The sequence below is a fragment of the Pseudomonas halotolerans genome, assembly GCF_039581215.1.
Classification (GTDB): Bacteria; Pseudomonadota; Gammaproteobacteria; order Pseudomonadales; family Pseudomonadaceae; genus Aquipseudomonas; species Aquipseudomonas tehranensis.
Window position 1 is genome coordinate 1 of record NZ_JBCNTJ010000002.1, and the last position, 114,366, is coordinate 114,366.

General features: G+C 59.9%; 107 protein-coding genes, 2 tRNA genes and 1 pseudogene (1 of these 110 only partly in view). 59 read left to right on the plus strand and 51 right to left on the minus strand.

Annotation, left to right across the window (positions count from 1 at the left end):
- Positions 1–282 precede the first annotated feature (282 nt).
- A complete protein-coding gene (locus tag AAIS01_RS02380) occupies positions 283–1,566 on the minus strand; it encodes an NAD(P)/FAD-dependent oxidoreductase (RefSeq protein WP_343467631.1) in 1,284 nt (427 codons plus the stop codon).
- Positions 1,567–1,749: 183 nt separating this feature from the next.
- On the opposite strand from AAIS01_RS02380, the gene AAIS01_RS02385 reads away from it, so the two are divergent.
- The 3 genes from AAIS01_RS02385 to AAIS01_RS02395 all read left to right on the plus strand — a co-directional run bounded on the left by AAIS01_RS02385 (position 1,750) and on the right by AAIS01_RS02395 (position 3,064).
- Positions 1,750–1,826, plus strand: a tRNA-Val gene (locus tag AAIS01_RS02385).
- Between the two features lie 519 nt (positions 1,827–2,345).
- Positions 2,346–2,663, plus strand: coding sequence for a hypothetical protein (locus AAIS01_RS02390; protein ID WP_343467632.1), 318 nt, complete (start codon positions 2,346–2,348; stop codon positions 2,661–2,663).
- Between the two features lie 11 nt (positions 2,664–2,674).
- On the plus strand, positions 2,675–3,064 hold the full coding sequence (locus tag AAIS01_RS02395) for a DUF2513 domain-containing protein (RefSeq protein ID WP_343467633.1): 390 nt from the start codon (positions 2,675–2,677) through the stop codon (positions 3,062–3,064).
- A 249-nt stretch (positions 3,065–3,313) separates the two neighbouring features.
- On the opposite strand, the gene AAIS01_RS02400 is transcribed toward AAIS01_RS02395, so the two are convergent.
- The 10 genes from AAIS01_RS02400 to AAIS01_RS02445 form a co-directional block, all read right to left on the minus strand.
- Positions 3,314–3,664: a hypothetical protein gene (locus AAIS01_RS02400; RefSeq protein ID WP_343467634.1), complete on the minus strand. Its 351-nt coding sequence runs from the start codon at positions 3,662–3,664 to the stop codon at positions 3,314–3,316.
- 730 nt (positions 3,665–4,394) lie between these two features.
- Positions 4,395–5,858, minus strand: coding sequence for a helix-turn-helix domain-containing protein (locus tag AAIS01_RS02405; protein ID WP_343467635.1), 1,464 nt, complete (start codon positions 5,856–5,858; stop codon positions 4,395–4,397).
- A complete protein-coding gene (locus AAIS01_RS02410) occupies positions 5,845–6,132 on the minus strand; it encodes a hypothetical protein (RefSeq protein ID WP_343467636.1) in 288 nt (95 codons plus the stop codon). The genes AAIS01_RS02405 and AAIS01_RS02410 overlap by 14 nt, the downstream gene beginning before the upstream one ends.
- Positions 6,132–6,542: a hypothetical protein gene (locus AAIS01_RS02415; protein WP_343467637.1), complete on the minus strand. Its 411-nt coding sequence runs from the start codon at positions 6,540–6,542 to the stop codon at positions 6,132–6,134. The genes AAIS01_RS02410 and AAIS01_RS02415 overlap by 1 nt, the downstream gene beginning before the upstream one ends.
- Positions 6,543–7,132: 590 nt before the next feature.
- Positions 7,133–8,089 carry a tyrosine-type recombinase/integrase gene (locus tag AAIS01_RS02420; protein WP_343467638.1) on the minus strand — a complete coding sequence of 319 codons (957 nt, stop codon included), beginning with the start codon at positions 8,087–8,089 and terminating at the stop codon, positions 7,133–7,135.
- 336 nt (positions 8,090–8,425) lie between these two features.
- Complete coding sequence (locus AAIS01_RS02425) at positions 8,426–9,733, minus strand: MFS transporter (protein ID WP_343467639.1); 1,308 nt, start codon at positions 9,731–9,733, stop codon at positions 8,426–8,428.
- 144 nt (positions 9,734–9,877) lie between these two features.
- Entirely contained in the window at positions 9,878–10,501 is a 624-nt protein-coding gene (locus AAIS01_RS02430; RefSeq protein ID WP_343467640.1) for an N-carbamoylsarcosine amidohydrolase, read from the minus strand.
- An 11-nt stretch (positions 10,502–10,512) separates the two neighbouring features.
- Positions 10,513–11,265 carry a maleate cis-trans isomerase family protein gene (locus tag AAIS01_RS02435; RefSeq protein WP_343467641.1) on the minus strand — a complete coding sequence of 251 codons (753 nt, stop codon included), beginning with the start codon at positions 11,263–11,265 and terminating at the stop codon, positions 10,513–10,515.
- A 15-nt stretch (positions 11,266–11,280) separates the two neighbouring features.
- On the minus strand, positions 11,281–12,090 hold the full coding sequence (locus AAIS01_RS02440; protein WP_343467642.1) for an alpha/beta fold hydrolase: 810 nt from the start codon (positions 12,088–12,090) through the stop codon (positions 11,281–11,283).
- Entirely contained in the window at positions 12,087–13,235 is a 1,149-nt protein-coding gene (locus AAIS01_RS02445; RefSeq protein WP_343467643.1) for an FAD-dependent monooxygenase, read from the minus strand. Before AAIS01_RS02445 ends, AAIS01_RS02440 begins: the two co-directional genes overlap by 4 nt.
- Positions 13,236–13,547: 312 nt before the next feature.
- On the opposite strand from AAIS01_RS02445, the gene AAIS01_RS02450 reads away from it, so the two are divergent.
- The 4 genes from AAIS01_RS02450 to AAIS01_RS02465 all read left to right on the plus strand — a co-directional run bounded on the left by AAIS01_RS02450 (position 13,548) and on the right by AAIS01_RS02465 (position 19,313).
- Positions 13,548–14,600, plus strand: a complete 1,053-nt coding sequence (locus AAIS01_RS02450; RefSeq protein ID WP_343467644.1) for a 2,5-dihydroxypyridine 5,6-dioxygenase — start codon at positions 13,548–13,550, stop codon at positions 14,598–14,600.
- 100 nt (positions 14,601–14,700) lie between these two features.
- A complete protein-coding gene (locus AAIS01_RS02455; protein WP_343467645.1) occupies positions 14,701–15,141 on the plus strand; it encodes a MarR family winged helix-turn-helix transcriptional regulator in 441 nt (146 codons plus the stop codon).
- Positions 15,142–15,247: 106 nt separating this feature from the next.
- The gene (locus AAIS01_RS02460) at positions 15,248–15,757 is read left to right on the plus strand and encodes a (2Fe-2S)-binding protein (protein WP_343467646.1); all 510 of its coding nucleotides are present in this window, start codon (positions 15,248–15,250) and stop codon (positions 15,755–15,757) included.
- The gene (locus AAIS01_RS02465) at positions 15,750–19,313 is read left to right on the plus strand and encodes a molybdopterin cofactor-binding domain-containing protein (RefSeq protein ID WP_343467647.1); all 3,564 of its coding nucleotides are present in this window, start codon (positions 15,750–15,752) and stop codon (positions 19,311–19,313) included. Before AAIS01_RS02460 ends, AAIS01_RS02465 begins: the two co-directional genes overlap by 8 nt.
- Before the next feature lie 6 nt (positions 19,314–19,319).
- On the opposite strand, the gene AAIS01_RS02470 is transcribed toward AAIS01_RS02465, so the two are convergent.
- Positions 19,320–19,961: a TetR/AcrR family transcriptional regulator gene (locus AAIS01_RS02470; RefSeq protein WP_343467649.1), complete on the minus strand. Its 642-nt coding sequence runs from the start codon at positions 19,959–19,961 to the stop codon at positions 19,320–19,322.
- 215 nt (positions 19,962–20,176) lie between these two features.
- Here AAIS01_RS02470 and AAIS01_RS02475 point away from each other — a divergent pair, with 215 nt between their 5' ends.
- The gene (locus AAIS01_RS02475) at positions 20,177–20,683 is read left to right on the plus strand and encodes a P-loop nucleotide/nucleoside kinase family protein (protein WP_343467651.1); all 507 of its coding nucleotides are present in this window, start codon (positions 20,177–20,179) and stop codon (positions 20,681–20,683) included.
- Between the two features lie 46 nt (positions 20,684–20,729).
- Positions 20,730–20,915, plus strand: a pseudogene (locus AAIS01_RS02480) (hypothetical protein); the annotation flags it as partial.
- Positions 20,916–21,098: 183 nt separating this feature from the next.
- On the opposite strand, the gene AAIS01_RS02485 reads toward AAIS01_RS02480, so the two are convergent.
- Both AAIS01_RS02485 and AAIS01_RS02490 read right to left on the minus strand, forming a co-directional pair.
- Positions 21,099–21,386, minus strand: coding sequence for a type II toxin-antitoxin system RelE family toxin (locus AAIS01_RS02485; protein ID WP_343467652.1), 288 nt, complete (start codon positions 21,384–21,386; stop codon positions 21,099–21,101).
- Complete coding sequence (locus AAIS01_RS02490; RefSeq protein ID WP_343467653.1) at positions 21,376–21,663, minus strand: type II toxin-antitoxin system Phd/YefM family antitoxin; 288 nt, start codon at positions 21,661–21,663, stop codon at positions 21,376–21,378. Before AAIS01_RS02490 ends, AAIS01_RS02485 begins: the two co-directional genes overlap by 11 nt.
- 349 nt (positions 21,664–22,012) lie before the next feature.
- Here AAIS01_RS02490 and AAIS01_RS02495 point away from each other — a divergent pair, with 349 nt between their 5' ends.
- The 7 genes from AAIS01_RS02495 to AAIS01_RS02530 all read left to right on the plus strand — a co-directional run bounded on the left by AAIS01_RS02495 (position 22,013) and on the right by AAIS01_RS02530 (position 26,297).
- Entirely contained in the window at positions 22,013–22,450 is a 438-nt protein-coding gene (locus AAIS01_RS02495; RefSeq protein ID WP_343467654.1) for a hypothetical protein, read from the plus strand.
- Positions 22,451–22,606: 156 nt separating this feature from the next.
- A complete protein-coding gene (locus AAIS01_RS02500) occupies positions 22,607–23,056 on the plus strand; it encodes a hypothetical protein (RefSeq protein ID WP_343467655.1) in 450 nt (149 codons plus the stop codon).
- A gap of 416 nt (positions 23,057–23,472) precedes the next feature.
- Entirely contained in the window at positions 23,473–23,673 is a 201-nt protein-coding gene (locus tag AAIS01_RS02505; protein ID WP_343467656.1) for a hypothetical protein, read from the plus strand.
- Between the two features lie 462 nt (positions 23,674–24,135).
- Positions 24,136–24,336, plus strand: a complete 201-nt coding sequence (locus AAIS01_RS02515) for a hypothetical protein (RefSeq protein WP_343467657.1) — start codon at positions 24,136–24,138, stop codon at positions 24,334–24,336.
- Positions 24,337–24,539: 203 nt separating this feature from the next.
- Positions 24,540–25,040, plus strand: a complete 501-nt coding sequence (locus AAIS01_RS02520; RefSeq protein ID WP_343467658.1) for a hypothetical protein — start codon at positions 24,540–24,542, stop codon at positions 25,038–25,040.
- Between the two features lie 241 nt (positions 25,041–25,281).
- Positions 25,282–25,992, plus strand: coding sequence for an AzlC family ABC transporter permease (locus AAIS01_RS02525; RefSeq protein WP_343467659.1), 711 nt, complete (start codon positions 25,282–25,284; stop codon positions 25,990–25,992).
- Positions 25,989–26,297 carry an AzlD family protein gene (locus AAIS01_RS02530; protein ID WP_214914468.1) on the plus strand — a complete coding sequence of 103 codons (309 nt, stop codon included), beginning with the start codon at positions 25,989–25,991 and terminating at the stop codon, positions 26,295–26,297. Before AAIS01_RS02525 ends, AAIS01_RS02530 begins: the two co-directional genes overlap by 4 nt.
- A 50-nt stretch (positions 26,298–26,347) precedes the next feature.
- On the opposite strand, the gene AAIS01_RS02535 is transcribed toward AAIS01_RS02530, so the two are convergent.
- From AAIS01_RS02535 to AAIS01_RS02560, 6 genes are all read right to left on the minus strand, one after another.
- On the minus strand, positions 26,348–26,554 hold the full coding sequence (locus AAIS01_RS02535) for a hypothetical protein (protein WP_343467661.1): 207 nt from the start codon (positions 26,552–26,554) through the stop codon (positions 26,348–26,350).
- Positions 26,555–26,758: 204 nt separating this feature from the next.
- A complete protein-coding gene (locus AAIS01_RS02540) occupies positions 26,759–27,973 on the minus strand; it encodes an MFS transporter (protein ID WP_343467662.1) in 1,215 nt (404 codons plus the stop codon).
- A gap of 40 nt (positions 27,974–28,013) precedes the next feature.
- Entirely contained in the window at positions 28,014–28,400 is a 387-nt protein-coding gene (locus AAIS01_RS02545) for an ectoine synthase (RefSeq protein ID WP_092327232.1), read from the minus strand.
- A 19-nt stretch (positions 28,401–28,419) separates the two neighbouring features.
- Positions 28,420–29,607 carry an acyl-CoA dehydrogenase family protein gene (locus tag AAIS01_RS02550; protein WP_343467663.1) on the minus strand — a complete coding sequence of 396 codons (1,188 nt, stop codon included), beginning with the start codon at positions 29,605–29,607 and terminating at the stop codon, positions 28,420–28,422.
- On the minus strand, positions 29,600–30,631 hold the full coding sequence (locus AAIS01_RS02555) for a class I SAM-dependent methyltransferase (protein ID WP_343467665.1): 1,032 nt from the start codon (positions 30,629–30,631) through the stop codon (positions 29,600–29,602). Before AAIS01_RS02555 ends, AAIS01_RS02550 begins: the two co-directional genes overlap by 8 nt.
- Positions 30,632–30,649: 18 nt before the next feature.
- Positions 30,650–32,188 (minus strand): class I adenylate-forming enzyme family protein, encoded by a 1,539-nt coding sequence (locus tag AAIS01_RS02560; RefSeq protein WP_343467666.1) that lies wholly within the window; start codon positions 32,186–32,188, stop codon positions 30,650–30,652.
- Positions 32,189–32,698: 510 nt separating this feature from the next.
- On the opposite strand from AAIS01_RS02560, the gene AAIS01_RS02565 reads away from it, so the two are divergent.
- Complete coding sequence (locus AAIS01_RS02565; RefSeq protein WP_343467667.1) at positions 32,699–33,208, plus strand: anti-virulence regulator CigR family protein; 510 nt, start codon at positions 32,699–32,701, stop codon at positions 33,206–33,208.
- A gap of 157 nt (positions 33,209–33,365) precedes the next feature.
- Here AAIS01_RS02565 and AAIS01_RS02570 read toward each other — a convergent pair whose 3' ends face one another.
- Positions 33,366–35,210, minus strand: coding sequence for a sigma-54-dependent Fis family transcriptional regulator (locus AAIS01_RS02570; protein WP_343467668.1), 1,845 nt, complete (start codon positions 35,208–35,210; stop codon positions 33,366–33,368).
- Between the two features lie 423 nt (positions 35,211–35,633).
- On the opposite strand from AAIS01_RS02570, the gene AAIS01_RS02575 reads away from it, so the two are divergent.
- The 6 genes from AAIS01_RS02575 (at position 35,634) to AAIS01_RS02600 (ending at position 41,631) form a co-directional block, all read left to right on the plus strand.
- On the plus strand, positions 35,634–36,728 hold the full coding sequence (locus AAIS01_RS02575; protein ID WP_214914482.1) for an ABC transporter ATP-binding protein: 1,095 nt from the start codon (positions 35,634–35,636) through the stop codon (positions 36,726–36,728).
- Positions 36,728–37,837: an ABC transporter ATP-binding protein gene (locus tag AAIS01_RS02580; RefSeq protein ID WP_343467669.1), complete on the plus strand. Its 1,110-nt coding sequence runs from the start codon at positions 36,728–36,730 to the stop codon at positions 37,835–37,837. Before AAIS01_RS02575 ends, AAIS01_RS02580 begins: the two co-directional genes overlap by 1 nt.
- Entirely contained in the window at positions 37,834–38,700 is an 867-nt protein-coding gene (locus AAIS01_RS02585) for a carbohydrate ABC transporter permease (RefSeq protein WP_214914488.1), read from the plus strand. Before AAIS01_RS02580 ends, AAIS01_RS02585 begins: the two co-directional genes overlap by 4 nt.
- 10 nt (positions 38,701–38,710) lie before the next feature.
- Positions 38,711–39,511: a carbohydrate ABC transporter permease gene (locus tag AAIS01_RS02590; protein ID WP_047228551.1), complete on the plus strand. Its 801-nt coding sequence runs from the start codon at positions 38,711–38,713 to the stop codon at positions 39,509–39,511.
- A 10-nt stretch (positions 39,512–39,521) separates the two neighbouring features.
- Positions 39,522–39,794 (plus strand): DUF2160 domain-containing protein, encoded by a 273-nt coding sequence (locus AAIS01_RS02595; protein ID WP_047228550.1) that lies wholly within the window; start codon positions 39,522–39,524, stop codon positions 39,792–39,794.
- Positions 39,795–39,888: 94 nt separating this feature from the next.
- Positions 39,889–41,631, plus strand: a complete 1,743-nt coding sequence (locus AAIS01_RS02600) for an ABC transporter substrate-binding protein (RefSeq protein WP_092400469.1) — start codon at positions 39,889–39,891, stop codon at positions 41,629–41,631.
- Positions 41,632–41,835: 204 nt separating this feature from the next.
- Here AAIS01_RS02600 and AAIS01_RS02605 read toward each other — a convergent pair whose 3' ends face one another.
- The 17 genes from AAIS01_RS02605 to AAIS01_RS02685 all read right to left on the minus strand — a co-directional run bounded on the left by AAIS01_RS02605 (position 41,836) and on the right by AAIS01_RS02685 (position 59,994).
- Positions 41,836–42,777, minus strand: a complete 942-nt coding sequence (locus AAIS01_RS02605) for an alpha/beta hydrolase (protein ID WP_343467670.1) — start codon at positions 42,775–42,777, stop codon at positions 41,836–41,838.
- A 99-nt stretch (positions 42,778–42,876) separates the two neighbouring features.
- Positions 42,877–43,671 carry a ChbG/HpnK family deacetylase gene (locus AAIS01_RS02610; RefSeq protein ID WP_343467671.1) on the minus strand — a complete coding sequence of 265 codons (795 nt, stop codon included), beginning with the start codon at positions 43,669–43,671 and terminating at the stop codon, positions 42,877–42,879.
- Positions 43,643–44,818, minus strand: coding sequence for a GNAT family N-acetyltransferase (locus AAIS01_RS02615; protein WP_343467673.1), 1,176 nt, complete (start codon positions 44,816–44,818; stop codon positions 43,643–43,645). Before AAIS01_RS02615 ends, AAIS01_RS02610 begins: the two co-directional genes overlap by 29 nt.
- Positions 44,819–44,823: 5 nt before the next feature.
- Complete coding sequence (locus AAIS01_RS02620; protein WP_343467674.1) at positions 44,824–45,513, minus strand: N-acetyltransferase; 690 nt, start codon at positions 45,511–45,513, stop codon at positions 44,824–44,826.
- Positions 45,514–45,727: 214 nt separating this feature from the next.
- Positions 45,728–46,417, minus strand: coding sequence for a GNAT family N-acetyltransferase (locus AAIS01_RS02625; protein ID WP_343467675.1), 690 nt, complete (start codon positions 46,415–46,417; stop codon positions 45,728–45,730).
- 238 nt (positions 46,418–46,655) lie between these two features.
- Positions 46,656–47,960: a lipopolysaccharide biosynthesis protein gene (locus AAIS01_RS02630; protein ID WP_343467676.1), complete on the minus strand. Its 1,305-nt coding sequence runs from the start codon at positions 47,958–47,960 to the stop codon at positions 46,656–46,658.
- On the minus strand, positions 47,957–48,961 hold the full coding sequence (locus tag AAIS01_RS02635; RefSeq protein WP_343467677.1) for a polysaccharide deacetylase family protein: 1,005 nt from the start codon (positions 48,959–48,961) through the stop codon (positions 47,957–47,959). Before AAIS01_RS02635 ends, AAIS01_RS02630 begins: the two co-directional genes overlap by 4 nt.
- A gap of 11 nt (positions 48,962–48,972) precedes the next feature.
- Positions 48,973–50,109 (minus strand): glycosyltransferase family 2 protein, encoded by a 1,137-nt coding sequence (locus AAIS01_RS02640; protein WP_343467678.1) that lies wholly within the window; start codon positions 50,107–50,109, stop codon positions 48,973–48,975.
- Entirely contained in the window at positions 50,102–51,058 is a 957-nt protein-coding gene (locus AAIS01_RS02645; protein ID WP_343467679.1) for a glycosyltransferase, read from the minus strand. Before AAIS01_RS02645 ends, AAIS01_RS02640 begins: the two co-directional genes overlap by 8 nt.
- Positions 51,055–52,425, minus strand: coding sequence for an O-antigen ligase family protein (locus tag AAIS01_RS02650; RefSeq protein ID WP_343467680.1), 1,371 nt, complete (start codon positions 52,423–52,425; stop codon positions 51,055–51,057). Before AAIS01_RS02650 ends, AAIS01_RS02645 begins: the two co-directional genes overlap by 4 nt.
- Positions 52,422–53,525, minus strand: a complete 1,104-nt coding sequence (locus AAIS01_RS02655; protein WP_343467681.1) for a glycosyltransferase family 4 protein — start codon at positions 53,523–53,525, stop codon at positions 52,422–52,424. The genes AAIS01_RS02650 and AAIS01_RS02655 overlap by 4 nt, the downstream gene beginning before the upstream one ends.
- On the minus strand, positions 53,522–55,114 hold the full coding sequence (locus AAIS01_RS02660) for a GumC family protein (RefSeq protein WP_343467682.1): 1,593 nt from the start codon (positions 55,112–55,114) through the stop codon (positions 53,522–53,524). The genes AAIS01_RS02655 and AAIS01_RS02660 overlap by 4 nt, the downstream gene beginning before the upstream one ends.
- Positions 55,115–55,131: 17 nt before the next feature.
- Positions 55,132–56,154 carry a polysaccharide biosynthesis/export family protein gene (locus AAIS01_RS02665; protein WP_343467683.1) on the minus strand — a complete coding sequence of 341 codons (1,023 nt, stop codon included), beginning with the start codon at positions 56,152–56,154 and terminating at the stop codon, positions 55,132–55,134.
- 20 nt (positions 56,155–56,174) lie between these two features.
- Complete coding sequence (locus AAIS01_RS02670; protein WP_343467684.1) at positions 56,175–56,819, minus strand: CpsD/CapB family tyrosine-protein kinase; 645 nt, start codon at positions 56,817–56,819, stop codon at positions 56,175–56,177.
- Positions 56,820–57,566 (minus strand): sugar transferase, encoded by a 747-nt coding sequence (locus AAIS01_RS02675; protein ID WP_343467685.1) that lies wholly within the window; start codon positions 57,564–57,566, stop codon positions 56,820–56,822. It lies immediately after the preceding gene.
- Entirely contained in the window at positions 57,563–58,633 is a 1,071-nt protein-coding gene (locus tag AAIS01_RS02680; protein ID WP_343467686.1) for an NAD-dependent epimerase, read from the minus strand. Before AAIS01_RS02680 ends, AAIS01_RS02675 begins: the two co-directional genes overlap by 4 nt.
- On the minus strand, positions 58,630–59,994 hold the full coding sequence (locus AAIS01_RS02685) for a UDP-glucose dehydrogenase family protein (protein ID WP_343467687.1): 1,365 nt from the start codon (positions 59,992–59,994) through the stop codon (positions 58,630–58,632). Before AAIS01_RS02685 ends, AAIS01_RS02680 begins: the two co-directional genes overlap by 4 nt.
- 378 nt (positions 59,995–60,372) lie before the next feature.
- Between AAIS01_RS02685 and AAIS01_RS02690 the strand changes: the two genes are divergently transcribed.
- The 13 genes from AAIS01_RS02690 to AAIS01_RS02750 all read left to right on the plus strand — a co-directional run bounded on the left by AAIS01_RS02690 (position 60,373) and on the right by AAIS01_RS02750 (position 76,296).
- Positions 60,373–62,124 (plus strand): sulfatase-like hydrolase/transferase, encoded by a 1,752-nt coding sequence (locus tag AAIS01_RS02690; RefSeq protein ID WP_343467688.1) that lies wholly within the window; start codon positions 60,373–60,375, stop codon positions 62,122–62,124.
- A 175-nt stretch (positions 62,125–62,299) separates the two neighbouring features.
- Complete coding sequence (fdnG, locus tag AAIS01_RS02695; RefSeq protein WP_343467689.1) at positions 62,300–65,365, plus strand: formate dehydrogenase-N subunit alpha; 3,066 nt, start codon at positions 62,300–62,302, stop codon at positions 65,363–65,365.
- Entirely contained in the window at positions 65,366–66,310 is a 945-nt protein-coding gene (gene fdxH, locus AAIS01_RS02700) for a formate dehydrogenase subunit beta (protein WP_092400509.1), read from the plus strand. It abuts the gene before it with no gap.
- The gene (locus tag AAIS01_RS02705; RefSeq protein WP_343467690.1) at positions 66,307–66,960 is read left to right on the plus strand and encodes a formate dehydrogenase subunit gamma; all 654 of its coding nucleotides are present in this window, start codon (positions 66,307–66,309) and stop codon (positions 66,958–66,960) included. The genes fdxH and AAIS01_RS02705 overlap by 4 nt, the downstream gene beginning before the upstream one ends.
- A gap of 4 nt (positions 66,961–66,964) precedes the next feature.
- A complete protein-coding gene (gene fdhE, locus AAIS01_RS02710; protein ID WP_343467691.1) occupies positions 66,965–67,891 on the plus strand; it encodes a formate dehydrogenase accessory protein FdhE in 927 nt (308 codons plus the stop codon).
- A 79-nt stretch (positions 67,892–67,970) separates the two neighbouring features.
- Positions 67,971–69,401, plus strand: coding sequence for an L-seryl-tRNA(Sec) selenium transferase (selA, locus tag AAIS01_RS02715; RefSeq protein WP_343467692.1), 1,431 nt, complete (start codon positions 67,971–67,973; stop codon positions 69,399–69,401).
- Complete coding sequence (gene selB / locus AAIS01_RS02720) at positions 69,398–71,317, plus strand: selenocysteine-specific translation elongation factor (RefSeq protein ID WP_343467693.1); 1,920 nt, start codon at positions 69,398–69,400, stop codon at positions 71,315–71,317. Before selA ends, selB begins: the two co-directional genes overlap by 4 nt.
- Before the next feature lie 6 nt (positions 71,318–71,323).
- Positions 71,324–71,419 (plus strand) — tRNA-Sec (locus AAIS01_RS02725).
- A 169-nt stretch (positions 71,420–71,588) separates the two neighbouring features.
- A complete protein-coding gene (locus AAIS01_RS02730) occupies positions 71,589–72,257 on the plus strand; it encodes an ABC transporter ATP-binding protein (protein ID WP_343467694.1) in 669 nt (222 codons plus the stop codon).
- The gene (locus tag AAIS01_RS02735; protein WP_431191897.1) at positions 72,257–74,725 is read left to right on the plus strand and encodes an ABC transporter permease; all 2,469 of its coding nucleotides are present in this window, start codon (positions 72,257–72,259) and stop codon (positions 74,723–74,725) included. Before AAIS01_RS02730 ends, AAIS01_RS02735 begins: the two co-directional genes overlap by 1 nt.
- Positions 74,715–75,785: a lipocalin-like domain-containing protein gene (locus AAIS01_RS02740; RefSeq protein ID WP_343467696.1), complete on the plus strand. Its 1,071-nt coding sequence runs from the start codon at positions 74,715–74,717 to the stop codon at positions 75,783–75,785. Before AAIS01_RS02735 ends, AAIS01_RS02740 begins: the two co-directional genes overlap by 11 nt.
- Before the next feature lie 65 nt (positions 75,786–75,850).
- Positions 75,851–76,093: a hypothetical protein gene (locus tag AAIS01_RS02745; protein ID WP_343467697.1), complete on the plus strand. Its 243-nt coding sequence runs from the start codon at positions 75,851–75,853 to the stop codon at positions 76,091–76,093.
- Between the two features lie 32 nt (positions 76,094–76,125).
- Positions 76,126–76,296: a hypothetical protein gene (locus AAIS01_RS02750; RefSeq protein WP_214914573.1), complete on the plus strand. Its 171-nt coding sequence runs from the start codon at positions 76,126–76,128 to the stop codon at positions 76,294–76,296.
- Positions 76,297–76,732: 436 nt separating this feature from the next.
- Here the strand turns inward: AAIS01_RS02750 and AAIS01_RS02755 are convergent, their stop codons facing one another.
- The 3 genes from AAIS01_RS02755 to AAIS01_RS02765 form a co-directional block, all read right to left on the minus strand.
- Positions 76,733–77,251: an Hcp family type VI secretion system effector gene (locus AAIS01_RS02755; protein ID WP_343467698.1), complete on the minus strand. Its 519-nt coding sequence runs from the start codon at positions 77,249–77,251 to the stop codon at positions 76,733–76,735.
- 231 nt (positions 77,252–77,482) lie between these two features.
- Entirely contained in the window at positions 77,483–78,859 is a 1,377-nt protein-coding gene (hglS, locus tag AAIS01_RS02760) for a 2-oxoadipate dioxygenase/decarboxylase HglS (RefSeq protein ID WP_343467699.1), read from the minus strand.
- A gap of 142 nt (positions 78,860–79,001) precedes the next feature.
- Positions 79,002–79,931: an alpha/beta fold hydrolase gene (locus tag AAIS01_RS02765; protein ID WP_343467700.1), complete on the minus strand. Its 930-nt coding sequence runs from the start codon at positions 79,929–79,931 to the stop codon at positions 79,002–79,004.
- A 360-nt stretch (positions 79,932–80,291) separates the two neighbouring features.
- On the opposite strand from AAIS01_RS02765, the gene AAIS01_RS02770 reads away from it, so the two are divergent.
- On the plus strand, positions 80,292–81,377 hold the full coding sequence (locus tag AAIS01_RS02770) for a diguanylate cyclase (protein ID WP_343467701.1): 1,086 nt from the start codon (positions 80,292–80,294) through the stop codon (positions 81,375–81,377).
- A gap of 51 nt (positions 81,378–81,428) precedes the next feature.
- Here the strand turns inward: AAIS01_RS02770 and AAIS01_RS02775 are convergent, their stop codons facing one another.
- Together AAIS01_RS02775 and xthA are read right to left on the minus strand one after the other, a co-directional pair.
- Positions 81,429–82,763 carry a substrate-binding domain-containing protein gene (locus tag AAIS01_RS02775; RefSeq protein ID WP_343467702.1) on the minus strand — a complete coding sequence of 445 codons (1,335 nt, stop codon included), beginning with the start codon at positions 82,761–82,763 and terminating at the stop codon, positions 81,429–81,431.
- A 232-nt stretch (positions 82,764–82,995) separates the two neighbouring features.
- A complete protein-coding gene (gene xthA / locus AAIS01_RS02780; RefSeq protein ID WP_343467703.1) occupies positions 82,996–83,808 on the minus strand; it encodes an exodeoxyribonuclease III in 813 nt (270 codons plus the stop codon).
- A 176-nt stretch (positions 83,809–83,984) separates the two neighbouring features.
- On the opposite strand from xthA, the gene AAIS01_RS02785 reads away from it, so the two are divergent.
- The 7 genes from AAIS01_RS02785 (at position 83,985) to AAIS01_RS02815 (ending at position 95,215) form a co-directional block, all read left to right on the plus strand.
- Positions 83,985–84,635: a GNAT family N-acetyltransferase gene (locus AAIS01_RS02785; protein ID WP_343467705.1), complete on the plus strand. Its 651-nt coding sequence runs from the start codon at positions 83,985–83,987 to the stop codon at positions 84,633–84,635.
- Positions 84,636–84,701: 66 nt separating this feature from the next.
- On the plus strand, positions 84,702–86,429 hold the full coding sequence (locus tag AAIS01_RS02790; RefSeq protein ID WP_343467706.1) for an autotransporter assembly complex protein TamA: 1,728 nt from the start codon (positions 84,702–84,704) through the stop codon (positions 86,427–86,429).
- Positions 86,426–90,112, plus strand: coding sequence for a translocation/assembly module TamB domain-containing protein (locus AAIS01_RS02795; protein ID WP_343467707.1), 3,687 nt, complete (start codon positions 86,426–86,428; stop codon positions 90,110–90,112). Before AAIS01_RS02790 ends, AAIS01_RS02795 begins: the two co-directional genes overlap by 4 nt.
- Before the next feature lie 222 nt (positions 90,113–90,334).
- Positions 90,335–90,808 (plus strand): MarR family winged helix-turn-helix transcriptional regulator, encoded by a 474-nt coding sequence (locus AAIS01_RS02800; RefSeq protein WP_092403190.1) that lies wholly within the window; start codon positions 90,335–90,337, stop codon positions 90,806–90,808.
- Entirely contained in the window at positions 90,805–92,274 is a 1,470-nt protein-coding gene (locus tag AAIS01_RS02805; RefSeq protein ID WP_343467708.1) for an efflux transporter outer membrane subunit, read from the plus strand. The genes AAIS01_RS02800 and AAIS01_RS02805 overlap by 4 nt, the downstream gene beginning before the upstream one ends.
- 15 nt (positions 92,275–92,289) lie before the next feature.
- On the plus strand, positions 92,290–93,492 hold the full coding sequence (locus tag AAIS01_RS02810) for an efflux RND transporter periplasmic adaptor subunit (protein ID WP_343467709.1): 1,203 nt from the start codon (positions 92,290–92,292) through the stop codon (positions 93,490–93,492).
- Between the two features lie 193 nt (positions 93,493–93,685).
- The gene (locus tag AAIS01_RS02815) at positions 93,686–95,215 is read left to right on the plus strand and encodes a DHA2 family efflux MFS transporter permease subunit (RefSeq protein WP_343467710.1); all 1,530 of its coding nucleotides are present in this window, start codon (positions 93,686–93,688) and stop codon (positions 95,213–95,215) included.
- Positions 95,216–95,325: 110 nt separating this feature from the next.
- On the opposite strand, the gene lpxH is transcribed toward AAIS01_RS02815, so the two are convergent.
- Positions 95,326–96,093 carry a UDP-2,3-diacylglucosamine diphosphatase gene (lpxH, locus tag AAIS01_RS02820; RefSeq protein ID WP_343467711.1) on the minus strand — a complete coding sequence of 256 codons (768 nt, stop codon included), beginning with the start codon at positions 96,091–96,093 and terminating at the stop codon, positions 95,326–95,328.
- The gene (locus AAIS01_RS02825) at positions 96,090–96,593 is read right to left on the minus strand and encodes a peptidylprolyl isomerase (RefSeq protein WP_343468022.1); all 504 of its coding nucleotides are present in this window, start codon (positions 96,591–96,593) and stop codon (positions 96,090–96,092) included. Before AAIS01_RS02825 ends, lpxH begins: the two co-directional genes overlap by 4 nt.
- A 249-nt stretch (positions 96,594–96,842) precedes the next feature.
- Here AAIS01_RS02825 and AAIS01_RS02830 point away from each other — a divergent pair, with 249 nt between their 5' ends.
- The 3 genes from AAIS01_RS02830 to AAIS01_RS02840 all read left to right on the plus strand — a co-directional run bounded on the left by AAIS01_RS02830 (position 96,843) and on the right by AAIS01_RS02840 (position 100,596).
- Complete coding sequence (locus AAIS01_RS02830) at positions 96,843–98,540, plus strand: glutamine--tRNA ligase/YqeY domain fusion protein (RefSeq protein ID WP_343467712.1); 1,698 nt, start codon at positions 96,843–96,845, stop codon at positions 98,538–98,540.
- A 21-nt stretch (positions 98,541–98,561) separates the two neighbouring features.
- The gene (cysS, locus tag AAIS01_RS02835) at positions 98,562–99,944 is read left to right on the plus strand and encodes a cysteine--tRNA ligase (RefSeq protein ID WP_343467713.1); all 1,383 of its coding nucleotides are present in this window, start codon (positions 98,562–98,564) and stop codon (positions 99,942–99,944) included.
- Between the two features lie 196 nt (positions 99,945–100,140).
- Positions 100,141–100,596, plus strand: a complete 456-nt coding sequence (locus AAIS01_RS02840) for a DUF2214 family protein (protein WP_343467714.1) — start codon at positions 100,141–100,143, stop codon at positions 100,594–100,596.
- A gap of 197 nt (positions 100,597–100,793) precedes the next feature.
- Here AAIS01_RS02840 and csrA read toward each other — a convergent pair whose 3' ends face one another.
- A complete protein-coding gene (gene csrA / locus AAIS01_RS02845; protein ID WP_003179932.1) occupies positions 100,794–100,988 on the minus strand; it encodes a carbon storage regulator CsrA in 195 nt (64 codons plus the stop codon).
- A gap of 247 nt (positions 100,989–101,235) precedes the next feature.
- Here csrA and AAIS01_RS02850 point away from each other — a divergent pair, with 247 nt between their 5' ends.
- Positions 101,236–101,601: an SPOR domain-containing protein gene (locus AAIS01_RS02850; protein WP_343467715.1), complete on the plus strand. Its 366-nt coding sequence runs from the start codon at positions 101,236–101,238 to the stop codon at positions 101,599–101,601.
- Positions 101,602–101,788: 187 nt separating this feature from the next.
- On the opposite strand, the gene AAIS01_RS02855 is transcribed toward AAIS01_RS02850, so the two are convergent.
- Together AAIS01_RS02855 and AAIS01_RS02860 are read right to left on the minus strand one after the other, a co-directional pair.
- On the minus strand, positions 101,789–102,478 hold the full coding sequence (locus AAIS01_RS02855; protein ID WP_186654570.1) for an endonuclease: 690 nt from the start codon (positions 102,476–102,478) through the stop codon (positions 101,789–101,791).
- Between the two features lie 5 nt (positions 102,479–102,483).
- A complete protein-coding gene (locus tag AAIS01_RS02860) occupies positions 102,484–102,783 on the minus strand; it encodes a DUF1654 domain-containing protein (protein ID WP_343467716.1) in 300 nt (99 codons plus the stop codon).
- A gap of 133 nt (positions 102,784–102,916) precedes the next feature.
- Between AAIS01_RS02860 and AAIS01_RS02865 the strand changes: the two genes are divergently transcribed.
- The 8 genes from AAIS01_RS02865 (at position 102,917) to AAIS01_RS02900 (ending at position 110,495) form a co-directional block, all read left to right on the plus strand.
- Positions 102,917–103,363, plus strand: a complete 447-nt coding sequence (locus tag AAIS01_RS02865; protein ID WP_343467717.1) for a hypothetical protein — start codon at positions 102,917–102,919, stop codon at positions 103,361–103,363.
- Positions 103,364–103,532: 169 nt separating this feature from the next.
- Positions 103,533–104,489 carry a sugar ABC transporter substrate-binding protein gene (locus tag AAIS01_RS02870; RefSeq protein ID WP_092399316.1) on the plus strand — a complete coding sequence of 319 codons (957 nt, stop codon included), beginning with the start codon at positions 103,533–103,535 and terminating at the stop codon, positions 104,487–104,489.
- Between the two features lie 58 nt (positions 104,490–104,547).
- Positions 104,548–106,101 (plus strand): sugar ABC transporter ATP-binding protein, encoded by a 1,554-nt coding sequence (locus tag AAIS01_RS02875; protein ID WP_343467718.1) that lies wholly within the window; start codon positions 104,548–104,550, stop codon positions 106,099–106,101.
- Entirely contained in the window at positions 106,098–107,075 is a 978-nt protein-coding gene (locus AAIS01_RS02880; RefSeq protein WP_343467719.1) for an ABC transporter permease, read from the plus strand. The genes AAIS01_RS02875 and AAIS01_RS02880 overlap by 4 nt, the downstream gene beginning before the upstream one ends.
- 3 nt (positions 107,076–107,078) lie before the next feature.
- Positions 107,079–108,098 carry a LacI family DNA-binding transcriptional regulator gene (locus AAIS01_RS02885; RefSeq protein ID WP_343467721.1) on the plus strand — a complete coding sequence of 340 codons (1,020 nt, stop codon included), beginning with the start codon at positions 107,079–107,081 and terminating at the stop codon, positions 108,096–108,098.
- Between the two features lie 23 nt (positions 108,099–108,121).
- A complete protein-coding gene (gene rbsK, locus AAIS01_RS02890; RefSeq protein ID WP_343467722.1) occupies positions 108,122–109,036 on the plus strand; it encodes a ribokinase in 915 nt (304 codons plus the stop codon).
- Positions 109,033–109,437 carry a D-ribose pyranase gene (rbsD, locus tag AAIS01_RS02895; RefSeq protein WP_343467723.1) on the plus strand — a complete coding sequence of 135 codons (405 nt, stop codon included), beginning with the start codon at positions 109,033–109,035 and terminating at the stop codon, positions 109,435–109,437. Before rbsK ends, rbsD begins: the two co-directional genes overlap by 4 nt.
- 29 nt (positions 109,438–109,466) lie before the next feature.
- Positions 109,467–110,495: a nucleoside hydrolase gene (locus AAIS01_RS02900; protein ID WP_343467724.1), complete on the plus strand. Its 1,029-nt coding sequence runs from the start codon at positions 109,467–109,469 to the stop codon at positions 110,493–110,495.
- Between the two features lie 44 nt (positions 110,496–110,539).
- Here AAIS01_RS02900 and AAIS01_RS02905 read toward each other — a convergent pair whose 3' ends face one another.
- Positions 110,540–110,737 (minus strand): hypothetical protein, encoded by a 198-nt coding sequence (locus tag AAIS01_RS02905; RefSeq protein ID WP_214912816.1) that lies wholly within the window; start codon positions 110,735–110,737, stop codon positions 110,540–110,542.
- Between the two features lie 131 nt (positions 110,738–110,868).
- On the opposite strand from AAIS01_RS02905, the gene AAIS01_RS02910 reads away from it, so the two are divergent.
- Positions 110,869–111,174: a hypothetical protein gene (locus AAIS01_RS02910; protein ID WP_343467726.1), complete on the plus strand. Its 306-nt coding sequence runs from the start codon at positions 110,869–110,871 to the stop codon at positions 111,172–111,174.
- 163 nt (positions 111,175–111,337) lie between these two features.
- Positions 111,338–111,652, plus strand: coding sequence for an I78 family peptidase inhibitor (locus AAIS01_RS02915; protein WP_092399300.1), 315 nt, complete (start codon positions 111,338–111,340; stop codon positions 111,650–111,652).
- 66 nt (positions 111,653–111,718) lie between these two features.
- Here AAIS01_RS02915 and AAIS01_RS02920 read toward each other — a convergent pair whose 3' ends face one another.
- Together AAIS01_RS02920 and AAIS01_RS02925 are read right to left on the minus strand one after the other, a co-directional pair.
- Entirely contained in the window at positions 111,719–111,931 is a 213-nt protein-coding gene (locus AAIS01_RS02920; RefSeq protein WP_047229330.1) for a cold-shock protein, read from the minus strand.
- A gap of 289 nt (positions 111,932–112,220) precedes the next feature.
- Positions 112,221–112,523 carry a hypothetical protein gene (locus tag AAIS01_RS02925; RefSeq protein ID WP_343467728.1) on the minus strand — a complete coding sequence of 101 codons (303 nt, stop codon included), beginning with the start codon at positions 112,521–112,523 and terminating at the stop codon, positions 112,221–112,223.
- Positions 112,524–112,896: 373 nt separating this feature from the next.
- On the opposite strand from AAIS01_RS02925, the gene thrS reads away from it, so the two are divergent.
- Positions 112,897–114,366, plus strand: partial view of a threonine--tRNA ligase gene (gene thrS, locus AAIS01_RS02930; protein WP_343467729.1) — the 5' portion only. Its footprint extends 453 nt past the window's final position; the window shows 1,470 of its 1,923 coding nt (coding positions 1–1,470); the start codon lies at positions 112,897–112,899; the stop codon falls past the right edge of the window.

Genomic DNA, 114,366 nt, shown 5'->3' on the forward strand with positions numbered 1-114,366 from the left:
GCGGTAGTTCAGTCGGTTAGAATACCGGCCTGTCACGCCGGGGGTCGCGGGTTCGAGTCCCGTCCGCTGCGCCATATCTGCTTCGAGGCTCACTGAACGCCTTGAAGCTAAGAAGAAGGTTGAAAAGCCAGCTTCTAGTCGGTAGCAAAAACCCTGGTCGAAAGACCGGGGTTTTTTGTTTTTGGAATAACGATAGTGGAGCAGGCCCGTGGCGAGGGAGCTTGCTGTGGCGAGGGGATTTATCCCCGCAGGGCTGCGAAGCAGCCCTTGTTGTTGGCGGCTTCAGAACCCCAATTTATCCCGCAACCCGTAATACCAAGCCCCCATCGCCGCAAACGGCGTGCGCAACAACTGCCCGCCGGGGAAAGGGTAGTGCGGCAGGTCCGCAAACGCATCAAAACGCTCAGCCTGACCACGCAGCGCCTCGGCCAGGACCTTGCCCGCCAGGTGCGTATACGTCACGCCATGGCCGCTGCAGCCCTGGGAATAATAAATGTTGTCTCCCAGGCGCCCGACCTGCGGAAGCCGCGACAACGTCAGCAGGAAATTTCCGGTCCAGGCGTAATCAATCTTCACATCCTTGAGCTGCGGGAAAGCCTTGAGCATCTTCGGACGAATGATCGCTTCAATATTTGCCGGGTCCCTCGCGCCATACACCACGCCGCCGCCGAAAATCAGACGCTTGTCGCCCGTCAGCCGGTAGTAGTCGAGCAGGTAGTTGCAGTCTTCGACGCAATAATCCTGAGGCAGCAGGCTATGGGCCAACTCATCGCCCAGCGGTTCGGTAGCAATCACTTGTGTGCCGCAAGGCATGGACTTGGCCGCCAACTCCGGCACCAGATTGCCCAGATAAGCATTGCCCGCCACGATGATGAACTTGGCCCTGACCTTGCCCTGCGGTGTATGCACCACCGGGCTGGCGCCACGCTCGATGCGCACCGCTGGCGACTGCTCATAAATCACCCCGCCAAGAGACTCAACAGCCGCCGCTTCGCCCAAGGCCAGGTTCAGCGGATGAATATGCCCGCCGCTCATGTCCAGCATCCCGCCGACGTACTCCTCGCACGCCACCACCTCGCGAATCCGCCGCTGATCCAGCAACTCCAACTGGGTATGGCCGAAACGCTCCCACAAACGCTTCTGCGACTCCAGATGGTCCATTTGCTTGGCGGTAAGGGCGGCGAACACCCCGCCATCCTTCAAGTCACACTGAATCTGATACTTCGCCACCCGCTCACGAATGATCCGTCCGCCCTCGAACGCCATGTTGCCTAGTAACTGCGCCTGCTGAGGCCCGACACTGCGCTCGATCACATCAATGTCGCGGCTGTAACTGTTAACGATCTGCCCGCCATTACGACCCGAAGCCCCAAAGCCCACCTTAGCCGCCTCAAGCACCGTGACCTTGAAGCCGTTCTCAAGCAGAAACAGTGCAGAGGACAGGCCGGTGTAACCAGCGCCGATCACGCAAACATCCGTTTCGACATCATCCTGCAGGGCAGGGCGAGCAGGAACTGGATTGGCCGACGCGGCGTAATAAGACTCTGGATACGGTGTGTTCGCCATTCTGCAACCTCTGTTTTATATTTTTTACGAATACGCCGATCCTACCCGAGATAAAAATCAGCCGCCAGCCACCGCCAAATCTTCGTCGCTTTGGTGAAATTAAATATTTTGCATATTCATAGGGTTAGGTGAAAAAAAGGTATTGACACCCCTTTGGAATTCCGTAGAATGCCGCCTCACAGCAGGCACGTAGCTCAGTTGGTTAGAGCACCACCTTGACATGGTGGGGGTCGTTGGTTCGAGTCCAATCGCGCCTACCAAACAAAATCCGCTCTGCTGGGCGGTGTGAGGGGGAATCCGAAAGGGTTCCCCTTTTTCTTTGCCTAAGAAAACGTTCACAAATTATAGGCTTCGTTCACACAAGGCAATGTGAACGTAGATTCCTACCTCCCTCTGTTCACACTCAGAATTGTGAATGAATCCACTTAACCTATTGATACGTAAGGCCTGATCCCTTTCTTGTCTAGGTGGTGGTACGTTCGCAAGCTCACTCCCTTGCCCGTTGTTCGTACCTCACAAGGGCAGGCTTCTAACCAACTGAGCTACGTGCCTGCTGTGAGGCGGCAGACGCCTATCGGCCACGCTCTACACCCCAACGCTCTGTGTTGAATCATGAACGCCATGGCCGACGCTGTAGGCATTCTTGAGCGTTGGCTTGGTAGGGGTGGGCAGGGGGTTAGGGGGAGGGTACTTATGTATGCAATGTGGCTAATCTATTTCTAGCGGAAATGCTGGCGTTCTGCTAGCGTCATATCCTATTTAACTTGGAAGGCACGATCATGGTAGCTCCTAAGCGATACACACCTGAGGAAAAACAGAAGCTGATTGAAGAGTTCAACGCTAGTGGTAAATCACTGAACGCATTCTGTAAAGAGCCCGGCCGTCCGTCTTATCCTGTATTTACTAAGTGGGTTAAGCCGACGGCAGAGAATCTTAGCTCGCCTGTATCCTCAGAGGCATATAATCCGAGTCTGTACGCTCAGTTCCAGCAGACGCTAATGCCTGAAGATCCTAGAGATAAATACATTGATTTCCTTGAGCAGAAGGTTGTTGACTTGACTGCTAAGTTAGATGAATTGTTGAAGGACAATGCCTAAGGAGTAAGCTCGTGAAGCGAGATTTAGACTTGGTTAGAAAGTTGCTAATCTATTTTAACGATAAGCCGGATGATTCAATGGAGAACGCTCCTAAAAATCCGTTGGTAATTGATGGCTACCCTGAGAGTTTGGTTAGCTACCATTTACTCATCATGGATGAGGCAGGTTTACTACGATGTGAGCGTTCAGTTTCAAGTAAAACCGAAGGGCGGGTGATAAGAGTTTACCCATTCTCCCTGACTTGGGCAGGTCATGAGTTTCTTAGCGCTGCTATTGATGATACGACGTGGAATAAAGCTAAAGGCGTGAGCTTGGAGAAGGCGGGCGTTCTTTCGTTTGAGATAATTAAAGACTTACTTATTTTAATGGCTAAAGATAAGCTGGGGATGTCTCAAGGCTGAGTGTGCCTGATAGATCAGAGCGGGAGCGCTCGGGGGTGAGTGGGATGATAGTTAAGGGGTATAGGTGGTTAAAGACAGGGATAGGTTATCTAATCGCTTATGGTATATTGTTCTGGATTTTTCTTATGGCGGTCAAGATTGTAGTTGCACTGCTGAGATTTATTGGTTTTACAATTTAAAGTTATACTGTGAAATTGAACATTATCATCATGAGCCAATGCACCCCCTCTGTTTTAATAAATAATTATTCTATTTTCTGCTTACAAGGCTCATTCGGATCACGTCCGCTTCCATCTCTTCAGCTAGACGCTTCTCGATAGCCACCTGACGCTCTACATCTGATTTCCTTGGGCGTCCTACTGGTCTTACGCTACCAGTTACCTTAAGCATTTCCTTAACCGCTGCTATGTTTCCGTTGACTAGCTCCTGTTTTAATATCTCAATGGACTTATCATGCCAATAGATACGGTGTTCCTCCTTCCATCCTTGTTCATCAGCGTAAGTATTTAGAGTGAGCATGCTTACACCTAGGCGCTTTGCTAGGTCACAGTGTGAATTGGTTTCAATGTATTCGGTCTTATCTTTGTCTGTAAGGTTCATGGTGCTCTCGGTCTTGTATATTGGATTGTGATTGCTAGAGTGAGTGAATAGCAGATGATGTTTAGGGCTATGGCTAGTACGCTGTAGTTCTGCATTATCTGTAAGATTAATGGCTGAGTGTACTGGAGGCATAGCAGGAGAGTTAGGAGGTAAGTCACGGTCTAATAGCAGGTGCTTCCTCAATGTCCTTAAGTCTGCATCGAGAAATATAACCTACAGCTTGTAGGGTGATGCGATGAGTAAGAGATATGTTGTATAGCGCTTGATGGTCATTGCGATTGGCAATAATCTCCTTAGCCAAGCCCCTGCGAAGAATTATATTTTTGAAGGTAAAGGAAGTAATGCTAGGTATTCTAATGGTGTCTGTATCTAACATGTAGTTATCCAATGATGGGTGTGGTCTTAACGTCACTGCGTGACAGAAGCAAAAGCAAGAGCACGCCACGTAGTGGCATACGCAAATAAGAAAGATCAAGAGCGGAATATTGAAAGGTGCTCTGCTTTTGATTCTCTCTTTAATGCGTGCTCTTTGTCGGCTGTGCCGACGTTGCTTTTGCTCTTGGTCTTATTGTTAAGTGTTAAGTGTTAAGTGTTCACAATTCCTTAAAGATACTCTAAGAGAAAGTGGACAGTTTGAGCTGTCAGTTGGCAGTACAACCCTGTTAAAGATCAAAATCCCTTAAGGGTCTTTAAGAGAAAATGATCTCAGTATTGACGACGTTGATCTTAGTTATGCTGCTTGCTCTAGTCCCTTTGTCCAACGCTTGATTGTGGGGTAGGGGATACCTAAATCAATTGCAATATCTTGTCGGCTCATCCCTTTCTCTATGAGAAGAGAGATTACTTCTGCTTGTTGCTGAGCCTTGGCTTTTTTCTTTTCAGATTCTTGTTTTTCCCAAGGCGTCATAACCAAGTCGGTGTTGATTGTTGCTAAGCGTCCGAGCTTCTGTTGAAGGTAAATTGCCATATCCATGCTCTGAACGAATAGCGTGACAGGCTCTGTGCTACTCCTGTCTCTCAGTGATGTTCTAGCTACAGCTTGTAACGTGCTTTCATAGAAGCGTTCGAACTCAATGGCTTTACGTACCTCTGCTACAGGAACACCTAACATTTCGCTTAGGGTGTGAAAGCTTAGTGCATCATCAGGACTCACATTTCCATGTTGAAGACATATAGCAATATGTCTGTCTTGGTAGCCGTTAATGCCCCTGCTATCGATTGGTAGCTTAGTGATGCTTTCACTGAAATTGTATTGCATCCATTGATGCGCAAAGGCTAACCCTTTCTCATCCCCTACCATGGCGGTGATGCAACGTAGCCAGTCAGCTAGCTGCACCCCTTCATCCCACGTATCAGCAGGCTTACCATTACGCTGCATCATGCTTTGAGTCTTTGAATATTTTGTAGTCAAGAAAGGGTGAAGCTCTACACGCTTACCGTAACCATCGAACTCGGGTGTGAATAGCGATGGTTCAAACTGCCAGCCTTGGTAGGTGGCATGAATACCTAGAAGCGTGTCCTGTACATTGTTAGCAAGGATGTGAACGCTATTGGCGTAAGAGAAAGCTGGTAGGAAATCTCTATACCTCACAATGCGTACCAGTCGCTTGCCCTTGTTTGTCTGCGCCTCTACTTCAACGCCACATTTGGGAGTTAGCATTGCTTTGAGGACATCTAAGGCCGAGTCACTGAGTGCGCTGCTATCTTTCGCCTTAATCATATTTTCTACTAAGGCTATATTCTCAAGTTTGAGAGCAGCTTTCTTTTTACTGTCCACCGTTAGATAGTTACCTAAACTACCAAGGTAGCTAATGCTGTCAAAGATGTAACTCTTGCAATCAGAAACGCTAGGGACCTCATCAACCACAAGCTCCCAACCTCCAAGGAGGCGTGGCTCCACACGTCGCAGTGCCTCATGCGTAATCATAACTAGTGGTTGTGTATTCGCGGCTAAGACTTTCTCAAGGTGAACTGTTACATGATCCACCGTGTCAGACGTTATGACTAAAGGAGATATCCCGGCTTTTAGCTTGATGGCTAAGGCAAGCTCTTTGATGAGAGCATTAGTAGGCATTGCATAGAGTGTCTTGCTGGTATGGATTAGGGTGGGCAGTGCGTCGATAAACTTTGCTGATTTGCCGCTTCCTGGGAGGGCTTCTGCTACGTATATAACCCTTGACTCACTTGGGATCAATCAGTTTTCCTTCTTTAAGTAGGCTGTCTACTAGCTTGATAATGTAGCTCGGATGAGTGAAGTTACCTGTTAGCTCGTGAGGGATTTTGTTCCCCTTGATATTCAGGACTTGATAGTAGCCATACTGGCTCATCCCATATTCCACAAATTTGTAGTCACGAATACCTGTGATAAGACGGTTCTTCTGTTGGATGCTGCAATCCATTGCTCCTAGCTCAGAGCGTCGCTCTTGTAACGCTCGTTGCTCTGCTTCTGTTAGATAGGTATTCCCCATTAGTTTTCTCCTTGTTTGTAAGTGGCACGGATAGCGGCCATTAGCTCAGCTTGCTCTCTCATCGTAGCGCCTGTGAGCATGCTCTTAGATGTACCTGTAACGTTGCCTTGTTCATCACGCTGAAGAATGGTTTTGGGAGACTGAGGTGCGAAGCTTTCAGATGCGTTATCGGCGTCTATTAGCTGACGTACAAGAGGATCACCCTTGTACATTTCATCAGCTACACGCTGCTTAGATTCCTTCCATTGTGAGAGAGCGTCCTTGGCAGAGCTAAGAGGTTTACCCTTTGGCTGAGGCGCTTCCTCTGTTAGTTGATAGCCCTGCTCAATCAGTTCCGTAAGGACTCCCATAGGAGTATTGCCTGTACGTCGAGCTAGTTCATTTACATCTGTCATAGTAATTGTTTTCATTTGTCTTACTCCAAGGGAATTAATTTAAACTGGTTACGATATGAGGAGCCGAGCCTTACCTTTCGTAAGGCAATGAGATCGTGTTCTACTAAGTATTGAATGGTTCTGCTACAAGAGCTAGATGATTTGCCTGTCGCTGAGCAGAACTCATCAATGGGGATTTCACACCAGCGTAAGCCATCGTTACTCTTGTTCCTGATCATCAACCACACTAGCTTACGTTCAGTAGTGTTTAGACGCATGATCTTGCTTTCTATAATTTTATCTATGTCCATTGCATTCTCTTTTTATTGTTACTCTCCAATGCCCAAGATATGGGTGCTCACCATTTAGGCAATAAAAAAGACCGCAACCTACTTACTCTGTGAAAGCAGTGTGAGGAAGCAATCTTTATACTTGTATAGTATATACTTCTTTTTTGAGGCAAAAGACTACAACGGTCCCCAAAATTATTTTCTAAGGGTAACCGTGAGTCTTCATCATCCCATTACTCATTGTCACTATAAGCCCCTGTGAAGGGGCTATTAGGCTGCGTGGCTATGATGGTGTGTATTGCTATGTATCGTCGCTCCTGTGAGCTTACAGTGCCTTTAATCAATTAGGTGAAGTACATCCTTAGCATTTAAATGTGAGTACCTAGCTACAGACCTTGTGTCCCTATGCCCCGACACAATCATTATCTGAGCGTTGTTAAATCCCTTCTTGGCAACGTTGGTGATGCGCGTATGCCTCAATTGGTGAAGCCTGACGCTATCATCAAGACCCGCCTTGTTCCTTGCCAACCTAACCGCCTGTGACACTGCATGAGGCGTCACAATAAACAGTCGTCCTCTGTGTGCCTTGTTTGCTAAAGCGAGCCGCTGGGCCTCTTTCAATAGCTCTATAGCACGCAACGTGAGGGGCACAGACCTAGTGCCATTCTTACCGTCCACTACATCCGCAATTCGTTCCTCCAGGTGAAGACATTGAGTCGTGAGCTTAAGTATTTCCGAGCGTCTCATTGCGGTTTCATAGGCAAGCTCAACGATGACGGCCATGGTGGGGGATAGCTTGTTGAGCAACTGTCTAAGCTCGCCAGCACTGATTACCTTGTCGCTAGATTTGTCTGGTTTAGGCAGGGCTATGTCACTTACGGGGTTGTGTATGTCGATTAGCAGGCCACGCTTAGCGAACCTGAAGAAGCGGGACATGAATGCCAGCTGTATACGACAGGTAGCAGGCTTGACCGTCTGTAGACGCTTCAGCTTGAAGTCATTGACTAGCTGAGGGGTGATGTCATGGATTGACTGAGGGAATGCAGCAAAGAGCTGGTCAACGATCTTGATGGCATGGTCATAGCTACCCTTACCCTTGAGTAGGGTTTCACAGTAGGTCATGCCCAAGGTGTAAAGCGTATGGGTTTGGTGTTCCTTGGTGACAGCTTCAAGCTGGTCAGCCCATGCTTGGGCCAGTGCTTGAGTAGGGAAGGTTTTAGACTGGGCAGGTTTCCCTTTCAGGCGTACCTGAGCGTTCCAGTTACCGGAGGGAAGGGAGCGGATATTAGCCATTGTTGACGCCTCATAATGTGAATGGGCGTTCTCTTAGGGCCTTACGCTTCGCGGCGTAGCGCCTAGCATGGTGGCTCTTGACATGGTGGGGGTCGTTGGTTCGAGTCCAATCGCGCCTACCAAACAAAATCCGCTCTGCTGGGCGGTCTAGAAGGGGTCAACAGAAATGTTGACCCCTTTTTGCTGTCTGTGTCCTTTCCAACAAGAAACTTGCTCAACGCCAAAGCGCCGCCGGCGACTATCAAATTCGAGACTTCACGTGGGTAACAGGCTGGCAGAGATACCGGAGGCTCCAGTGATATCGCTATTACTGGAGTCGCTTGGTAAAAAGGTTTCTTAGCGGTTCACGACTTTCGCGGGCAGCGCGATCACCAGCAAAGAGCTAAGCAACAGGCATCCGGCAAAGATGCACATAGCGATCTGTGGGCTGTGAAAATGATCCATGACCACACCCATCAGCGAGTTGCTGACCAGCCCGGCGATGTTGGCCACTGAGCAAGCCAGGGCAAAGCCGGTAGCCGCTGCGGTTCCCTTGAGAAAGGTTGCCGGCAGGCTGAAGAACACAGGGACTGCGCCAATGATCGTCAGCGAGGCAATGGAAAACAGCAGCACCGTAACAGCGACGTTCTGGGTGAAAAAAGTGCTCAGGAACATCGCCGCAGCGCCAATGATGAATGGAACGATAATGTGCCAGCGACGCTCGCGATGCTTGTCGGAGCTTGCGCCGATGGCGAGCATGCCGATCAGCCCTGCAAGACTTGGGATGGCAACCAGCAAGCCTATCTGGCTGGGGTTGGTGACGCCCGCAGTCTTTATAAAGCTCGGCATCCAGAAGCCCATGGCATAGGCACTGAGTAGGATCGAGAAGTCGATACCGCCGAGCATCCAGACTTTAAGGTTGAAGAAGCCTTCGCGAAACGTATGCCCGCCCTTGTTCTCGCTGTTATCCAGGCGTAACACGCCTTCGAGCTCGGTCTTTTCAGTCTCGCTGAGCCACTTGGCCTCGCGAATGTTGTTGGGGAGGACGAAGAAGCACAAAAAGCCCAATACGACCGTGGGAATCGCTTCAATGAGGAACAGCCACTGCCAGCCAGCGAAGCCGCCGACGTCGTTGAAGTTGCTCATGATCCAGCCTGACAGCGGGCTGCCGACCAGAGTCGACAAAGGCAAGCCGATCATGAACAGGGCAATGATGCGGCTGCGCCGATACGACGGGAACCACTGGCTCAGGTAATACAGCACGCCCGGCAGAAAGCCGGCTTCGGCAGCCCCGAGCAGAAACCGCAGGGTGTAGAACTGCCACTCGTTGGAAACAAACATTGTCAGGCCGGAAAGCAATCCCCAACTGATCATGATCCGCGCAATCCATAGTCGCGCGCCTACTTTTTCCAGGACCAGGTTGCTCGGTACTTCAAACAGGATGTAACCGACGAAAAACAGCCCTGCTCCCAAACCGAAGGCGGTTTCACTCATGTGGAGCGAGTCAAGCATCTGTAGTTTCGCGAAGCCGACGTTTATTCGGTCCAAATAGGACGCTAAGTAGCAGAAGCACAGGAACGGGATGATGCGCCAGACGATTTTGCGATAGGTGTCAGAATGACTGAGGTCTATCGCACTGGGGGCTTGTGTATTGCTGAGTGACATGATGCTACTCCTGATTCTGCCGCAGCAGCGGCGCGCAATGGCATATGTTTGAATCGGTAGTCAGGAAGTCGAGGCTCTAGCGGCCCTGTCTATTATCGGAACCCGTCTCTTTTTGGACGGCTGTTACGCTTGGGGTGACTCGATCTATCGGTGCAAGTAATCAATGGCCTCGGCTCTAGTGACAACGTCCCCATATTTGTTGTCGATATCGAATAGATTGGCCTCGTGGGGCGCCTGGTGTCGGTCGCCTACGCATTCGCGTACGACTATGCCGCGAAAACCATGCTGTACGGCGTCCACCGCAGTAGCGCGTACACAGCCGCTGGTGGAACAGCCAGCCATGATCAAGGTATCGATGCCCAATGCTTGCAGCATGGGTGCCAGGCTGGTACCGAAGAAGGCGCTGGCGTACTGCTTGGTCAGCACCACTTCGCTCGGCAGTGGCAGCACTTCAGTGCAGAACGCGGCCAGGGGGTTGCCCTCGACCATGTCCTTCATCACTGGCGCCTTCTTCACCCACATGCCGCCGTCGGCGAAATGCCCGGGGTGGTAGCGGATGTTGGTGTGGATTACCGGAACGCCCTTGGCCCGCGCGGCGGCCAGCAGCTCGACGCTATGGGCCACGGCCTCGACCACGCCCGGCGCGTACAGTGGCGCGCCCTCGGTGGTGTAGCCTTGCATGAAGTCGATCAGTAGCAGCGCGGCGCGCTGACCGAAGCCGACGCGGTTGCCCCAGACGCCGGCGTAGTTGTCCTCTGCGGTGGTCATGGCGGGGCTCCTCAGTACGCGCCGGACAGCAACGCACCGGCACCGGGCACGATCGGCTCCAGTTGCAGGGCCTTGAGCATGGCATAGGTGGTGGCGATGGCAGCGGTGAGCACTGGCTTGCCGGTTTGCGCCTCGACCTTGGCGACGGCGCCCAGGGAAGGCATCTGCACGCAGGCCGAGAGCACGATGGCATCGACGTCGGTCAGGTCGAGGCCTGCGACGATGCCCGGCAGGTTAGCCGGGTCATGACGGGCGACTTCAAGGTTGTCCGGAATCTCCAGGGCATGCCACACCTTGACTTCGATGCCTTCGTGCTGGATGTAGTCGACGACCAGTTCGGTCAGTGGCTTCATGTACGGCGCCACAAGGGCGATACGCTTGGCGCCCAGCACCTTGAGGCCATCAACCAGGGCGCCGGCGCTGGTGATCACCTTGGCCTGGGAGTCGTTGTCCATCACCACTTGGCCCAGGCGCTGCTGGGATTCACGGTGGTAGCCGCGGCCCATGGCCATGATCGCCACCAGACAGGCGTAGCCCAACACGTCGACGCGGGCGTCGGAGAGCTCCAGGGCGCAGCGGTCGGACTGGGCGTCCATGGCCGCCAGCTCTTCCTTCTTCACGTGCTTCATGCGCATACGGGCCGAGTGGTAGGTGAAGCGCTCGGGGCGGATCAACTGGCGCGCCGTGAGCATCGCCGGGATCTCGGTTTCCATGGTGGTGTTGGAGCTCGGCACTATCTGGCCGATGCGGTAGAGCTTGGTCATGTCGTGTCTCCGGAGTCAGATGAGGGGGTGGCCAAGGAAGGTGCCGAAGGCGGCGAAGAAGCCTTCGAAATCGTCCCAGGGAATCATGTGCCCGGCGTCTTGTACGTGTACGGTCTGGATCGACGGCTGCAGGCCGCGGATCTCGGCTTCGTCGTCGGCGCCGATCACGCCGCCCTTGCCGGCGATCATCAGCAAGGTGGGCAGGTGGTTGCGGGGGAAGTCCTGATGGATATCCACCTCGTGGAAATCGCTATACGCCTTGAGGATTGCCGGTGCATAACAGGTGTGCAGCCATTCGGCGCGCAGGGCTCGTTGCTCTTCGGTCCAGGTCGGGCAGAACGCGAGCATGTCATCGGCGTTCATGCCGTGTTCGGCCTGGCGGATCGAGTCGATGTACCACGGTAGCTTGCCCGGGTACTCACGACGGCCGGGGCCGGACACTGGCGGGTCGATCAGCGCGAGCCGGCTGAAGGGCGCGTCGGGGTGGCGGGTGGCGGCGCGCAGAATGAAGCGCGCGCCCATGGAGTGGCCCACCAGCAGACAATCCTTGAGCCCCAGGGTCAGGGCGAAGGCGACGATGTCATCGGCACAGGCGTCGGTGCCGTAGTCCAGGTCTGGCCCGGTGGAAGACAGGCCGCGGCCGCGGGCGTCGAGAACATACGTGTCGAAGTGCTCGGCCAGGCGCTCGGCCACGAACCCCCAGGTAATAGCCGGGCTGGTGATGCCCGGAATCAGCAGCAGCGGCTGCCCCTTGCCGCCATAGCGCAGGTAGTGCTGGCGGATACCGTTGGCCTGCACGTTGGCACCGTAGAGAGGTCTGCTCACGCTGCGTTCTCCGATTTCAGTGGATGGTCGAACAACTCGTAACCGAAGACCCACGATGGGTCTTCCTGGGTGCGCAGCCAGGTGTTGGCGTTGGACACCGCCTGGACGCGGGAGGCGCGCTCCTTGCGGTTGGCCTCGTACAGGCGGAAACCGGTGGCGTAGTCGTTGAGGCCGGTTTCCATCAGGCAGCGGGCGAGCATGGCGCCGTCTTCGATGGCCATGGCCGCGCCTTGGGCCATGTGCGGTTTCATCGGGTGGCAAGCGTCGCCCAGTAGCACCATGCGGCCCTTGCTCCAAACCGGCAGCGGCTGGCGGTTGAGCAGTGGCCACTTGGTGATGTTCTCGGCGTTCTCGATCAGCGCCTGAACGCTCGGGTGGTAGCCCTTGAAGGCGTCGAACATGGCCTCGCGGCTGCAGTCGACGAAGCTGGCATTACCCCCTTCCCATTCGGCCTGGGGCACGCCGCTGACGAAGTAGTACTCGTCGCGCTTGGCGGTGGTGTAGTAGACCATCAGGTGGCGGTCGCCCGACCACCACTTCACGCAGTCTTCGAAATTGAAATCGTATTTGGCCAGCTTGTGCGCCGGGATCAGCGCGCGGTGGCCAACCCAACCGCTGTAGGTGGGGGCTTCGGCGCCTAGCAGGTGCTCGCGGACCCGGGAGTTGATGCCGTCGGCGCCGATCACGATGTCGGCGCGGGCCTGGGTGCCGTCGGCGAATTTCAGCAGCACGTCGCTGCCGCTTTCATCAAGGCTGGCCAGGTGTTTGTTGAAGTGCACCGAGCCGGGCTTGATGGCAGCCATCTGCAGGGCATGTAGGTCGCCGCGGTGCACGGTGATATAGGCCGCGCCGTATTCCTTGCGGGCGAAATCGCCCAGCGGAATGCGCGACATGTATTCGCCATCCTGGTCACGGCTGAGCCAGAAGTCCGGGTGCGAGCCCATGGCTTCGACCTGCTTCTCGATACCTTGGCGGCGGAAAATCTTCAGCACATTAGGGCCCATGTGGATCCCGGCGCCCAGGCGCGAGAATTGCGGCGCCTGTTCGTAGATATCGACTTCGAAGCCTGCCTGTTGCAGCGAAGTGGCGGCTGCCACGCCGCCCAGACCAGCGCCGACGATGGCGATTCGTTGTGTTGCCCCCATGGGATGTGTCTCCTCGATGACCGATCTCAAAGCGCGGGACCGGAACGCAGTTACAGTGTATGCACTATTTATTTTTCATGTGAAGAGCCTATCTGAAAATATTTAAAAAATTCTACTGGGTGCTTAACTGTGAATATGTCCAATAAAATATGGATGTTCTACGGTTTAAGGTAATTGGCTCGCCCTTTGCTGAGCCACCTGAATAGTGTCGGTATTTGCAAATATGCAGTGTATGCATTACAAATACGCACCATCACGAAGCGCTGCGCGCCATCGCGGTGCGTATTTCCAATTCAGCGAAGGAGAGAGGCAATGGCTGTCAGCGACGGTGAACTGACCCAGATGTTCGAGCACGTGCTCAAGCTTTCGAAAGTGGATGCCACCCAGAGTGTGGCCATTCTCAAGGCCCATTACTCCAACCCGCGCACCGTGCGCGCCGCAATGGAAGCCGCCCAGCGCCTGGGCGCCAAGGTCTACGCCGTGGAGCTGCCGGCCTTCAACGCGGCGGTGGCCATGGGTAATGACATGACCGCCTACTGCGGCGACACCGCGCTCACCGGCAACCTCGCGGCCCAGCGCGCGCTGGAAGCAGCCGACCTGATCATCGACACCATGATGCTGCTGCACTCGCCCGAGCAGGAGCAGATTCTCAAGACCGGCACGCGCATACTGCTGGCCGTGGAGCCCCCGGAAGTACTGGCACGCATGCTGCCCACCGAGGCCGACAAAGCCCGCGTGATGGCAGCCGAAGCGGTGCTAAAGCAGGCCCGCACCATGACCGTGCGCTCCCGCGCCGGCAGCGAATTTCGCGCCGCGCTGGGCCAATACCCGGCCGTTACCGAATACGGTTACGCTGATGCCCCGGGCCGCTGGGACCACTGGCCCAGCGGCTTTCTGTTCACCTGGCCGAACGAGGAAACCGCCGAAGGCACGCTGGTATTGGACGTGGGCGATATCTTGCTGCCGTTCAAGACCTACTGCCGCGAGCGCATCACCCTGGAGATCGAGAAGGGCTTTATCACTCGCATCCACGGCGGTTTCGAGGCCGAATACCTGCGCGAGTACATGAAGTACTTCAACGACCCCGAGGTGTACGGCATCTCCCATATCGGCTGGGGCCTGCAGCCCCGCGCGCAGTGGACCGCCATGGGCCTGCACGACAAGAACGACGGCATGTGCATGGACGCCCGCGCGTTCTACGGCAACTTCCTGTTTTCCACCGGCCCCAACACCGAGGTGGGCGGCAAGCGCAAGACGCCGTGCCATATGGACATACCATTGCGCAACTGCGATATCTACCTGGACGACCAGGCCGTGGTACTGGCGGGTGACGTGGTCGCCCCGGCCGCCTCCATCGCCCGTTGATCTGCATCGCTGGCGCCCTTGACGCAAGGTCCGGGCGCGCGGCGTGGTGGACTTTGAGTTATCGTATGCGTTTTCCAGCTGCTGCGGACCCGTCCTGCCCATGAGTTCCCCCGATTCTCCCTACGCTTTCACCGAACAGGTGGGGCATTTGCTGCGCAAGGCTTACCAGCGCCATATGGCGATCTTCCAGCAGAACGTTGGCGAGTCGCAGCTCACGGCGGTGCAGTTCATTACCCTGTGCGCCGTGCGTGACAACGGCCCCAGCTCGCTGACCGAGCTGGTGGCGCTGACCGCCGTCGACCAGGCCACCATCCGCGGCATCGTCGAGCGCCTCAAGGCTCGCGAACTGGTCGAGCTGGGCCACGACGCCAAAGACCGGCGCAAGGTAATCGTGCACCTGTCCGAGGCCGGTCGCGTGGCGGTGGAGCAGACCGAGCCCTGCGCCCGGCAGATCAGCGAGCTGACCCTGAGCAACCTCAACCCCGGCGAGCGGGTAGCGATGCTGTTCCTGCTGCGCAAAATGATCGACGACCCGGCCTGACTCACCTTCTTTGCCACACCTGGCGCGCGGCTCCACGCGCCAGCCAGGAATTGGCACCGTTCTTGCCTTTTGATGTAGTAAGTACTACACGAAAATAGAGAGCGGCATGAGCAAACCTCTTTCGCCAAACGCCACGGCCAGCGTCAACTGCACCGTCAACGGCCAGCCGGTGACCTGCAGTGCCATGGCCGACACGCCCTTGCTATTGGTGCTGCGCAACGACCTGCACCTCAATGGCCCCAAGTTCGGCTGCGGCCTGGGCGAATGCGGGGCGTGCACGGTGATCGTCGACGCAAAGGCTGCGCGTTCCTGCGTGCTGCCCTTGAGCGGAGTGGCGAATCGTAACGTTACCACCCTCGAAGGCCTCGGTGACCGTCACCACCCGCACCCGGTGCAGCAAGCCTTCATCGATGCCCAGGCGGCCCAGTGCGGGTATTGCCTGAACGGCATGATCATGACCACCAAGGCCTTGCTCGACCGCAACCCCGACCCTAGCGAAGAACAGATCCGCCGCGCACTGTCGGCGAACCTGTGCCGTTGCGGTACGCACTTGGAAATCCTTGCTGCGGTGCGTCGCGCCGCCCAGCTATACCGTGAGAGCCACCGCAATGACTGACCGACCCGTTCCCACCCAGGCCGAACTGCTGGCGCGCGAGGGCGTGCTGCTGGTGGTCGACTGGATCCAGCCTCCGCCCGGCCTGGTGCCCAAGGGCAAGACTCCAGTCGTCAGGCCCAAGGAATTGGGGCTGTTCATCGCCCTGTGCGATAACGGCGAATACTATGCCTTCAACGGCCACGTCGACCTGGGCACCGGCATCCAGACCTCGCTAGGGCAAATCGTCGCCGAAGAACTCGACCTGCGCATGGACCAACTGCGTGTGGTACTGGGCGATACCGCCCGCGCGCCGAACCAGGGCGCAACCATTGCCAGCGCGACCCTGCAGATCTCTGCGATACCGCTGCGCAATGCCGCCGCCGAAGCCCGTCGCTGGTTGCTCGCCGCTGCCGCCAAGCGTTGTGGTAGCGATGACCTGCGCATCGAGGCCGGTGTGGTGCATGGCCGCGATGGTCAGGCGCTGAGTTTCGCCGAATTGATCCAGGGCCAGCACATCGAGCTGAGCATCAGCGGCACAGCGCCCCTAAAGCCACTGGACGATTACAAACTGGTGGGGCAAAGTTCAGCGCGCGTCGATATTCCGGCCAAGGCCACCGGCGAGCTGACGTTCGTGCAAGACATGCGCGTGCCCGACATGCTCCACGGGCGGGTCGTACGTCCACCTTATGACGGCTACGATACCGGTGTGTTCGTCGGCACCAGCTTGATCGCCGTGGATGAAAGCTCCATCGCCCATCTCCCCGGCATCGTTCGCGTGGTGGTGATCGGCGACTTCATCGGCGTGGTCGCCGAGCGCGAAGAACAAGCGATCAAGGCAGCCCGCGAGCTCAAGGTGCAATGGCGGCCTTGGCAGCAGCATTTACCAAACCTCGACAACATCGAACAGGCGCTGCGCGACAATCCGTCCATTGAACGGGTAGTGCACGACACCGGCGGCGTCGACGCGGCACTGGCCAGTGTCGCGACGCGGCTGACCCGCCGCTACTTGTGGCCCTACCAACTGCACGCCTCCATCGGCCCGGCCTGCGCAGTGGCCGACTATCAACCGCAGGCCACCCGCATCTGGTCCGGCACCCAGAACCCCCATGCCCTGCGCGCCGACCTCGCCTGGCTGCTGGAGTGCGATGAGGCCGGCATCGAGATCATCCGCATGGAAGCCGCCGGTTGCTATGGGCGCAACTGCGCCGACGATGTGTGCGCCGATGCTGTGCTGCTGTCCCGAGCGGTCGGCAAGCCCGTGCGCGTGCAGCTGACTCGCGAGCAGGAGCACGCCTGGGAACCGAAAGGCACTGCGCAACTGATGGATGTCGACGGTGGCATCGATGCTGCCGGCGACCTGGCCGTGTATGACTTCCGCACCCGCTACCCGTCCAACGGCGCGCCCACCCTGGCGCTACTGCTTACCGGCCGCGTCGAGCCAGTGCCGGTGGCCTACGAGATGGGCGACCGCACCGCTGTGCCCCATTACAGCTACCCCGAGCTACGGGTAAGCATCGAAGACATGGCGCCCATCGTGCGCGCCTCCTGGTTGCGCGGCGTATCAGCGCTGCCCAATGTATTCGCACATGAATCCTATATCGACGAACTGGCTTACGAAGCCGGCATCGACCCGGTGGAATACCGCCTGCGCTACCTGCCCGACGAACGCGCCGCCGAACTGGTGCGTGCCACCGCCGAACGCGCGCAGTGGACACCGCACACCCAACCCAGGCAAACGCCCAGCGAAGATGGCGTGCTGCGTGGCCGTGGCTTCGCCTATGCGCGCTACATCCACAGCAAATTCCCCGGTTTCGGCGCCGCCTGGGCCGCCTGGGTCGCCGACGTGGCCATCGACAAGCACACCGGCGAAGTCGCCGTGACCCGCGTGGTGGTCGGCCATGACGCCGGCATGATGGTCAACCCGGCCGGGGTGCAGCACCAGATTCACGGCAACGTGATGCAGTCCACCAGCCGTGTGCTCAAGGAACAGGTGACCTTCGAAGAGTCGCGGGTGGCCAGCAAGGAGTGGGGCGGCTATCCGATCCTGACTTTCCCGCAGGTGCCCGAAGTCGATGTCCTGATGATGCCGCGCCAGAACGAACCGCCGCTGGGCGCCGGGGAATCGGCCTCGGTGCCGAGCGCGGCGGCCATCGCCAACGCGGTGTTCGACGCCACCGGCATCCGCTTTCGTGAACTGCCGATTACCGCCGAGCGGGTGCTGGCTGCGCTCAAGGCCGCCGAGCCTCAAGACCCGCTCGGGCTGCCGTATGCCGCGCCGCTGAAAAGCAAGAAACGCAAATGGTTGTTCGGCGGCCTGGCCGGGCTGTTCGGTACGGCCCTGGGCCTGGGCATCAGCGCCATGCCATGGCGCGCGGAAATCGCCGCGGTCACGCCGCCGCCGGCCGGTACCTGGAGCACCGCCACCCTTGAGCGCGGCCGGCAACTGGCCGCCGCCGGGGATTGTGCCGTGTGCCACACCGCCCGCGATGGCGTGACCAACGCCGGCGGCCTGGCCATGGACACGCCGTTCGGCACCTTGTACAGCAGCAACATCACACCTGATGCGCAGACGGGCATCGGCAACTGGTCCTTCGCTGCCTTTGACCGCGCCATGCGCAAGGGCATCAGCCGCGATGGCCGGCATCTGTACCCGGCCTTTCCCTACACGGCCTTTCGCAACATCAAGGAAGCCGACATGCAGGCGCTGTACGCCTACCTGATGTCGCAACCGGCAGTACCGAGCACGCCACCGACCAACCAGATGCGCTTCCCGTTCAATGTACGGGCGCTGATGGCGGGTTGGAACACGCTGTTCCTCAAGCAGGGTGAATACAAGGACGACCCGACCCGCAGCGCCCAGTGGAACCGCGGGAACTATCTGGTCAATGGCCTCGGCCACTGCGCTGCCTGCCACTCGCCGCGCAACTTGATGGGCGCCGAGCAGGGCGGGGCGAAGTTTCTTTCCGGGGCGATGGTTGATGGCTGGGAGGCGCCGGCACTGACCGGCCTGTCCAAGGCGCCTACGCCCTGGACCGAAGACCAGTTGTTCACCTACATGCGCACCGGTTTCAGCGCCGAGCACGGCGTGGCGGCGGGGCCCATGGGGCCGGTGGTCAGCGAGTTGTCGACTTTGCCGGACGATGACCTGCGTGCGATCGCCCATTACCTCGGCACCCTCGAAGGTGAGCCCGCCGCGCAGGCGCAACGGGCAGTTGCCAGCGCACCGAGTACGGCCAACCTGGCCAATGGCCGACGGGTGTTCGAAGGCGCTTGCGCCGGTTGCCACAGCGCCTTGGACGGCGGCCCCGAGCTGTTCGGCGTGAGCCCGTCCATGGCCGCCAATACCAACGTGCACAGCGATCGCCCCGACAACCTGATCAAGGTCATTCTGCACGGCATCGGCAACCCCGCAGTCAGCGAGCTGGGCTATATGCCGGCCTTCAAGGACAGCCTCTCAAACACCCAAGTCAGTGACTTGGTGGCCTACCTGCGCAACAACTTCGCCGCCGACAAGGCGCCGTGGCCGCCCCTGGCCAAGCAGGTCGCGTGGCTGCGTGCCAACCCTGGCAGCCACTGAGCGATGTCAGCCAACGGCCAGCCCGCGCAGTACTTGGTCGCGGGCGTAGTCCAGCCAGCGATCGCGGGCGCTTTTGCTGTCCAGATCGACACCCAGGAAGGCACCCAGGGTATGCAGGTTGGAGTTGTAGAAGTAGCACAGCGAGGAAATCAGCAGGTAAGTATGGAGCACGTCCACATCGGTCCGAAATACCCCCTTCGCTTGCCCCGCCTGGATGATCGGCGCCAGGGTATTGAGCGCCGCGCCTGACAGCACCAAAAGGTGGGGCGATTTGCGCGAGTGCTTGCCTTTGTGCAGGTTTTCGCTGTTGAGGATACTGATGAATTCGGGATGGCGCCCATAGTAGTCCCACACGAACCCAAGCAGTTGCTGCACCGCCGCGACCGGCTGTTCGAGGTCGAAGCGCTGGCGGCTCTCGGCTTCGTTGAAGGCGGCGTAGATGCCCTCCAGCACGCGGATGAACAACTGCTCCTTGCTCTTGAAGTAGTAATAAATCATGCGGTCGTTGGATTTCGCCAGCCGCGAGATTTTCTCGATGCGCCCGCCCGAGTAGCCGTCCTGGCTGAACACTTTGGTGGCGGCCTTGAGGATGCGTGCGCGAGTTTCTTCGGCTTGTTGGCTGCGCAGCCCGGAATTGGGAGTGGCCATGGGGGTCCTGTGGCGGAGAGTTCTGAGGCAATGATACGCCATGAGGCTGTGCGGTATGAGTAGGGGTGATAATGCAGCCACTTGATCTGCAGGTGACCTGCTCCCGGTTTCTTCGGTCTCGGTTTTTTGTGGGAGGGGAGGTGGCCCGCAATCCTGATGCCCCTTGGGAAAACGGCTGCCTACACTGGACTAGCTCACTAATCAAAGGACATGCAATGCTCATCGTCTTCAGCGGCCTTCCCGGCACCGGAAAAACGACCATCGCCTATAATCTCGCCGCTACAACAGGCGCCGTGTACCTGCGGATCGATACGATTGAGCAGGCGATTCGAAACTCGGGCGCGCTTGCGCAAGATGTGGGACGCAGTGGTTACATGGTCGCCAATGAGCTTGCGCTGAGTAATCTTCGTTTGGGTCGCACGGTCATCGTTGATGGTGTCAATCCCGTCATCGAAAGCCGAATCGCGTGGAGCGAAATCGCCTCACAGGCGGGTCGTCGATTGGCAAACATCCAAGTGATTTGCTCCGATAAAGATGAACATCGACGCCGGGTGGACGCAAGGACGGTTGATATTCCCGGTCTGACTCCACCCACCTGGCAGTCGGTACTGGATCATGAGTATGAGCCGTGGGATGAAGCTCCATTTTGCATAGACACAGCCTCGACCTCTGCGGTGCAAGCGGTCTCGATGATCATCGACCGATTCCTGTCCAGTGAGTAACGTCGGCGCGTCAGTGGCATCGACGCAAACTCCTACACAAACCTCCGAAACCGCCGATTACCACATCCGCACTGTGACCCCAGTCTTGGAAAATATCGCGTTTCGCTCGGACATCACCTCAGACACGGTGGTGTTGACTGACTTTTGTAAATTGCTGACCACATTGTTACGCGATGGTTGTGATGTCATGGATGTGATTGGAAGACGATTGCGGGCACAGGCGGCGGAATAATGAAACGGGGACAGACTACGATTATGAGACGGGCCGATTGCAAGTAAGCTTAAATCGTGGTCTGTCCCGGTTTCCGCACGTGGTGTCTGGAAGCAATCGGGCGGGGTAAAAGAGGCGGGCTGATCGACTTATAGAGTGGAAGTACGGATAGCCAGCCGATACGCGGGCTTTTTCGTTATGCGTCTATCGCTTCCCAGCCTGCTCGTACACCGAGCTTCGCTCGCGCTTACCGACGGCTAGCACCAGGATAACAATTCGTTCATCCTCAACGCGGTACACAAGTCGATAGCCAACGCCGCGCAGTTTGATCTTGTAGCAATCTTTCATCCCGCGGAGTGCATCGCCTGGCACGCGCGGGCCGGTCTGCCGCTCCTGAAGCTTTTTGAGAAACTGGAGACGGATTGCACCGTCCAGCTTTCGCAGTTCTTTCAACGCTTTCGGATCCCACTCGACTCCGTACTCAACGGCCATTGGCGATATCTGCCTCGGCCTCGCCAATCAGATCGTCGAGAGATACTCGAACAGGCGCTTCGTTGGCATCGAGCCGGGCCTTGACCAGGTGCAAGAGCTCCAGTTCGTCCAGGCGCTCGACCATGGCCTCATAGACATTCGCCGGGACCATGTAGCCCATGACGCGGTTGTGGTTCAGTACAGCCACGGGCAAGCCGTTGGCGCCGCTCAAGACGGAAGATGGGTTCTTCTTGAGTTCAGATACGCTGACGGCCACATCGGCCAGAATATTTTGCATGGATATGACTCCTGAATAGGTCTTTATTCTGGTCTTTTTATTCTGGAGTGACAACTGCCCGGAATCTCCATGCCAGGCCCAAGTCCAGTCAACCAGGGCACATCGATCAGTCCGTCGTGCGTGTGACGCGGGCGTCTTTGCTCCGCTACCTTCTTCACCATGAACGAGAATCGGCGACAGTCCACGATTATGAAGCGGGCCCATTCCAAGGGGCTAATAATCGTGATCTGTCCCGGTTTCTTTAGCCACTGGGCTTTTGTCTACGGTAGATGCCTGGCCAGACTGTTGGTGTGCCATCAAGCCCGGCAAGTCATGATATCGTTCTGCCACTTAGCAATGGAGGCGAGCGATGAAAGTCGATAATTGGCAAGGCTGGGAACCCGAGTGGCTTAGGCTGACTGAGCATTTCCTCAGCGCACCGGCGTCGCCGGGTGCCTACATAATCTGTGCAAACCACGAGATTCGCCGAGCTGTTGGTTCCGACGAGCACGGTATCTTGACTATTGGCGAATCGGACAATTTACGGCGGCGTCTTGCTGCGTTTGTGCGCTGCGCAAGGAATCCCGGAGCCTCAGGACATATGGCGGGCTGGCGTTTCAACTACGCCTCTTTCGAAACCGTCTTCCCTTTGGACACACTCTGGGTTAGCTGGTGTCCGACTTTCGATAAGACATCCGCTTATGCAAAGGAAGGGGAAATGTTAGCCCTCTATCTGGCCCAGCATTTCGAGCTGCCTCCTCTCAACTACAAATTTAACTGGCCTAAGCTGGAAGCTGCAGTGCTCTAGCTCTAGGGGAAAACGACGATAGACTGCGATTGTGTGACGAGCTGATAACAGACCACCTTAAAATCGTGGCCTGTCTCGGGTTTTACTCTACGTTCTGTAATCAGATGCAGTAGGGTATGAAATCCGTTCCGCGGGACTACGGATGCGGCATGGGTGATGCTTGACGTAATTCTTGTGCCGAGAAAAACGCCGGGCACACGAGGGTGCTTACAGCCAGAATGGAGAAGGGCGACGATGGCGAATTACCACATCTATTTCGTGAAGCTAAAAAAGAAAAAATTTAAACATGCCATTCCCACAATGAATGATTATCTGGATTCGTTGGTTGCACACAGGACCCTCGGAAAACAGCCGGCTTACAAGTCTCCATTTTTATGGGTTGAAGTTATCTCTGTCGGTTTTTTAGTCGCCTCGCAAGTCGCTGATTCTGCAACTTTTGCTAATACTGGCGCCGGTTTGTTGTTGGCGCATGTCGATTTTGATACGGTCCGAAAACTATCAGATTTGGATGTATTCGATTTCGAACTTAGCGAGGATTGGGAACAAATTAAAGTATATGTACAGAATATGAAGGACGACGGAAACACCACCAACGGTTTCGCTTAGGCTTGACGGCAGGGCTCTCCGAGGGGATGCCCGGGGATAACGGCGACAGACCACAATTTGAGGCTGGGGGATTATAAGTGAACTCAAGCTCGTGGTCTGTCTTCAGTCTTTGCTGACCTCGCCCTTGGCTCGTAGCAGCGAAGCAATGGTGCTAGATTCTGCGCGTCCAGCGTGTGGGCTCATCTGGCTCGGCGGAATATTTGACTCCTCTCTCAACCGAGACACCTCGTCGTCTGCTTGGGAAGGCGTCATGTCGGCTATGACCCAAGAGCAGGTTGAGGCTATTTCTCAGAAAATCATAAGTGACAAAAGCTAAGTAATCGATCCTGGCTAACTAGTGTTGGTTGACCGGGGCGGGTGGTGATCCCAGTTTTTTCTTGAAGCTGATGAAGCATGCCCCGAGGAAGAGTGAATCAATGCCAAAGAAACACCAGGAAAACAAAGAAGCGACGGCCGCTGACATTGAACGTTCTATCCAGGCACTGAACAAAATGGCTGAACGTCTCTGGGGCGACGGTCGGGAAGCTGAGGCGAAAGCCCTGCTCGATGCCTTGGATGCTTTAAACAGGGCGCTCGATAGGATCCGGATTGGGGAGAGTCGCAGGGTTCTTCATTGAAGGGGAAAGCGGGGGGAGGCGGCGATTATGAGATTAATCAAAGGACATGCAATGCTCATCGCCTTCAGCGGCCTTCCCAGCACCGGAAAAACGACCATCGCCAATGAGCTCGCCGCTACGACAGGCGCCGTGTCCCCGGTTCGAAAGCCGAATCGCGTGGAGCGAAATCGCCTCACAGGCCGGTGTCCGATTAGCAAATATCCAAGTGGACTGTTTCGATAAAGATGAACATCGGCGCCAGGTCGAAACAATAATCATCGACCGATTCCTGTCCAGTGAGTAACGTCGGCGCGAGGCACAGTCCGCTCAGAACTCCGTGTCCAGCGCCAACGCTCCTTGAATCCACTGATCCAAACTCCGGTTTTCTGTACCTGCCGTTCATCCATTGCTCGGCACTTGCAGTGCCCCGGCCTCTCTCATGTTTAAGCGTGCAAATCCCTCACGTCAGAACGGAGAGCCAGCATGGAAATCGACGAGAATGCGCCTGGGAACAAATCCCAGCAGGACGTAACGCGCGGCACGGATAACGAAGCAGGTCACGATCCCAAGAAGGACGGAACCGAGATTGCGCTGCCGCCCGACGATGACGCCCTTATTGAAGAGGATATGTCAGATGTGGATGCTGCCGATTCGGTGGCCAGTGAGCATCCCGACTCTCGATAGTATCTTGCGTCAATGAAACCCGGTCATCAGGCCGGGTTTTTTATGAGGAGAACGCTGACAAAGCCATCGATTGAATTCAGTTCAGCAGCGTCGCTTGCCTCAGAGCTTTGTCGTGGCTTCGTGTTGGGAAAACCCAATATCTACCTATACTCATCGTTCCAGCCCGGTGTCCATCGGGTGCCTTCACGGATGAGGAAACAGCCATGGCTTCCACCAGCAGCACGCTCGCGCCGCAAGACGAAAGCGGGATTGTCAGCGCTCTGAACGGAATCGTCACGAATACCGAAGTTATTGCTGGGGCCATCAGAACCGGCAGGCACATAGATGTCATTTTGGTTCGAGGCGGGAGCAATACGGGGTGCTTGGCGGCAGTGAATAACATGAGCGCAGGTGGAGAGCCGCCCAATGCCCATTGTGGAGCGCCCACGTTGCAACAGATGATCAGTCAGGTAGGTGGGTCTCAGCCAGGTATACCCCAGGTGAAACTACCCGAATTCACCTCCGTTCCTGCTAACTCGGCAAAATGGGCCAAGCGTGGAGGGTGGCTTGTGGTGGCGATCAATACGCAATATCTCATCGCTGGAGACGCTGGGGAGAAAGGTTGGGTTTGCCTGAAAAACGCACCACTTGTCTCGGCCAATTATATTCCTCACCCCAACCCCGTGACGGCACCGGGAGGAAAGAGTCTCCCGAATGCAGACTGATTCCACGGCTGGAGAGTTGAGTCGGTAGCAAGGAGCGCGCAGCTGGTTTGCGCGCCATCGCCCTTGGCTGCTCAGCATCTCTGCGAACGTCTCAGCGTCTTGACCAACAGCCATACAGCGATCAACCGTCATGGATCCCTGCGAAGCCAGGCTTGTCCGTGAACTATGCGCTTTTCGGGATGATGAGTCAGGCCGCATACTGGCGGCTTTTACGCAGTGGATATTTAGAAGAGGCGCTGTTTTGTCGAACGTTGAAACGCATCTACTTGAGTTAAAGCTCAATCACATCTACGACGGCTTCAAACAGCTGCTCCCCATTTCTCTGTTCGTCGTTGTATTCGGCGTCGCCTTTGGCCTGGCCGCAGCGCAGTCAGGGCTGAGTGATGTTTCTGCCGTGCTCATGAGCACGCTGGTTTTTGCCGGTGCTTCTCAATTTGCAGCGCTGGATTTATGGGGCCAACAGGTCCCGGTCGTTCCGCTGATGATCACTGTCTTCGCCATCAACGCCCGACATCTGTTGATGGGCGCCACGCTTTACCCTTGGCTGCGGGAGCTGCCGGTTGCCAAGCGCTACGGTGTAATGCTGGTGGTATCGGATGCTAACTGGGCCATGGCGATGCAGGCGTTCAGCCGGGGAAAACCTGGCCTGGGGCTCTTATTTGGCGGTGGCATCGCGCTCTGGGTCGCCTGGATCCTGGGCAGTTGGCTGGGGCTGCACTTTGGCAGTGCCATTAAAGACCCGGTCAGTTTCGGGCTCGACATGGTGATGGGGTGTTTCTTGCTGGCGATGGTCGTGGGCGGGAAGAAGAACCTGCGCATGTTCATTATCTGGACCGTGGCGGCGTGCTCATCACTATTGGCCTACTGGTACTTGCCGGCCAACAGTCATGTCGTGGTAGGCGCTTTGGCGGGGGGGCTTCTGGGCGCCCTGTGGATGGAGAAACAACCATGAATATCGAAACGGCGGGTTACGGCACGTTGATCGTCATAGTGATCATGGCCGTCGTGACGTTGGCGACGCGTTGGGGCGGGGTTTTCGTGATGTCGTTCGTGCCGATCAACTATCGGGTGCAGCAATTCATCACGGCGATGTCCGGCTCGGTGTTGGTGGCGGTGCTGGCGCCTCTGGCGGTTAAAGGTGATAACGGCGCGCGGCTGGCCCTGCTGGCCACGGCCATCGTCATGCTGACACTGAAAAAACCGCTGCCGGCGATTGCGGCCGGGATACTGGCAGCTGCTTTAGCCAGGCAGTTCTGAAGTCGTGTCGCCCGCTGACAAGCGGGCGACGGGATCAATTGACACCCAGGTCAATAATTCAGGGCAGCAACCTCCCCAAATGAATGGTCCTGCACACCAGCCATGAAGTGCAGCGGCATCTGTGGTTTTGCCTCCAGAGGTGCAATTTCGATATTCCCTACGACTTGACCTTCAAGCGCACTCAGCCGTATCGACTCTTCTTCCTTGGCCTTTGTCATTCTCGCGTGGTTCGCTGCGATTTCGTTGAGAGTTGACACGGTACATCTCCGGTGACTGACCAAGCAGTGAATAGACGGCCGCCGCGTCAGGGTTACGTCGTCCTGGGGCTGCCATGACAAGTCGCTGCAAACCCTGAGCCAGACGCGGCGGAGAACGGCGTGTCACCTCCCATTAACGACGAGTGGTGCGCACCGGGAAACTCTAACCGCGCACAGATGAATATTTAAAGACGCAGGCGGCTCTCAAAGGTCTGTGTCGGCGCTGTAGCCGTCCGGCATGCCTGCCGTTTTGTTGAAGACCACCACCACAGCGATGCCGATCAGGCTGGTGGTGAGCGCCAGCAGCAGGATCACCTGTTGCGTGCCGATAGGCGCGGCCAGCACTGCGACCAACAAGCCTGCCAGCGGTTGGGACAAGTTGTTGAGCAGCGTAATGACGCCAACGGTCTTGCCGAAATCCTGGGGTGGAATGACTTGTTGGCGGATGCTGCGCATGTACACGTTGAACATCTTGTCGAAGCCGACGACCAGCAGGAAACCGACCACATAGCCCCAAGCATGGGGGCTGAACGCGGTGATGAACGCACCGGCGGCGATCAAGGTGTATGACAGGGCACCCAGCAATTTCAAGGGCAGCGTGACCCGCGCCAGGAAGAACAGAATGATGATGGTGGTCACGGCACCGGCGGCCTGCAACCAGGCGTAGTAGTCCTTGCCGGCGCTGTACTCGCCGATCACCATGGCCGCGGAGGTGGCGAGGGTGACGCCGATGATCAGGTTGACGCCCACGGCCAGGCCAATGATTTTTTTCAGTTCGGCCAGGTTGCGAATGTGACCGAAGGCGATGCGCAGCGGGTTCAGCCAGACGTCGTGATGTTGCTCGAAGGTTTCCAGGGTGACCGCACTGGTGCGCTGCCAGTACAGCATCGCCAGGTCCGCCAGCAGGAATAGCCCGGCAATCGCCAGCACGACCCAATGCCACGCCCATACCTCCAGCATCAGCGCAGCGATCAGTGGACCCAGCACCAGCCCGGTCTGATCGGCGATCTGTGAGTACGACAAGGTCTTGGTGTAGGTGTAATGCTTGAAGATATAAGGCATCACCACTTCGCGAGCCATGATGCCCTGAGTGGTCAATACGCCGCAGACCGCCGAGAGGACGACGATCCAATAGATGCCGCCAAACATCATGAAGAGCACCACGGCTGCAACGCATGTCACGGCGCGATACACCTGGCTGATGTGCAGGATTCTGATGGGCGGGAACTTGTCGCACAGTGCGCCGCAAATCGGGAACGACAGAAAACGCGGCAGGGACTCGACAAAAAAAGCCAAGCCCGCCCAGGAGACGCTGTTGGTGGTCTGGAAAACGATCAGCGGGACGATGAACAGCAGTATCTGGTCGGCCAGCCGTGAGAGGAACATTGAAATGAAAAAGGCCAGGTAATCCTTGCGCATGGGGCTCTCGTATCAAAGTGCGGACGGACGGGACTGGGGCTCAATAGGCCGAGCCGGAGGCGTCATTCAGGTTGTGTCGTTCGTCACCCTTGAGCGGCGGGTTGAAGACGCTGACCAGAATCAGGTCCTGGTCTTTTCCGCCGCGTAGATAGTGGCGGTCGTGTTGATCGAGTACGTAAATATCGCCGGGGCGGATCGGATACACGTTGCCCTCCATGTCCTCGACTTCACCCTCACCGGCGATGCAGTAGCAGGCTTCGAGATGGTTGCGATAGTGCAGCAATGACTCTGTTCCGGCGCGCACGACGGTATGGCACACGGTGTAGCCCATGCCGTCTTTTTCGGTCAGCAACCGATGGCTGGTGCCGGCTCCCCACTCGACGAAGTGGGCAGTTTTTTCGATGTCGGATTTATTGCGAACAAACATACCTGTCTCCTGGGTGGTTTTAAGGCGTGATCAGCGTTTGGGGGCAGGCTGGCTCATCGACGACAAAGTCGGCGAAGCCCAGCATGGCGCTATCCCAATGGACGTCGCGGTGCGCCACCATGGTCTGCAGGTCGCGCCAATGACGATGAAGTGCGTTGTCGCGGGTCATGGACGAGGCACCCGCCTGTTCGACCAGGCGCTGGATAGCTTGAAGGCAAAGCCGTGCCACGTAACTGCGATCACGCTTGAGCCGCAACAGTTCTTCCGTGGACAACGGCCGTCGTGCCTGACCGGAGTCGTGCAGCATGGACACCAGTGTTGTGTACAAGGCTGTCGCCGCCGACAATTGCGCGGCGCTGTGGGCCAGCCGTTCCCTCGCCGGGGCGCCGGCCGGGCTTTTCTGCTGTTTCAGCGATTCAATGTACCCGGCATACGCCCCTTCGGCGCAGCCCAGCACAGGCCCGAGAAGGGATGTGGTGATAAAAGGTACGATCGGCACGCTGTACAGGTAGTCGCCGGATAATTCGCTGGTCCGGTGCCCGAAGATGTCTTCCAGGTGGAACACCTGTTCGGCGGGCACCAGGACATCGCGTAGCAACACATCGTGCGAGCCCGTGGCCGCCATGCCGCAGGTGTCCCACGTGTCCAGTATGTCCACATCGCGGGTTGATACCACCAGGAGCATCCTTTGTGTACCGGGAATGCCGTCGTGATCGGTCACCGGTGCGTTGAGCAATAGCCAGGTGGCTTGCTCGATACCCGAACTGAAGCGCCAGGTGCCGTTGACCCGTATCCCGTCCGCGTCCGGCGACAACCGGCTGTGGGGGCCGACCGATGCGGAGGCAAACAGCTGCGGCCGATCATCCTCAAACAACCTGCGCTGGCAAGCCCGGCTCAAGCGGCCGGCAATGGCGGCATGCCCCCCCACGAGGCTGATCATCCAGGCTGTCGAGGCGCAGGCGCGGGCGGCCAGTCGAGAGGCTTCCATCAGTGCGGGCCAGCCGGGCGTATCCAAGGAGGCACGGCGCGGGGAGACCAGTTCAAGCAACCCATCGCCGAACAGCTCGTCGAAAGTCGCCTGGCTCAATTTTCGATGCTTCTCGGCATCTGGCGCGCGCTGATGCCAGTCCGAAAGGCGTTGTCGAACCCGTTCCACGGGCGTTGGCCGGATCGCTTCGTCGAGGCTGTGCATATCGTTCTCACGCATCGGAGCGGTCCTCTTTGCGTGGCATCGGAGCGCGATTCACGTAGCCGATGGCCGAAGCCTCGAAGCAAAACCCGTCCGGTTGGTGGACCGGGCCCAGCAAATCCAGGAATTGCTCAAGTTGGGCCCCGTCATCCGTGGCAACGAACTCATAGAAATTCGTGCTGTTCCACAGCAGGTACACGTATTTGAAATGACTGGACAGCGCCTCCACCAGCTCGTGCATCAGCACCTGGCCGTTTTGCATTTGCTTCAGCATCTGCTGGCGTTTCCAGTCGATCTCTTCTTGAGAGAAATAGCGTGTCTTGAAACCGTTGTCCTTTACCCGCTCACGCTCCAGGTACTGGCCGAGATCCTCGTGGTTGAGCTTTTCAAGAAAAAACACCAGGGCGCCGGGCTTCAGCAAGGGCTTGATGTGATTGATCTGGGCTTTTCGGTCGCGGGTATAAAACTGGAAGGCCGCGGTTTCATAGACGTAATCGAACCCTTCCTGGAATCGTCCGTAAGGCCCAGCAGCGAACAATTGGGGTTGCAGGGTCAGGAACGACTGGGGATAGAACAGGGAGCATGCCGGGTTGGCATGCCGGTCGAAATGGGGTTGATTGGCTTTGTTGGGCGAGGTGGTGAAGGTGTGGATCAGACCCTGCGAATGCGCGGAGAGTGCGCGTGCGTTGCTGCCGTCAAACGCGTCGATCTCGAAAAAATTGAAGGTTTGGGACTCAGCGACCTTCCGGGCCTGTGAGAGTCGCGTGAGGGCGACGCCGATTCTGGCCATCTCTTCGAGGATGTATGGAACGCTCGCCAGGAAGTGCAGGAACAGGGGGCCAGCGTCCGCCACCAGGCGGTCGTGGTAGGCCACCACGTCGGCATCGGTAATGGCGTGCCTGAGATGGCTGGTCAATGGTTGCGCAGGAACCTGGGTTGAGCCGGTGGCCAAACGATGGAAGTGATCGGCCAGTTGCAGCATTGAGCTGCTTTTCAGGTCGTCATCCGGGCTGAAAGAGGTGGCCGGTTGTGTGGTGTGCATTTCTATCGCTCCCTGATATCAGATCAGTCCTTTGCCGGTAATTTTTCCCGAGTCGGTTTTTGGCAAGGTATCCATGAGTACGCACTGGGTCGGCACCATGTGCCAGTCCAGGAATGCCTGGCAGTGCTCCAGCAGCGCCTGCTCCGTTGTGTCTTGGCAATCGGCTTCCAACACGACGCAGGCCTTGGGGACGAACCCGGCGGACTCATCGGCAACGGGAACCACCACGACTTGTGCGACCGAAGGATGGGAAGCCAGGCATTGTTCGATTTCCCGAGGGTTCACTTTCCAGAGATGGCGGGCAAACAGGTCATCTTTGCGGCAGACGTAATAGAGATACCCTTGTGCATCCCTTCGGAAGAAGTCGCCGGTACGGTAATACCGCTCCCGACCGAAACTGTTGGATTTGAACGCCTTTGCTGTCTCTTCAGGCATCTTCCAATATTCCAGCATTAAATAGTCGCTGCTCACCAGAAGTTCGCCGACCTCTTCCGGCTCTGTCACCGGCTCGTCATGTTCGTTAACGATCACGGCATGCACGCCTTTAAGCGGTTTGCCTACCGAGCCGGGGCGCAGTGCAATATCAGCGGGCGGCAGATAACTGACTCGCTTACATTCGGTCAATCCGTAGTTGGAAAAAATATCGACGTTGGGAAGGGCTTGTCTTATTTGTTGGATATGCCGTGGGTAAAGTGGTTGGCCACTGCTGGATATATAACGAAGTGAAGGTAATTGCCGTTGCCAATGTTCGTCCATGCTTGCCAGCAGGAAAAACACTGGGGGGAAAACATGCAGGCCGGTCACCTGTTCTCGCCTGATCACTTCGAGCACGTCGTCGGCACAGTTCGCGGGTTGGCTTTCGATCACGGCCGTGCCGCCAAAGAACAACGGCATCATGATGTTGTAGACGCCGTAGTCGGAAGCCAGGGTCGAATAACTGAGAATGACATCGCTGGCGGTATTGCCCAGGTAATCGATGACGCTGGTCGCGGCCGCGATCATGATGGGGTGGTTGACCACCACGCCCTTGGGGTTGAAGGTGGATCCGGAGGTGTAGAAAATCGAGGTCGGCAGGCGCTCGTCGATATCGGGAACGGGGTGGGCCAGGTCTTCCGGAGTCAGTGTATCCAGGGCTTTGGCAAGGCTGGGCGCTTCTGCCGGGAGGTCTTGCGTTGCGTCGAAGACAAGGATTGTCTCCAGGTTCGCCTCCGAGGCCAACCCCCCTGAATCCTCATAGCGATCAGTGAGTAATACCCGGGCCTCAGTGTGCTTGAGCTGATAGAGCAGTTTGCTGCGGTTGTAGGTGGGGTGCGTTGCGGCAGTGATTGCACCCACTTTCAATACGCCCAGAAAAGCCGCAATCAGATCTGCGCTGATCCGCGAATACAGCGCCACACGATCGCCGCGCTTGACGCCGCACTTGATCAATAAGGCGGCGATCAAGGTGGCACGCTTGTGCAGGGCATCATACCGAGTGTGAACGCCGTCGATCACCAGCGCTGACTTGCCTGGTGTACGGCGGGCATTGTCTTCAAAGAAGTGATGAAAAAGAGGCATCAGCGATCCCTTGCATTAACTGCCTGTTGATTCAATTGAATCGAAGATTCACCTGGACGGCGATACTTATCGGCAAGAAGCACTACACGCCAATGCAGGATCGAGAAGAGTGTTCAGAGGCGATAGGCAGTGAGGCACTGAGAGGCGGCATAAGCGTGATCTCCTTGTTGTTTTTATTGCCATCCATGATGAAGCTGCAGCGTGAAGTCGGCCTGATAGTTCCATTCAGAAGTTTGACTGTCAAGCTTGCCGGGCCGAGCTGGCGTAAGGTTTTTGTCACCGTATCGTGACAATGTTAGAAGTCTGCAGAGAGTGTGGGAGATTGCCTAAATATCAGTCTTCAACCTAAGTAAGAATATTCTTGAAACCCCGTAAGCCCGAGTACTGATAAAAACTGAATGTTGCCTCGGTTGCGGGAGCCTGGTAACGGCGGTTATGGCGGTACGAACCTGGGGCCGTGCTGAGGGTCTACATTGACAGGGGAATATTCCCTTTCTTGAGAGCATTACCATGTTCACATCTCGCTCGTTGATTGCAGCTTTCACCTGCCTTGCTCTGGTGGCGGGTTCCGAGGTTGTCGTGGCGGACCCAGGTAACGGCAAGGGCAACGCACAATTCGATCAAGGCCAGGGCCAGGGGCAAGGAGGAAAAGGAGGGCAGGGCAACAAGGGTGGGCAGGGGAATTCCGGCAACAAAGGCAACCAGGGTGGCAAGGGCAACCCGGGTGGTGGCGGCGATTGGCACAACGGCCCCAGCATCGACCGCGGCGGCGTTCTTGGCCTGATCAGCGGCCATCGTGATTATTGGAGCCCCGGTCCGCCACTGCCACCGGGTATCCAGAAAAACCTTGCCCGAGGCAAACCACTGCCACCCGGCATCGCCAAGAAGCTGGACGGTCGCTTGCTGGGGCGCTTGCCGCACTATGACGGATATGAATGGCAGCAGGTGGGCACGGACCTGATTCTGGTGGCGATTGCCAGCGGCATCATCTACGAAGTGCTCAACGGTGCGTTCGACTGACCCGGTGTTCCAACTGAATCTCCTGTGGGAGCGAGCTTGCTCGCGATGGCGTCGTGTCAGTCACTTCATCGTTGGCTGAACTGACGCTATCGCGAGCAAGCTCGCTCCCACAGGTTTCGCGGATGTTCACGCAATCGGTTATGGGGCAGGGGTTGCATCAGTTTTCCAGTTGTCGCAAGCGTTTGTACAGGGTGTTGCGGCTGACCCCCAGCCGTCGCGCCAGGTGCGAAATGTTCCCGCCCACCGCCTGCAACTGGCGGTTCAGGTCCTCGACATCGTTCAGGTCGACCGTCAGCGGCTCCGGTGTTTCCACCGGTTCCATATCAAGATCAATGAAGAAGTCGTCCGGCAGATGTTCCGGGCGGATCGGCTGCTCCTCGGCCATCGCCAGGGCCACTTGCAGCACGCTGCTGACCTGGCGCAGGTTGCCTGGCCACGGATGGCGTTCGAACAGATCCAGCACTTCGCGGCTCAGGCCGGCCCATTGCGTGGGTTCGCGGTGGTGTTCCCAAAGGCGTTTGAACAGGGCCTGTTTGTCACTGCGTTCACGCAGGGGCGGCAGTTCCAGGGTCAGGCCGCCGATGCGGTAGTAGAGGTCTTCGCGGAACCGACCCAATTGCACCTGTTCGCGTAGAGAGCGGTTGGTGGCGGAGATGATGCGAATGTCCACCGGGAACAGCTCGGCGCTGCCCACCGGCTGCACGCAACGTTCCTGCAATACCCGCAGCAACCGGGCCTGAGTCGGGAGGGGCATGTCACCGATCTCATCAAGGAACAGGGTGCCGCGGTCGGCCTTGCGGATCAGGCCGATACTGCCTTTTTGATTGGCGCCGGTGAAGGCGCCTTTTTCGTAACCGAACAGTTCCGATTCCACCAGCTCGGCGGGGATCGCCGCGCAGTTGACCGCAATGAACGGCTGCTTGCTGCGTGAGCTGGCCTGGTGCAGGGCTTTGACGAACACTTCCTTGCCGACGCCGGTTTCGCCGTGGATCAGCAGGGGAATGTCTTTCTCCAACAGACGTTCGGCCTGGCGCACGGCTTTTTCCACGCGGCTGTCACCGAAGTGCAGGGTATTGAGACTGAACCCGTTCGCCGCCGGGGCGGATGAGGGCGTTGGATCGTTGAAGACCCGGGCCTTGACCGTGACCTGCTGCGGGCGTCTGAGCAAGCACTGGAAGCGATTGCTCCCCGACGCTTGCAGGGCGAACGGCAGGCCGTCGGGCTGGTTCAGCAACTCCAGGAGCGAAACCTTGAACAGGCTTTCGATGCTCACCCGCGACAGGCGCAGGCCCAGCAGATTATCGGCGCGCCGGTTGGCGGAAAGCACCTGGCCGGTTTCATCGAAAATCAGCAGCCCGGCCCATTGGCTGTCGAGGTTGTTCAAGCCGGTGTTGAAGGTCAGCTGGAAATGTTCACCGCGAAACAGGTTGAGGATCAGCCGGTTTTCCACGGTCTGGCTCATCATCTTGACCATGCCCAGGGTGTGGGAGGGCGGCAGGTAGCTGTCGCTGGAAACGTCCAGCACGGCGATGACCTTGCGCTCGGCGTCGAAGATCGGCGCGGCGGAGCCGGTCATGAAGCGGTTGGCCTTGAGGAAGTGTTCATCGTGTTCGATGTGCACCGCCTGTTCACAGGCCAGCGCAGTGCCGATGGCGTTGGTGCCGCTGCAGCGCTCCATCCAGCTCGCCCCGGCACTGAAGCCATGGGCCAGTTTCGGTTCGATAAAGCGCTGGGTGCCCCAGGAGGTCAGCACCTGGCCCTGGTTGTCGGCCAGCATGATCAGGCAATTGGAGTTGCTCAGGATGTTTTCGTAATACGGCAGGACTTCCTGGTGGGTGGTCTGCACCAGCGAATGCTGGCTTTCCAGCAGTTGGGCAATGCCTTCGGCGGGCAATTGATCGAAGGCAGGCACACTCTGGTGATTCAGACCAAAGGCGCGGCAGCGGGACCAGGAGGCCTGGATGATGGCTTCGTGGGACAAGGCTGGAGCAGGTGCGGCCATGGGGCACTCTCGCAGATGTTGTTTTTATTGTTGTGATAAGTCTCGCACATCCTCCTTGTGCTGGGGCATGCCTGAATGCCACTTGATACACAGACCCTTGTGGGAGCGGGCTTGCTCGCGAAGGCGGCGTGTCAGCCGGTAAAAATATCGACTGACACGCCGCCTTCGCGAGCAAGCCCGCTCCCACAGGATCGAAGTCAGGCTTGCCGAAAAACGTTCATTCAGTGTTGTTCAAAAATGTTCATTGTCAACCGCTGAACTGTTCAGTTGTTCAGTCCAGGTTGTTCACTTTCGTTCATCAACGAACCTAATTCCCTGAGGCTTTTTAGAAAAATTAAGCATTATCAATGGCTTGGTATTTTTGGCACGGCTTTCGCTTTTAGACTCGGGTCGCTTGACTCCAAATAATAAAAAGGCCGAGCCATGTCATTAACGCTTGAGCACATTTGTCGCACCGTCGAAGGCCAGACCTGGATCGACGATGCCAACCTGAGTTTCGAACCCGGATCCTTTAACGTTCTGCTGGGCCGCACGCTGTCCGGCAAGACCAGCCTCATGCGCCTGATGGCCGGCCTGGACAAGCCCGACAGCGGTCGCATCCTGATGAACGGCGTCGACGTCACCCAGCGCCCGGTGCGCCTGCGGAATGTGTCGATGGTTTATCAGCAGTTCATCAACTACCCGACCATGACCGTGTTCGAAAACATCGCCTCGCCGCTGCGCCAGGCCGGTGTGTCCAACGAGGTGATCCAGAGCAAGGTGCTGGAAACCGCGAAGATGCTGCGCATTGAGAAGTTCCTGCAGCGTCACCCGTTGGAGTTGTCCGGTGGTCAACAGCAGCGCACCGCCATGGCCAGGGCGCTGGTCAAGGATGCCGAACTGATCCTGTTCGACGAGCCCCTGGTGAACCTGGACTACAAGCTGCGCGAGGAGCTTCGCCAGGAAATGCGCGAACTGTTCCAGGCCCGTCACACCATCGCCGTGTACGCCACCACCGAACCCAACGAAGCCCTGGCTTTGGGCGGCACCACGACGATTCTGCATGAGGGCCGGGTGATCCAGAGCGGCAAGTCGGCCTCGGTGTATCACCAGCCACAAACCGTACTGGCCGCCGAGCTGTTCTCCGAGCCACCGATCAATCTCATGCCGGGTCGTATCGCCGGCAATGAAGTGAGCTTTGCCAATTTCGTGCACTTTCCGTTGAACGTCGATCTGCGGCCGGTGGGCGAGGGTGAGTTCCGCTTCGGTGTGCGGCCCAGCCATATTTCCCTGGTGCCGAGCAACGACGACGACCTGGAACTGGCGGTGACCGTCGAGGTGGCCGAGATCAGCGGTTCGGAGACGTTCCTGCACGTGCGCAACGAGCATTTCCTGGTGGTGCTGCACTTGTCCGGCGTCCATGAGTACGACGTGGATGAGCCGATTCGCATCTACATTCCGACTCACAAACTGTTTGTCTTCGACGCTCAGGGCAAGCTGGTCCAAGCCCCGGGCCAGCGTATTGCGAGGGTTGCCTGATGGCTGAAATTCGTTTGCAGAACCTCGCCCACAGCTACACCAGCACCCCGGCGGGCCCTGAGGATTACGCGATCCGCGAGATGAACCACATCTGGGAGCAGGGCGGTGCCTATGCGCTGCTCGGGCCATCGGGCTGCGGAAAATCCACCTTGCTCAATATCATTTCCGGACTGCTGAGCCCTTCCGAAGGCCAGGTGATGTTCGACAGTAAAGTCGTCAACGAGCTGACCCCGGAGCATCGCAACATTGCCCAGGTGTTCCAGTTCCCGGTGGTGTACGACACCATGACGGTGTTCGACAACCTGGCCTTCCCGCTGCGCAACCAGGGCATGGCCGAGGCGAAAATCCACACCAAGGTGCAGGAAATCGCCGAGGTCCTGGACCTGCAGAGCCTGCTGGACAAAAAGGCCCGTAACCTTACCGCCGACGAAAAACAGAAAGTCTCCATGGGCCGCGGGTTGGTGCGCGACGATGTGTCGGCAATTCTGTTCGACGAACCGCTGACGGTGATCGACCCGCACCTGAAATGGAAACTGCGGCGCAAGCTCAAGCAGATCCACGAGCAGTTCAACATCACCATGGTCTACGTCACTCACGACCAGTTGGAAGCGTCCACCTTCGCCGACAAGATCGCGGTGATGTATGGCGGCCAGATCGTGCAGTTCGGTACGCCCCGGGAGTTGTTCGAGCGTCCGAGCCACACCTTTGTCGGCTATTTCATCGGCAGCCCGGGGATGAACCTGATCGAGGTCACCGCGCAACCCGGCGGCGTCGGGTTCGCCTCCACCCACCTTCCGCTGTCCGAAACGTTGCAACGCGCCATTGCCCAGGCCGAAGGCAAAAGCCTGAAGGTGGGTATTCGTCCTGAATTCGTCCATGTCTGGGACGGGCCTTACGACGATGCGATGCAGGCCAAGGTCGTTCACGTCGAAGACCTGGGCACTTACAAGATCCTCACCCTCAACCTCGACGGCGCGCCGATCAAGGTGCGCCTGGCCGAAGACAAACCGGTGCCCGAAGGCACCGCCTACATCAGTTTTCCCGGTCAATGGCTGATGGTGTATGCCGATGAATACCTGCTGGAACCGTTGAGCGAGGTGCAGCCATGAACAAGGTGCAGAACAACAAGGCCTGGTGGCTGGTGTTGCCGGTGTTCCTGCTGGTGGCGTTCAGTGCGGTGATCCCGATGATGACCGTGGTCAACTATTCGGTGCAGGATATTTTCGACCAGTCCAGCCGCTATTTCGTCGGTGCCGAGTGGTACAAACAGGTGCTGCTCGATCCCCGGCTGCACGACTCGCTGCTGCGTCAGTTCATCTATTCGGCGTGCGTGCTGCTGATTGAGATTCCGTTGGGGATCGCCATCGCCCTGACCATGCCGACCAAAGGCAAATGGTCATCCCTGGTGTTGATCATCCTGGCGATTCCGCTGCTGATTCCATGGAACGTGGTGGGCACTATCTGGCAGATTTTCGGCCGCGCCGACATCGGCCTGATGGGCTCCACGCTCAACGCCATGGGCATCAACTACAACTACGCAGCCAACACCATGGACGCCTGGGTTACGGTCTTGGTGATGGACGTCTGGCATTGGACGTCCCTGGTGGCGCTGCTGTGCTATTCCGGATTGCGGGCGATTCCGGACGTGTATTACCAGGCCGCGCGAATCGACCGGGCTTCCAACTGGGCGGTGTTCCGACATATTCAGTTGCCGAAGATGAAGAGTGTGCTGCTGATCGCGGTGATGCTGCGCTTCATGGACAGCTTCATGATCTACACCGAGCCATTCGTGCTCACCGGCGGCGGGCCGGGTAACGCCACCACGTTCCTGAGCCAGACCCTGACGCAGATGGCCATCGGTCAATTCGACCTGGGCCCGGCGGCGGCGTTTTCCCTGGTGTACTTCCTGATCATTCTGTTGGTGTCGTGGCTGTTCTATACCGCCATGACTCACTCCGACGCCAACCGTTGAGGCCCGCGCCATGAGCAAGAGAAAGCTGATTCCGTTGCTGATCTACATCCTGTTCCTGCTGGTGCCCATCTACTGGCTGCTGAACATGTCGTTCAAGAGCAACACCGAGATCCTCGGCACCCTGACGCTGTGGCCCCAGGATTTCACCTTCCAGAACTACAAGGTGATCTTCACCGACCCGAGCTGGTACACCGGTTACCTGAACTCGCTGTACTACGTCAGCCTGAACACGGTGATTTCCCTGGCCGTGGCGTTGCCGGCGGCCTATGCGTTTTCCCGCTACCGGTTCCTGGGGGACAAACACTTGTTCTTCTGGCTGTTGACCAACCGTATGGCGCCGCCGGCAGTGTTCCTGTTGCCGTTCTTCCAGCTGTACTCGTCCATCGGGCTGTTCGACACCCATATCGCCGTGGCCTTGGCCCACTGCCTGTTCAACGTGCCGTTGGCGGTGTGGATCCTCGAAGGTTTCATGTCCGGGGTGCCCAAAGAAATTGATGAGACCGCCTACATTGACGGCTACAGTTTCCCCAAGTTCTTCGCGAAGATCTTCATCCCGTTGATTGGCTCCGGCATTGGTGTCACGGCGTTTTTCTGCTTCATGTTTTCCTGGGTCGAACTGCTGCTGGCGCGCACCCTCACCTCGGTGAATGCCAAGCCGATCGCGGCGGTCATGACCCGCACGGTCTCGGCATCGGGTATCGATTGGGGTGTGCTGGCGGCGGCGGGGGTATTGACTATCCTGCCAGGCATGCTGGTGATCTGGTTCGTACGCAACCATGTGGCCAAGGGCTTTGCCCTGGGCCGGGTCTGAGGAGACGATGATGGAATGGATGAACTGGACCGGCCCGACGGCGGCCTTTTTTGGGGTCATCGCCTTGCTGTTGGCAGGCATGACTACGTGGGAACTGCGTTCGCCGAGTATCCCTCGGCGCGGTTTCCTGCCGATTGCCACCACCCGTGGCGATCGGCTGTTTATCGGTCTTCTCGGTAGCGCCTACCTGCATCTGCTGGTGATTGGCGCCACCGACTGGAGCATCTGGATAGCGTTCGCGTTGTCTTTGGTGTGGCTGTTGGCAGTGATGCGGTGGGGCTAAGTGGTCTGTGTCGCTAATTCGTGCACTCGAATTACCGTACAGGCCACGTCGAAGGTTCGACGATCAGGCTCTTAAACCCAAACAGGAGGTCTCTATGTTCGATAAAAACAATAAGCTGCGACATAGCGTTTCATTGGCAGCCGTGCTGGCACTCAGCGGGCTGAGCGCTGCGGCCTGGGCCGACGCCTATGAAGACGCGGCGAAAAAATGGATTGGCAGTGAATTCAAGCCGTCTACCCTGACAGCCGAACAGCAGCTCGAAGAGCTCAAGTGGTTCATCAAGGCGTCCGAGCCGTTTCGCGGCATGAAAATCAACGTGGTGTCGGAAACCATCGCCACTCACGAATATGAATCCAAGGTGCTGGCCAAGGCCTTCAGGGACATCACCGGGATCGAGCTGACCCACGACCTGTTGCAGGAAGGCGACGTGGTGGAGAAGCTGCAGACCCAGATGCAGTCGGACAAGAACATCTACGACGGTTGGGTCAACGACTCGGACCTGATCGGGACGCACTTTCGCTACGGCAAGACCGAATCGATCACCGATATGATGGCCAACGAAGGCAAGGCCTACACCTCGCCGACCCTGGACCTCAAGGACTTCATCGGCACATCGTTCACCACCGGCCCCGACGGCAAGCTCTATCAACTGCCCGACCAGCAATTCGCCAACCTGTACTGGTTCCGTGCCGACTGGTTCGAGCGTGCGGACCTGAAGGCCAAGTTCAAGGAGAAATACGGCTACGAGCTGGGTGTACCGGTGAACTGGTCGGCCTACGAGGACATCGCCAAGTTCTTCACCGAAGACGTCAAGGAAATCGACGGCAAGCGCGTCTACGGTCACATGGACTACGGCAAAAAGGATCCTTCCCTGGGCTGGCGCTTCACCGATGCCTGGTTTTCCATGGCCGGTGGCGGCGACAAGGGCCTGCCCAACGGTTTGCCAGTGGACGAGTGGGGGATTCGCGTCGAGAACTGCCATCCGGTCGGCTCCAGCGTGACCCGTGGTGGCGATACCAATGGCCCGGCGGCCGTGTACGCGACCACCAAATACGTGGACTGGATGAAGAAGTACGCGCCACCGGAAGCGGCCGGCATGACCTTCTCCGAATCCGGACCGGTGCCGTCGCAAGGCAACATCGCCCAGCAGATTTTCTGGTACACCGCTTTCACTGCTGACATGACCAAGCCGGGCCTGCCGGTGATGAACGCCGATGGCACGCCGAAATGGCGCATGGCGCCGTCGCCGCGCGGACCGTATTGGGAAGAGGGCATGAAGCTGGGGTATCAGGATGTGGGTTCCTGGACGTTCCTCAAATCCACGCCTGAGAAACAGCGGCTTGCCGCCTGGCTCTACGCGCAATTCGTGACGTCCAAGACGGTGTCGCTGAAGAAAACCATTGTGGGTTTGACGCCGATTCGTGAATCGGACATCAATTCCCAAGCCATGACCGACCTGGCGCCGAAACTCGGTGGTCTGGTGGAGTTCTACCGCAGCCCTGCTCGCGTGCAATGGTCCCCGACCGGGACCAACGTGCCGGATTATCCTCGCCTTGCGCAGCTGTGGTGGAGCCACATCGCCGAAGCCGCCAGCGGCGAGAAGACTCCGCAACAGGCTCTCGACGGTTTGGCCAAGGATCAGGACGCGATCATGACCCGTCTGGAACGCTCCAAGGCCCAGGCCACCTGCGCCCCGAAAATGAACCCCGAGCGCGACGCGCAATACTGGTTCGACCAGCCGGGCGCACCGAAGCCGAAACTGGCCAACGAGAAGCCTAAGGGTGAGACAGTGAGCTACGCCGAGCTGCTGAAATCCTGGGAAGCGGCACGTAAGTAAAGCAGGACCTGCAATGAAAAAACGGCACCGCAAGGTGCCGTTTTTTTTTTCGTGTCTGGCTCCAAAGGGCGTCTGAAGTGCACACAACTTCCTGTGGGAGCGAGCCTGCTCGCGATGACGGCAGCACATCCAGCCTGTATGCAAACTGACCCACCGCCATCGCGAGCAGGCTCGCTCCCACAGGGGGATTGGCGGCAAAGGTGATCAGCCAGCCTTGGCCGCTCTGGTAGGAGGGTGGCCGGCCACCGGCGATGGCCCGGCTTTCATCAGGGCCTCCAATGCCTGCCGATAGGTGCTGCCCGCCAGGTTCATGCTGTTGTTGTGCGTCGCGCCCGGCACCAGCAACAGGCGCTTTGGCTCCTGGGCGGCGTTGAACAATTGCTCACTGAAACGCGGCGGGACGTAGCGGTCGGCGGCGCCGTGCACCACCAGCAACGGCATGTTGATCTCGCGGATCTTGTCGATGGAGTCGAATTTCTGCGACAGCAACCAGCGCACCGGCAGGGACGTGTTGGCCATGGCGGTGGCGACATCGCCCAGGGAGGTGAACGTGGACTCGATGACCAGACCACGGGCGGGCACGAGGCTGCCGTCTTTCGCCGCCTTCTGGCCCAGTTCCGCAGCGAGGTCGACGGCGACGGCGCCACCCAGGGAGTGGCCGTAGATCAGCCGCAGGGCCGGATCCGGTTGCAGCACTTCAAGACGCTCCCAGGCAATGCGCGCATCTTCATAGACGCTGGCTTCCGACGGCAGATCGCCCTGGCTTTTGCCGAAACCCCGGTAATCGATGGCCAGCACCGAAAAGCCCAGGGCCCTTAACTGCCGAATACGAAACAACTGACCGGTCAGGTTCCAGCGCACCCCGTGCAGGTACAGAATCGCCGGCGCGTTCTTGCGTTCGGCCGGCCACCACCAGCCGTGGATACTTTCCCCGGCCTTGAAGCTTTTGGGCTTGAGGTCGAACTCCTGGACGTCGCCCGGCAAGCCGCTGAACCAGGTCGCCGTCCCCGGCTCGATGCGAAATACCAGCTCGCGCTCCTTGTGCTGCAACACGCCACAGCCCACCGGCAGCCCGATCACCAGTGTGATCATGCAGAGCAAAGCCAGCCAGCGTCGCCCAAGGCGGGAGAGAAGAGACGAAGACATCGATGCGATTCGCTGCTCAAGACATGAAGGTGCTTTTTTATCAGATTCGTCTGAAGGATGGATGGATTTCGGATGGCCTGTTTGGTCGCGTCTCTCGAATCACTGCACATCCCCATATTCGCTCAGCCTCAACACCTTTACCGCCGCGCTGTATGCCACCCTCGGCACGCCCGCCAGGCGTCTGTGCAGCACGTGGGTCAATGAGTCCCCTGGCGCCAGGCTCGCGTCGCCAAAATCCTCTTCCAGATGCAATGGATGAACGATCACCTCAAGCGAACCGTGGCCCGGCGGCGCCGTATGGTGCAGGTCAGCCGGTGTGCAGACGTAGTCGGCCGTTGCGCCGCACAGACTGCGCAGGCGGCGGTTGAGCAACGTTTTGAACAGGCGCTTGGGCAGGTTAAGGTTCGCCCCCAGGTTGCGCGCCAGTCGAATCGGCACGCCCTGTCGGGCAGCGAAGCGGGCCACCAGCTCCCCAATGGGCCAGATGTTATGCACGTGTTGATGGGAGTCGAGGTGGCTGGGCTGCAGGCCGTGGTCCAGGCAACGTTGCCATTGGGCATCGAGTTCTTCCTGTACCGCGGTGAGGTCCTTTGAACCGAGGCGCAGGCAGTAGCGCGAGAGATTCAGGTCGAACTCGCCGTGGGCGTCGCAAAACGCCGGTCGCCGAGCAATGGTCTGGCTCAGTGGGCGGCCGTAGCTGAGGTTGAAATGCAAGCCGATTCGGCCGTCGAGCAGTGGTTGTCGAGCCATTTCACAGGCTTGCTCGAAAGCCGGCATATTGGCCATGGCCGTGGCCGAGCTGATCACGCCCGCTTCGAAGGCTCGCAGGATGAGCGCGTTTTCGTTCAGGTCGAGTCCGAAGTCGTCAGCGTTGACGATCACTTGGCGGGGCATTCACATTCTCCTTGTGCTTGGCGGGCGATGGCGAAGCGGCTGTTGCGGTTTGCCCGGCGGGGCGCTTGTGCAGCAGCGGCTTGAGGCTTTTCCATAACCGTAAGGCCAGCCCCAATACCAGGCCGTCGGGCTGCCACGAATAAAAACTCCAACGCCAGTGCTCCAGTTGTCCGGTCATGCGTTCATGCAGTTGATGGCTGGAGTTCTCCAGGCTGACCCGCGACGCATCGATCCAGCGCCAGTTGTCATCGAGCCCCCAGCGAATCCACTCCTCAAGCAGAACCCGGCCGCTGCCCAGATCGGCATGCTGCGGCAGGAACGCCAGGTTGTAGTCGTACAGCCGTCCCTGGTCCAGCAGGCCGAGGCGATAACTGATGCAGCGACCGTCCAGCTCCAGCATCACCACCCGCACCATGCCCTCGGCGGCGAGCGCCGTGAAGGCGTGATTCATCCATTGCCGACGCCCGGGGTCGGCAAAAATGCCGACACCTTCTTCGCCCTTCCAGCTGGCTGCTTCGACTTCGGCAAGGTCGTGCAGCAGCAGGCCCATGCTGATGGCGTCCGGCGTCACCCGGCGGACCTGGGCACCGCAGGCGGCGATTCGCTTGCGCGCCCGGCGTAACTTGTAGCGCGGATCACCGGAAATTTCCTGGCGGTCGCTGTCGCTGATCAAATGCACCGGCACCCGACAACTGAGCCGCCGTTCCCCGGTGGAGCTCAGGGCCATCCAGGCACTGAGGACGCTGCCTTCACCCACCGGCTCGGTGACTTCATTCAACTGCAGCAACGCATGGGGTAGATGTTGGCGGATCTGCATCAGCGCTTCTGCCATCCCCTCGGCGTCCAGGCGTATCAGCGGTGCGATGCGGTCAGCCAATGGATAGCCCAAGTGACGCAATACCCGAAACCGCAGCCCGCCGATGCGCTCGCGCCCCGCTATCAGCGGCAGACACAGGCACAGTGTCTGATCCTGCCAGCCAAGCAGTACGTTGAGCTGCTGATCGGGCAGCAGCGCAAATTCCGCAGCTTGCAGCCAGGCCAAGGTGTTGAACGGTGTAGTGTCGGCCACCTGGGTTCGCAGCTGTTCATAAGCTGTTGCGGGGAAGTCCGCACCCAGGGAGCGGCACCATTGGAACCTGACCGCCATGGACATCAGGCCGTCGCCGTGGTGGCGGTTGGCTGCGCGGGTTTGCGAAACGCCTCCAGCAGCGAGCCGCTATAGAACGTGTCGCGGAAAAAGCGCCAGCGGCCAAACAGGCAATACACATGGGTGATTTGGCCGCGCTCTTGATAGTCCATGCGCAAGTGCAGTTTGACGGCTGGAATATTCTCCAGATCGCAGACATCGACTACTTTGTCGCTGCCTTTGTCGGCCATGGTCTTCCAGAGATCCAGTTGCACGTCCACCGACAACTGACTGCCCCAATAGGCGCGGATCATTTCACCGCCGAACTCGAAGAACTCGCCCGGTTTGACCGGGAACCAGCAACCATAGAAGTGGCGGTCGAAATAGTCGCGTTGACTGCCCCAGATGAAACTCACGGTGTCGCCCTTGTTGTCCAGGTACATCAAGCCGGTGTGGCCTTCGGCTGCCAGCTCACGCATGGTCTCGACGCGGTCGCCGAAGTGGGTGGCGAAAGCATCGGCATTGCTGGTAGTGATGACTTCCCGGCGCAACGGTGAGTAAGGCTTGAGTTTGCAGGGTCGAATCGGGCTCACCAGATCACGCTCCATCCATATCAGTTGCGAATGGAAAAACACGTAGCGTCGGCACAGTTTTTTGAGGACGGTGCGCAGGCCTTTCTTCTGGATGCGGTCAAGCAGTTTTTGCAGAACGTTCATGGTGCCTCCTGACGGGTGGCGGGTTGGGGAGTGGCCACCATCGCGAGCTGGCTCGCGATGGCGGTTTGGCTGACGAGCACATTCATGCTGATGTCCCCATCAGCCTGCGGCGTATCGGTAGCAAGTCGCTGGGCAGGATGACCTGTGTCTGCCACGGCGCCACGCCGCTGAGGCGGCAAGGAACGACACCATTGGAGCCGTATCGCCATGGCCATCAGGCCGCCGCAGTCGATGCAACCGGCTGGGCCGGTTTCTGAAAATCGCCCAGAACCGAGCCGCGGTAAAACGTGTCGCGGAAAAACCGCCAGTGACCGAACAGGCGATACACATGGGTGATCTTGCCGCGTTCCTGAAAGCCCATGCGCAGATGCATCTTGATCGCCGGGATGTTTTGCAAGTCGCAGACATCGACCATGGTGTCGCAACCTTTGTCTGCCATGATCTTCCAGACTTCCAACTGCATATCCGCCGACATCCTGGACCCCCAGTAGGCACGGATCATTTCGCCACCGAACTGAAAGTACTCGCCAGGCTGGATCGGGAAGTTGCAGCGATAGAAATGGCGGTCGAAATAGTCTCGCGTACTACCCCAGGCGAAACCCACGGTGTCGCCCTCACTATCCAGGTACATCAAGCCTGTGTAGCCTTCGGCCGCGAGCTCGCGCATGGTTTCGACGCGGTCGCCAAAGTGCCGGGCAAACGCGTCGGCATTGCTGACCGTGATGAACGCCAGGCGCATGGGTGGATAGGGCTTGAGGTTATGCGGTGGAAGCGGGAGCCGCACATCGTGCTCCAGCCATACCAGTCGGGAGTGTAAATACACGTAGCGCCTGCACAGCTGTTTGAACACGGCGCGCAGGCCTTTCTTCTGAATGCGGTCACGCAATTTTTGCAGGGACTTCATGGTGCCTCCTGACAGGTGACAGGGTGGGGAAAAAGGGGGGTGTTCCAGTCCATGGCAAAACAGGGTGTCTGCGGGCAGGAGAAACCCGATCTGACGGATTTGCATAGGCTCCGGGCCGACCCCATCGCGAGCAGGCTCGCTCCCACATTGGAGGTGTAGCGACCGCAGTTTTTGTGCCCGGCGCCGGGCCCTGTGGGAGCGAGCCTGCTCGCGATGGCGGTCTGCCTGACAACGGCGTTCATGCGGATTTCCCCATCAGCATCTGCCGCATCGGCAGCAGGTCACTGGGCAGGATGATCAGCGTCTGCCACAACGCCACGCCACTGAGGCGGCAGTACATCGCCAGTAGCGCGACGGTCACGGCCATATAGGCGATCGAAGAAGCCGCGGCGGCTCCGACGATGCCGTAACGCGGAATCAGGACCAGGTTCAGCGCCAGGTTCAATAACGCCCCAACCCCCATCAGCAGCGAAACCGTACCGGGCCGGTTCTTGCCCAGCAGGTCCAGGCGCAGGATGCTCGCGTAACACAGCCCGAACAGCCCCGGCAGCAGCGCCAGCAAGGCGGGATACGCCGGTTGGTAGGCCGCGCCGAACAGCGTCACGATCAGCCATTCGCCAATCAGCGCCATGCCCAGGCAGGCGCCGAGCATGACTGTGGCGGTCAGGCGCAGGGCCAGGGGCGTCAGGCGTTTCATGTCGGTGTCTTGTTGCAGCAGGCGCTTCATCAGCGGCGTGGTGACCGCTTCCGGCACGATCAGCAGCAGTTCGGCGGCGGCACTGGCCATGGCGTAATGACCCAGGGCAGTGCTGCCCAGCAGGGCACCGATGAACAGGTAGTCCGAACGCAATACCACCTGCTGGAACATCAAATCGGGGTGGCTGCGGGCGCCGTAGCGCAACAGCTCCTTCTGGTGGGAGCGATCCCATTGCAAGGTGAACGGGTGGTCCCGCCGCAGCCAGACCCAACCGGCCAACACCACCAGGCTCAACCCTGCCAGCCAACTGATCAGCGCCGCTTCCAGGGCAGTGTCTTTCCACATCCAGAACAGCGCCAGGAACAGCAACAGCGGTGCCAGTGACTCCATCAGTCGCAGGGCATTGAAGGCGCCCACGCCGCCGGACGCATTGTGCAGGGTCAGCAGGCCGCTCTTGAGCACGGTCAACGGCACGGCCAACAGCAGCAGCCACGCCAACAATCCCAACTGAGTGGTGATGTCCAGTTCGCCACCGAACTCGCGCACCAGCGCCACCACCAGCACCGTCAACAACCCGGCCAACAGACAGCCAAAGATCAGCACCTGACTGAGCAGCACCCCCATCGAGCGTTGTTGAGCCGCTTGATAGCCCACGGCCGAATTCAAGCCGCCACTGGTGACGGCGCTGATCAGGTCCGGCAGGGTGCTCAGCAATGCGAACAGCCCGCGTTCGCTGGGCCCCAGAATTCGCGCCAGCAACACATTGCGCAGCAGGCGCAGACCGATCATCGCCAGGCGCGTGCCCATGCTCAGCGCCAGATGCTTGAGGTAGTGGCTGCGGCTCATGAGCGGGTCCCCCGGCGAATGCGCCAGGCCAGCAGTTCGGGGTGCTGGGCATTGCGTTGGCTGACACCGAAGCGTGGCACGTTCAACGGGTCACCGTCGGTGCGATACAAACCGGTCTCGGTGCCCAGGGCAAATGGAAAACCGTGGGCTGCCACCTGTTGGCGTACGCGCTCATCGTGATCGCCGTTGGGGTAGCAATACACCGGCAGCGGTTGGGCGCAACCGTTCTCCAGAGCCGCCCGGCTGCGGCTCAGTTCTTCGTGCAGGCGCTGATCATCCAGCCCGGTGAGAATCGCGTGGCTGGCACCATGGGGGCCGAAGCGGATGAGCCCGGAATCCTCCAGCATCCGGACCTGGAACCAATCCAGTGCCTGGGGTTGCGCGCCCGTGGGGCAAGCGTTGGTGAGGTCGCTCAAGACCTGCGGATCCAGGCTTTTGAGGCTCTGCAAATAGTGCATCAGCGACAGGCTGCGGCGCTGGTCATCCAGGTCATCGAGCATCACCGGCAACGGCCGGCCGGCGTTTTGCAGGTGCTCGATCAGCGAATACCGCGCCACTTGGCCGTGGCTGTCCCACAGGGTTTCTCCGATGCTTTCCCACCAGAAGTGCTGGCGGCTGCCGATGAAATCGGTGGACAGGAAAATACTCGCCGGCACCTGGTATTGGCGCAGCAGAGGAAAGGCATTCATCGCGTTGTCGCGCCAGCCGTCATCGAAGGTCAGCGCCACTCGCGGACGGTTCGGGACGCTGTCAGGGTCCGCCAGCAGCAGGCTCATCAAGGGCACGCATTCGAAATAGCGTTGCAGCCAGATCAGCAAATGCTCGAAGGCTTCAGGCCCCACGCACAATTCGTTGCGATGGGGCAGTTCGGCGGCGCGGTCATTGTTAAGAACCCGGTGCAGCATCAGAATCACGCCGGCACCACGCAGAGGGCCGCGGCCCAGGGACGTGTTCAGGTACAGCCAGCCGCCGGTGCGCTTGAAGACTTGTTTGATGGACATGGGCCGTCTCCTTAGCGGTTCTGCTCGGGGTTCCATTGGCTGTAACGATGGCCTCGCAGAAACTGCCACAGCCCGATGCTCATGCCCGCCAGCGTCACCAGTACGAACGCGGCCAAGCGAAAGGGCCTGGGCAAACGGTGGCGTACGTCCAGCAGGCCGATTAACGCAATGGCGTAGCCGAGCAGCTGCGCCGCCAGGCTCAGGCGATAGAACAGATGGTCATTCCACAGCCAGGCGTTGCTCAGCAGCAGCGGCAATAGCAACACCGGCGCCAGGCGACGGATCAGTTTGTGGCTGATCAGGCCGATGGCGTAGAGCCCGTGACGCAGGGGGTTGAGCAACTGCCGGCGCTGGGCCAGGCTTTGCAGGCCGCCCACGGTGACCCGCTGGCGCCGGCGAAACTGCTTGTCGGCTTCGTCCACACCCTGGTCGGTGACCCGGGCCAGTGGCGCATACACGATGGATTTTCCCGCCGCCGGCGCACAGGTGCTGAGGAAGAAGTCGTCGTTGACCTGCGCCGGTATGGGCTCAAACAGCTCGCGACGCAGGGCCAGCAAGGCGCCGTCGGCCGAGACCATGCAGCCGGTGCGGCTCTCCACCTGACGCAGCCAGCCTTCGTAATGCCGATACAAGCTATCGCCCAGGCTCAGGCCCTTGCCCGGCACGGGGATTTCCATGTGCCCGGCACAGGCGCCGACTTGTTGATCGCCCAGCGGGGCCAGCAGGTGCCCCAGGGTATCGTCGGCCCATTGGTTGTCGGCGTCGGTGAACACCAGGATCTCTCCGGTGCTGTGGGCGACGCCGGTATTCAGGGCAGCGGCCTTGCCCTGGCGCGGCAGGTCGAGCACGGTGATGCGCGGGTCGATGACCTGCCGAGCGCAGGCCACCGTGTCGTCGGTGGAACCGTCGCTGGCCAGGATGATTTGCAGCGAGCGCGCCGGGTAGTCCTGGGCCAGCAAGGTGCGCAGTTTCTCTTCGATGTGCCGTGCCTCGTTGTGGGCGGCGATGACAATGCTGACGTCCATCGGCAACGCCGGCCCGTAGCGCCGGACCGGAAACAGCGGCGCCAGCAGGCTCAGCATCAGCGGATAACCGAGGTAGGCGTACACCGGCAGCAACAGGCACGACCAGTAAAGAAATTCAGCCACGGGCAGGTCTCCTGACGTTCCAATGAAAAAGGTTGAGAAGCAATGCAGCGCCGGTCAGGTGCAAGCGCACCCCGTGCAAGGCCCACAATTGCAGCGTCAGGCGCAGGTCCCGGCCGCTTTGGCGCAGACTGAGGAACAAGGCCGGCAGAGAGGTCATCATCAGCAGCATCAGGGCCATGCGTGGCTGACCCTGGAACAGGGCGACCAACGCCAGAAAATCCAGGCCCCAGGCCCCGATGGACAACGCGGGAAAGCGCAGCAGACGCAGGCTCGGACCATGGCTGCGCAACAATTGCAAATGACTGCCCTGGCGCCACAGTTCCTTGCTCATCCACTCCCGCCAACTGCCTTCGTAGCCCCAATGCAGGGCCACGCTTTCATTGACCAGCAGCAACTGCGCACCGGCGTCGCGCAGGCGCAGGGAAAAATCCTTGTCTTCGCCCGTGCGCAGGGTTTCGTCGAACCCCCCGACCTGCTCAAACCACCGGCGACGCAACAACAGGTTGGCGCTGGGCAGCCACTGCACCCGGTGCAAGGGCCGCGAGCCAGGACGTTGGCTGCGGCGTTGCCAGGCTTGAGCAAACCAAGGCGCCTGACGAGGCGTGTCCAGGTCCAGGCCCAGTACATCGCCCTGGCCTTGGAGCTCCAGCAACAGTGTGAGCCAGTTGGCCGGCATCTCGATGTCGGCGTCGATGAACGCCAGCCAGTCCCCGTGGGCGACGGCTGCACCGCGGTTGCGCAAGGCACCGATGTGCACGCCGGGTACGATCAGCACGCGCGCGCCCAGTTCGTTGGCGATGCGCGGCCCATGATCATCGGAGCCGTTGTCCACCACGATCAGTTCGCAGTCCAACTGCGCCTGGCGGGCGGCTTCCTGCGCCGCCAGCAACGTCCGGCCAATGTGTCGGGCCTCGTTGAACATCGGGATTACGATGCTGATGCAGGTCATGGCCGGGCCTCTTGCGGTGCTGCTTGTTCGGCGTCGTAGCGCAACACGCTGGTGAGGGCGAGCATGATCCACAGCAGCTTATGGTTCGGGGCGCTGAGGAACATCAAAAACAGCGTCAGCGACAGGAAGCTCATGCCCAGGTGCGTCACCAAGTCTGCCTGCGTCCAGTCTCGTCGCTGCAACCAGAGCTGGCGGGCGCGCAGCAGGTTGTACAGGCCCAGGCCGAGCATGCCGACGAACATCAGTCCGCCCGGGATGCCGATCTCGCTGAAGATTTCCAGATAGGTGTTATGGGCCCGGCGATACAGATCCCCCAGCTTGCGATTGGCCGAGAACGCCTTGGCGTAGCCGGTGGGCGCGTAGTGCAGCGGGAAGGTGCCCGGACCGCTGCCCAGCACCGGGTTCTCGCGGATCATCTGACTGCCGACCACGATGTACGAGGCGCGTCGGCCCAGGGATTCGTCTTTGTGGGCACTGGCACCAGCGCTGAGAATGCTCAGCGACTGGATGCGCGCCACGTAGCCGGCCGGCATCAGCGCGATCCCCAAGGGAATCAGGATGGCCAGCCCGAACATGGCGAAGCCCAGGTGTCGCGGGCGGATGCGCGGCAGCTGTGCACGATAGTGATAGAGGCCAATCACCAGGCTCAGCAACAGCACCACCAGCCCCGAGCGCGATTCGGTCTTGGTCATGCCGCCCAGCAGCAGGATGAAACAGCCGCCCCAGAACAGTCGGTACAGCAGGTTCCGGCTGCGCAACACCAGCAGCAACGCCAATGGCACGGTAAAGGCGATCAAGAGGGCAAAGGTGTTCGGGTCTTCCAACAGGCCGGATGCGCGGCCCTGGTCCTGGTATTTGGCCGAGAACATGGCCAGCACACAGGTGGTGCTCACGCTCAGGGTCATCAGCCGGCAGAACAGATCCAGGTTCAGCTCGCGACCGATCAGCAGGGTGATCACGAACAGGATCAGCCCCACCATCAGTTCGCGCAAATGGGTCATGGACAGACCCAGGTTCTGCGACAGCAACAAGCTCAGGCCATAGAGCATCATGAAGGCGATCAGTGGCCGCCAGATATTGCTGCGCAAGCGTGACGAAGGGATCTGACGCAGCGCCAACTGCAACATCAGGATCAGAATCAGCGCCACGCCGAAGAATTTGCTACCCGAGAAGGCGTTCTCCTTGAACAGACCTTCGAACGGCACCAGCGCGGCAATGCCCAGCAAGCCCCAGCCAGGTTTGCGGTACAACATGGCGACGCCCACCAGGCCAAGCACCGCCCCCGGCGCCAGGAAGGGATAGGGGCTGGCCAGCAACATCAGGCAAACCACGCCCAGCAGGCTGACGATCGAGAGCGGGACAATCATGGGCGAGCCTCCCGTGCCGTGCGGATATAGAGCTGCGACCAGCGTTCGGCCAGGGCGCGCAGGTCATAACGGTCCCGTTGGGTGCGGCGCGCGTTGTCGGCCAGGATCCGCGCCAGGGGCGGTTCGCCAAACAGTGTTTCGATCTGCCGGGCCAGTTCGGCGCTGTCGGCCGGCGTCGCGAGCAGGCCGTTGTGACGGTCCTGCAGCACATCGGGAATGCCCCCCACGCCAAACGCCACCACCGGCACTCCGGCCTGCATCGCTTCGAGCAGAATCATCGGCGTGCCTTCGGTGCGCGAACTGATGACCAGCGCGTCGAGCTGACTCCACCAGGGGTTCATGTCGGTCTGATAACCGGGCAGCTCGATGCGCGTCGGCAGGCCAGCGTCGGCGATGCGCTTGAGCAGAACCTGGCGTTCCGGGCCATCGCCGAGCATTACCGCGTGCAGCGATGCATGCCGCTGGCACAAGGGAATCATGGCGTCGAGGAACAGGTCCGGGCCTTTCTCGTGGCTCAAGCGACCGACGTAGCCGACCCGCCAGCGCAGCCTGTCGTCACGATGAGGCAGGGGGGCTGTGACCGATGGCAGGCCATTGGGGATCACGTCGAGTTTTTCCGCGCGCACGCTGGCCTGGCGGTGCAGCACGGCAATGCTTTCGGCCACGCAAACCACCCGGTTGACTGAGGCAGTGCGGCACAGTTGCAGGCTCAGCCAGGTGTAGAAACGTTGCTTGGCGCTGCGCGGGGTGAAGCCGTGCTGGGTGATGACCAGGGGCAAGCGCAGCAGCGTGGCCGCGGCCCAGCCGAACAGCAGACCCTTGAAGTTATGGGTGTTGATCAGCGGCTGCTCCTCCCGTCGCTGGCGCAGGTGCTGCACCAGCTCGGCCCAACTGGCGCAGTGGCGGCAATCGACTCCGGCCTGGCGAAAGCGCGTGATCAACGTCGGCGGCGCCGCCAGGAACAGCACTTGGTGCTGCCCCGGCGTGGCCAGGCAATGATCGAGCAACATCCGCTCGGCCCCGTAGAAGCCGCCGCTGTCGAGCAAATGAATGATCGGCAGGGCGCTGCTGCGGCAAGTCGGGCCCACCGGCGCGTTCAATTGCGCACCCAATGGACAAGGCTGGGCAGGCTCCAGTTGCGGTGGGGGTTGACCTGTTCCGGGGTCTGCTCATTGATCACCAGCAGCACCGGTACATCCAGTTGCTGGGTAATCTGGGCAGGGTGCTTGAAGCGATGGTCGAAGAACTCACGCACATAGACCAGAGCGATTGCCAGGAGCAAGCCGCTGAACAGGCCGAACGTAATAATCAGCATCGGCTTGGGAAACGCCGCAGCGGTGGGTTCAAACGGCGGGCTCAGGACGCGGGCGTTGGACAGGTCGTTGTCCAGCGAGCGGGCGGTGCTGCTTTCGGCGAACCGTTGGGCGTAGGTGGAGAACGCCGCATGCAGGGCATTGATCTCGGTGTCCATCTGCCGCAGCTTGCTCTGGGTTTGCTGCAACTGATGGATGCGCTCCTTGAACTCGGCGATGCGCGCAGTTTTCTGGTCGATCACCGAACTGACGATCGCCAGGTCGTTGGTGCGTTCCTGGATCCGGTTGCTCACCACTTTGAGAAACTGCTGGCGAGTGCGCGCGATCTGTTCGCGGGTCAACAGCATCGGTTCGCTGCCGGGCTGGAAGATCGCCAGGTCATTCATGTAGCGGCTGACTTGGGAGGTCAGTTGCTCACCCAGTTGTTTGATCTCCCGGTCTTCGAAAGCGATGTTGTCCACGGTGGTGGTGAAGGTGAAGGGGAAGGTGTAGTCGTTGAACCGCGAGCTGTTCGCCGCCGTCAGGCTGGTCTTGAGGTAATCGAGCCAGCGCTGGCTTTGCAGCAGGCGATCGCGGTACAGGTTCAGGGCCTGTTCTTCGGTGTTGATGGCGTTCAGACGGAAGGTGATTTCCTCCTTGGGATCGGAGGAGCTGACGTCTTCCAGCAATGCCAGGCGAGTGCCTTCCAATCCGTCGAGGCGAGTCTGGTATTGGGTTTTCTTCTGTTCATAGAAGGCTTGCGGCAGCTCGATCGATTGCAGGGCCTGGCGACCGGTGAGGTAATTCTCCAGCAGTTGCGCCACGAACCGGGTGCCCTGGGCGGGGTCACCGAAGCTGTAGATGATGGAAATGACGTTGGAGCCGGGCAGGGTTTCGATTTTCAGGTTGGCGATGGCTTCGTCGGTCAGGGTGTCGAGCGTGGTGTCACGCACCGGATCGACCTCCAGCCCCAGGCTGTCACGCAACGGGTTGACGACATACTCGCGCAGCGGTGTGGTGACATAGTGCTTGAGCGGCTCGCTCACCCATTTGTTGAAGATGCCGGGGCTGGGGGTGTACTCGCCCTGGTCGCGCAGGGTGCTGATGGTCTGCCTGATCAGCGCTGGCGAGCGCAGGATATTGCTCTCGGTTTCCATGTCTGCCAGGGACGGCGGAATGAAGGTGGCGTTTTCCTGGTTCAGCGACGTGGTGGCGTCGCCCTGGGAGAGTTTTTTCGACTGGACGATGACCTGAGCGGTGATGTCGAAGCTCTGTTTGAGCATCAACGGCAGCGCCAGGGCGATCACGGCGAAGATCAGGAAGACGCGCTTCACCCACTGCTTGTTGGCGAAGAAAATCCTGAAGAACTCATGCAGATAGTTTTCCTTGGGGTTCATGATCAATCACCTGAGTTTCAGTTGTCGCTGCCTTTGTTGTCGACGCGGTAGCCGAAGCTGAACCCCACGCCCTGAAACAGCACCACGTCGGCCAGTTGCCGGGCCATTTCACCGGCTTTGGCCAGACCGGTCTTGGGTACGAAAAGCATGTCTTCCGGTTGCAGGTAGGCGATCTGCGAGGCGTCACCGCTCAGGGCTTTTTCCACGTCATAGTGGCGGGCTTCGACCTGGTTGCCGTTGCGGCGCATGATCACCACCGAGTCGAGTCGGGCCTTGACGTTGGTGCCACGGGCCAGGGTCAGGGCCTCGAGGACCGAGATCGGCCGGCGGATCGGGTAGGAACCGGGCTGGGCGACTTCGCCCAGGACATAGATTTCGTTACCGGCCGTGGATTTGAGCAGCACATCGACGGTCATGCGGCCCGGCAATTGGGCGTAGCGCTCGTTGAGGTAGGTTTCCAGTTGATTGACGGTCATGCCTTGCAGCGGCACGGCACCGATTTCCGGGAAACTTGCGTAACCATCCCGGCCCACGGTGATCTCCCGGCTCATGCCGGTGCCCGGGTGGGTCAGGGTGTTGCGCAGTTTTGTCTCGTTGCTCAGCGGGCTGGTGACCTGCACCGTCAATTGATTGCGGTTGGGCTGGAACAACATTTTCCGGTCATAGGCACGCTGTACCTCCAGACGCGCTTCATCCGTGGTCAGGCCGGCGATTTTTACCGAGGTGTTGGCCCCCGGCAGCTCGATACTGCCGTCGGGCATGACCTGTTGCGCGCCATTGAGCTGGCTGGCGGCGGTGAAGTTCAGGGCCACCTGGTCGCCCGGCTGGACCCGGTAGGCGTCCGAGCCGGAGGTACTGATGTGAAAGATCACATCCAGCACATCCTGGGGGCGCAGGGTCTGTTCGACCCGGGGCATGTCGGTGGCCTGGGCGTTGGCCGGTGCGGCCGTGAGGATCTGCACCGGCATGGAGCGGGTTTCGGTGTGGCTGCTGCAACCGGCAAGCGGCAACAGCAGCAGGACAAGCAATCTGGCGTTCATCTCGTCATCCTTTTGCAGGCTTACAGGTTGTTGTAGAGCCACTTGGGCATGTAGTACTTGCGGCGGTTGAACACGCTGCCCACCACTTTGGCGCCGGCTTGGGCCAGCCGCTGGCGAGCGGCCTGGGCCACCTCCCAGCGGGTGTCTTCACCGCGTACCACCAGCACCACGCCGTCCACCTGGGTGCTCATGACCAAGGTGTCGGAGGCCGAATACACCGCGTCGGCATCGATCACCACAAAGCGGTATTGCCCGGCCAGTTGCTTGAACAGCGGGCGAAGCTGCTCGGCGTTCAGACGTTCGGCATTGCGCCCCAAGCGGCCGTTGGGCAGCACGTCGAAGGGCAGACTGGAGGTCTGCACCACGCAGTCCTGCAGCAGGGGCGGGGCGAGGCTGTTGAACAGCAGGTCGCTGAAGCCGCGCTCTTTGTGCAGCGACAGTTGCTGGCTGAGGTTGTGCGGCGACTGGCTGGCGTCCACCAGCAGCACGCGTCCGCTGCTCATCTGCGCCAGTTGAGCAGCCAGCGCCATGGCGCTGGTACTGGTTCCGGTGCCGGTGTTGGCGGCCGTCAGAAGCAGGATTCGCAAGGAAGGGTCGAGCACGGTCGAGGTCAGGTTGGTCTCGCTCGGGCTGGCGATGGTCAGGATATTGGTTGAACCGTCCATTTAACTCGCTCCGTGGCCGCTGAAAACTTTGAAAGGGGTGATCATCAGGATCTTCAAGTCCAGCAACAGGCTTTGTTCAGCGATGTAGCTGAGGTCCAGTTCCACGCGCTGGTCGAAGTCGATATTGCTGCGCCCGGAGATCTGCCACAGGCCGGTCAGGCCGGGGTAGATGCTCAGGCGGACAAGATGGTTGTCCTTGTAGCGGTAGGCGTTGAACGAGGTCGGCCGCGGGCCGACCAGGCGCATGTCGCCGGTCACCACATTGATCAGGTTGGGTAACTCGTCGAGGCTGCTGCGTCGCAGGAACCGGCCGACGGGGGTGATGCGCGGGTCGTTGTCGATCTTGAAGTCGATGGCATCGGCGCCGTGCTTGTTGAGGTGGCGCAGTGACTCCTTGAGCGCCTCGGCATCAGCCACCATGGTGCGAAACTTGTACATGCCAAAGACCCGGCCGCGGTATCCGGTGCGTTTCTGCACGAACAGCACGGGACCGGGGCTTGAGAACTTGATCAGCAGTGCCAGGCCCAGCATCAGTGGGCTGAGCAGGAGCAGAATCGACAACGCGCCGAGACAGGCCACCACCCGGTTGGTGCGTGACACCGTCCAGGGTCGACCGCCGTCGCGACCGGTCAGCCAGCCACGGCCCTGACGATGGATGGCCGCGTCCAGGCGTCGGCGGTGCTCGGGATCGACACGCTTGTCGCCCCCGCGGGCGGTGAGAGGGATGCTTTGTTCATGTCGGGTCATAGACTCCTCCGCTGAAGGTTGGTCGCAAGCGTTTGGCTGCAAGCGGTGTCGGCGATAGGCAGGGCGTAGTAATCGAGGAACCAGTCGATGAAGCGGCCGAGGCCCTCGTCCAGCTCGATGCGCGGCTGAAAACCGGTGGCCCGTGCCAGGTCGCTGGCATCGGCGCAGGTGTTCAACACATCCCCCGGTTGCAGGGGCAGCAGTTCGATCCGGGCGGTTTGCCCCAAGTGCTTTTCCAGCAGCGCTACATAGGTGCACAGCGCCACCGGGTGCTGCCCGCCGATGTTGTAGATCCGCCAGGGCGCCGCGCTGGTGGCCGGGTCCGGTTGATCGCGATCCCACTGTGGCGTGGCATGGGGCGGGCGTTCGATCAGCCGGGCGATGCTTTCGACGATGTCGTCGATGTAGGTGAAATCGCGCTGGTGCTCGCCATGGTTGAACAACTGCAACACGCGGCCTTCGGCGATGGCGCGGGCGAACTGGATCGGCGACATGTCCGGCCGGCCCCAGGGGCCGTACACGGTGAAAAACCGCAGGCCGGTGCACGGAATGCCAAATAGATGGCTGTAACTGTGGGCCATCAACTCGTTGGCTTTCTTGCTGGCCGCATACAGCGAGAGCGGATGGTCCACGCCGTCCTGTACTGAGTAAGGTGTGCGCTGGTTGGCGCCATACACGGAGCTTGAGGAGGCGTAGATCAGGTGCTTGACCGGATGGCGGCGGCAGCTTTCCAGAATGTTCAGGAACCCGGTGAGGTTGCTGTCGACATAGGCCCGCGGATTCTCCAGGGAGTAACGCACGCCGGCTTGGGCGGCGAGATGAATCACCACGTCGGGGCGGTGCGACTGGAACAACTCATCGATGGCCGAGGCGTCGGTCAGGTCCACCCGTGCCAACGTAAAGTCCCCGGCCTGGTCCTTTACCCATGCCACGCGATCGTGCTTGAGCTGCGGGTCGTAGTAGTCGTTGAAGTTGTCCAGCCCCCACACTTGATGGCCGTCGCGCAGCAGCCGCAGTACGCAATGGGCGCCGATGAAACCGGCTGCGCCGGTCACCAGAATGTTCACGCCCGTGGCCCCTGGGGCAGAGTGCTGGGCACGGTGTGACGCAACCCGATGCCGCGATACAAGAGGCCGGCGGCGGCCAGGTGTTCGGGGTTGTACAGGTTGCGGCCATCGATGATGACCCGTGCGCGCAACTTGTTGGCCAACAGGTCGAAATCCACCACGCGAAAGTTTTTCCATTCGGTGCAGATCACCAGGGCGTCTGCATCTTCCAGGGTGTCGTCGCGGGTGGCGCACAGGTTCAGGTCCTTGCGGTAGCCGTAGAGGCGCCGGCATTCGGACATGGCCTCCGGGTCGTAGGCGTGGACCCGCGCGCCTTCGCGCCACAGCGCTTCCATCAGGTAGCGGCTGGGGGCTTCGCGCATGTCATCGGTGTTGGGTTTGAAGGCCAGGCCCCAAATCGCAATGGACTTGCCGGCCAGGCCATCGGGGAACTGTTGCGTCAGTTTCTCGAAGAGAATATGCCGCTGGCTGTCGTTGACATCGGTGACGCTGCGCAACAGGCGCAGGGGCATGCCGCTTTGTTCGGCGGTATGCAACAAGGCCCGCAGGTCCTTGGGAAAGCATGAACCGCCGAAGCCGCAACCGGGGTAGATGAAGTGATAGCCGATGCGTGGGTCCGAGCCGATACCCTTGCGTACTGCTTCGATGTCGGCGCCTAGGTGTTCGGTCAGATTGGCCAGTTCGTTCATGAAGCTGATGCGGGTGGCGAGCATGGCGTTGGCGGCGTACTTGGTGAGTTCCGCACTGCGGTTGTCCATGAACATCAGTTTTTCGCGGTTACGGCAAAAGGGCGCGTACAGCTCGCTCATCTGGTCGCGGGCCAGCGGGTCGGCAGTGCCGATGATGATCCGGTCCGGGCGCATACAGTCGGCCAGGGCGCTGCCTTCCTTGAGAAACTCGGGGTTGGACACCACCCGCACATTCAGCTGTTTCAGACCTCGGCGAGCCAACGCCTGACGGGCACATTCGGCGACCTTGTCGGCAGTGCCGACCGGTACCGTGGACTTGATGATCAAGGTACGGTCGCTGTCCATGAAGTCAGCGATCTGGCGGGTGACCGCCAGTACATGGCTCAGGTCTGCCGAACCGTCTTCATCGGCTGGCGTGCCTACCGCGATGAAAATCAGTTCGCCGTGATTGACCGCATCGCTGGCCTGATCGCTGAACAGCAACCGGCCACTCTTGATGTTCTCTTCGAGCAGTTCGGACAACCCAGGCTCGCTGATCGGTGGCACCGCTTGCTGCAGCTGACGAATCTTGTTGGGGTCAATGTCGATGCACAAAACGCGGTGGCCGACGTCAGCCAACGCAGCCGCTTGAATCAATCCCACATACCCCGTACCAAATACGCTCACGTCCATTTTTGGCGCGCCTCGCAAGACGGTTGATGTAACTCGGATGAAACTGTTTAGAGGGGTATAGCGCAGCTTCAGAAAAGCGTGTCAGCAAAATGACAGTTGTCACTGTTGGCAAACTCGACAGGGCTTGGCCTTTTGATATCAAGTCATTGACTGGTTTGGAAAAGTGCTGTTTTTAAAGGGCTGTAACGGCATTTAACTAGGCGATGAACGGTAATTATCCATAGATTTTTACGTTTTACGTGCTCAAAGCGTGTCATTTTTGGGCTAACTTTTTTTTGACGCTTTGGCCGTTCATCCCTTTTCTTGCGCTTTGGAACACCGCTGCTAACGTGCAGAAAACGACCCCGTCTCCAACGCCGCCAAATCGTCGAGAAACACATGCTCCGATACTTCAAGGAACTGTTGCTGGTGCTGTACCTGATCAGGGGATATGACTATTACCTTGATCGTCTGAATGCCTTGGGTTTGGGATTCGCCACGTTGCTGTTCGGTGCGATGTTCGTGGTGTTGGTGGTGGCGCTGTGGATGAGTGCATACATTCGCCAGACCTTCGTGCGTCACCTGTTCGCACTGGCAATGTTTGGTTCGGCGGTGTTCTTCGAGGTTTACACGCGGGTGACCGACAGCTACCTGACGTACAGCCAGTTTGTGTCGCTGGTGTATTCGGGTGGTTTTATCGGGGAGGCGGCCCACCAGTATCGCGAAGTGATTGTCAGCGCCGCCACCGGCGGCCTGTTGTTGCTGTTGGGGATTGGTCTCAAACCTCGGCGGTCGCTGCCATTGCCCGGTTATTTGCCCATCGCCGCGCCTGTGTTGGGGGTGTTGTTGCTCAGTGGCGTTCTATTCGTACGGGCGGGCGAGGGGGCGCGGGGGCTGCCGGTGATGTACACACCGCTGGCCTATCTGAATCTGTTCGTTTATGAAGCCCTGCACAACACTGTCGGCCCTCGGGAGCCGGTCCGCTTGGTGCGGACAACATCGGCGATCGAGCATGATATTGTGCTGATCATCGATGAAAGCGTCGCTGGAAATTATCTAGATATCAATACGCCCTTTGGCGTTCGAAGCGGCCTGAAGACGCCGCCCGATGGGGTGCAGGTGTTTAATTTCGGTTACGCGGCCTCCGTCGCCAACTGCAGCGCCGACACCAATGTCACCTTGCGTTACGGTGGCACCCGAGCCGATTACGTGCGCATCAACAGTACGTTGCCGTCGATCTGGCAATACGCCAAAAACGCCGGGTTGCGCACGGTCTATATCGACGCCCAGCGTACCGGTGGTCACCTTCAGAACCTGATGACTGACACCGAAAAAAACGATATCGACGACTTCGTGCAGTTCGACCGCACCCCGGTGTTCGAGCGAGACATGGCGGTTGCCACGCAACTGATCGAGCGGCTGGGCAATGACCGGGCCGAACTGGTGGTGGTGAACAAGCTCGGTGCGCATTTTCCCGTGCATGACAAGTACCCGGATGAGTTCATGAGCTATCGTCCCGCCCTGCCGCGAGGGCGGTTTCTTGAAGTCGCCGATACCGGCCAGCGTGACGGTTTTGATGGCCGGACCCATGACTGGGAGCTGTATCGCAATGCCTACCAGAACACCTTGTTGTGGAATGTCGGAGAGTTCTTCAGGCGGATCTTCCAGCAGGCCGATTTAAGCAACGCCGTGCTGATCTACACCTCTGATCACGGCCAGGACCTTCACGAGCGCGGCAACCCCGGGCTCAATACCCATTGCGGTGGTGACCCGGTGGCGGAGGAGGGCCTCGTGCCGCTGGTGGTTATAGAAGGCGCGCGGTTACAGACCTTGGATTGGCAGCGGGCATGGGCGCAGAACAAGGACCGGTCCAGCCACTACAACATCTTCCCGACGCTGTTGCAGTTGATGGGGTACGACCCGACCGGTGTTGAAGCAATCTATGGAAAATCCTTGAACCAGCCGACCGAAGACGCCTTTACCTTCAACTACCGCTTCAATGCGCGGCTGGGGGCGACGCCTGAATGGAAACACATCGATCTCAAGCAGATTGTCACTCCGGGCCCGGTTCAAGCCGAGATGGCGGCGGGGCAGTCGGCACCGCTGTTGAATGTGCCGCCGTCATCGCGAGCAGGTTCGCTCCCACAGTAGATCTTCGTTAATGATGTGCCTGGCTGGCTGGTGGCATTACCCGACGGTCGGTTTTTCCACCACAAAAAACAGCATTGTCTACAGTTTGAAGTGACGGTGGTTCCGTTGCCGTCACCGTGATCGTCCAGAAAAATCCGGCCAATGCACCGGGTTTCCACCTGATCAGGAGTGCACGATGGACCTCAACCGTCGTCAGTTCTTCAAGGTCGCTGGTCTCGGCCTTGCGGGCTCAAGCCTCGGCGCGCTGGGCATGGCCCCGACGCCAGCTTTCGCCGAACAAGTGCGTCATTTCAAGCTCGCCCATACCCATGAAACCCGCAACACCTGCCCGTACTGCTCGGTCGGTTGCGGCTTGATCATGTACAGCCTGGGCGACAATGCGAAGAATGTCGCCCAGAGCATCATCCACATCGAAGGCGATGCCGACCATCCCGTCAATCGTGGCACCCTCTGCCCCAAAGGCGCAGGCCTGCTCGATTTCATTCATAGCCCCACTCGTCTCCAGTACCCGCAGGTGCGCAAGCCCGGCACCACGCAATGGACGCGAATCTCCTGGGATGAAGCGCTGGATCGCATCGCCGACCTGATGAAGGCCGACCGCGACGCCAATTTCATCGAGAACAACGCCCAGGGGCAAACGGTGAATCGCTGGCTGACCACCGGTTTCCTTGCGGCGTCGGCATCGTCCAACGAAGCGGGGTACATCACCCACAAGGTGATTCGCAGTCTCGGCATGCTGGGGTTTGATAACCAGGCACGTGTCTGACATGGCCCGACGGTGGCAAGTCTTGCCCCGACGTATGGCCGTGGTGCCATGACCAACCACTGGACCGATATCGCCAACGCGAATCTGGTTCTGGTGATGGGTGGCAACGCCGCCGAAGCGCACCCTTGCGGTTTCAAATGGGTGACCGAAGCCAAAGCCCACAACAAGGCGCGGCTGATTGTGGTCGACCCGCGTTTCACCCGTACCGCCTCGGTGGCCGACTATTACGCGCCGATCCGCACCGGCACCGACATTGCCTTCATGGGCGGGCTGATCAATTACCTGCTGACCGAAGACAAGATCCAGCACGAATACGTACGCGCCTATACGGACCTGTCATTCATCGTCAAGGCCAACTACGGCTTCGAGGATGGGTTGTTCAGCGGTTACGACGCGAGCAAGCGTATCTATACCGACAAGTCCGGCTGGGGCTACGAAATCGGCGAGGACGGTTTCGCCAAAGTCGACCCGACCTTGCAAGACCCACGCTGCGTCTATCAATTAATGAAGCAGCATTACAGCCGTTACACCCTGGAGCTGACCAGTCAGGTCTGCGGCATGCCCGTGGATGCAATGCAGAAAATCTGGGAAGAGATCGCCACCTGCTCGCAACCGGGCAAAACCATGACGATTCTCTACGCCCTGGGCTGGACTCAGCATTCGACCGGCTCGCAGATGATCCGCAGCGCGGCCATGGTGCAACTGCTGCTGGGCAACGTCGGCATGCCGGGCGGGGGCGTCAATGCGCTGCGCGGACACTCCAACATCCAGGGCCTGACCGACTTGGGCTTGCTGTCCAACCTGCTGCCCGGTTACCTGACCCTGCCGACCGAGGCCGAACAGGATTACAACGCCTACATCGCCAAGCGCGCACTCAAGCCGCTGCGTCCCGGGCAGATGTCTTACTGGCAGAACTACGGCAAGTTTCACGTCAGCTTGATGAAAGCCTGGTACGGCGCCAATGCCACTGCCGAGAATAACTGGGGCTATGACTGGCTGCCCAAACTGGACATTCCCGGCTACGACATCCTGAAAATGTTCGATATGATGGGCAAGGGCGAGGTCAATGGCTACATGTGCCAGGGCTTCAACCCGATCGCAGCCTTGCCGGACAAGAACCGGGTAATGAAGGCGCTGGCCAAACTCAAGTGGCTGGTGGTGATGGACCCACTGGCCACCGAAACTTCGGAGTTCTGGCGCAACGCCGGCCCTTACAACGATGTGCAAACGGCCGAGATCCAGACCGAAGTCATCCGTCTGCCCACCACCTGTTTCGCCGAAGAAAACGGTTCGCTGGTCAACAGCGGTCGCTGGCTGCAATGGCACTGGAAGGGTGCCGATGGCCCGGGGCAGGCGCGCACGGACGTGAAGATCATGGCCGAGTTGTTCTTGCGCCTGCGCAAGCGTTACCAGGCTAATGGTGGCGCTGGGGCCGAGCCGATCCTCAAGCTCGACTGGCCCTACAAAGTGCCGGATGACCCGGCGCCGGAAGAGCTGGCCCGGGAATTCAACGGCCACGCCGTCTCCGATGTCACCGACGCTTCAGGCGCGGTGATCAAGGCGGGTCAGCAACTGTCCGGCTTCGGCCAACTCAAGGACGATGGCAGCACGGCGTCCGGGTGCTGGATCTTCTGCGGCAGTTGGACCGAACAGGGCAACCTGATGGCCCGGCGTGACAACAGCGATCCTTTCGGCATGAAGCAGAATCTGGGGTGGGCCTGGGCTTGGCCGATGAACCGGCGGATTCTCTATAACCGCGCCTCTTGCGACCCTCAAGGCAAACCATGGGACCCGAAAAAACGGCTGGTGTGGTGGAACGGCAAGGTCTGGACCGGCACCGACGTGCCCGATTACAAGGCCGACGCCGCACCGGAAGCGGGCATCAACCCGTTCATCATGAACCCCGAAGGCGTGGCGCGTTTCTTCGCCCTCGACAAGATGAACGAAGGGCCATTCCCGGAACACTATGAACCGTTCGAGACGCCCATTGGCATCAATCCGATGCACCCCAACAACAAGCAGGCGACCAGCAACCCGGCCGGGCGGATCTTCGATTCAGTCTGGGACACGCTCGGGCAGGCCAAGGATTTCCCTTATGCGGCGACCAGCTACCGGCTGACCGAACACTTCCATTTCTGGTCCAAGCATTGCCCGATCAACGCTATTACCCAGCCCGAACAGTTTGTCGAAATCGGTGAAGTCCTGGCCAAGGAGAAGGGCATTGCTGCTGGTGACAGGGTGCGGGTCAGTTCCAAGCGCGGGCACATCGAAGCGGTGGCGGTGGTGACCAAGCGGATTCGTCCGCTGCAGGTCAACAATCAAGTGGTGCACCAGATCGGTATCCCGTTGCACTGGGGTTTCACCGGCGCCACCCGTCACGGTTACCTGACCAACACCCTGGTGCCGTTCCTCGGCGACGGCAACACACAGACCCCGGAATCCAAGTCATTCCTGGTCAACGTGGAGAAAGTCTAAATGGCCAGCCAAGACATCATCGCCCGTTCGGCCACCACCACCATGCCGCCCTCGGTGCGCACGCAAGAGGCAGTGGCCAAGCTGATCGACACCACCAAGTGCATCGGCTGCAAGGCCTGCCAGGTCGCCTGCTCGGAATGGAACGAGCTGCGCGACGATGTCGGTCACAACCTCGGCACTTACGACAACCCTCAAGACCTCAGCGCAGATACCTGGACCTTGATGCGCTTCACCGAGCATGAAACCGACGCCGGTAACCTCGAATGGCTGATCCGCAAGGACGGCTGCATGCACTGCGCCGAGCCCGGCTGCCTGGCGGCGTGCCCGAGCCCCGGCGCGATCATCAAACACGTCAACGGCATCGTCGATTTCGATCAGGACCATTGCATCGGTTGCGGGTATTGCATCACCGGTTGCCCGTTCAACATTCCGCGCATCTCGCAAAAGGACCACAAGGCTTATAAATGCACGCTGTGTTCGGACCGGGTGGCGGTGGGGCTGGAACCGGCCTGCGTGAAAACCTGCCCGACTGGCGCCATCGTTTTCGGCAGCAAGGAAGACATGAAGGAGCACGCCGCCGAACGTATCGTCGACCTCAAGAGTCGCGGTTTCGAAAACGCCGGTTTGTATGATCCCGAAGGCGTCGGCGGCACGCATGTCATGTATGTGCTGCACCATGCCGACACACCCAGGTTGTATGCCGGGTTGCCGGATCACCCGGTGATCAGTCCGTTGGTGGACCTGTGGAAAGGCCTGAGCAAACCCCTGGCGTTGCTGGCCATGGGCGCGGCGGTGCTGGCCGGGTTCTTCCATTACGTGCGCGTCGGGCCACAACGGGTCGAGGAAGACGAACATCCAGTCACCCTCGACCCGGCGGTGCATGAATTCGATCCATCGGTACACACCTTTGATCCGACGAAACCCGGCGGGGAGGACAGGCCATGAACGACAAAACGATCCTGCGCTACACCTCCAACCAGCGCACCAATCACTGGCTGGTGGCGATTCTGTTTTTCATGGCCGCGCTGTCGGGGCTGGCCTTGTTCCATCCGGGATTGTTCTGGCTCAGCAACCTGTTTGGCGGCGGTTCGTGGACGCGCATTCTGCATCCGTACATGGGCGTGGCGATGTTTGTGCTGTTCCTCGGCCTGGTGTGCAGTTTTTGGCGGGCGAACTACTTCAGCGCCAACGACCGGTTGTGGCTCAGGCGCGTCGGGACGGTCATGCGTAACGAGGAGGAGGGCGTACCGCCAATCGGCAAATACAACCCGGCGCAGAAAGTGCTGTTCTGGGTCTTGCTGATCTGCATGCTGGTGCTGCTGTTCAGCGGGTTGGTGATCTGGCGTGCCTGGTTCAGCGCGTACTTCGGCATCACCAGTATTCGCTGGGCGATGCTGCTGCATGCGCTGGCAGGGTTCATCCTGGTGCTGAGCATCATCGTTCACATCTATGCGGGTATCTGGATTCGTGGTTCGGTCCATGCCATGGTGCGTGGCAGAGTCAGTCGCGCCTGGGCGAAAAAACACCATGAACTCTGGTACCGGGAAGTGACCCGAGACCAGACGCCTGAGCGACCGATCAGCAGAAAAGGATGACCCCGTGGCCACGATCCTTGAGCCTGGGCAGATAGAAGCGGCGGCGAGCTCACCGCCGTTTCTGTACCTGCCACCGAATAACCTGTTCACCTTGCGCGCGCTGCGTCTGGAGCACCTGGCCGACGGGCATCCCATGGCGGCCTATCTGCGCTTGATCGCGGGGCTGTGCCACGCTCAGCAGAAATTGATGGACGATCCGCCCGTGGCCGCCATGCCCGATCCCGAACGTCTTCGGGTGTGCGTGGAACATGGTTTGCCACCGTTCGCGGCCGACAGTCTGGTGCGCGAAAACGTTTGGTTGCCGTATCTCCAAGCCTTGTTGCAGCGCTATCAGCCACCGCCACAATCGGCGGTAGAAAATGCCGTGGCGACTTTGCGTAGTGCCAATCCGGGGAAGCTCAAGGCGTGGGCGATTGCCTTGGTCAGCGGCCAGTATTCAATGCTGCCGGCAGAGCTGGTGCCGTTCCTCGGTGCAGCGCTGCAAGCGGCCTGGAGCCATTGGCTGCTGAGTTCACCGAACCTTGAACTCAAGCGCGGCGACAGTCTTAGTCAATGCCCGGCCTGCGGTTCACCGGCGATGGCCGGAGTGATTCGTCATCGCGGTAAATACAACGGATTGCGTTATCTGGTGTGCTCGTTGTGCGCTTGCGAATGGCATGCGGTGCGGGTCAAGTGCGTGTATTGCGAACAGAGCAAGGGGCTTCAATACGTCAGCTTCGAGGATGACCGGCATGCTGCCAATCAGGCGCCGTTGCGGGCGGAAGTCTGCCCCGGCTGCAACAGCTATCTGAAACTGAGCTACCTGGAAAACGACGCCGAAGCCGAAGCGCTCTCGGCGGACCTGTCCAGCCTGATGCTGGACATGCGCCTGGAGCAGGAAGGCTACCAGCGCCCGTCGCCGAATCTGATGCTGGCACCGGGAGGCGACTGAACCTGTCCTCCTAAGCCTATCCCTATGAGCTCAGCGGCTACACTCAGACGCGACGGTCATTCGCTTCCGGGAGCCTCTGATGTCTGCAACCTCCGTCAGCCCAGTTTTGCGGCTGCCCTCCATCGACAGCTTGCTGCGCCATCCCGCCTGCCAGGTGTTGGCTGAGCGTTATGGGCGTGACGCGCTGCTGGCCGGCCTTCGACAACTGCTCGAGGACCTGCGCGAGCCGATGCTCAAGGTTGAACTCGCTGCCGTTGAAATAGCTCCCGACGTATTGGCGGGAAGGGTGGGTGAGCGTCTGGCGATCCAGCATCGCAGCCAGGTCCGTCGGGTGTTCAACCTCACCGGCACGGTGCTGCACACCAACCTCGGGCGCGCGTTGCTGCCGGAGTCGGCTATCGAAGCCGTTCAGCTCGCCGCCCGCTATCCGCTCAATCTGGAATTTGATCTGCACAGCGGCAAGCGCGGCGACCGCGATGATTTGATTGAAGGGTTGATCCGCGAGCTGACCGGCGCCGAAGCGGTGACCGTGGTCAACAACAACGCCGCCGCCGTGTTGCTCGCCCTCAATAGCTTGGGCGCGCGCAAGGAAGGCATCATTTCCCGTGGTGAAATGATCGAAATCGGCGGCGCTTTCCGCATTCCCGACATCATGGCCCGCGCCGGAGTGCGGCTGCACGAAGTGGGTACCACCAACCGCACCCATGCCCGCGATTACGAGGCGGCCATCGGTCCGCGCAGTGGCCTGGTGATGCGCGTGCATGCGAGCAATTACTCAATTGAAGGTTTCACCGCCCGGGTGCCGACGGCTGAACTGGCGGAGTTGGCTCACCGCCACGAACTGCCGCTGCTCGAAGACTTGGGCAGCGGCAGTCTGCTGGACCTGACTCGCTGGGGCCTGCCCGCCGAACCGACGGTACGCCAGGCCCTGATCGATGGCGCGGATATCGTCACCTTCAGCGGCGATAAACTGCTCGGCGGTCCCCAGGCCGGGTTGATAGTCGGCCGCAAAGACCTGATCGCGAAGATCAAGAAGAATCCGCTCAAGCGCGCACTGCGGGTCGACAAGCTAACCCTGGCAGCCCTCGAAGCCGTATTGGCGCTGTACCGCGATCCTGAGCGGTTGGCCGAACGCCTGCCGAGTCTGCGCCTGCTGACCCGCCCCCAAACCGACATCTTCGCCCAGGCCGAACGCCTGCAACCGCCACTGGCACAGGTATTGGGTGACGGCTGGAGCATCAGCGCGGTACCAGCGCTGGGCATGATCGGCAGCGGCAGCCAACCAGTGGCGCGCTTACCGAGTGCTGCGTTATGCCTGCGGCCCAACGTATCCAAACGTCTGCGCGGGCGGCGATTGATGGGGCTGGAAGCGGCGTTTCGTCGGTTGCCGATTCCCGTGCTCGGGCGCATCGACGGCGATGCGCTTTGGCTGGACTTGCGCCAACTCGACGACGAAGCCGCGTGGTTGGCCCAACTCAATCAACTGCAGGAGGAGGGCCAGGACGGGTGATTGTCGGCACAGCGGGGCACATCGATCACGGCAAAACCTCCTTGCTCCAGGCACTGACCGGCCAGGCCGGCGACCGCCGCCGGGAAGAACGCGAACGCGGCATGACCATCGACCTCGGCTACATCTACGCGGCGCTGGAACCGGGCGCCGCGCTGACCGGTTTTGTCGACGTCCCCGGCCATGAGCGCTTTACCCACAACATGCTCGCCGGTGCTCAGGGCATTGATCTGGTGTTGTTGGTGGTGGCGGCCGATGACGGTGTCATGCCTCAGACCCGCGAACATTTGGCGATTGTCGAATTGCTGGGCATCCCTCGGGCGCTGATTGCAATCACCAAATGCGACCGCGTCGACCCTGCTCGTGTGCAAGCCGTCCAAGAACAGATCGAAGCATTGCTCGCACCCGGACCATATGCCGGCGCGCCGAAAGTCGCGCTGTCGAGTGTGACCGGCGAAGGCGTCGAGACACTGCGTAAAGCCTTGCTGGATGCGCAACATGAGGTGCTTCAACGCAGCGCCAGCGGCGGTTTTCGCCTGGCGATTGATCGGGCTTTCAGTGTGGCCGGTGCCGGGATCGTGGTGACCGGCACCGCGTTGTCTGGCCAAGTGGCCGTGGGCGATACGCTGATGTTGAGTCCGCTGGGCAAACCGGTGCGGGTGCGAGGCCTCCATGCGCAGAATCAGGCGGCTGACAGCGCAACGGCCGGGCAGCGAGTCGCGCTGAACCTGAGTGCCGACCGTTTGGCCCTGGAGCAGGTTCACCGGGGCCAATGGTTGTTGGCCGAATGGCTGCATGCGCCGCCCCAGCGTCTGGATATCGAGATGACTTTGTTGGTCAGCGAGGCGCGAAGCTTCGAGCACTTTCAGCCAGTGCACGTGCATCTCGGCACTCAGGACGTGACCGGGCGAGTGGTCTTGCTGGAGGGCGTCAGCCTGGCACCGGGTGAGCAGATGTTCGCGCAATTGCGGGTGAACGCGCCGGTGCTGGCGGTGAAGGGCGATCGTTTGATCCTGCGCGACCCAAGCGCTCAACGCACTCTTGGCGGTGGCCGGGTGCTTGACCCGTTCGCTCCGGCCCGACACCACCGTAGCCCCGAAAGATTGGCGCAGCTAAAGACGCTGGCCACCACGACCAGCCTGGAAGACGCACTGCCGGCGCTGCTGGCCAACAGCGACACCGGGCTTGATCCGCAGCGTCTGGAACGCCAGTTCAATCGTCCGCGCGATAGCTGGGTGTTGCCCGATGACGTGCGCTTGATCGATACGCGGCAAGGGCCGTTGCTGTTCAGCGCTGCCCGCTGGGAGGCCTTGAAAGCGCCACTGCTGGAACACCTGGCACGCTTTCATCAACTCGAACCGGATCAAATGGGACCAGACAGGGATCGCCTGCGTCGCTTCGCCGGCACCGCGCTGGACCGGCCGACCTTTATCAGCCTGCTCAACGAATTACTGGCCAGCGGTGCGATCGTCGCCAGCGGCCCTTGGCTGCACTTGCCCGATCACCAAGTGCGATTGAGCGAAGACGACGAAACCCTGTGGCAACAATTACAGCCGTTGTTCGAACAGGCGGGTTTCGATCCGCCGTGGGTGCGTGATCTGGCTAAAGCGACAAGCCATGAAGAGGCCACCGTACGCCTGTTGCTGCGCAAGATGGCGCGTTTGGGGTGGATGCATCAAGTGGTCCGTGACTTGTTTTATACCGAGGCCCTGGTGCGCCGATTGGCGGCTATGCTGGTACAACTGGCCAGCGATGACCCGGTGATTCAGGTCACCGCGTTTCGCGATGCCGTGGGCCTGGGGCGCAAGCGCAGTATTCAGATTCTGGAGTACTTCGACCGAATCGGCCTGACCCGACGCTTTGGCGACCGGCGCCACATCCGGCTCGACAATGCACTGGCCCAACAAACAGAAGACTGAGTTCATGGAAGGCAATCGCGCCCGGTGGCGCGGCCGGGCTTCAAACCCGGTTGGGGACGGCATCCGTTCCCGGGCAGGTTCGACTCCGGCTGCCTTCCGCCATTTGATAGAACACAGGGACAGGCGCAATCGCTGTGAGAGCCTGCTCGCGAAATGTTGAATGTGAGTCCGTCGACAAGCGGTGTTTGCCCGTCGCCTGAGCGCAACCCTCGGTCTTCCCCTCAGCCAACTCCGCTATCCTGAGCCTCACGTTTATCCATCGAGCCGTCTCATGCTTGAAGTTCGCGATGTTTTCAAGAGCTACGCCACGCCCCAAGGGCCATTGCCGGTGCTGCAAGGTATTGACCTGACGCTGCCTCCTGGCGACAGCCTGGCACTGATGGGCGAGTCCGGCAGCGGGAAAAGCACCTTGTTGCATCTGGTGGCCGGTCTGGACAAGGTCGATCGTGGCAGCATTCGCTTTGGCGAGCGCAGGCTTGACGGCATGAGCGAAAGCCAACTGGCGAGCTGGCGACGTACCGAAATTGGCCTGGTGTTCCAGCAGTTCAACCTCATCAGCAGCTTGCCGGTGGAGGATAACCTGGCGTTCCAGGCTCGCCTGTGCGGACGTTATGAACCCGTCTGGCAAGAGCATCTGGTGCAGCGGCTCGGGCTTTCGGATTTACTGCGACGCTATCCCGAACAGCTTTCCGGCGGCCAGCAGCAGCGGGTGGCGTTGGGTCGGGCGCTGGCCTCGCGGCCGCCCTTGTTGCTGGCCGACGAACCCACCGGCAGCCTCGACGAGACCACCAGCGACGAGGTGTTGCAACTGTTGCTGGAGTTGCTGGACGGCAGCCCGACGAGCCTGCTGATGGTCACCCACAGTCCCCGGGTGGCGGCCCGCCTGAGCCGTCGCGTGGTCTTGCACGGCGGGCGTCTGGCGCAGGTGGCTCAGGGGTGATGATCCTTCGCCAGACGCTCCAGGCCTTGCTCAGCCATTGGCGCCAGCACCCGGTGCAGTTCTTCAGCGTCCTGACCGGACTCTGGCTCGCCACCAGCCTGCTCACCGGCGTGCAGGCGCTCAACAGTCAGGCTCGGGACAGCTACGCTCGAGCCAGCCAGCTCATTGGCGGCGAACCCCAGGCCAGCCTCAGTGCGCCCGGTGGCGGCACCTTCGCTCAGCAATGGTTTGTCGATCTGCGTCGTCTGGGATGGCCGGTGTCCCCCGTGTTGCAGGCTCGGGTGACGCTGCAGGGGCACGAGGATCAGCGCCTGCAGTTAATGGGCATCGATCCGGTGTCTTTGCCCCCTGGAGCGGCAGTGGCGGGGCAGGTCCGGGAGATGGCAGACGTGGTGGCGTTTTTCACTGACCCTGGCCGCACCTGGATCGCTGCGCAGACCTTGCAGGCCTTGGGACTGAGCGAGGGTGATCGGCCTCGGACGGTCGATGGACAATCCCTGCCACCGCTGCTGATCCAGGCAGATATGGCGCCGGGCGTGCTGTTGATGGACATTGGCTTCGCCCAGCAAGTACTCGGTCGGCCAGAGCAGCTGTCGCGGTTGCTGCTACCTGCCACGTTCAACGCGCCCTTGCCGGATGTGTTCAACGGCCGATTGCAGTTCAAGCACGCCGATGAAGAAAACAATCTGTCACGCCTGACCGAAAGCTTTCACCTGAACCTCGACGCCCTGGGGGTGCTGTCGTTCGTGGTGGGGCTGTTCATCGTTCACGCTGCCATTGGCCTGGCCCTGGAGCAACGCCGCGGCTTGCTGCGAACCCTGCGGGCTTGTGGCGTCAGTGCGCGGGTGCTGGTCGCCAGCCTGGCCCTTGAACTGGGCGCGCTGGCCTTGCTCGGCGGAATCGCCGGGGTGCTCAGCGGCTACTGGCTGGCCAGCCTGTTGTTGCCCGATGTCGCGGCGAGCCTGCGCGGCCTGTACGGCGCCGAAGTGGCCGGCAATCTGAATCTCAGCCTGGGGTGGTGGTTCAGCGGCGTGGGCCTGAGCTTGCTCGGCGCGCTATTGGCCGGAGCCGACAGTTTGATGCGGGCGGCGCGCCTGCCGCTGTTGGCGCTGGCCAATCCCCAAGCCTGGCATCAGGCCCATGCCCGCTGGCTGCGGCGCCAGGGTCGGGTGGCGACCCTGGCCGGATTGCTCGCGCTCGCGGCGTTGATCTGGGGGGACAGCCTGGTCAGCGGTTTTGTCTTGATGACGGCCTTGCTGCTGGGGGCGGCGCTGGCCTTGCCGGTGTTGCTCAACAGCGCCCTGAACCTGCTGTTGCGCCGCAACCGCTCTGTGCTCGGGCAGTGGTTTCTCGCCGATTGCCGCCAGCAACTGCCTGCGCTGAGCCTGGCCCTGATGGCCTTGCTGTTGGCGCTGGCGGCAAACATCGGTGCCGGCAGCATGACCGCCGGTTTCCGCCAGACGTTCAGTGACTGGCTCGAGCAACGGCTGACCGCCGAGCTGTATATCAGTCCGCAAACCCCGGCCCAGGCGGGTGAGCTGCACACCTGGCTCAAGGAGCAGCCGGCGATCACCACGATATTGCCCAACTGGCAGGTCTCGATCCCTTTGCAAGGCTGGCCGACGGACATCTACGGCATCATCGACCACAGCGCCTATCGCCAGCATTGGCCGTTGCTGGAATCGGTTTCCGACAAGCCTTGGGAGCAACTGGCGGCGGGTGACACGTTGATGCTCAGCGAACAGCTGGCCCGGCGTCTCAATGTGAACATTGGCGATCAATTGACTATTGCAACGCCCCAGGGCCCCTGGACGCCGCGCCTCGTCGGGATCTATGCCGACTACGGCAACCCCAAGGGCCATGTGCTGGTCAATGCCGACCACTTGCTCAAGCACTGGCCGCAACTGACGCCGAACCGCTTCAACCTGCGCATCGAACCGAGCGCGATCCCGGCGCTGCTGACGGCCTTGCAGGCCCGGTTCCGTCTGGAGGACAGCCGAATCGTCGATCAGGCCCGGCTCAAGGGCTGGTCGACGCAGGTCTTTGAACGCACCTTCGCCGCCACTGCTGCCCTCAACAGCCTGACGCTGGCGGTGGCGGGGGTGGCGCTGTTCATCAGCCTGCTGACCCAGAGCCAAAGCCGCCTCGGTCAGTTGGCGCCGCTGTGGGCGTTGGGGGTGACGCGTCGGCAGTTGATGTTGCTCAACCTCGGACAGACCTGGCTGTTGGCGCTATTGACCCTGGTGCTGGCCTTGCCACTGGGCATTGCCCTGGCCTGGTGCCTGGACGCGGTGATCAATGTGCAGGCCTTCGGCTGGCGCCTGCCGTTGCGGGTGTTCCCGTGGCAATTGGCGCAGTTGCTGGGTCTGGCGATGTTTGCCACCCTGCTGGCGTCGGCTTGGCCGCTGTATGCGTTGTATCGCACGCAACCGGCGGATTTGCTGAGGACCTTTGCCCGTGAAGATTAAACTCGGCCTGATGGTGCTGGCGCTGCTCTGCGGTTGTGATAACCGGCAACCGCCGCCGAAGGGCTTTGCCGGCCTGGGTGAGCAGGCCGGCACGTTCACGCCCGTGGTGCCGGGGCGGGCATTCAGTTTTCCCGCCGATCATGGCGTTCATGAGGGGTTTCGCATCGAGTGGTGGTACGTCACCGCCAATCTCAAGGATGCCGAGGGCCGCGATTACGGTGTGCAATGGACGCTGTTTCGCAGTGCCCTGAACGCTGCGCCCCAGGCCAGCGGCTGGCGCAACCAGACAATCTGGCTCGGGCATGCCGCGGTCACGTCCTCCACCGTCCATCATGCGGCTGAGCGCTATGCACGGGGCGGCGTGGGCCAGGCGGGGGTGCAGACGAGCCCTTTCGACGCCTGGATCGATGACTGGCGGTTCGCTACACAAGCGTCTGGGCCCGAGCCATTGGCGGACATGCAGCTCAAGGCGCGTGACCGACATTTCAGTTATGAGCTGCGCCTCACATCGACGCGTCCGCTGGTGCTACAGGGCGATAAGGGGTTCAGCCAGAAATCCGAACAGGGCCAGGCGTCGTACTACTACAGCCAACCGTTTTTCCAGGCCAGCGGTCATGTGGAAATCGACGGCCAGCGTTATACGGTCAGCGGCCCGGCCTGGCTTGACCGCGAATGGAGCAGCCAGCCGCTGACGGCGAACCAGACGGGCTGGGACTGGTTTTCCCTGCACCTGGACAGCGGCGAGCATGTGATGCTCTACCGTATGCGCCACAAGGATGGGGCGCCATACCTCACGGGCACCTGGATCGATGCCCACGGCCAGGCGCAAACCCTGCCGGCCGGGGAGATCAGTCTTGAGCCACTGGAGACCGCCCAAGTCGCCGGGCGCCCGATGCCGGTGCGCTGGGCGATCAAGATCCCCGGCAAGCGACTCGACATCATCACCGATGCCCTGAATCCCAACGCCTGGATGAACCTGCGCATTCCCTATTGGGAAGGGCCGGTACACCTGAACGGCAGCCACGGTGGCCGCGGTTACCTGGAAATGACCGGCTACTGAGAATCGGCGGAACTCCCCTGGAACGTCGACCCTCATACCTTATGAATGCCTCTGAGGAGCCCGTCATGAGCGATGACCTCACACTTTCCTCGTTGGCCGACTGGCAGCGCTTGTTCGACGACAAGACCTACTGGCAACAGTCGCCCGACGTCCATTTCACCGAGCTGATGCGGGTTGCCGATGATCTGTTCGGCCAGGGCGCTATCGACCTGGCGCAGTGGCAGGAACTCAAGGCCAAGGCCGAGCAACTGCACCATCGGTCACCTGATGCCAACGTCGCTGAAGAAGTGGCCGATCCGGACGCCTGACGTGCCGGCCCGCGAAACCCAAGGAGTTCGTCATGAAACCCAGTGATCAAACGTCGCACAATCCAGACGAGCCGGCGATGCCTGGTGAAGTGGAACGTGACAACGACGCCCTGCGCCCTAACGACCCGGCTAAACGCAAGCAGCAGGAAGGCGACGCTGAAGCAGGGGAGACCGATGCACAAAAGACCGGACGACGTGGCTGAGGTTTGCTCGACCGTGCGGTTTTTAAAATGGTTTGTTAATGACTGTTTTAATTGCCACGTCTTTTTAGGCGTGGCTGATATGTTTTTGTACTGCTTTTGGATTTTGTATAGCTGTTTGTATAGCTATGCGGGGCAGGTTGAAGTTTGCCGAAGTTCGTATGGAGAGCGCCCGCTCGCCCCGGCTGCGAAGCGACCAACAAATACCGGCTGCTACGCGGCCGAAGGAGAGCAGGCATGCGCTCGTCACGGCTATTGATTGAGCGTTAATAATGACGGCTTAAGATAAATAATTATTTAAACAGGCACCCGGACATATTTCGCAAGTTCCACTATTATTATGCCCGTTCGCCCAGTGTCAGGCTCTTTACCAGTGCATGGAATGCCGAGGCCGTCGCACTGGGCGAACACCACCCTCTGAATCAATAACTACCGGCTATTAACCGGCGACTGGCGAGCGCCAGTCATCGGAGCCCGACGTGCCGCTGACTTCGTGGGTCCAGGTGATCTTGCGGTAGGTGAAGTGCACATCTTCCAAATGGGTGTAGTGCGCGTTCGCCGGGTCCTGGCAGTTGAGCATGTAGTCCTTGATATCGACGATGATCGCATCCTCCAGGGTGGTGGTGTAGTAATGCTCCTGGGTACCGGCCGCCGAGGTGCGGTACCACTGGATCTCGACTTTGGTCAGGCGTTCTCCACAGGTCAGGGCCGTCAGCAGCAGCGGCGAGGCCTTGTCGAACACTTTGGTGATAACCAGGGGTTTATGCACGCGCTGGCCGGTTGGCTGACCCGACTGGGGATCGCGGGGGATGATGACCTGGTGATCGAAGCCTTGCACCATGACTTGGTCTTCATGACCTTCCTGGTAGGTGTTACCCACCGAGTCGGCCGAAAACGCGCCGGCAGTGATCAGACCTTGTTTGGTGCCTTCGATGGACATGTAAGCGGGGGTAGCCAATGGATGCTCTCCTTGCGGGATAACTAAAGGGACCTGGGAAGGGAATCGTCCCCAGGTGGCCTGAGCGTTATCAAGAGCTATGCCATATTCAACAAAAACCATATATATCAACGGCTTGAGGTTAAAGCTCGGTCCATCATCGCGCCGGGTTCAGCGGGAATACGCGCGAGGAGTTGCGTAGTTGGCCAGCCGGATGCGCAATTTCTTACGCATTCGGCTTTCGGTTTTTTCCTACATTCCCAGGGCGGACATGCACTCATCCATGGAGCGCTGTTGCGTTTCGGCATACAGCCGCAGCTCATCGATGGTCGGTTGTCCCAGCGCTTGCTCGAATGCCTGGCGGTTGGACTGCCCGGCATAATGAGTTTGGGCAGCATCGCCGAGGTTCGACTGGAAGATGCCGGCTGCGCTCACGGGCAGGAAGTCCTCGTACACCAAGGGTTCGGCGCGCAGGTATTGCGCTTCCAGCAAGCGCTCCAGCGAGACCGGTGGCGTGATAGTGCCTTTGGCGGCGAGGCCCTTTGGCGTCACGAAATAGCGAAAGTACGCCAGTGCCTGCCGACGCAGCTCATCGTGGCTGTCAGGAAACTGGGCAAAATGTTCGGTCATCAGTGCGTTATAGCGTTCGGCGTTGGCTTCGTTGGGGAACTCCCCGAGTGCGTCCCGCGCGGCGTTCAGTAACTGATCGTAGAGCGCGCGACCTTTAGGGGTGAGGGCGGCCCCCCGTTGTTCGATTTCGCCGAAGCGGGCGCTGTGGCTGCCTTGGGAGTGGGGCTGGTCGGTGAACGCTACCGGTTCGTCGAGCGCCTTGAAACTGGTCTGGCGCAGCAGGATCGGGCAATGCCGACGGGGCGGGCCTTCGACGACTGCCTTGGGGGTGATGCCGTGCACGGGCATCTGGGCCTGAACGATGTCGATGTCCAGGGTGCGTGGCGTCAGATGGTTGATGTGCGGGCCCTTGAAAGCCACCACGTCGGCGATCAGCCGATGCTGTGCGCTCAATTGTCGATATTGCTCGGCCGTGACGGTGGCGCTGTGGTGCCAGCGAAAGGTTTCCAGGGCCTGCAGGACGAAGTCATCAGCCTGTGGTTGGGTCAGACCGCCTTGGCGTTCGGCGAGATCGATCAACTGGAGAGCCAGGGGCGTGAAGATCTGGCGTTTGTTCAGCACCGATTCGGCAAACGCCCGAAGCTCGGCGTTTTCGATCAGCTCCAGACGCAGCAAAGAGGTAAACACCCGAAACGGACTGACCTGCAAGGCGCTTTCATGCACGGCTCGAAAGGCCGTGGAATGCACAGGCACGCCGGCGGGCGTGAGGTCGTAATAGCCCACCGGGTGCATGCCCATCACCGCGAACAGACGACCCAGGGTTGCCAGTTCTGCGGCGGTGCCGACACGGATCGCGCCGTGGCGCTCCAGGTCCAGGCGCTGGAGCTCGCCGGTGCTGCACAGGTGTTCGGCCAGGTGCGGGTCGTTGACCAGCACCTGGGCATTGGTCTGTTCCACCAGGTTCATCAGTGCCCCGTACAGCGGCACCTCGTCGCGGTACATGTCGGACATCGCCTTGGAGAAGCGTTGGCGGATCAGGTCGGGACTGACGAAGCTCATTGTGAGAATTCCTGGCGCAAGCTGTGGGAAAGTGGGAGGAAAGATCGCAGCCTTCACCAGCGTCGACAAACGAAGAATCTTCAGGACTTCATTCTGTCAGGGACTGATCCGCCCACTTCACCGTGGCTCAGCGGCATCAAGGTCATTGGCCCAGGCCCTTGAGAAAATCGCGATACAGCGCGGCGGTTCTCCCGGGGCGTTCGACCATGGGCATGTGGCCGACCCCCTCCCAGATCTCCACACGCAAGTCGGCGATACCCTTGCTCCACACGGGCACGCTGCTGACGTCGATCAGTCGGTCCTTGCGCCCCCAGAGCAGCAGCGACGGCGCGCGGATGTCGGGCAGGCGCGGTTCCATTGGCGGGCTGGCGCGAAAGTCCACGAAGATCTCTTCCAGTTCATCCCGTCGCTGTTCATAACGTTCTGCCAGCGCCGCCAGCACCACACTCGGCACCCACGGCGGCGACGCCATTGTCATTGCATAGAAAGGGGCGAAATCGTCCCGCGAGCGCACCAGGAAGGGGTTGTGGCCGGCTGCCAGGTGCCGCTCCATGTCGCTGGGCTCGGGCGCGGTGACGCCGGCCGGGTCGATCAGCGCCAGGGTCAATATCCGCTCCGGGGAAGTCGCCGCCAGCCAGGCGGCGAGATGACCGCCCATGTTGTTGCCGATCACATGAACCTTGTCCAGGCCGCAGGCGTCCAGCAATTCGATCACCCGCCGGGCCTGGGTCGGGATGTCATAACCGCCGCCGGCCTTGAAGCCGGTTTCGCCATGACCGGCCAGGTCCGGAACCACCACCCGGTAGTCACTGACAAAATGCCGGGCAAAACGCAGCCAGAGGTTCTTGTCGGCGCTGTAGCCGTGCAGCATCAATATGCTCCCGGACGCTTCGTAGGGCCCGCCTTGCCAGGTCGACACGGTCATCTCGCTGATGGGCACCGTGATCTTGTGCAATCGGTAGAGACGAGCCTCCAGGGCCATGCCCATGTCGTACAACACATGGCCGATGCCTGGATACGTCAGCCAGCTCCAGGCGATAAACACGGCGAGGACTACCCACAACACCAACATGTTTTGCCCTCCAGGGTCAGGACAGAATGTGATCGGCCAACCGGAGCCGACGAGTCAGGTAGTGATAAGTGAAGCTGAAACCTGGGAATATCGCGATAACATGGCCGTTTTTGCTTTGATACCAGCTGTGACAACCGCCGGATTTCCCTACAGTGCGTTGCGTTGGCGGGTTGATAGCCGCGTTTACGATAAGCAGGCAGGGAGGTCTGGCAGGTTGGTACCCACTGGGTGGGAGCGCTGGGCGCAGACGTCTGGGCGGAGTAAATATCCTTTCAACAGTGGTGGCTATTTGATGGTGCCCTGATAGACTTCAAGCAGCCCAACCCGAAACCCCGGGAAGCCCTCGGTACAGAGGCCTCTATGCAAAAAACGGGACGAAAGGGACTGTCATTGGCCAGGAGGCTTTACTCCTCACGAATCCTGGGCCTGACGCTGGGCTTGTTGCTGGTGAGTTTCGCTGTCTATCCCCTTTCACCGGCCCCCTGGGTCTGGTGGTTCATGCTAGTCAACGGCTTGTTCTGGCCGCATTTGGCTTATCAATGGGCCCGACGCTCGGCGGTGCCGTACCATGCCGAACGCCGAAATTTGCTGATCGATGCCTTTCTTGGCGGTTTCTGGGTCGCGGCGATGCAATTCAATCCGCTGCCTGCGGCCGTTATTCTGGCGATGATGGCGATGAACAACGTCGCCATTGGTGGCCTGCGTTTCCTGTTTGCCGGGGCGGCGGTGCAAGCGGCAGGCATTGTCGCAGGCGCAAGCATCTTCCCGCTGACCAGTGTGCCCATGACCAGCTCGGCGCAGCTCTATGCCAGTTTGCCTTTGCTGTGCACATATCCACTGGCGCTGGGCTGGATCTGCTTTCGCCAGACCGACACCCTGGGCCGGCAAAAGCGCGAGTTGTTGGCCCTGAGCCGCACTGACAGCCTGACCGGTTTGCTCAACCACGGGGCCTGGAAGGACCGGCTCAACGAGGAGTTCCAGCGCTGCCTGCGTCACCCAAAAGACGGGGCAGGGCGCGGCGCGATTGCACTGATCGATATCGACCACTTCAAAGTCATCAATGACACCTATGGCCATGTGACTGGCGACATCGTGCTGCGTCAACTCGGCAAGATGCTCAAGCAAAACCTGCGGGCGGCCGACATTGTCGGGCGTTATGGCGGTGATGAGTTCTGCGTGATCCTGCCGGACCTGACCATGCACAACGCCGTGCAGGCCATGGACGGCCTGCGCGAGCGATTCGCCCTGCTCGGTTACGAACAGGTCCCCGCGCTAAAAGTCAGCCTGAGCATTGGCCTGGCGGCCTTCAACCCCGCCTATGACGACGCGACCCTCTGGCTCAACGACGCCGACCAGGCACTCTATGAAGCCAAGACCACCGGGCGCAACCGGGTCGTTTGTCACCGGCAGCGGCAGATGTTGGAGGTGTCGGCCGTATCTCTTTAATACCAACTTTTGGTCACGATAGGTGGGTTGCTACACCAACGTTGGGCGGTGTCAGTAAACCCAAACCTCCACCCGCCGATTCCTGACCCGACCTTCATCCTCGCTATTGGCCGCAACCGGCATCAAGGCACCGAAGCCGCGTACTTCGCGTAGCGCCACGCCGTGTTTGACCAATTCGCGCCGCACCGCCATGGCCCGCAGCCGCGACAGCAGGTCAGCGCGTGCCGGGTCGTCCTTGGCGTCGCCAAACCCCACCAGCGTGACTCGGCGGTCGAGCTTATCGTGCTGCTTTATATAGGCGAGCACACGACCCAGGTCCTGCTGGGCCTTGTTGTCGAGGCTGGCGCTGCCTTCTTCGAAGCGGAAGTTGACCGACAACCGTTGGGCGTGGCGGCTCAGGGCCTGGTAACCCTCAGGCATCAACGCATTGGGGGTGACGGCCATGGCCTGCACCGTTTGGGCGATGAACCCGTTGGCCGCGACGATGGCCTGGCCCTTTTCGCTTTGGGTGAACTCAACCAGGGCCTCAGCCCACGGGTTTGTTTCTTGCGGTGGCAGATAAAAGAACAGTCGGCGGGACAAGGGGTAGTCTTCGGTGGCGATCAGGTTGTTCAACGGCATCATGGGTTGGGAGTCGCCGTCGACAATCGCCAGCGCCTTGGCCCGGCGCACATAGGGCAAACCGATGAAACCGATGCCTTGCCGGTCCTGGCTGACCGCGTCGGAAAGCTGCTCGCTGGATTCGAAGCGCCGGGCAGAAGCGGCCAGGCGTTTGCCCTGTCGGTTGAGCACCAGTTCCTTGAAGGTGTCGTAGGTGCCGGACTGCTCATCCCGGGCGTAAAGATGAATCGGGTCGCCGGCGCCGCCCAGCGCTTCCCAGGTGTTGACCTCGCCGCTGAAGATCTTCGCCAGTTGCCGGGTGTCGAGCTGGCGCAGCGGGTTCTGTGGATGAAGAATGATCGCCAGGCCATCGATGGCAATGACCTGTTCGGCGCTGGGATCTTTCAGGTCCCCCAGATGTGCCAGTTCCTTTACCTCGCTGTCCTTGATCGGTCGCGAAGAGGCCGCCAGTTCGGCGCTGGCGTGCTTGAGGGCGGAAAACCCGGTGCTCGAGCCATGGGCGGCAATTTCTATTTCCACCCGCCGACCATCGGCGGCCTGGCCGACGATACGCTGCTCGTTCTCACGGTCGGTGATTTCGGTACGGACCTTGAGCAGCCCCTGATCCACCATCAGCGCCTTGACCAGCGCCGGCCCCAGCGTAGCGCCGATGGTGTTCGAGCCTTGCAGGCGCAGCGCGGGGCCGTGTTCGGGAATCGGCAGGCCGCTGGCCCATGCCGCGAGCGGCAGCCAGAGGCCCATGAAAAAAACAACGCGCAGCCGCATGCCGGCACCTTCTGAACCTGAGAACGTGCCGGAAGATTAAGTCAGTCAGGTTACTGAAAAGTGACAGGCGTGCGACTTGTCAGCCGCCAAAGAGTGATGCAAGAAGCTGCATTCTGTGGGAGCACAGCGTGCTCGCGATCCAGGCAACTCGGTTTAACGGCCGGGCCGTGTCATCGTTCATCGCGAGCAAGCTTTGCTCCCACAGGCTTGTGCAGGGTTTTGTGTGCGCCAATCAGCTCAACTGCAGCCAGATCGGCGCATGGTCTGAAGGTTTTTCCATGCCCCGCAGCTCATAGTCCACGCCGGCATCTTTCACCCGTGGCAGCAGGCCATGGGAGGTGAGGATCAGGTCGATGCGCAGGCCCCGCTTGGGTTCGTCTTCGAAACCGCGGCTGCGGTAGTCGAACCAGCTGAAGCGGTCGGTGACGTCCGGGTTCAGGTGGCGGAAGCTGTCCACCAGGCCCCAGCTTTTCAGGCGGGCCATCCACTCGCGCTCTTCCGGCAGGAAGCTGCATTTACCGGTTTTCAGCCAGCGCTTCATGTTGTCCGGGCCGATGCCGATGTCGCTGTCTTCCGGGGAAATGTTCACGTCGCCCATCACCACCACGGGCTGGTCATTGCTGAAGCGGCTTTCCAGCAGTTGCTGCAGGTCGTTGTAGAAACGCTCCTTGGCCGGGAACTTGGTGGGGTGATCGCGGCTTTCGCCTTGGGGGAAGTAACCGTTCATGATCGTGACCGGCACGCCGTTGGCATCCGCGAAGGTGCCCCAGATGAAACGCCGCTGGGCATCTTCATCGTCACCCTCGAAGCCTTTGTGCAACGTCAGTGGGGGCTGGCGTGAGAGCAGGGCGACGCCGTAGTGACCCTTCTGCCCGTGGAAATGCACGTGATAACCCAGGGCCTGCACCTCGGCCAGGGGGAACTGCTCGTCGTGGACCTTGGTTTCCTGCAGGCCGATCACGTCAGGCTGATGCTTCTCGATCAGCGCCGCCAGCTGATGGGGGCGGGCGCGCAGCCCGTTGATGTTGAAGGAGACGATCTTCATGGTCGGCAGTCCTGGCAAAACTGCGATGCTAGCTGACATGTAGGAGCACGGCCAGCGTGGCAGTAGGGCAAATGCGCTGCTAATGTCCTGTGCATGTAGGAACGATCACAGCCTAATCGGGTTCGTACTCAATAAGAGCGGGGCCTCACCGAGCCTCGCCCAGGAGATTGACCGTCATGCCAGAAACCTCCACCGCCATCGCCGACATTCATATGCTCGACCGCGGTTATTCGCGCGAAGCCCGTTCATTGCTCTACCAGGCTTACCGGCATGAACCGACTTTCAGCTTTCTCTTTGAATCCGAGCGCCCCGGTTATGAACATCGGGTACGGGCCACGGTGCGCGAGTTGGTCAAACAGCACTTTCTCCAGGATTTGCCGGCCATCGGCTTGCTGGTCAACGACCGCCTGATCGGCATCGCCCTGATTGCTCCACCGCAGCGCCGCCTGGGTATCACTGAAAGCTGGGCCTGGCGCCTGCGCATGGTGTTGAGCACCGGCTTTCGCTGTACCCGGCGTTACCTGGACTACCATGCCGCAGTGACGGCCTGCCTGCCGTCGGATGCTGTCCATGTATTGCCACTGCTGGGGGTGCATCCGCAGTTTCAGGGCCAACACTTCGGCGAACAGTTACTGGAGGCGGTCCATAACTGGTGTGCGGTCGACGAAAACTCCCAAGGCGTGGTGCTGGACACCGGCAACCCCCGTTACCTTGAGTTCTATAAACGTCAGGGCTATGAGGAAATTGGCGAGATTGCGGTAGGACCTGTCCGCGAACATGTCTTCTTTCACGCCAACCCGCAGGTGTTGCAGAGCGCAACGGCGTAATCCGGGGAAACTTTTGAGACATGTCCGGCTCTATCAGGCTTCCAAGCCCGTGATAGCATCCGCGCCATGAATTTCCCAGGACGAATGACCAGTGGTGCGCTCTTGCTGTCTATCAGTTGCGCGGCGCTGGCACAAAGTGAATTGGCTGTACGGGTCAAACCGTCCAACGACCCGCTCAAGGCTAACGTAGAAGGCTATATCGGCGGCGTGGGCGATCGTGACGAAGAAGCCTTGCTGCGCTTCAGTCGAGGTGCCGAGGAGCAGGCGCGCAAAGCCGCCCAGGCGTTGGGCTACTACCAACCGCAGATCGACAGCGAGGTCGAGGGCGGCAAGACCCCGCGCCTGATCCTGACCATCGATCCCGGCGAGCCCGTGCACCTGCGCAATGTCACCGTGCGCATCGATGGCCCGGCCGCTTCCCTCAAGGCTTTTCGCGTACCCGACAACGCCGCGCTCAAACCCGGCGCGGTGCTTAATCATGGGCGCTATGAAGACGCCAAACGGATGATCCAGAACCAGGCCTCGCGCTACGGATTTTTCAGCGGGCGATTTGTCAGCCAGAAGCTGCTGGTAGACCCCCAGGCCGGCGTGGCCGACATCGAGCTGGTCTACGACAGCGGCCCGCGCTACGCCCTGGGGCCGGTGAGTTTCGAGGGTGACACACCATTTGATGAAGCGTTGTTGCAGCGCATGGTGCCGTTCAAGGCGGGCGAGGCGTACGACTCGGAACTCATCGCAGAACTCAACCAGGCCCTGCAATCGAGCGGTTATTTCGAAGGCGTTCGGGTGGACGCGGCACCCACTGCCGCCACCGATAACGTGATCCCGGTGGCGGTCAAGCTCGACACCCGCAAGCCGCGCACCATGGGCCTGGGCTTGGGGTTCTCCACCGACGTCGGCCCGCGGGCCAAGGCCAACTGGACGCGCCACTGGGTCAATCCCCAGGGCCACAGTTACGGCTGGGAAGCCGAAGTGTCGGCGCCCCGGCAGAACGTCGGCCTGTGGTACGACGTCCCCCTGGACCCGCCCTTGACCGACAAGATGCGCTACGCCGGTGGCTATCAATATGAAGAGCTGTCCGGCACCGACAGCCTCAGCAAGCTGCTGACCGTGGGCCCGGAATGGCACAGCAAGTTGCCCAGTGGCTGGCAGCGGGTGGTGTCGCTCAAGTGGCAGCGAGAGGAATATCGGCTCGGCGACGACTCGGGCCTGAGCACCTTGCTGATGCCCGGCGTGAGCTATTCCTACCTGCGCAGTGACAACCGCATCGATCCGCGCAACGGCTATCGCATTCAATTTGACACCAAGGTCGCCAAGGAAGGGCTTGGCTCGGACAACAACCTTTTATATGGCACGGCCATGGTCAAGGGCCTGACCACCGTGTTCGACAAGCATCGCCTGCTGGCCCGTGCCCAGGTCGGTGGCAGCGCCACCAACGGCTACAAATCCATCCCGCCATCGCTGCGCTTCTTCGCCGGTGGCGACCAGAGCGTGCGCGGTTACGATTATCAGAGCCTGTCACCGGAAAACTCCGAAGGTGATCGCATCGGTGGTCGCTACATGGTCGCCGGCAGCCTCGAGTATCAGTATTCGATTGCGCAAAAATGGCGGTTGGCAACCTTCGTCGACCAGGGCAACTCCTTCAACAGCCTTGAGCTGCCGAGCCTCAAGACGGGCGTTGGCGTCGGTGTGCGTTGGGTGTCGCCGGTGGGGCCGATCCGCCTCGACCTCGCCCACGCACTGGATGACGACGGCGGCATTCGCTTGCACTTTTCCATGGGGCCCGAGTTGTGAGTCGTGGTTTGAAAATAGCGCTGCTGGCGCTCGGCACGTTGCTGCTGGTGGCCTTGTTGACCCTGAGCGTCGTGCTCGGCACGCCATGGGGCAGCCGTTGGGCGCTGGGCGTTGTGCCGGGTTTGAGTACGGATAATTTCCAGGGACGCTTGGGCGGCCAGTGGAGTGCCGACCACCTGGTGTGGCAGCAGGACAGCAGCCGAGTGGAACTCGATCAGGTGATCTTCGCCTGGTCGCCGCTGTGCCTGGCGCGCATGACCCTGTGCATCGATCAGCTCAAGGCCGATAAGGTCAGCCTGCAATTTCCTCCGTCCGCTGACGCGCCGAGCAGCGGTCCGATCACCTTGCCGGACCTGGACTTGCCGCTGGCCCTCGAACTGGGCGACGTGCAGGTCGGCAGCCTGTCGTTCAATGGCAGCGAACAACTCAAGGGCTTGCAACTGGCTGCGCACTGGACCGCCCAGGGTCTGCAGATCGACGCGGTGCAGTTGCAGCGCGACGCGCTGAGCCTGAAGTTGTCCGGGATGCTGCAACCGGGTGGCGACTGGCCGCTGAAGGCCCAGGGCCAGCTGACCTTGCCGGCGCCGGGCGCCACGCCGTGGACGCTGGACCTGAAGATCGATGGCAATCTGCTGAAAACCCTCAGCCTTAATGCCGACAGCAGCGGTTATCTGCAAGGCCGATTGGTCGGTGAGCTGCAACCGCTGGCGGACAACCTGCCAGCCAAGGTACGCATCACCGCCGACGGCTTCAGGGCCAGCGCCGATCTGCCGGATACCCTGATGCTCAATCAGGTTGAGCTGACCGGCGAGGGCGATCTGAACAGCGGCTACCAGTTGCTTGGCAAGGCAACATTGCCCGCCGAAAAAGGCCCGGTGGCATTGCTGCTGCAAGGCAAAGTGGACGCCAACGGTGCGCAGATCGCCGGCCTGGACCTCAACGCCAGTGATCAGCAATACCTCAAGCTCACCGGCCAGTTGGACTGGCGCGAAGGCCTGCGCGCCGAGGCGAAAATCGCCTGGCTGGACTTCCCCTGGCATCGCCTCTATCCGCTGATCGACGAGCCGCAAGTGGCGCTGCGCAGTTTCAACGGTGAAGTGTCGTATACCGATGGCCAATACCTGGGCAATTTCCAGGCGGCGCTGGACGGCCCCGCCGGAGCGTTCAGCCTGGACAGCCCGTTCAGCGGCGACCTGACGACCCTTCATTTGCCGCAACTCAAACTCGCCGCCGGGCAGGGCAAGGCCGAAGGCCATCTGACCCTGCAATTTGCCGATGGCATTGCCTGGGACACGGCGCTGGCGTTGTCCGCCATCAACCCGGCGTACTGGTTGGGCGAGCTGCCCGGCACCCTGGCCGGGCCGTTGCGCAGCACAGGCTCGATGAAAAACGACCGCCTTGAGCTGGATGCGGACCTGGACCTCAAAGGCAAATTGCGCGGCCAACCGGCGCTGTTCCAGGCCAAGGCCAACGGTGGCGGTGAGCAGTGGAACCTCAGCGCGCTGGACATTCGCCTGGGTGACAACCGCATCAACGGCACGGGCAGCCTGCAAGAAAAACTCACCGGTCAGATCGACATCAAACTCTCGCGCCTGGCCCAGCTCTGGCCACAGTTGCGCGGGCAGGTGCGCGGTCGCCTCAATGTGGCCGGGACACTCAAAGCCCCCCAAGGCAAGCTCGACCTGCAAGGCACGCAACTGGCGTTGCAGGACAACCGCCTGCAAAGCCTGAACCTGGACGCGACCCTCGACAGCGCGCAGCGCGGCAAGGTTGACCTCAAGGCCAGCGGTATTCGGGCAGGCGAAACCTCGCTCGGTGTCCTGACGGTCAGCGGGCAGGGCGACATCAGGCAGCAAAAACTCACCCTCGACCTGCAAGGGCCACAGCTTGAAACGACCCTGGCACTCGATGGCGTGTTCGACCAAGGCAACTGGCGCGGGCGTCTCAGTACTGGCAATGTGCAGGCCGGCGGCCAGGCCTGGCGTCTGCAAGCCCCGGCGAAGCTGGAGCGCCTGGCCAACGGCACGCTCAACCTGGGAGCCCACTGTTGGCGTTCCGGCCAGGCCAGCCTGTGTGGTGAGGACCAGCGCCTGATGCCGGAGCCGAAGCTGCGTTATCACCTCAAGCAATTCCCTATCGAAAGCCTGGCCCAGTGGATGCCCAAGGATTTTGCCTGGCAGGGCCGGCTCAACGCCGACCTGCAACTGGACCTGCCGGCCAGCGGCCCGAACGGACGCATCCTGGTGGACGCCAGCGGCGGTACTTTGCGGATCCGGGACAAGGACCGCGACGATGAGCAATGGCTGGACTTCCCCTACCAGACCTTGACCCTCGACAGTCGCCTGACGCCCAAGCGGATCGACACGAACCTGAATTTCGTCGGGGCCAAGCTTGGCGAACTGATGCTCCAGGCGCAGATCAACCCGTTGCCGGCCAGCAAACCGCTGAGCGGCTCTTTCCGCCTGAGCGGCCTGGACTTGTCCGTGGCTCGGCCATTCCTGCCGATGGTGGAAACCCTCACCGGGCACCTGAATGGCAGCGGCACGCTGTCGGGTGGTTTGTTGGCGCCCCAGGTCAACGGCAACCTGTTGATCAGCGATGGCGAAGTGTCCGGTCCGGAACTGCCGGTCAGCCTCGAAGACTTGCAGATGCGCGCCACGATTGCTGGTGACACGGTGCGTCTGAACGGTGACTGGAAAAGTGGCAAGGGCGGCCGAGGCAGCTTGACCGGGGACATTGGCTGGGGCGAAGCCCTGAGCCTGAACCTGGCGCTCAAGGGTTCGCAATTGCCGGTCACCGTCGAACCTTACGCGGTGCTGGAGGTGGCGCCGGACCTGACCATCACGATGAAGGGCGAGCGGCTTTCCATCGCCGGCAAGGTCCTGGTGCCCAAAGGCGAAATCACCGTGCGCGAACTGCCGCCGTCTACCGTCAAGGTGTCGGATGACACGGTGATCGTCGGCCACCAGACCGAGGAGGGCAAGACACCGATGGCCATGGCGATGGACATCGATGTGATCGTGGGCCAGGAAAAGCTCGCGTTTTCAGGCTTTGGCTTGACGGCCAACGTACAAGGCCAGGTGCACATCGGCGACAACATGGACACCCGTGGCGAGCTCTGGCTCAACGACGGTCGCTACCGGGCCTATGGGCAACGGCTGACGGTGCGGCGGGCGCGGCTGCTGTTCGCCGGACCCATCGACCAGCCTTACCTGGATATCGAAGCGATTCGCCAGACTGACGACGTGATCGCCGGCATTCGTTTGAGCGGCAGCGCTGAACAGCCGACCACGCAAATTTTCTCTGAGCCGGCCATGAGCCAGGAGCAGGCGTTGTCTTATCTGGTACTCGGCCGGCCGCTGAGCACCACCGGCGAGGACAACAACATGCTCGCCCAGGCAGCACTGGGCTTGGGGTTGATGGGCAGTGCGGGAGTCACCACTAGCCTGGCCAACAACCTGGGGATCGAGGATTTCCAGCTCGACACCCAAGGCAGCGGCGATGCCACCAGCGTCGTGGCCAGCGGTAATCTGACGGAGAAACTCAGCCTGCGTTACGGCGTCGGGGTGTTCGAACCGGCCAACACCATCGCCCTGCGCTACAAGCTCAGCAAACGGGTTTACCTGGAAGCCGCCAGCGGCGTCGCCAGCTCCCTGGATATCTTCTACAAGCGCGATTTCTAAGCCTCCCCCCGATCATCTGTGGGAGCGGGCTTGCTCGCGAAAGCGCTGTGTCAGTCAAATCAAAGTCGTCTGACACAGCGCTTTCGCGAGCAAGCCCGCTCCCACATTTTTATCTGCGTTTGTCGGGTTATACATAGCCCGCTAACTATTTGTTTGACATTTGCTGCCTAGGCAGTAACATCTCGACATACATTCACTGCCTAGGCAGTAAAAGGTGGTCAGATGAAACATTTCACCCCGGACGATTTCCACAATTGCCACCTCGGCATGCTGCTCGGTCGTGCCGCGCTGCTCAAAGACCGGATCATCGACACCCACATGGAACCCGTCGGCATCACCGCCGCGCAGTTCAAGGTGTTGATCATCATGGCCCAGCACGGCATCGATACGCCGGTCGAGCTGTGTCGGTATCTGTCCCTGGACAGCGGTTCGATGACGCGAATGGTCGATCGTCTGGAGCAAAAAGGTTTTCTGATCCGTCAGCGCTCGGCGGATGACCGGCGGCAGGTGCGACTGGTACTGACCGAAGCTGGTCAGGCCCTGGCCGATCGCCTGCCGGTTATCGGCGCCGATGCAATGAACCAATTGGCGGCCGCCATCAGCCGCGAGGAGCTGCAAATCCTCGAACAAATCCTCAAGAAAATTCTGCTCGCCGCCGGTGATCCCATCACCGTGTTGCGGTTGGGGGGCAAATGAGTCGTAAAACCTTGCGTACCCGCATCAGCCTGGTGTGGCTGGCCATGAGCCTGGCCGGTTGTGCCAGCTACAGTGGCCTGAACACCGAAGGGGTCAGCCTTGAAGCACAACACCTCGAGGCCGGGCAGTCGCTCAACGGTGTCACGCTGTCGCCCGCTGCCTGGCCGAAAAGCGATTGGTGGAAAAGCCTCGGCGATCCACAACTCGACGGCCTGATTCGCGAAGCGTTGCGCGACAGCCCGGACATGCAGATCGCCAGCGCCCGGGTGCATCAGGCCAGCGCCGCTGCCTATGCCGCCAATGCGGCGCGCATGCCGACTCTGGATGCCAGCGCCAGTGTCAGCCGTTCGCGCCTGGCCCGTGACCAGGATCCGCAAGGGCAGGGCGGTGCGTACAGCACCCTGCGTTCGCTGGGCGTGGATTTCAATTACAACTTCGACCTATGGGGCGGCCAGCGCGCGGCCTGGGAAGCGGCCCTGGGCCAGGCCCGGGCCGCCGAAATCGACCGGCAGGCCGCGCAGCTGACGCTCGCTGCTGACGTGGCCCGGGCCTACAGTGATTTGGGTCAGGCTCATATCATCTATGACCTGGCGTCCGAGGACCTCAAGCGCACCCGGCAAATGCTCGATCTGGGCAAGCGCCGCCTCAGTGCCGGGATCGACAGCGAATACCAGTTCCAGCAGACCGAAAGCCTGGAAGCCAGCGCCGATGCGAGCCGGATCGACGCGGAAAAACGCCTGCAAAGCGCAAAAATCGCCTTGGCGGTGCTGTTGGGCAAGGGGCCGGACCGCGGCAATGAAATCGCTCGCCCTCACGTGCTGCAAGCCAGTGCCGTCGCCTTGCCATCGAACCTGCCGGCCGAACTGCTGGGCCGTCGTCCGGACCTGGTCGCCGGTCGTTGGCGCGTCGAGGCGGCGGGCAAGAACATTGAGGCCGGCAAGACGAATTTCTACCCCAACCTCAACCTGAGCGCGGCGGCGGGGGTGCAGTCGTTGTTGGGCGACGCGATGTTCGGTTCGGCCAGCCGTTTCTTCAACGTAGCGCCGACCGTGTCGCTGCCGATCTTCGACGGTGGGCGTCTGCGGGCGGACCTGGATGCCCGGGATGCCGATTACGACATGGCGGTGGCGCAGTACAACAAGAGTCTGGTCAAGGCCCTTGGGGATGTCAGCGACACCATCAACCAGTTGCGCGACATCGAACGGCAGATCGCCGCGCAGCAACACGCCACCGATATCGCGCAGAACTCGTACGACACCGTGGTCCAGCGCTATGGCTCCGGCATCGGAAATTACCTGGACGTGCTGAGCATCGAGCAGCAGTTGCTCCAGGCCCAGCGCCAACTGGCGAACCTGAATGCCGAGCAGATCGACCTGTCGATCCAACTGATGCAGGCCCTGGGCGGTGGCTTCGAGGCCGACACCCTGGCTTCGGCCGCACCGGCCTTCACCACGCCGAACAACTGATTCGAGGTACTTGTCATGGCGACTGCCGAAACATCGCAACCCTCTGAAATTGCCCAGGACAGCAGCAACCCGCGCAAGCGCAAGCTGATGCTGCTGGGACTGACACTGATTGTCGTGCTGGGTGGCCTGGGCGTCTGGGCCTGGCACGAACTGTATGGTCGCTGGAGCGAGAGCACCGACGACGCCTATGTGAACGGCAACGTGGTGGAGATCACGCCGCAGGTCACCGGCACCGTGGTGAGTATCGGTGCCGACGACGGTGACCTGGTTCGCGAAGGCCAGGTGCTGGTGCGGTTCGACCCCAACGACGCCGAGGTCGGGCTGCAAAGTGCCCAGGCCAACCTGGCCCGTACCGTGCGCCAGGTGCGTGGTTTGTACAGCAACGTCGATGGCATGCGCGCCCAGGTCAAAGCCCAGGAGGCCGAGGTGCAAAAGGCCCAGGAGAACTACAACCGACGCAAGAACCTGGCGGCCGGCGGGGCGATTTCCCGGGAGGAACTGTCCCACGCCCGTGACGACTTGACCTCGGCGCAGAATGCGTTGGCCAACGCCAGGCAGCAACTCAAGACGTCCAGTGCCTTGGTGGATGACACCGTGGTGGCTTCCCATCCGGACGTGCAATCGGCCGCCGCGCAATTGCGTCAGGCCTACCTGACCAACGCTCGCAGTACCTTGATCGCGCCGGTCACCGGGTACGTGGCCAAGCGCACGGTGCAGTTGGGCCAGCGGGTGCAGCCGGGCACGGCGCTGATGGCGGTGATTCCACTGGATCAGTTATGGATTGACGCCAACTTCAAGGAAACCCAACTGCGCGACATGCGCATCGGCCAACCGGTGGACATCGAAACCGACCTTTATGGCAGCGATGTGAAGTACAGCGGCACCGTCGACAGTCTCGGTGCCGGCACCGGCAGCGCGTTTGCCCTGCTGCCGGCTCAGAACGCCACCGGCAACTGGATCAAGATCGTGCAGCGGGTGCCGGTGCGCATTCATATCAATGCCCAGGAACTGGCCAAGCACCCCTTGCGGGTCGGCCTGTCGACCCAGGTCGACGTCAATCTGCGGGATCAGAGCGGTCCGGTGCTGGCCCAGCAGCCACCGAAAAAAGCCTCTTTCAGCACCCAGGTTTACGACCGGCAACTGGTCGACGCCGACGCGATGATTACCCGGTTGATCCATGACAACAGTGCTGCTGCCAATAAGACGGTGCAGCGCTGATCACCCTGTGGGAGCCGAGCTTGCTCGCGATAGCGGCATGACAGGCAGCAGAGATATTGGCTGTAAGGGCCCCATCGCGAGCAAGCTCGGCTCCCACAGGTTTTGTGTTTTGTTCAATGGTCCAGGTAGTCCTGGAACCTGTGGGAGCAAGGCTGCCCGCGATTTCACCACCTGCGTTTCATAGGATCTCGCAATGAGCAATAACGCGTCCTTCACGCCGCCCAGCCTGTTGCTCAGCACCATCGGGCTGTCGTTGGCGACGTTCATGCAAGTGCTCGACACCACCATTGCCAACGTCGCCTTGCCGACCATTTCCGGCAACCTGGGCGTCAGCTCGGAGCAGGGCACTTGGGTGATCACCTCCTTCGCGGTGAGCAACGCCATCGCCTTGCCGCTGACCGGTTGGCTGAGCCGCCGCTTTGGCGAGGTGAAGCTGTTTTTGTGGGCGACGATGCTGTTTGTGCTCGCCTCGTTCCTGTGCGGTATCTCCACTTCGATGCCGGAGCTGATTGGCTTTCGTGTCCTTCAAGGGTTGGTGGCCGGACCGTTGTACCCCATGACCCAGACCTTGCTGATTGCCGTGTATCCGCCGGCCAGACGCGGCATGGCCCTGGCGTTGCTGGCGATGGTTACGGTGGTGGCGCCGATTGCCGGGCCGATCCTTGGCGGCTGGATCACCGACAGCTATAGCTGGCCGTGGATCTTCTTCATCAACGTGCCCATCGGGATCTTCGCCGTGATGGTGGTGCGCCAGCAACTGAAGGCGCGGCCGGTGGTCACCAGCTACCAGCCAATGGATTACGTCGGATTGATCACGCTGATCATCGGTGTCGGTGCGCTCCAGGTGATCCTCGACAAGGGCAACGACCTGGATTGGTTCGAGTCGAACTTCATCATTATCGGGGCGGTGATCTCGGTGATTGCCCTGGCGGTGTTTGTGATCTGGGAAATGACCGACCGCCATCCGGTGGTCAATCTGCGGCTGTTCGCCTACCGCAACTTTCGCATCGGCACCATTGTGCTGGTAGGAGGCTATGCCGGGTTCTTCGGCATCAACCTGATCTTGCCGCAGTGGTTACAGACCCAGATGGGCTACACCGCCACCTGGGCCGGGTTGGCGGTGGCGCCCATTGGCATCCTGCCGGTATTGATGTCGCCCTTCGTCGGCAAATACGCCCACAAGTTCGACCTGCGCCTGCTGGCCGGGTTGGCGTTTCTGGCCATCGGCCTGAGCTGCTTCATGCGCGCCGGGTTCACCAACGAAGTGGACTTCCAGCACATCGCCCTGGTGCAGTTGTTCATGGGGATCGGCGTGGCGCTGTTCTTCATGCCGACCTTGAGCATCCTGATGTCGGACCTGCCGCCGCACCAGATCGCCGATGGCGCGGGATTGGCGACGTTCCTGCGTACCTTGGGCGGCAGCTTCGCCGCGTCCCTGACCACCTGGATCTGGATCCGCCGGGCGGACCAGCACCATGCCTATCTGAGTGAAAGTATCAGCACCTTCGAACCCGCCACCCGCGAGGCGCTTAACCAGCTCGGTGGCGCGAGCGCACCCGCCTATGCCCGGCTCGAGCAGATCCTCAACAGCCAGGCGTACATGCTCTCCACCGTGGATTACTTCACGCTGCTGGGCTGGGCGTTCATGGGGCTGATCGTGCTGGTGTGGCTGGCGAAACCGCCGTTTGCGGCGAAGGCGGGGCCTGCCGCCAGCGGCCATTGAGTCAAGTATCTCCTTGTGGGAGCGAGCCTGCTCGCGATGGCGGTGGATCAGCCGGTACAGATGGCGACTGACACGCCGTCATCGCGAGCAGGCTCGCTCCCACAAGAGGGCTATGTGTGGCTGGAGATCGTGTCGGGCGCCGGGAGTTGCGGGGGCGGGGCAAAACCAAACGGCGCCAACGCAAACCCCTGTTCATCCACCTGCAACGCCCAGCCCTGCTTGTCCCAATCCCCCAGCACAATGCGTCGGGCGGCGTGTTCGCCCAGTTGCAGCTTATGGATGGCCGGGCGATGGGTGTGGCCGTGGATCAAGGTCTTCACGCCGTATTCTTGCATGATCCGCGGGATCTCTTCTGGCGTGACGTCGACGATGTCATTGGCTTTCATTCGCGTCTGCGTACGGCTTTCGCTGCGCAGTTTGCGCGCCAGTTTGTGGCGGCTGGCCAATGGCAGGTGACGCAGGATGAACAGCGTGACGGGGTTGCGCAGCCAGCGCCGCAACTTCATGTAGCCTTCGTCGCGGGTGCAGAGGCTGTCGCCGTGCATCAGCAGCACCGGTTCACCGTTGAACTGCACGACACTGGGGTCCTTGAGCAGGGTGCAGCCGGCCGCTTTGCAGAAGGCCTGCCCGAGCATGAAGTCGCGATTGCCATGCATCAGGAAAATGGCCGTGCCGCTGTCGCTCAGTTCGCGCAGGGCTTGGCAGATGGAACGCTGGAACGGCGTCATGGCATCGTCGCCGATCCAGGCTTCAAAAAAATCGCCCAGGATGTACAACGCTTGCGCCGAGCGGGCGCGTGTGGCGATCAAATCCAGAAACGCCCGGGTAATGTCCGGGCGCTCCTCTTCCAGATGCAAATCTGAAATCAGCAGTATCACTCAATGATCTCGGCTTTCTCGATGATCACGTCGTCTGCTGGCACGTCCTGATGGCCGGCCTTGGACGTGGTGGAAACGCCCTTGATCTTGTCGACCACGTCGGTGCCTTCAACCACTTTGCCGAACACCGCATAACCCCAGCCCTGGGTGGTCTTGCTGCTGTGGTTCAGGAAGCTGTTGTCGGCCACGTTGATGAAGAACTGCGCGGAAGCCGAATGCGGCTCCATGGTGCGGGCCATCGCGACGCTGTACTTCTCGTTCGCCAGGCCGTTGTCGGCTTCGTTCTGGATGCTTGGGCGCTTGTCTTTCTTTTCTTTCATGCCTGGCTCGAAACCGCCGCCCTGGATCATGAAGTTACCGATGACACGGTGGAAAACGGTGTTTTCGTAGTGGCCGGCCTTGACGTATTCAACGAAGTTGGCAACGGTGATCGGCGCCTTTTCGGCATTCAGTTCCAGCACGATGTCGCCGTGGTTGGTGGTCAGTTTGACTTGAGTCATGATCGCTACTCTTTCAAGAAATTCGTGGGTTTCGGGGCTTTGCTGCCCGCAACCGGTCTGGCTGTAATCGGCCAGGCTGGGCAGTTTAGCGCGCCGAGCGGGTTTTTCGAGGCGGTTTTTCATCTGACGGTCGATTAAATTCAATCGTTTGCCGGCCTGGCCTGTCAGGTGCTTGACAGCATCGGCTATGATACGGGCTTTGATTTATCAGGCCGCACCCGGCCGCGCACTTGTACGTTCAAGGATCCTATGAGCAAGCCCACTGTCGACCCTACCTCGAATTCCAAGACCGGCCCGGCCGTGCCGGTCAATTTCCTGCGCCCGATCATCCAGGCGGACCTGGATTCGGGTAAGCACACGCAGATCGTCACCCGTTTTCCGCCGGAGCCCAACGGCTACCTGCACATCGGTCACGCCAAGTCGATTTGCGTGAACTTCGGCCTGGCCCAGGAGTTCGGCGGCGTCACGCACTTGCGTTTCGACGACACCAACCCGGCCAAGGAAGACCAGGAATACATCGACGCGATCGAAAGCGACGTCAAGTGGCTGGGTTTTGAATGGGCCGGTGAGGTGCGCTATGCCTCGCAGTATTTCGACCAGTTGCACGACTGGGCGGTGGAGCTGATCAAGGCCGGCAAGGCCTACGTATGCGACCTGACCCCTGAACAGGCCAAGGAGTACCGCGGCAGCCTCACCGAACCGGGCAAGAACAGCCCGTTCCGTGATCGCAGCGTCGAGGAAAACCTGGACCTGTTCGCCCGCATGCGCGCTGGCGAATTCCCGGACGGCGCACGGGTGCTGCGCGCCAAGATCGACATGGCCTCGCCGAACATGAACCTGCGCGACCCGATCATGTACCGCATCCGTCATGCCCATCACCACCAGACCGGCGACAAATGGTGCATCTACCCCAACTATGACTTCACCCACGGTCAGTCGGACGCCATCGAAGGCATCACCCACTCGATCTGCACCCTGGAGTTCGAGAGCCATCGTCCTTTGTACGAGTGGTTCCTGGAGCACTTGCCGGTGCCGGCCCAGCCGCGCCAGTACGAATTCAGCCGCCTGAACCTGAACTACACCATCACCAGCAAGCGCAAGCTCAAGCAACTGGTGGACGAAAAGCACGTCAACGGCTGGGATGACCCACGCATGTCGACGCTGTCGGGCTTCCGTCGTCGTGGCTACACGCCAAAATCGATCCGCAACTTCTGCGAGATGGTCGGCACCAATCGTTCCGACGGCGTGGTGGACTTCGGCATGCTGGAGTTCAGCATCCGCGACGACCTGGACCACAGCGCCCCACGCGCCATGTGCGTGCTGCGCCCGTTGAAAGTGGTGATCACCAACTACCCGCAAGACAAAGTCGAGAATCTCGAGCTGCCTTGCCACCCGAAAGAAGACATGGGCGTGCGCGTCCTGCCGTTCGCCCGGGAAATCTACATCGACCGTGAAGATTTCATGGAAGAGCCGCCAAAAGGCTACAAGCGCCTGGAGCCTGCCGGTGAAGTGCGCCTGCGCGGCAGCTACGTGATTCGGGCCGACGAAGCGATCAAGGACGCCGATGGCAATATCGTCGAACTGCATTGCTCGTACGATCCCGAGACCCTGGGCAAGAACCCGGAGGGTCGCAAGGTCAAGGGCGTGATCCACTGGGTGCCGGCCGCTGCCAGCGTCGAGTGCGAAGTGCGCTTGTACGATCGCCTGTTCCGTTCGCCGAACCCTGAAAAGGCCGAGGACAGCGCCAGCTTCCTGGACAACATCAACCCTGACTCCCTGCAAGTACTCACCGGTTGTCGTGCCGAGCCTTCGCTGGGCAACGCACAGCCGGAAGACCGTTTCCAGTTCGAGCGCGAAGGTTACTTCTGCGCGGATATCAAGGACTCGAAACCCGGTGCTCCGGTGTTCAACCGTACCGTGACCTTGCGCGATTCCTGGGGTCAGTGATCAAGTCTTAAGGGAAACCCTGTGCTTACGATCTACAACACGCTCACCAAGAGCAAAGAAGTCTTCAAGCCGCTGGACGGTAACAAGGTCCGCATGTACGTCTGCGGGATGACCGTGTACGACTACTGCCACATCGGCCATGGTCGCAGCATGGTCGCCTTCGACCTGGTGACCCGCTGGTTGCGTTTCAGCGGTTATGACCTGACCTACGTGCGCAACATCACCGACATCGAAGACAAGATCATCAACCGCGCTCGCGAAAATGGCGAGCCGTACGATGCGCTGACCGAACGCATGATTCAGGCCATGCACGAGGACGAGGCGCGCCTCAATATCCTCAAGCCGGACCTTGAACCCCGTGCCACGGACTATATCCCTGGCATGCAGGCCATGATCCAGACCCTGATCGACAAGGGCTACGCCTACGCCCCGGGCAATGGCGACGTGTACTACCGCGTCGCCAAGTTCATGGGTTACGGCAAGCTGTCGCGCAAGAGGATCGAAGACCTGCGCATCGGCGCGCGCATCGAAGTCGATGAGTCGAAACAGGACCCGCTGGACTTCGTGCTGTGGAAAGCCGCCAAGCCGGGTGAGCCGAGCTGGGAGTCGCCGTGGGGCGCCGGGCGTCCGGGCTGGCACATCGAATGCTCGGTGATGTCCACCTGCTGCCTGGGCGAGACCTTCGACATTCATGGCGGCGGCAGCGACCTGGAGTTCCCGCACCACGAAAACGAAATCGCCCAGAGCGAAGCGGCCACCGGCAAGACCTACGCCAACGCGTGGATGCATTGCGGCATGATCCGGATCAATGGCGAGAAGATGTCCAAGTCCTTGAACAACTTCTTCACCATCCGTGACGTGCTCGACAAATACCACCCCGAAGTCGTGCGTTATCTGTTGGTGTCGAGCCATTACCGCAGCGCCATCAACTATTCGGAAGACAACCTCAAGGACGCCAAGGGCGCCCTGGAGCGGTTCTACCATGCGTTGAAGGGCCTGCCGAAGGTGCCGGCTGCCGGTGGCGAAGCCTTTGTCGCGCGTTTCACCGAAGTGATGAACGACGACTTTGGCACGCCGGAAGCCTGCGCGGTGCTGTTCGAGATGGTGCGCGAGATCAATCGTCTGCGTGAGAGCGATCTCAATGCGGCGGCGGGCCTGGCGGCGCGCCTGAAAGAACTGGCCGATGTGCTGGGTGTGTTGCAGCTCGAGGCGGATGATTTCCTTCAGGCCGGTGCCGAAGGTCGTGTGGACGCCGCCGAGGTCGAGGCGTTGATCCAGGCACGCCTGACGGCGCGGGCGAACAAGGACTGGGCCGAATCGGACCGCATCCGCGACCAGCTCACCGCCATGGGCGTGGTACTGGAAGACGGCAAGGGCGGGACGACCTGGCGTCTGGCTGACTGAGTCTTTACGCAACACCCCCCTGTGGGAGCGAGCCTGCTCGCGATTACGGAGTGTCAGACAACATTGTTGTCGGCTGATACACCGCTATCGCGAGCAGGCTCGCTCCCACAGGTTTTTTGTATTCCGGTCCTGGCAATCATCCTGTTATGAGCTAGTACTGTCAGGTCGATTCAACATCCTCTGACAGGAATCTTCCATGTTGGCTCATTGGTCTTTGGCGGCAATTCATCTTCTGGCGTTCGCCCTGGGATTCTGGGCGGTGCTTGCCCGTGGCACGGCGTTGCGACGCCTGGCGGGCGGTATGGACGCGGTTCGAAACGTGTTGATGGCGGACAACCTGTGGGGGCTATCGGCATTGGTCCTGCTGGTGACCGGCGGGATGCGTGCTTTCGGCGGATTTGAAAAAGGCACGGACTATTACCTGCATCAGCCGCTGTTTCACCTGAAGATGACATTGTTCGTGCTGATCCTGTTGCTTGAAATCGCGCCGATGATCGCCTTGATCAAATGGCGGATGGCACTGGGCAAAGGGCGTGCGATCGATCCTTCGAAAGCGGGCCGGTTTGCGCGGATCAGTCACATTGAAGCCTTGCTGCTGGTGCTGATGGTGATCGCTGCCACAGGAATGGCTCGCGGCGTGGGGTTGGGATGACCCGCACGAATACCTGCTTCATCGCCATTAAAACGAAACGTCTGACAGCCATGCTATGGGCCATGTCATTAGTATCGGTTTGACGGGATGAACGAAAAATCAAAGGCGGGATGGAGCAGGGGTGAGGGACGGTCGGCATGAATCTTTAGCCAGCCTTGCGACGATGCATACGGGCTGGCTACGGACTGCTGCAGGGTTCAGGGCGTTTGCGGCTTGTCAGGGGCGGTAAGGCCCGCCTGAATGCGCTGATAAATTTCTTCGCGATGCACCGCAACGTTTTTCGGAGCGTTGATGCCGATACGGACTTGTTGGCCGCTAACGCCCAGAATGGTGATCGTGATGTCGTCACCAATGTTTATGCTTTCACCGACTTTGCGGGTGAGTATCAGCATGGTGTTCTCCTTGATTGCTTTATAGGGCACCTGATTCAGGCAGTGCAGATGTCGGTACTGCTTATAGATTAGTGCCAAGTGTCACAATGTGGGTGCCTCTTTCTGACGCGCAGACGCAGCATTAATTCCCAGGGTGCGACTATACAGAGACGCCGTGCAGGTTTCTCGTGTTTTGAGCGCTGTTTACGGCGTTATTGACGGGCTTGAGTGTTAAAATCCCCGCTCCATGTCTTCCGGGGTAAACGTTGTGCGCAAATTGGCTTGGGTAATCGCGGTATTGGCGCTGGCAGGATGCGGTGAAGGGCGTGACGTCGACACGCCGAAGCCGAAGGTGGCGGCGACCCTCACGCCGACCGCTGCCGCTGCGCCACAGTGGGGCGTTGAAGTCCGGGGCGAAATCCCACAGGCTGTCAGCGATCTGACTGCGTGGCTCATCGAGCACAGTTTTGTATCAAACGTGGTGAAAGAGGATGGCAAGGACCGGGTTCTGGTCGGGCCTTTCAATTCAAAGGCTGAAGCCGAGGCGAAGCAGGCGCAATTGAACGCCGCCCTGGTTCGAGCGAAAAAGCGCAACATCGAGTCGCTGGTAGTGGATTACCCGACCGCTCAATAAACCCCGCCCAAGCGAAAAGTCAGTTAAGTCACAGCAGCTGTGGGAGCGAGCTTGCTCGCGATAGCGGTGGATCTGCCAACGTTGCGGTTGACGTTGACGTTGACGTTGACGTTGATGTTGAGGGGCATGCCCCTCTCGCGAGCAGGCTCGCCCCCACCGTTGATTTGCGCTGTTCCCACAGGCGAGATCAGCCGCAGGCCTGCAAATTCACCGGGCCCACGAACTCGTTGCCACGACCCATCACGCAGGCGACGCTCTGGTTGCGCTGGCGCTCCCAGCTCTGTACCGGGTAGGTCTTGTCCCAGGCTTCATACAGGCGCCGATCCTGTTTCGAGAGGCGCAGGCCGTATTGTTTACTCATGTAGAAATACGTCCGGGCGATCATTCCGCGGATGGAAGGGCGGGGCATGACTTTCTTGGCCTTGAAATCCACCTGGGTCAGGCATGAGCCGTACTGGCCCTTCTGCGCCGGCAGCCAGCCAAAGCTGAAATTGCTGCGGTCGCCGTTCACTTCCCCGATGCTCGGCACCAGATTATGAAGATCGGCCTCGGCCCGTTGATAGACTGGGTCGTGGCGGGTGCAATTCTTGCGGCCGCCTTGTTGCCAGCATTGACGCTGATGACCGATCTGCCAGGCCGGGACGATATGCTCCCACTCGATACGCGCGGCGCGATTGGCGTTTTTGCGCGGCACATAACCGCAGGCAGCCAGGTTCACGCGATTGCCGGAGTATTTGCAGCCACAGTAGAACTCGGTGGATTGGGGAGCATAAAGCTTCCAGGCGACTTTCTTGGCCTCGCTGAACGTACGGGGCGCATCGGCTTGCGCGCCCATGGCGACCATCACAAGCAATAAAGCTAAACAACGAACACTCATCAGGCTCAATCTTCCTTCGGCACAACCCAGAACACCTGCACACCGCCATCGTCGCGATAGGCGAGGGTGACGTTGTCGTTCTCGTCGATTTCTTCCAGCAGACGCTCCCACTCATCCACCAGCTCCTCGGGAAGCCGGAAGATCAGGGCTGCCTTGGCTTTTTGTGCGGTGGGGGCGTTGATGATTTTCGAAACCCGAAGGCCCAGTCGAGTATAGGAATCTAAGGGGGTAGATGCAGCGGACGGTGTTGCCACAGGATTATCCTTATTAAGCTGTACGTGCGTACAGTATTTAACCGTAGGCATTTACGCAACTGCTTAAAATTCAAGAAAATCCTCTGACAACGCTTTTTCCGTTTTGGTGTAGGAAAAATTAAACTAAAGAAGCCGCTCAAGCAGTCGATGGCCTTCGTAGGAATCTTATTCATGGAGTTTTGTTATGTCGTTTTCCGTCGGCTTTCCAAATGCAGCGGCCGTCACCATCGGCGGCCAGTCCGCGGCCACGCTCAAGGCCTTGAGCCAAGCGAGCGCCGAGGCAGCCGATGAGACACTTGGCCTGACGCAGGCGCCAGGCCAGGTCCGTACGAGCATGAGCCCTGCGTCCGAAGGCAAGACCGAAAAGAGCGGGAGCACCCAGAGCATTGCCGTGCAGGTGTTGCTCAAGCGCATGCAAGAACTTCAGCAGCAGCTCAGAGAGCAGCAACAGCAGTTGGCCGCTGCGCAGAAACAGGTCTATCCCACACCCGAAGCCAAGACCTCGACGGTCATGGCGATACAAGGCCAGATTGCCGACACCAGTGGTGCATTGATGGAGGTCACCGGCCATCTGATCACAGAGCTGGCCAAGGGCACTGGCTCGGGTGCCTTGGTCAACACGACGGCCTGATCCGGCAGCCTTGCGGTGAAATCCGCACGTTGACAAATCTCGGAAGCTTTACCATAGTTCCCTCTACGCAAACGTTTGCGCAGCCTTCGTTGATGTTTGGCGACGGCCTGTGGAGCGACTTCCCGTGCAACGATTTTGCTCAAAATAATCATAAAATCGGAGTGAACCCATGAAGTTGCCATTCGCTGGACGCCTTCTCGCCGTCGCCATGCTCGCGGCCGCATCCGCTGCGCTGCCTTTCTCTTCGGCCTTTGCCCAGACCCCGGAAAAACCCAAGGTGGCCCTGGTCATGAAATCCCTGGCCAACGAGTTCTTCCTGACCATGGAAGATGGCGCCAAGGCCTACCAGAAGGAACACTCCGCCGATTTCGACCTGATCTCCAACGGGATCAAGGATGAAACCGACACCGCCAACCAGATCCGTATTGTCGAGCAGATGATCGTGTCCAAGGTCGATGCCCTCATCATCGCGCCAGCCGATTCCAAGGCCATGGTGCCGGTGATCAAGAAAGCCGTCGACGCTGGCATCACCGTGATCAACATCGACAACCAGCTCGATCCGGCCGTGGTCAAAAGCAAAAACATCACGGTGCCGTTCGTAGGGCCGGACAACCGCAAGGGCGCGCGCTTGGTGGGTGAGTACCTGGCCAAGCAGCTCAAGGCCGGTGATGAGGTCGGTATCATCGAAGGCGTGTCCACCACTACCAATGCCCAGGCGCGCACCGCCGGCTTCAAGGACGCCATGGAAGCGGCGCAGATCAAGGTCGTTTCCCTGCAATCGGGCGACTGGGAGATCAACAAGGGCAATCAGGTTGCCGCCTCGATGCTCAGCGAATACCCGAACATCAAGGCACTGCTGGCCGGTAACGACAGCATGGCGGTCGGCGCGGTATCGGCCATTCGCGCTGCCGGCAAGGCGGGCAAGGTGCAAGTGGTCGGTTACGACAACATCAACGCCATCAAGCCCATGCTCAAGGACGGTCGCGTCCTGGCGACTGCCGACCAGTTCGCCGCCAAACAGGCTGTTTTCGGCATCGAGACAGCCCTGAAGATCCTCAAGGGCGAAGCCGTCGACAGCGGCACCAACGGCGTTATCGAAACTCCGGTCGAGCTGGTGACCCAGTAGTTATCCTGGCGACACAACGACGCTCGCCCTTGTTGGCGAGCGTATTGGAGAGTTTTTTATGTCCGTTCGCGACCCGAACGCTGTCCTTTCGGTCAGCGGCATCGGCAAGACTTATGCCCAACCGGTACTGAGCGACATCGACTTGACGTTGATGCGCGGCGAAGTGCTGGCGCTGACCGGCGAAAATGGCGCCGGTAAGAGCACTCTGTCCAAGATCATCGGCGGGCTGGTGACGCCAACCACCGGGCAGATGCAATTCCAGGGGCAGGATTACCGTCCCGGCAGCCGTACCCAGGCGGAAGAGCTTGGCGTGCGCATGGTGATGCAGGAGCTTAATCTGCTGCCGACGCTTTCCGTGGCCGAAAACCTGTTCCTCCACAACCTGCCCAGCCGTGGCGGCTGGATCAGTCGCAAGCAACTGCGCAAAGCGGCGGTCGAGGCCATGGCCCAGGTGGGGCTGGATGCGATCGATCCTGACACGCTGGTCGGTGAGTTGGGCATCGGTCATCAGCAGATGGTCGAGATCGCCCGCAACCTGATCGGCGATTGCCATGTGCTGATTCTCGACGAGCCCACCGCAATGCTGACCGCTCGTGAGGTCGAGATGCTCTTCGAGCAGATCACTCGTCTGCAGGCTCGGGGCGTGTCGATCATTTATATTTCCCATCGCCTTGAAGAACTGGCTCGAGTGGCTCAGCGCATTGCAGTGCTGCGTGACGGCAACCTGGTTTGCGTCGAGCCCATCGCCAACTACAACAGCGAGCAACTGGTGACGCTGATGGTTGGGCGGGAACTGGGCGAGCACATCGACCTGGGGCCGCGCCAGATCGGCGCGCCAGCACTGACCGTCAATGGCTTGAGCCGTTCGGACAAGGTCCGCGATGTGTCCTTCGAGGTGCGCAGTGGCGAGATATTCGGTATTTCCGGGCTGATCGGGGCAGGGCGCACCGAGCTGCTGCGGCTGATCTTTGGCGCCGATACGGCCGACAGCGGCACGGTGGCGCTGGGCTCGCCGGCCCGTGTCGTCAGCATTCGCTCGCCGTCCGATGCGGTGGCCCACGGCATCGCGCTGATCACCGAGGACCGCAAGGGCGAAGGCCTGCTGCTGACTCAATCCATCGCCGCCAACATTGCCCTGGGCAACATGCCGGAAATCTCCAGCGCCGGCTTCGTCAATGGGAGCGAGGAGTTCTCGTTGGCGCAACGCCAGATCGACGCCATGCGAATCCGCAGCTCCAGTCCGACACAGTTGGTGTCCGAACTGTCGGGCGGCAATCAACAGAAGGTCGTGATCGGTCGCTGGCTGGAACGCGATTGCTCGGTGTTGCTGTTCGACGAGCCGACCCGTGGCATCGACGTCGGCGCCAAATTCGACATCTATGCGCTGCTCGGTGAGCTGACGCGCCAGGGCAAGGCGTTGGTTGTGGTGTCCAGCGACTTGCGGGAACTGATGCTGATCTGTGACCGGATCGGCGTGCTGTCCGCCGGCCGCCTGATTGACACCTTCGAGCGCGACAGCTGGACCCAGGATGACTTGCTTGCCGCCGCATTCGCCGGCTACCAGAAACGTGATGCGTTGCTCAACGAAGCAGCGCCTAGGGACTTCTCATGAAAACCGTATCTGCCGTCGGCAAATCGAGTGGCAACTTCTATGGCTTGGGCACCTACCTGGGGCTGGCCGGGGCCTTGTTGGCGATGATCGCGTTGTTCTCGGTCCTGAGCAGCCATTTTCTTTCGTATGACACCTTCAGCACCCTGGCCAACCAGATTCCAGACCTCATGGTGCTGGCGGTTGGCATGACCTTCATTCTGATCATTGGCGGTATCGACCTGTCGGTGGGGTCGGTGCTGGCCCTGGCCGCATCGACGGTAAGCGTGGCGGTGCTGGGCTGGGGCTGGAGTGTCTGGCCAGCCGCATTGTTGGGCATGGCCGTGGCGGCGCTGGCCGGTACTGTGACCGGTTCGATTACCGTGGCGTGGCGGATCCCATCGTTCATCGTTTCCCTCGGCGTGCTGGAAATGGCTCGCGGCCTGGCGTATCAGATGACTGGCTCGCGGACTGCCTACATCGGGGATTCCTTCGCCTGGCTGTCCAATCCGATCGCCTTCGGCATTTCACCGTCATTCATCATTGCCTTGCTGGTGATCTTCATCGCCCAGGCTGTGCTTACCCGCACCGTGTTTGGCCGTTACCTGATCGGCATCGGTACCAATGAAGAGGCCGTTCGCCTGGCGGGTATCAATCCAAAGCCTTACAAGATCCTGGTGTTCAGCCTGATGGGGTTGCTGGCCGGTCTGGCCGCGCTGTTCCAGATTTCCCGCCTGGAGGCGGCAGATCCGAACGCCGGTTCAGGGCTTGAGCTACAGGTCATCGCTGCGGTGGTCATCGGCGGCACGAGCCTGATGGGCGGGCGCGGTTCGGTCATCAGCACCTTCTTTGGCGTGCTGATCATCTCCGTGTTGGCAGCGGGTCTGGCGCAGATTGGCGCCTCCGAACCGACCAAGCGCATCATTACCGGCGCGGTGATTGTGGTTGCGGTGGTGCTCGACACCTACCGCAGCCAGCGCGCCAGCCGGCGGGCCTGAGCCATGGCGACGATCAAGGATGTGGCGGCGCTCGCGGGAATTTCCTACACGACGGTGTCCCACGTAGTGAATAAGTCGCGGCCGGTCAGCGAAGAAGTACGGCTCAAGGTCGAGGCCGCCATCGAGCGACTCGACTACGTGCCCAGCGCCGTCGCCCGGTCGCTGAAGGCCAAGACCACGGCGACCATTGGCTTATTGGTGCCCAATAGTCTCAATCCCTACTTTGCCGAATTGGCCCGGGGTATCGAGGATTATTGTGAGCGCAACGGCTATTGCGTGATCCTGTGCAACTCCGACGACAACCCGGACAAGCAGCGCAGTTATCTGCGGGTGTTGCTGGAAAAGCGTATCGACGGTCTGATCGTCGCTTCCGCCGGTGGCGACGTGGGTCTCGCCCAAGGGCTGACCAACGTGCGTACGCCCATGGTCATCGTCGACCGTGGGCTTGACGGTGTCGACGCGGACCTGGTGCGCATCGACCATGAGCACGGCGCGTATCTGGCCACCCGGCATCTGCTGGAGCTGGGCCATCGTGATATCGCCTTTATCGGCGGCCCGGCGGACACCAGCGTGGCGCAAATGCGTCTGGCCGGTTACTGCCGCGCCCTGAAAGAGGCCGGAATCGAGCTGCCCGTCGAGCGCATGCTCGAAAGCGATTTCACCAGCACCGGTGGTTATCAGGCGGCGGCCAGACTGCTCGAGCATCAGCCACCCAGTGCGATTTTTGCGGCCAACGACATGATCGGCATCGGTGTGTTGCGCGCCGCCGCCGAGCGCAACGTGCGCGTGCCCCATGAACTGTCGGTCATTGGTTTCGATGACATTCAGATGAGCCGTTATGTCTATCCGGCGCTGACCACGGTGGGGCAGTCGATCCTGCAGCTCGGTGAGATGGCCGCTGAAGTGCTGTTGCGGCGGATCGCAACGCCGGGGCTTGCCACTGATCAGCGCATCGTGACGCCCAGCATTGTCTTGCGAGAGTCGACTGCACCGCTGTCAGGTACATTCGCCCAATACCGCTGAACCGAATTGATGAGTGAAGATGTATGCCAGCAAAAGTAGTGGTAATAGGCAGCCTGAACATGGACCTGGTGACCCGTGCGCCACGTCTGCCCAAGGGCGGTGAAACGCTGATGGGTGAATCGTTCTGCACCATCCCGGGAGGGAAGGGGGCCAATCAGGCCGTGGCTGCGGCGCGCCTGGGAGCGAAGGTGTCCATGGTCGGTTGCGTGGGCAGTGACGCCTACGGTCAGCAATTGCGCGGGGCGCTGCTGGCCGAGGGCATCGACTGCCAATCGGTCAGTGTCGTGGACGGCTCCAGCGGCGTAGCGCTGATCGTGGTCGACGACGACAGTCAGAATGCGATCGTTATCGTTGCCGGTGCCAACGGTGTGCTCACCACTGATGTCCTGGATCGGTTCGATGAGGTGCTGCAAAGCGCCGATGTCATTGTCTGCCAGTTGGAGGTGCCGGACGCGACCGTCGGGCATGCACTCAAGCGGGGTCGGGAACTGGGCAAGACGGTCATTCTAAACCCGGCGCCGGCCTCCCGTGCGTTGCCGGGCGACTGGTACGCCTATATCGACTATTTGATTCCCAATGAAAGCGAGGCCGCCGTGCTGAGCGGGCTGACGGTGGACTCGCTGGAAACCGCCGAAGTCGCCGCGACGCAATTGATCGCCGCCGGTGCCGGCAAGGTGATCGTCACCCTGGGCGCCCAGGGCCTGATGTTCGCCAACGGCGCGGATTTTCAACACTTCCCGGCGCCGCAGGTCAAGGCGGTGGATACGACGGCGGCCGGAGACACCTTTGTTGGCGGCTTTGCGGCCGCGTTGGCTGACGGCAAAAGTGAGGTCGAGGCGATTCGTTTTGGCCAGGTTGCCGCCGCGTTGTCGGTCACCCGCGCGGGGGCACAGCCCTCCATTCCCACGTTGCTGGAAGTACAGGCTTTCAAATCATGAAAAAGACGCCGTTGTTGAATGTCGCGCTGTCGCGACTGATCGCCTCCCTTGGCCATGGCGACAAGGTGGTCATCGGTGATGCGGGCTTGCCGGTGCCCCCACAGGTCGAGTTGATCGACCTGGCCCTGACCCACGGCATTCCGGATTTCGTCAGCACCCTGAAAGTGGTGCTCAGCGAAATGCAGGTGGAAAGCCATGTACTGGCGGAAGAAATTTTCGATAAACAACCCTCGGCCCTGGCGACACTGGAGGCACTTCATGCCGATGGCGCGCTGGGCACGCGGGAGCTGGTCAGCCATGAACAATTCAAGGCGCTCAGCCGACAAGCTCGGGCGATTATTCGCACGGGAGAATGCTCCCCGTACTGCAACATCGTGTTGATTGCCGGAGTAACGTTCTAATCCTGTCAACCCTGCACAAGGAATGCGCCATGCACCGCTATGCTCAGAAAATGCGTCAACTGTTCCGGAGCCTGCTGCTTTTGTCACTGATTACCGCTACGAGCGCCCAAGCGGCGGAAAAGATAGACCTGATCATCGACACTGATCCGGGGGCCGACGATGTGGTTGCCCTGTTGTTTGCCCTGGCTTCCCCCGAAGAACTGAATATCCGTGCGCTGACCACCGTTGCTGGCAACGTGCGTCTGGACAAGACATCACGCAACGCTCGCCTGGCCCGGGAATGGGCGGGGCGCGAAGACGTGCCAGTGTATGCCGGTGCGCCGAAGCCGATGATGCGTACCCCCATCTACGCGGAAAACATCCATGGCAAGGAAGGCCTGTCGGGTGTCGAGGTGTATGAGCCGAAGAAGGGGTTGGCCAAGGGCAACGCTGTCAACTATCTGATCGATACCCTCAAGGCCGCCAAGCCCCACAGCATCACCCTTGCCATGCTTGGCCCGCAGACCAACCTGGCGCTGGCGCTGATCCAGGAGCCCGATATTGTCCAGGGCATCAAGGAAGTGGTGATCATGGGCGGCGCGCACTTCAATGGCGGCAACATCACGCCCGTGGCCGAGTTCAACCTGTACGCGGATCCACAGGCCGCAGAAGTGGTGCTCAAGAGCGGTGTCAAGCTCACTTATCTGCCGCTGGACGTGACCCACAAGATCCTCACCAGCGAAGCACGTTTGAAACAGATCGCTGCCGTGAACAACAAGGCCAGCAAAATCGTCGGCGATATTCTCAACGAATACGTCAAAGGGGATATGGAGCACTACGGCATGACGGGCGGGCCGGTGCACGATGCGACGGTGGTTGCTTATCTGCTCAAGCCGCAGTTGTTTACCGGGCGTTCGGTCAATGTCGTGGTGGACAGCCGTGAGGGGCCAACGTTCGGGCAGACCATCGTTGACTGGTACGACGGCCTGAAGGCGCCCAAAAATGCCTATTGGGTGCAGGATGGCGATGCTCAAGGCTTTTTTGACCTACTGACCGAGCGTCTGGCGCGTCTGAAGTAACCCGTCTTGTCGCACACTCGCGGGCCGAGGTCTGCGGGTGTGTTTCAATCCAGCGCTTCAATGCTGCTCGGGTATCGTTCGAACGCTTGCTGGATAAAGTTCAAGGCGGCCTTCGTTCCCAATTCCTTCACCAACAGTTCTATACCGATGATGGCCAGTTCTTCGGGGCTGCCAGGGCTGTAGGAGCTGTGGCCCTCCGACCATTTGGCATTGATGGTGGCTTCGATGCTGACGGTGCTCATGATCGGGCTCGCGAATGGAGAAGTCTGTAGGTTGAGTTAACCATTTTTGCCTGGGGTTTTGCACTGCGACTTAGGCATCAGGGAGGGGCTGTGCGACACTTGCTTTTTGACTTTCTGAAGAGGCCCCCGCCGTGCAGATCGATTTGAACGCTCCTGACGGGTTGACCCTTGACGCAGTTCGTCAGTTGCTGGCGTCGGCCAGTGATGACGAGCACACCCAACTGCGCGTGACCAGGGCGGGTATCGCCTATTTGTCTTCGGGTGTGGTGGGTGGTGTGGACATCGACGGGCTATCGTTTCGGCTGGAAACGTGGGCGAAAGGTTCTGGCTACGTCGGGCGGGTCGCCGCCAGCGACGAGGTCTGGGTCACGCAAATCTACAATGCGTTGAAAGACAACTGGCCGAATCCACCCTTTGACTATATCGACGTTTACTGAGCACCATTCATATTCAGTCACGATTCACCCCTGAACCGGGAGGCCGGCTCAGGCAAACTGCCCGTTTTCCAGATGAGGGCACCATGATAGCCCTTGGCTTGAAACCAAGCTTCGTTTGGGCTGTCGCACGCTCTCTGTTTAATCATCAACAAAAGGAGGCTTCATGCCTTGGAAGCTCGCGTCATTGGGTACTTTGCTGGCCGTCACGCTCTTGAGCGGTTGCAGCAGCACCTCTGAATCGACCCCTGATCCGGTGGCAACAGAAACAGGCTACAGCCGTTGCGAAGCAAAAGGTGCCGAGTTTGCCATTGGCAAGAAGGCCACGCCGCAACTGCTGGAACAAGCCCGCACCCGTGCCGGTGCGCAGAATGCGCGGATTCTCAAGCCCAACGACATGGTGACGCTTGAGTACCGCTCGGATCGCCTGAATCTCAATACTGATGCCAATCTGGTCATCAACCGGGTGAACTGCGGCTGATTGAGTTTTTAATCGGCCATAAAAAACCCCGTCACATGGACGGGGTTTTTTGTGTTCGCCGAGTAATTACTCTGGGCGAACCTGTGCAGCTTGCATACCCTTTTGGCCTTTCTCAGCCACGAAGGAAACGGTCTGGCCTTCTTTCAGGCTTTTGAAACCGTCGCTTTCGATAGCTTTGAAGTGTACGAACAGGTCGTCACCGCCACCTGTAGGAGTGATGAAGCCGAAGCCTTTTTCATCGTTGAACCATTTAACGGTGCCGGTTTGGCGATTAGACATGGTGTATCTCCAAGAAACATATATTTTCAGTGTACTGTGCTGCTCAGGCCAACTGGGCACACCGGGGTATCATAGTCGAAATGTTCGATTTGGGAGCCCCCCGGAGGCGCTGTTTGCCAATCAGTCGCGTTTTCTTTACTGCCTGATCCGGCTGAAAGGCCCGGTTTTAAAGGCTTTTAGCTGAACGTAAAGACGATAAAAAAAGCTGAAAAACCTGAATAAATCGGTCAAAAAGACCCGAAATCAGCGTTTTTTATCGAGGCACGGCTCCGTGCAAAGACCCCTGATCTTACTTTTTAGCCTTGCTGTCGGGCTTGCATTTTGCAATCTGTCCCAGCGCCTTTTGCTGCAGCGCCGGAGTGGCCTGGTTGTCCATCAGGGCCTGGATGTCCTTGGCTGGGTAGGACTTGATCGCATCGGCGCCGCAGGCGCAATGAGATTTGGCGGCCGCCGCGCCGATCTGCGGCGTTGCCGCTTCGGTGCACTGGGCCATGTACTTCTCACGCTCGCCCTTGGGCCATTCGGCGTGGGCGGTCAGCGGAAGCAGCAGGGCGAGGGGGGCGACTACTGCAAATAATGTGTTCAGACGCATGCTGAGATGCTCCTTTCGGGTCAATGTCTTGTTATCTGAGGCGTAGCGGGCGGTTCAGTTCAGCACTCTGGCATAAAAACCGTGGATTTACGTTCGCTTCAATCCGGGCGCGGCGATGACCGTTCATCTGTGCTAGCATGCCGGGCTCGGGTATTTTCAGGCTTCGGAGGACCACAGGTCCCGGCGGCGGCAAATGTTCGATTAACCCTGATTTGAATCCCAGTCACTCTGGTTCGGTTTTCCCGGTTGGCCGCAAGGCTCCTGCCGCTGTAAGGCAGGCGTTCGTCATTGAATGGCCTGGACTGGATCTTGTACTGGCTCATCCCAACCCACGTGACCTTTGGTAGGGGTCACCACTAGGAGAGGAGGCGCCATGCCAACTATTACTCTTCCCGACGGCAGTCAACGTTCATTCGATCATCCGGTCTCCGTGGCCGAGGTCGCCGCATCCATTGGCGCGGGTCTGGCCAAGGCCACCCTGGCTGGCAAGGTCAACGGCAAACTGGTCGATGCCAGCGACATCATCGATAGCGACGCCACGCTGCAAATCATCACGCCCAAGGATGAAGAGGGGCTGGAGATCATTCGCCACTCTTGCGCGCACTTGGTTGGCCATGCGGTCAAGCAGCTGTACCCGAGCGCGAAGATGGTCATCGGGCCGGTCATCGATGAAGGCTTCTATTACGACATCGCCTTTGAGCGTCCTTTTACGCCGGAAGACATGGCGGCCATCGAACAGCGCATGCAGCAGTTGATCGAGAAAGATTACGACGTCATCAAGAAAGTCACCCCGCGCGCTGAAGTCATCGAAGTCTTCAAGGCCCGTGGCGAGGATTACAAGCTGCGTCTGGTGGAAGACATGCCGGACGAGCAGGCCATGGGCCTGTACTACCACGAAGAATACGTCGACATGTGCCGTGGCCCGCATGTGCCGAATACCCGCTTCCTGAAGTCTTTCAAGCTGACCAAGCTGTCCGGCGCCTATTGGCGTGGCGATGCGAAGAACGAGCAGTTGCAGCGCGTCTATGGCACCGCCTGGGCCGACAAGAAGCAACTGGCGGCTTACATCCAGCGTATCGAGGAAGCCGAGAAGCGTGACCATCGCAAGATCGGCAAGCGCCTTGGCCTGTTCCACACCCAGGAAGAATCCCCTGGCATGGTGTTCTGGCACCCGAACGGCTGGACCCTGTACCAGGTGCTCGAGCAGTACATGCGCCAGGTCCAGCGTGAAAACGGCTACCTGGAGATCAAGACGCCGCAAGTGGTTGACCGTAGCCTGTGGGAGAAATCCGGGCACTGGGCCAACTATGCCGACAACATGTTCACTACCCAGTCGGAAAACCGCGACTACGCCATCAAGCCGATGAACTGCCCTTGCCACGTGCAGGTGTTCAATCAGGGCCTGAAAAGCTACCGCGAGCTGCCGATGCGCCTGGCCGAGTTCGGTGCCTGCCACCGTAACGAGCCATCGGGTGCGCTGCACGGCATCATGCGCGTGCGTGCCTTCACCCAGGACGATGCGCATATTTTCTGCACCGAAGAGCAGATGCAGGCCGAATCCGCTGCCTTCATCAAGCTGACCATGGACGTCTACCGGGACTTCGGCTTTACCGAAGTCGAGATGAAACTGTCCACTCGTCCGGAAAAACGCGTCGGCTCCGATGAGTTGTGGGATCGCGCCGAAGCAGCCCTGGCCGCCGCACTTGATAGCGCGGGCCTTGCGTACGATCTGCAACCGGGCGAAGGGGCTTTCTACGGGCCGAAGATTGAATTCTCGCTGAAAGATTGCCTCGGCCGTGTCTGGCAGTGTGGTACCCTGCAGCTCGATTTTAACCTGCCGATC

Bases quoted from the DNA above. Each gene is read 5' to 3' on its own strand.
- AAIS01_RS02380 (WP_343467631.1), bottom strand. From the start codon at position 1,566: ATGGCGAACACACCGTATCCAGAGTCTTATTACGCCGCGTCGGCCAAT.
- AAIS01_RS02390 (WP_343467632.1), top strand. From the start codon at position 2,346: ATGGTAGCTCCTAAGCGATACACACCTGAGGAAAAACAGAAGCTGATT.
- AAIS01_RS02400 (WP_343467634.1), bottom strand. From the start codon at position 3,664: ATGAACCTTACAGACAAAGATAAGACCGAATACATTGAAACCAATTCA.
- AAIS01_RS02410 (WP_343467636.1), bottom strand. From the start codon at position 6,132: ATGGGGAATACCTATCTAACAGAAGCAGAGCAACGAGCGTTACAAGAG.
- AAIS01_RS02415 (WP_343467637.1), bottom strand. From the start codon at position 6,542: ATGAAAACAATTACTATGACAGATGTAAATGAACTAGCTCGACGTACA.
- AAIS01_RS02420 (WP_343467638.1), bottom strand. From the start codon at position 8,089: ATGGCTAATATCCGCTCCCTTCCCTCCGGTAACTGGAACGCTCAGGTA.
- AAIS01_RS02425 (WP_343467639.1), bottom strand. From the start codon at position 9,733: ATGTCACTCAGCAATACACAAGCCCCCAGTGCGATAGACCTCAGTCAT.
- AAIS01_RS02430 (WP_343467640.1), bottom strand. From the start codon at position 10,501: ATGACCACCGCAGAGGACAACTACGCCGGCGTCTGGGGCAACCGCGTC.
- AAIS01_RS02435 (WP_343467641.1), bottom strand. From the start codon at position 11,265: ATGACCAAGCTCTACCGCATCGGCCAGATAGTGCCGAGCTCCAACACC.
- AAIS01_RS02445 (WP_343467643.1), bottom strand. From the start codon at position 13,235: ATGGGGGCAACACAACGAATCGCCATCGTCGGCGCTGGTCTGGGCGGC.
- AAIS01_RS02450 (WP_343467644.1), top strand. From the start codon at position 13,548: ATGGCTGTCAGCGACGGTGAACTGACCCAGATGTTCGAGCACGTGCTC.
- AAIS01_RS02455 (WP_343467645.1), top strand. From the start codon at position 14,701: ATGAGTTCCCCCGATTCTCCCTACGCTTTCACCGAACAGGTGGGGCAT.
- AAIS01_RS02460 (WP_343467646.1), top strand. From the start codon at position 15,248: ATGAGCAAACCTCTTTCGCCAAACGCCACGGCCAGCGTCAACTGCACC.
- AAIS01_RS02465 (WP_343467647.1), top strand. From the start codon at position 15,750: ATGACTGACCGACCCGTTCCCACCCAGGCCGAACTGCTGGCGCGCGAG.
- AAIS01_RS02470 (WP_343467649.1), bottom strand. From the start codon at position 19,961: ATGGCCACTCCCAATTCCGGGCTGCGCAGCCAACAAGCCGAAGAAACT.
- AAIS01_RS02475 (WP_343467651.1), top strand. From the start codon at position 20,177: ATGCTCATCGTCTTCAGCGGCCTTCCCGGCACCGGAAAAACGACCATC.
- AAIS01_RS02485 (WP_343467652.1), bottom strand. From the start codon at position 21,386: ATGGCCGTTGAGTACGGAGTCGAGTGGGATCCGAAAGCGTTGAAAGAA.
- AAIS01_RS02490 (WP_343467653.1), bottom strand. From the start codon at position 21,663: ATGCAAAATATTCTGGCCGATGTGGCCGTCAGCGTATCTGAACTCAAG.
- AAIS01_RS02495 (WP_343467654.1), top strand. From the start codon at position 22,013: ATGAAAGTCGATAATTGGCAAGGCTGGGAACCCGAGTGGCTTAGGCTG.
- AAIS01_RS02500 (WP_343467655.1), top strand. From the start codon at position 22,607: ATGCTTGACGTAATTCTTGTGCCGAGAAAAACGCCGGGCACACGAGGG.
- AAIS01_RS02505 (WP_343467656.1), top strand. From the start codon at position 23,473: ATGCCAAAGAAACACCAGGAAAACAAAGAAGCGACGGCCGCTGACATT.
- AAIS01_RS02515 (WP_343467657.1), top strand. From the start codon at position 24,136: ATGGAAATCGACGAGAATGCGCCTGGGAACAAATCCCAGCAGGACGTA.
- AAIS01_RS02520 (WP_343467658.1), top strand. From the start codon at position 24,540: ATGGCTTCCACCAGCAGCACGCTCGCGCCGCAAGACGAAAGCGGGATT.
- AAIS01_RS02530 (WP_214914468.1), top strand. From the start codon at position 25,989: ATGAATATCGAAACGGCGGGTTACGGCACGTTGATCGTCATAGTGATC.
- AAIS01_RS02540 (WP_343467662.1), bottom strand. From the start codon at position 27,973: ATGCGCAAGGATTACCTGGCCTTTTTCATTTCAATGTTCCTCTCACGG.
- AAIS01_RS02545 (WP_092327232.1), bottom strand. From the start codon at position 28,400: ATGTTTGTTCGCAATAAATCCGACATCGAAAAAACTGCCCACTTCGTC.
- AAIS01_RS02550 (WP_343467663.1), bottom strand. From the start codon at position 29,607: ATGCGTGAGAACGATATGCACAGCCTCGACGAAGCGATCCGGCCAACG.
- AAIS01_RS02555 (WP_343467665.1), bottom strand. From the start codon at position 30,631: ATGCACACCACACAACCGGCCACCTCTTTCAGCCCGGATGACGACCTG.
- AAIS01_RS02560 (WP_343467666.1), bottom strand. From the start codon at position 32,188: ATGCCTCTTTTTCATCACTTCTTTGAAGACAATGCCCGCCGTACACCA.
- AAIS01_RS02565 (WP_343467667.1), top strand. From the start codon at position 32,699: ATGTTCACATCTCGCTCGTTGATTGCAGCTTTCACCTGCCTTGCTCTG.
- AAIS01_RS02570 (WP_343467668.1), bottom strand. From the start codon at position 35,210: ATGGCCGCACCTGCTCCAGCCTTGTCCCACGAAGCCATCATCCAGGCC.
- AAIS01_RS02575 (WP_214914482.1), top strand. From the start codon at position 35,634: ATGTCATTAACGCTTGAGCACATTTGTCGCACCGTCGAAGGCCAGACC.
- AAIS01_RS02580 (WP_343467669.1), top strand. From the start codon at position 36,728: ATGGCTGAAATTCGTTTGCAGAACCTCGCCCACAGCTACACCAGCACC.
- AAIS01_RS02585 (WP_214914488.1), top strand. From the start codon at position 37,834: ATGAACAAGGTGCAGAACAACAAGGCCTGGTGGCTGGTGTTGCCGGTG.
- AAIS01_RS02590 (WP_047228551.1), top strand. From the start codon at position 38,711: ATGAGCAAGAGAAAGCTGATTCCGTTGCTGATCTACATCCTGTTCCTG.
- AAIS01_RS02595 (WP_047228550.1), top strand. From the start codon at position 39,522: ATGGAATGGATGAACTGGACCGGCCCGACGGCGGCCTTTTTTGGGGTC.
- AAIS01_RS02600 (WP_092400469.1), top strand. From the start codon at position 39,889: ATGTTCGATAAAAACAATAAGCTGCGACATAGCGTTTCATTGGCAGCC.
- AAIS01_RS02605 (WP_343467670.1), bottom strand. From the start codon at position 42,777: ATGTCTTCGTCTCTTCTCTCCCGCCTTGGGCGACGCTGGCTGGCTTTG.
- AAIS01_RS02610 (WP_343467671.1), bottom strand. From the start codon at position 43,671: ATGCCCCGCCAAGTGATCGTCAACGCTGACGACTTCGGACTCGACCTG.
- AAIS01_RS02615 (WP_343467673.1), bottom strand. From the start codon at position 44,818: ATGGCGGTCAGGTTCCAATGGTGCCGCTCCCTGGGTGCGGACTTCCCC.
- AAIS01_RS02620 (WP_343467674.1), bottom strand. From the start codon at position 45,513: ATGAACGTTCTGCAAAAACTGCTTGACCGCATCCAGAAGAAAGGCCTG.
- AAIS01_RS02625 (WP_343467675.1), bottom strand. From the start codon at position 46,417: ATGAAGTCCCTGCAAAAATTGCGTGACCGCATTCAGAAGAAAGGCCTG.
- AAIS01_RS02630 (WP_343467676.1), bottom strand. From the start codon at position 47,960: ATGAGCCGCAGCCACTACCTCAAGCATCTGGCGCTGAGCATGGGCACG.
- AAIS01_RS02635 (WP_343467677.1), bottom strand. From the start codon at position 48,961: ATGTCCATCAAACAAGTCTTCAAGCGCACCGGCGGCTGGCTGTACCTG.
- AAIS01_RS02645 (WP_343467679.1), bottom strand. From the start codon at position 51,058: ATGACCTGCATCAGCATCGTAATCCCGATGTTCAACGAGGCCCGACAC.
- AAIS01_RS02650 (WP_343467680.1), bottom strand. From the start codon at position 52,425: ATGATTGTCCCGCTCTCGATCGTCAGCCTGCTGGGCGTGGTTTGCCTG.
- AAIS01_RS02660 (WP_343467682.1), bottom strand. From the start codon at position 55,114: ATGAACCCCAAGGAAAACTATCTGCATGAGTTCTTCAGGATTTTCTTC.
- AAIS01_RS02665 (WP_343467683.1), bottom strand. From the start codon at position 56,154: ATGAACGCCAGATTGCTTGTCCTGCTGCTGTTGCCGCTTGCCGGTTGC.
- AAIS01_RS02670 (WP_343467684.1), bottom strand. From the start codon at position 56,819: ATGGACGGTTCAACCAATATCCTGACCATCGCCAGCCCGAGCGAGACC.
- AAIS01_RS02675 (WP_343467685.1), bottom strand. From the start codon at position 57,566: ATGACCCGACATGAACAAAGCATCCCTCTCACCGCCCGCGGGGGCGAC.
- AAIS01_RS02685 (WP_343467687.1), bottom strand. From the start codon at position 59,994: ATGGACGTGAGCGTATTTGGTACGGGGTATGTGGGATTGATTCAAGCG.
- AAIS01_RS02690 (WP_343467688.1), top strand. From the start codon at position 60,373: ATGCTCCGATACTTCAAGGAACTGTTGCTGGTGCTGTACCTGATCAGG.
- fdxH (WP_092400509.1), top strand. From the start codon at position 65,366: ATGGCCAGCCAAGACATCATCGCCCGTTCGGCCACCACCACCATGCCG.
- AAIS01_RS02705 (WP_343467690.1), top strand. From the start codon at position 66,307: ATGAACGACAAAACGATCCTGCGCTACACCTCCAACCAGCGCACCAAT.
- selA (WP_343467692.1), top strand. From the start codon at position 67,971: ATGTCTGCAACCTCCGTCAGCCCAGTTTTGCGGCTGCCCTCCATCGAC.
- AAIS01_RS02730 (WP_343467694.1), top strand. From the start codon at position 71,589: ATGCTTGAAGTTCGCGATGTTTTCAAGAGCTACGCCACGCCCCAAGGG.
- AAIS01_RS02735 (WP_431191897.1), top strand. From the start codon at position 72,257: ATGATCCTTCGCCAGACGCTCCAGGCCTTGCTCAGCCATTGGCGCCAG.
- AAIS01_RS02745 (WP_343467697.1), top strand. From the start codon at position 75,851: ATGAGCGATGACCTCACACTTTCCTCGTTGGCCGACTGGCAGCGCTTG.
- AAIS01_RS02750 (WP_214914573.1), top strand. From the start codon at position 76,126: ATGAAACCCAGTGATCAAACGTCGCACAATCCAGACGAGCCGGCGATG.
- hglS (WP_343467699.1), bottom strand. From the start codon at position 78,859: ATGAGCTTCGTCAGTCCCGACCTGATCCGCCAACGCTTCTCCAAGGCG.
- AAIS01_RS02765 (WP_343467700.1), bottom strand. From the start codon at position 79,931: ATGTTGGTGTTGTGGGTAGTCCTCGCCGTGTTTATCGCCTGGAGCTGG.
- AAIS01_RS02770 (WP_343467701.1), top strand. From the start codon at position 80,292: ATGCAAAAAACGGGACGAAAGGGACTGTCATTGGCCAGGAGGCTTTAC.
- AAIS01_RS02775 (WP_343467702.1), bottom strand. From the start codon at position 82,763: ATGCGGCTGCGCGTTGTTTTTTTCATGGGCCTCTGGCTGCCGCTCGCG.
- xthA (WP_343467703.1), bottom strand. From the start codon at position 83,808: ATGAAGATCGTCTCCTTCAACATCAACGGGCTGCGCGCCCGCCCCCAT.
- AAIS01_RS02785 (WP_343467705.1), top strand. From the start codon at position 83,985: ATGCCAGAAACCTCCACCGCCATCGCCGACATTCATATGCTCGACCGC.
- AAIS01_RS02790 (WP_343467706.1), top strand. From the start codon at position 84,702: ATGAATTTCCCAGGACGAATGACCAGTGGTGCGCTCTTGCTGTCTATC.
- AAIS01_RS02800 (WP_092403190.1), top strand. From the start codon at position 90,335: ATGAAACATTTCACCCCGGACGATTTCCACAATTGCCACCTCGGCATG.
- AAIS01_RS02805 (WP_343467708.1), top strand. From the start codon at position 90,805: ATGAGTCGTAAAACCTTGCGTACCCGCATCAGCCTGGTGTGGCTGGCC.
- AAIS01_RS02810 (WP_343467709.1), top strand. From the start codon at position 92,290: ATGGCGACTGCCGAAACATCGCAACCCTCTGAAATTGCCCAGGACAGC.
- AAIS01_RS02815 (WP_343467710.1), top strand. From the start codon at position 93,686: ATGAGCAATAACGCGTCCTTCACGCCGCCCAGCCTGTTGCTCAGCACC.
- AAIS01_RS02825 (WP_343468022.1), bottom strand. From the start codon at position 96,593: ATGACTCAAGTCAAACTGACCACCAACCACGGCGACATCGTGCTGGAA.
- AAIS01_RS02830 (WP_343467712.1), top strand. From the start codon at position 96,843: ATGAGCAAGCCCACTGTCGACCCTACCTCGAATTCCAAGACCGGCCCG.
- AAIS01_RS02840 (WP_343467714.1), top strand. From the start codon at position 100,141: ATGTTGGCTCATTGGTCTTTGGCGGCAATTCATCTTCTGGCGTTCGCC.
- csrA (WP_003179932.1), bottom strand. From the start codon at position 100,988: ATGCTGATACTCACCCGCAAAGTCGGTGAAAGCATAAACATTGGTGAC.
- AAIS01_RS02855 (WP_186654570.1), bottom strand. From the start codon at position 102,478: ATGAGTGTTCGTTGTTTAGCTTTATTGCTTGTGATGGTCGCCATGGGC.
- AAIS01_RS02860 (WP_343467716.1), bottom strand. From the start codon at position 102,783: ATGCCTACGGTTAAATACTGTACGCACGTACAGCTTAATAAGGATAAT.
- AAIS01_RS02865 (WP_343467717.1), top strand. From the start codon at position 102,917: ATGTCGTTTTCCGTCGGCTTTCCAAATGCAGCGGCCGTCACCATCGGC.
- AAIS01_RS02870 (WP_092399316.1), top strand. From the start codon at position 103,533: ATGAAGTTGCCATTCGCTGGACGCCTTCTCGCCGTCGCCATGCTCGCG.
- AAIS01_RS02875 (WP_343467718.1), top strand. From the start codon at position 104,548: ATGTCCGTTCGCGACCCGAACGCTGTCCTTTCGGTCAGCGGCATCGGC.
- AAIS01_RS02880 (WP_343467719.1), top strand. From the start codon at position 106,098: ATGAAAACCGTATCTGCCGTCGGCAAATCGAGTGGCAACTTCTATGGC.
- AAIS01_RS02885 (WP_343467721.1), top strand. From the start codon at position 107,079: ATGGCGACGATCAAGGATGTGGCGGCGCTCGCGGGAATTTCCTACACG.
- rbsK (WP_343467722.1), top strand. From the start codon at position 108,122: ATGCCAGCAAAAGTAGTGGTAATAGGCAGCCTGAACATGGACCTGGTG.
- rbsD (WP_343467723.1), top strand. From the start codon at position 109,033: ATGAAAAAGACGCCGTTGTTGAATGTCGCGCTGTCGCGACTGATCGCC.
- AAIS01_RS02900 (WP_343467724.1), top strand. From the start codon at position 109,467: ATGCACCGCTATGCTCAGAAAATGCGTCAACTGTTCCGGAGCCTGCTG.
- AAIS01_RS02905 (WP_214912816.1), bottom strand. From the start codon at position 110,737: ATGAGCACCGTCAGCATCGAAGCCACCATCAATGCCAAATGGTCGGAG.
- AAIS01_RS02915 (WP_092399300.1), top strand. From the start codon at position 111,338: ATGCCTTGGAAGCTCGCGTCATTGGGTACTTTGCTGGCCGTCACGCTC.
- AAIS01_RS02920 (WP_047229330.1), bottom strand. From the start codon at position 111,931: ATGTCTAATCGCCAAACCGGCACCGTTAAATGGTTCAACGATGAAAAA.
- AAIS01_RS02925 (WP_343467728.1), bottom strand. From the start codon at position 112,523: ATGCGTCTGAACACATTATTTGCAGTAGTCGCCCCCCTCGCCCTGCTG.